Consider the following 113,590-nt stretch of genomic DNA (forward strand, 5'->3'; position numbering starts at 1 on the left):
AGGTCACGCCGGCCCAGACCCAGTTCTCGCCCTCGTCGCGCGCCAGGGCGTCGAGGTCGATCACGGTCTCCCAGCCTGGTGCTTCCTTGCGGTATTCGGCCAGCGTGGTGCGGCGCCAGATCCCGCGCTCGTGGCTGGCGTCGCGCCAGAAATTGTAGAGGAAGTCGCCGTGCAGGCGCACGTAGGGAATGCGCTCCTTCGCGTCGAGAATGGCCTGCAGGCGCGTGCGCAAGGCCTCGTGCGCAGGGCCGCCCAGCTCGCGTTCGGCCACGGCGTTCTTTTCCTTCACCCACGCCAGCGGGCGCTCGCCGGCCACGTCTTCCAGCCAGAGCCAGGGGTCCAGAGGCGCTTGCACCGCCGTCTGCGCCTGCGCGCCCGCGCCTGTCAGCGCACTTGCCAATCCAAGGACTACCTTCGCCGCCATCTTGCGCATCCGTTCGCTATCCATTCGTCATACTGCCGAGCGCCACCGTGGCGTTTCGATGACGTATATTATCAACAATCTTCCGTCCTCCAGCCAACCGTCAAGTCCATGGGGCCATCGATCACCCGCAGCATCGGCGCCGCCGGCGGCGCACGCCGCACCACGCGCGCCATGCTGTGGGGCGCCGGCCTGCTGCTGGCGCTGGCGGTCGGCGCGGTCCTGCACATGGCCGCCAGCCGCGCGGTCGAGGAAGAGGCGCGCCGCCGTTTCGACAACCGCGCCCGCGCCACCCAGGAGCGGCTGGCCAGCGCCATCAAGTCCTATACCGAAGTCACGCGCGCGCTCGCCGCCCTGTTCGCGGCCGGCGAGCAGCCGGTCACGCGGCTGGCCTTCCACCGTTACGTCGCCTCGCTCGACCTGCGCACCAACTATCCTGCGATCGACGCCGTCTCCTACGCCCATGAGGTGCGGGACGCGGACCGCGAGGCCTTCGAGGCCCGGGTGCGCGCCGACCGCAGCCTGGAGCCGGGCGGCTATCCCGGCTTCGCGATCCGTCCGCCCGGGCGGCGGGCCAGCTACAACGTCCTGACCTACATCGAGCCGCCCGAAGCGCTGCCGGAAAAATTCGGGATGGACATCACGGCCAATCCGCTGGTGGCCGCCTCGATGGCGCGCTCGCGCGATACCGGCACCATGAGCGCGTCCGGCCACCCGATGCTGGTCTTGCGGCCCACGCCCCACCTCGCGCTGGGCATGCGCGCCCCGGTCTACCGCGGCGGCGCCATCCCCGCCACGCTGGCCGAGCGCCGCGCGGCCTATGTCGGCGGGGTCGGCATCGCGTTTTCGGTGCCGGCGCTGGTCGACGGCGCGCTGGCCGGGGTCGGGGAGGCGAAGGTCGCGCTGTCGCTGTTTTCGGCGCCATCCCCGCCGGAGTCCGTTGCGGGACGGGATCTCGCCGTGCCGACCCTGGCCCTGGCCGCCGGCGACCGCCTGCTGTACGGCGACGGCGCCGTGCGCACCCGGCCGCCGGACGACGCCGGCACCTTCACCGCGGTGCTGCCGGTCGATTTCGGCGGTGCGCTGTGGAAGGCGCATTTCAGCGCGCCGAAAAACGATCTCTACCTGCCGCTCGACCGCCGCTTCCCGCTGCTCGCCTTCGGCGCCGGCGTGCTGGCGACCCTGCTGGTCCACGGCCTGTTCCTGACCCTGTACTGGTCGCGCCGCGGCGCCATCGAACAGCGCACCCTGCTCGATACGGTGCTCGACAACCTCGACGCCTTCGTCTTCATGAAGGACCGCGACCGGCGCTTTCGCTACGTGAACGCCAAGATGGCGCAGCTGCTGGGGCGCAGCGCGGAACAGGTCGTCGGGCGCCTCGACCGCGAGGTCGCGCCGCGCAAGCTGGCCGACGAGTCCTGGGAGCGCGAACGGGCCGTGTTCGACGGCACCCGGCGCGCCAGCCAGATCGAAATCATGCTGCCGGGCGGGGTGGCGCGCCAGATGTGGGAAGTGAAGGTGCCGGTGCGCCTCGACGGCGACGTCAGCGGCGTGCTGTGCGTGGCAACCGACGTCACCGAGCTGCACCAGCTCAAGGCCAGGGCGGACGCGGCCAACCAGGCCAAGAGCGAGTTCCTGTCCAACATGAGCCACGAGATCCGCACGCCGATGAACAGCATCATCGGCATGACCCACCTGGCGCTCAAGGCGGCCACCGACCCGAAACAGCGCGACTACCTGGAAAAGATCGGCCACTCCGGCCAGCACCTGCTGGGCATCATCAACCACATCCTCGACTTTTCGAAGATCGAGGCCGGCCGCCTCGAGCTGGAACTGGTCGACTTCCGGCTCGATGCGCTGCTGGGCAACCTCGAGACCCAGCTCGGCGAAGCGGCCGCCGCCAAAGGACTGCGCCTCGAATTCGAAGTCGCGCCCGAGCTGGCGCGTCCCCTGCGCGGCGACCCGCTGCGGCTGGAACAGGTGCTGCTGAACTTCACGGGGAACGCCATCAAGTTTTCCGAGCGCGGCAGCATCACCATCCGCGCCCATGCCCTGCGCGCCTTCGGCCACGAAACGCTGGTGCGCTTCGAGGTGCAGGACCGCGGCATCGGCATCGATCCGGCGGAGCTGGGCCAGTTGTTCACGCCTTTCCACCAGGCCGATCCGTCGACCACGCGGCGCTACGGCGGCACCGGGCTGGGCCTGGTGATCAGCAAGCAGCTCGCCGAGCTGATGGGAGGGGAGGTCGGGGTCGAGAGCGAGCCGGGGCGCGGCAGCACCTTCTGGTTCACGGCGCGCCTGGGGCAGGGAGGGAAGCCGGTGCGCCGCGCAGCGTCGAACCCGGCGGCCCAGCCGGCCCGACTGGACGGCCGCGCGGTCCTGCTGGTCGAGGACAACGTCTTCAGCCAGCAGGTCGGGCGCGAGCTGCTCGAAGCCGCCGGCGCGCTGGTCGTCGTCGCCGGCGACGGCGCCGAGGCCCTCGAGCGCCTGCGGGCGCAAGCCTTCGACTGCGTGCTGATGGACGTGCAGATGCCGGTGATGGACGGCTTCGAGGCCACGCGCCGCATCCGCGCCGACCCGGCCTTGCAGGACACGGTCGTCATCGCCATGACGGCCAACGCCGGCGTGGTCGACCAGGAGCGCTGCATGGCCGCGGGCATGGACGAATTCCTGTCCAAGCCGGTGGCGCCCGAGCACCTGGTGGCGACGATCGTGCGCAGCACCAGGCGGGCGCGCGCCGCCAGGCCCGCGCCGCCGCCGGCGCCGGCCGCCCCGGGTGCGGCAGCGGGCGCGGCGCCGCTGCTCGACCTCCAGGTGCTGGGCACTACCTTCGGCCACGAACGCGAGAAGATGCGCAAGTTCGCCTTCATGTTCCTCGACAGCGCGCGCGAAGGGCTGGCCGAGATCGATAGCGCGCTGGCATCGAACGACCTGGCGCGCGCCGGCGCCTGCGCCCACCGCGTGAAATCGTCGGCGCGCGCGGTCGGGGCGATGGCGTTTGCCGATGCCTGCCACGAGCTGGAACAGCAGGACAAACGCCCGGATAAACCTGGTGCAATTGCCCAGGCGCGGGCCCTGAGCGCGCGTCTGCGCAGCATCTTTGCGCGCCTCGAACGGCAAGTCCCGGCGGAACTTGGCGCACGCGCCACGGACGGGAAATAAGCGGGCTGGTTTCGCGGCCCCGACTTTCGCCGCGCCTCCAAAAAGAGTATCCTGTGGCACCCCAAGCTGCCCGACCATATTTCCCCGATGTCTTCCCCGATCACGCCCGGCCTGCTGATTTTGCACGGCAACCAGATGGAAATGCTGCGCGAAGCCGTGTTCGACTGGCTGCGCGGGCATCCGCTCGGGCCGCTGGAGCAGGAAACCATCCTGGTGCAGTCGAACGGCTTTGCCGAGTGGCTCAAGATCGCGCTGGCCGAAGAGCTGGGCGTGTGCGCGGCCACGCGCGTGGCGCTGCCGGGCCGCTTCCTGTGGGAGGCCTACCGCACGATGTTGGGGCGCGAGCGGGTCCCGGCGCGTTCGCCCTTCGACAAGGACCCGCTCACCTGGCGCCTGATGCGCCTGCTGCCGACCCTGCTGCGCGAGCCCGTGTTCGCGCCGCTCACGCACTTCCTCGGCGACGGCTGCCCGGAGCGCCGCCTGCAGCTGGCCGAGCGCCTGGCCGACCTGTTCGACGGCTACCAGGTCTACCGCGCCGACTGGCTGACCGACTGGGAGATCGGGCGCGACCAGCTGCGCCGCGCCGGCGGAGAACCGGTGCCGCTCGCACCCGACCAGCTGTGGCAGGCGCGCCTCTGGCGTGCGGTGCACGAGAGCGTGCCGCCGATGCAGCGCGGTACCGGGCGCGCCGCGATCCACGAAGTCTTCGTCACCAGGATCCTGGCGGGCGGGGAGCCGGCCGGGCGCCTGCCGCGGCGCGTGGTCCTGTTCGGGATGTCGGCCCTGCCGTACCAGACCCTGCAGGCCATCGCCGCGCTCTCGCACCACACCCAGGTCCTGCTGGCGGTGCCCAATCCCTGCCAGTTCTACTGGGGCGACATCATCGAAGGGCGCGAGCTCCTGAGGGCGGCGCGCAAGCGCCAGCCGGCGCGCGGCGGCATCGACCTGGCCGCGATGCCGATCGAGGAACTGCATGCGCACAGCCATCCGCTGCTGGCGAGCTGGGGCCGCCAGGGGCGCGACTTCGTGCGCATGCTCGACGAGTTCGACAACGAAGAGGGGCGCCCCGAGACGGCGGGTACCACGAAACTGCGCATCGACCTGTTCTCGGACGGCCAGGGCGAGACGCTGCTGCAGCAGGTGCAGGCCGCGGTGCGCGACCTGCTGCCGCTGTCCGAGCATCCGCACGTGCCGCCGCCGCTTGACGATCGCTCGATCGAGTTCCACGTTACCCACAGCGCCCAGCGCGAAGTCGAGGCCCTGCACGACCAGCTGCTGTCCTGGTTCGCCCAGGACCCGACGCTGCGCCCGCGCGACGTGGTGGTAATGGTGCCGGACATCGATACCTTCTCGGCCGCGATCCACTCGGTGTTCGACCAGCACAGGAGAAACGACTCGCGCTACATTCCCTTCGAGATCGGCGATACCCGCGACCGCAGCGTCAACCCGCTGCTGGTCGCCCTCGAGTGGCTGCTGCGCCTGCCGCAGCAGCGCTGCCGCCAGAGCGAAGTGCGCGACCTGCTCGACGTGCCGGCGGTGGCCAGCCGCTTCGGCCTGAACGAGGAAGACCTGCACACGCTCGGCCAGTGGATCGACGGCGCCGGCGTGCGCTGGGGCCTGGACGGCCAGCACCGCAGCGGTCTCGGGCTGGGCGCCGCCGGCGAACAGAACGCCTGGATCTTCGGCGTGCGGCGCATGCTGCTCGGCTATGCCAGCGGCGCCGGCGCGCGCTTCGGCGAGATCGAGCCGTATGCCGAAGTCGGCGGGCTGGACGCGGCGCTGGCCGGCTCGCTGGCCCAGCTGGTCGAATCCCTGCTCGAGTGGCGCGCGCGCCTGGCCGAGCCGCGCACGCCCGAGGAATGGGGCAAGCAGGCGCGCGCCTTGCTGGCCGCCTTCTTCGACGGCCGCGAGGAGGGCGACCGCCTCACGCTCGCGCAACTGAGCGAGGCGCTGCAATGCTGGCTCGAGATGACGGAAACGGGCGGCTTCGACGAGCCGGTGCCGCTCGCCGTGCTGCGCGAAGCCTGGCTCGGGCAGATCGACCAGCCGACCCTGAACCACCAGTTCGTCTCCGGCGGCATCACCTTCTGCACCCTGATGCCGATGCGCGCCGTGCCGTTCCGCGCCGTCTGCCTGCTCGGCATGAACGACGGCGACTTCCCGCGCCGCTCGCCGCAGGCCGACTTCGACCTGCTGGCGCTCCCTGGCATGAGCCGCCCGGGCGACCGCTCGCGCCGCGACGACGACCGCTACCTGATGCTCGAAGCCGTACTGGCCGCGCGCGACAAGCTCTACGTGAGCTGGGTCGGACGCAACGTGCGCGACAACAGCGAGCAGCCGCCTTCGGTGCTGGTCTCGCAGCTGCGCGACTACCTGCGCGCCGGGTGGGAGATCGACCTCTCGACCATCACGGTCGAGCACGCGCTGCAGCCTTTCAGCCGCCGCTATTTCGAGGAGGGCGGGCTGCTGACCTATGCGCGCGAATGGCGGGTAGCCCATGGCAAGACCGACGGTGCTGAGCAAGATGCGCCTGCCGATGCGCTGCCGCCATACGAACTGGAGCCGGACTTCCGCCTCAAGCTGTCGGAACTGGCGAGCTTCGTGAAGCAGCCGGCGCGCTTCTTCTTCCGGCGCCGCCTAGGCGTGGTCTTCGGCGAAGCCGAGGTGATCGGCGAGGACGAGGAACCGTTCGCGCTCGACGCGCTGGACCGCTACTTCCTCGAGGACAGCCTGCTCGACGACGGCGGCACCGCCGAGGAACTCGACGAAGTGCGCGCCACGCTCACCACCCGCGCCGAGCGCCTGGCGCGCGAGGGCGTGCTGCCGATCGGCCTGGTCGGGCGCCAGTGGCAGGCCCAGCTCGTCGACGGCCTGGTGCCGGTGCGCACCGCCTGGCTGAAACTCGGCATGCGCTTCCCGCAGGCCGCGGCCAAACTGGCGGTGCGGCTCGAGTTCGACGGGGTGGTTCTCGAAGACTGGATCGACCGCCTGCGCAGCGACGGTCAGCAGACCGCCTGGCTGATGCAGATCTCCTCGAAGGTGCTGGACAAGGCCGGCGCGCCGCGCGGCGACAAGCTGATCGCGCCCTGGCTGCGCCAGCTGGCGGCCAGCGCGTCAGGGACAGGAGTGACAGGCTACCTGGTCGCGCGCGACGCCGTGGTGACCATGGCGCCGCTCGACCCGGCCGAGGCGCAGGCCGCGCTGGCCAACGTGGTGGCCCTGTGGCGCCGCAACCTCGACGCGCCGCTGCCCGTGGCCTGCAAGACGGCGCTGGCGCTGCTGGCCGAGGGCGACCCGCGCACCGTCTACGACGGCGGCTTCGAGCTGTCGGGCGAGGTCGAGGCCGAACCTTGCCTCGCGCGCCTGTGGCCGGACTTTGCAAGCCTGGGCGCTTCCGGCGAGTGGCCGTCGCTCGCGGTCGCGCTCTACGGCGGCCTGGCGGACTGGATTGCCGGCCAGGTGACGGTGACGCCGCATGCGGGAGACACGGCGGGCGATGCAGGGGAGGCCGCATGAGCCAGCTGCTCGATCCCTTGAACTTCCCGCTGCACGGCTCGCGCCTGATCGAGGCCAGCGCCGGTACCGGCAAGACCTGGACCATCGCCGCGCTCTACCTGCGCCTGGTGTTGGGTCACGGCGGCGCCGACGCCTTCGCGCGCCCGCTGCTGCCGTCCGACATCCTGGTCATGACCTTCACCCGCGCCGCCACGCGCGAGCTGTCGAACCGGGTGCGCGAGCGCCTGGTCGATGCCGCCGCCTACTTCCGCGGCGAGCTCGATCACACCGATCCCTACCTCGACGAGCTGGCCGCCGGCTACGCAACCGACAGCGAACGCCAGGTCGCGGCCCACCGCCTGGTGCTGGCCGCCGAAACGATGGACGAGGCGGCGATCTTCACGATCGACGCCTGGTGCCAGCGCATGCTGCGCGAGCACGCCTTCGATTCCGGCAGCCTGTTCGACGAAGAACTGGTGAGCGACGAGCGCGCCCTGTTCGAGGATGCGGCCCACGACTACTGGCGCCAGCACGTCTATCCCCTGAACAGCAGCGCGCTGGCCGCGGTGCTCGGCTGTTGGAGCGACGTACGCAAGCTCAAGGCCTCGGTGCGCGACCTCGTGAGCCGCACCGCCACCCTCGGCGTACCCGATCCGGAACCGCTGTCCACCCTCGTCGCGCGGGTGCAGTCCGCGCAGCAGGCCGAGCTCGCACGCCTGAAAGAGGGCTGGTTCGAGCGCGCCAACGAGATGGAAGCCTGGATCGGCGCCCAGCAGCAGCTCAACCCGAAATGCTTCAACGGCAACATGATGCGCGCCGCCTCGGTGCCGAAGTGGTTCGAGGCGCTGCGGGCCTGGGCCCAGGACGACGCGCGCATCCACCCCGACCTCAACGAGACCGCCTGGAAGCGCCTCGCCACCCAGGGCCTGGCCGAGGCGTTCAGCAAGAACTTCAGCGCCGAGGTACCGGCCTGCTTCGACTGCACCCAGGACCTGCGCGCCGCGCTCGACGCGATCGACCCGCTCGCGCATGCGCTCCTGCGCCATGCGGCCGGCCACATCGCGCGGCGCACGGCGGAACTCAAGGAGCAGCGCCGCCAGTTCGGCTTCGCCGACATGCTGGCGCGCCTGAAGGATGCGCTCGAGGGCCCGAACGGCGAAGCGCTGCGGCGCCGCATCGTCACCCAGTACCCGGTGGCGCTGATCGACGAATTCCAGGACACCTCGCCCGACCAGTACCGCATCTTCGACCTGCTGTACCGCGTCGCCGCCAACGACCCCGAGCAGGGCCTGTTCCTGATCGGCGACCCGAAGCAGTCGATCTACGGTTTCCGCGGCGCCGACATCCACAGCTACCTGGCCGCGCGCCGCTCGACCGAGGGGCGCCACTACCAGCTCGGCACCAATTACCGCTCGACCGCCGCGCTGGTGGCCGCCGTCAACCGCCTGTTCAGCCACGCCGAGGGCGACGGCACGCAGCCGGGACACGCCCAGGGCGCCTTCCGCTTCCGCCGCGGCGAGGTCAATCCGCTGCCCTTCGAGCCGGTGGCGGCGCGCGGCCACAAGGCCGAACTGGTCGGCGTCGACGGCCCCTACCAGGCGTTGGCGCTGTGCACCACCGAGCAGCAGGACATGAAGACGGGCGACTACCGCGCCTTCTTCGCCGAGCACTGCGCCGAGCACATCGTGACGCTGCTGAACGACCCGCGCGTGGGCTTTCGCGAGGAGGGCAGCTTCACCCGCCTGGTGCCGGCCGATATCGCGATCCTGGTGCGCTCGCGCGACGAAGCCGGGGCGATCCGGCGTGCGCTGGAACGGCGCCGCATCGCCAGCGTCTACCTCTCCGACAAGGATTCGGTGGTCGACAGCCTGGAGGCGCGCGACGTGCTGCGCTGGCTGCATGCGGTCGCCAATCCATTGGACGGCGGGCTGGCGCGCGCGGCACTGGCGACGCGCACCGCGGGCCTGCCCCTGGGCGAGCTGGCGCGGCTCTCGGGCGACGAAACCGTCTGGGAAGAGCGGGTCGAGCAGCTGAAGGCCCTGCACGTGTGCTGGCAGCGCCAGGGCGTGCTGGCCATGCTGCGCCGCTTCATCCACGAACTGGGCCTGCCGGCGCGCCTGCTGGGCGAGCCGGGCGGCGAGCGGCGCCTGACCAACCTGCTGCACCTGGCCGAGCTGCTGCAGGAAGCGAGCGGCCAGCTCGACGGCGAGGGCGCGCTGATCCGCTGGTTCGCGGAACAGATCGAGGGCCTGGGCGAGGGCGGCGACGAGCGCGTGCTGCGCCTGGAATCGGACGCCGAGCTGGTCAAGGTCATCACGGTGCACAAGTCGAAGGGCCTGGAATACCCGCTGGTCTACCTGCCCTTCGCCGTCACCGCGCGCAAGACCGACAAGCGCAACCGCGCTTTCTTCGAATACGTGCAGGAAGACGGCGCGCGCCGCATCGACCTGGCCCTGTCCGACGAGGCGCTGCAGGCGGTCGACCGCGCGCGCCTGGAGGAAGACCTGCGCCTGCTGTACGTGGCGCTGACGCGCGCGCGCCACTTCCTGTGGCTGGGCGTGGCGGCGGTCGCCGCAGGTAACCGCGGCAAGAAGGGCGAGAACCGCCTGCACGAATCGGCGCTCGGCTACCTGCTCTCGGGCGGCGCCCCCGTACCGGCCGAGTCCCTGGTCGACCACCTGGGCAGGCTGCGCGGCGACTGCGGCCACATCGCCCTGCACACGCTCGACCCGCTCGACGGCTGCACGATGCTCAACAGGGTCGAGACCCGGCCGGCTCTCGTGGAGCCGGCCGCCTTCGACGCCGAGTTCGAGCGCAACTGGTCGGTCGGCTCGTTCACCTCGATCACGCGCCACACGACGGCGGCGCCCGCGGCGACGCCCGCATTTACTCCGATGAGGGCGGCCGAGGAAACCCTGCTCGAGGACGAAGAGACCCAGGCCGCCGCGCGCCGTCCCGAAGACACGCCCTGGCACCGCTTCCCGCGCGGTTCGGTGCCCGGCAACTTCCTGCACGAGCAGCTCGAGTGGATCGGCCAGGAAGGCTTCCACATCATCGACGACCCGCACTTCGACGAACGCCTGGCCCAGCGCTGCGAGCGCGCGGGCTGGGGGCATCGCAGCGAAGACACGGTCGCCTGGCTGCGCACGGTGGTCGGCACGCCGCTGCCGCCGCTGGGTGCGAGCCTGAGCCAAATCGCGAATACGGTGCCGGAGATGGAATTCTGGTTCCCCAGCGAGGGCCTGGCCCTGGGTGCGCTCGACCGCTTGTGCCGGCGCCGCCTGCTCGGCAAGGTGCAGCGCCCGACGCTGCCAGAGCGCGCGCTGCACGGCATGCTCAAGGGCTTCGCCGACCTCGTGTTCGAATACGAGGGCCGCTACTGGGTGCTCGACTACAAATCGAACGCCCTCGGCCCGAACGACGCGGCCTATACGAAGCGGGCGATGGAAGAGGGCATGGCCGGTCACCGCTACGACATCCAGGGTGCGATCTACATGCTGGCGCTGCACCGCCTGCTCAGGAGCCGGCTCGGCGAGGATTACGATCCGGCGCTGCAGCTGGGCGGGGCCATCTTCTTGTTCCTGCGCGGGATCGCCAACACCTCGACGCACGGCTGCTGCCTGATCGAGCCGGACGTCGAACTGCTCGACGGCCTGGACAAACTCTTGATGCCGGGTGACGCATGAAGCATGACAAAGCCCTTCCGGCAGCCACGTCGCCGGCCGCGCTGTGGGAAGAAATCGGCCGCCTGACCGAGGCCGGCGAACTGCGCCGCCTGTCCGGCGCCTTCGCCCGCTTCGTCGCCTCCCTCGGCCCGGTGGCGCCGCCGGTGTTGCTGGCGGCGACCGTGCTGTCCGAACTGGAGGGCAATGGCCACAGCTGCCTGCAGGTGGCCGACCTGGCCGAGGATCCGGCTACGCTGCTCGGCTGGAGCGCCGAACAGTGGCAGGCGCTCGCCGCCAGCGCCGCGCCGCTCCCCAAGACCGCAAAAGCCTGGACTACCCAGTTCAACGCCTGCGAGGAAGTCTGGAAGGTCGGCGAATTCGACTACGGCGAGCCGCTCGTGTTCGACGGCGAACGCCTCTACCTGCGCCGCTACTGGCGCGACGAGACCCTGGTCGCGGCCAGCATCCGCGAGCGCGCCGCCCAATCCCGCCCGGTCGACCAGGCGGCCGTGCGCACATGGCTCGACCTGCTGTTCGCCTCCCAGCGCGCCAGCGAAAAGCCGGACTGGCAAAAGCTCGCCTGCGCCGTCGCCCTGCGCGGCTCGGTGGCGATCATCACCGGTGGCCCCGGCACCGGTAAAACCTATACGGTGGCGCGCCTGCTGGCGCTGCTGTTCGCGGTCGCGCCCGGCGCTGCCCAGCAGCGCATCGCCCTGGCCGCGCCGACCGGCAAGGCCGCCGCGCGCCTGAAGCAGTCGATCGACAAGGCGCTGGCGGAGCTGGCCGAGCGCGTCGGTGCCAAGCTGCCGCTGCTGGAGCTGATCGAGCGCATGGGGCCGGCGCGCACCCTGCACAGCCTGCTCGGCGCGCGCCCGGACAGCCGGGCCTTCGCCCACCATGCCGGCAATCCGCTCGAGGTCGACGTCCTGATCGTCGACGAAGCCTCGATGGTGCACCTCGAAATGATGGCCAGCCTGCTCGACGCGCTGCCCGCGGGCGCGACCCTGGTGCTGCTGGGCGACAAGGACCAGCTGGCCTCGGTGGAGGCGGGCGCCGTGCTGGGCGACCTCTGCCACGACGCCCAGTCGGGCGGCTACAGCCGCGAGACGGCCGATTACGTGCTCGGTGCCAGCGGCGAAGAGCTGCCGCCCGCATTCCTCGGCGACGCCGGCGCGCTGGCCCAGCAGACCGTGATGCTGCGCCACAGCCGGCGCTTCGGCGGCCCGATCGGCCAGCTGGCCCTGGCCGTGAACGCGGGCGACGCGGCGCGCGCGGAAGCCGTGCTGCGGGCGCGCGACCCCGCCGTGCGCTGGTACGAGAACGCCCGCCAGTCCGAGGTGGTCGAGCTCGGGCTGGACGGCTACTATCCCTACCTGGACCTGCTCAAGGCCGGGCCCGAGGCGGACTCTGCAACCGCGCATGAAGACTGGGTGCGCCAGGTGCTGCAGCGCTTCGAAGGCTTCCGCATCCTGTGCGCGGTGCGCGAAGGCGAGTGGGGCGTGGGCGGCCTGAACCTGGCCATCGAGGGCAGCCTGGAATCGGCCGGCCTGCTGCGGCGCGGCGGCGAGTGGTATGCCGGCCGTCCCGTGATGGTGACCCGTAACGACTACGGCACCCGCGTCTTCAACGGCGACATCGGCCTGACGCTGCCCGATCCGGCGCGTCCCGGTTCGCTGCGCGTCTACTTCCTGGAAGGCGACAACGTGCGCAGCGTGCTGGCGACGCGCCTGCGCCATGTCGAGACGGCGTATGCGATGACGGTGCACAAGTCGCAGGGTTCGGAGTTCCGCCACACGGTGCTGGTGCTGCCCGAAGACCGCAACGCCATCCTCACGCGCGAACTCGTCTACACCGGCATCACGCGCGCCAGCGGCCAGTTCACGCTGGTTTCGCCCGCCGGCCCGGTGCTGGCCGAGGCGATCGCCCGGCGCACCCACCGCACCAGCGGCCTGCGCCACCTGATCGAGCGCGGCGGCTCGGGTGGGGCAGGGTGGTAAGCGGCATGCCGGTGCGCGCCGCCCGGCCGGACGACGCCTCGGCCATCGCCGGGCTGTTCGTGCAGCTCGGCTATCCGAATGCGAACGAGGACGTGGCCGCCCGCCTGGCCGAACGCGGCGACAGCATGGCGCGGGTGCTGGTGGCCGAAGCCGGGGAACGCGTGGTCGGCGTCGTCGTGGTCAACCTGATCGCGCCGCTGCATGTCGCGGGCCGCTGGGCCATGGTCTCGGCACTGGTGACCGACGAAGCGGCGCGCGGCGGCGGCATCGGCGCCGCCTTGCTGGGCGAAGCGGAGCGCTACGCGCGCGAACAGGGCTGCAGCCGCATGGAACTGTCGAGCAGCGAGCACCGCACGCGGGCCCATGCGCTTTACGAGCGGCAGGGCTTCGACGAGGTGCGCAAGCGCTTCGTCAAGCAGCTGGGGGCCCCAGGCTGAGGTAGCCGTCTCAGATATGCGTGGAAGTGATACCTGATCTGTTTATTGCTGATAGGAAATTCTTAAGATATGCACTTTATGTATTCCCGAGATCGGAAATCAAAATTGGATTGATATCTCTTGTTGGCGTAAACTTTCACCATCGCATAACGCCAACACATCCAGGAGCTGCCATGACCACTTTGACGATTTCCCGTCCTGCCGCAACCCCGAACTTCGCGCACCTGCTGCGCATCGTCGGCGCCAAGCTGCGCCGCGCTTTTGAGCTGTCGGGCAATGCCTATGCCGACGGCGCGATGCCGCCGCTGTAAGTCCCGGCACCGGGACGCGATGGAAGACCCCGCCGCGGCGGGGTTTTTTTATGCCCGCGTAATGCCGGTCGTACCGATAGCCTTGCCCGGCCGACCCGGGCAAAGGACAACAAAAAAGGGATTGCCGCAAGCGGGAATCCCTTTTTTGATTCAATGCCGCCAGGCGGCGCGAGCCTCAATTACGGCGCGTACGCTTCACCGTCACCTTTTTCTTCTTCGCCACGACCTTCACCTTGGCGCGCGGCGAAGCCTTGGCCTTGAGCTTCAGGCGGCCGGCGCTGGCCTTGATGCGCGGGGCGCGGCTGCTGGCCTTGAGCTTCGCCGAGCGGGTCACGCTGGCCACGGTCGGCTCTTCGCCGGTGATGAAGCGGCGCACGTTGAGTGCGTCGAGGATGCGGGCCGAGGAGGCGCTGGCGTTGAGCAGCACCATGGTCGCGTTCTTGCCGGCCACCTTGATGCTCATGATCAGGCAGCGGCCCGCTTCGCGGGTGTAGCCGGTTTTCGACAGGCCGATGTCCCAGCCCTTGGCGCCGACCAGGCGGTTGGTGTTGCGGTACTCGACGCCGCGGCCGTTGATGTTGATGATGTTCTTGGCGTCGGTGCTGCGCGCGGCGATTTCCGGATAGTCGGCGGCGGCGTTCGCCATCTTGATAAGGTCGCCCGCGGTCGAGCGGTTGTTCGGCGACAGGCCGGTCGGCTCTTCGATATGGGTCTGCTGCATGCCGAGCGCGGCGGCCTTGCGGCGCACGGCTTCCTTGAAGGCCTGCTGGCCGCCAGGATAGGTGCGTGCCAGCGAGGCGGCGGCGCGGTTATCGGAGGACATCAGAGCCAGCTGCAGCACGTCGCCGCGCGGGATGCTGGCGCCGACGGGCACGCGCGAGCTGCTGTGCTTGAGCGTGTCGACGTCGCTGCGGTCGATCTGGATCAGCTCGTTCATGTCCTGCTTCGCGTCGAGGATGACCATGGCGGTCATCAGCTTGGTGAGCGAGGCGATCGGCACGACGGCGCCGGCGTTCTTTTCCAGCAAAACTTTGCCGGTGTCATCTTCCACCACCAGTACCGATTGCGATCCGAAGGGCACCGCGAATGCGGCAGCCGAGGAAATCGACAAAAGGACTGTGGCGAACAGTTTTTTGATCATGGTGTCGGGAAGTGGGGTCAGGTTATAAGCCGGGCGCCGGGGCGGCGCATCATTTACGCGTCTAGCTGTAAGGCAATACCAGATGGGTGAACGATAGCACCATCATTTCCGTGTGTCCATGCCGCACAAGAGAAAACGGACTCAGGTGTATCGGATTTACCGACAAAAAAGCCCTGCACGAGGGCAGGGCTGATTATTCTGACAAATATCGGAGAACATACGTTCTCTGAAGTGGTCTTTATTTTGCCTGGTAGATCTTATCGAACTCACCACCATCGTTGAAGTGGACCGCCTGGGCCTTGCGCCAGCCGCCGAACAGCTCGTCCACCGAGAACAGCGCGATCGGCTTGTAGTTGGCCGCATATTTCTTCATCACGGCTTCGTTACGTACGCGCAGGAAGTGCTTGGCGCCGATTTCCTGGCCCAGCGGGCTGTACAGGAAGTTCAGGTAGGCGGTCGCCTGCTTGCGCACGCCGCGGCGGTCGACCACCTTGTCGACCACGGCTACCGGCGACTCAGCCAGGATCGAGGTCTTCGGGTACACGACTTCGAAGTTGTCGCCGAACTCGGCACGCACCATGCTCACTTCGTTCTCGAAGGTCACCAGGGCGTCGCCGATCTGGCGCTGGGTGAAGGTGGTGGTCGCGGCGCGGCCGCCGGCATCGAGGATCGGCACGTTCTTGAAGATGGCGCGCACCAGTTCGCGCGCCTTGGCTTCGTTGCCGCCGTTCTTCAGCACCGAGCCCCAGGCTGCCAGGTAGGTGTAGCGGCCGTTGCCCGCAGTCTTCGGGTTCGGGATGATGACCTGCACGCCCGGCTTGGCCAGGTCGTCCCAGTTGCGGATGGCCTTGGGATTGCCCTTGCGCACCAGGAACACCATGGTCGAGTAATAAGGCGCGGCATTATTCGGGAACTTCTTCGCCCAATCCTTCACCACGAGGCCGCGGTCGGCCAGCATGTCGATGTCGTTGGCCTGGTTCATCGTCACGACCGAAGCTTCCAGGCCGTCGGCGACCGCGCGCGCCTGCTTGCTCGAGCCGCCGTGCGATTGTTTGATCGAAACGGTCTCGCCTGTTGTTTTTTGCCAGCTAGCAATAAACGCCGGGTTAATGTCCTTGTACAATTCGCGCGCCACGTCGTACGAGACGTTCAGCAGCTCGACATTGGCAGCGCTGGCGGACAAGGGCAGGGCAGTGCCGACGGCAAGCGCGAGCAGCCAGCGGCGGACGGGCAGGAATGGGGTTTTGGACATGTTCTTCTCACTTTTCGATGCTATGGAAACAGGGTACATGTTCCATAAGTTGGGCCGAAAACGGAAGAATACTTTCGTCATATGCTTAGATACTTCGTGAACACAGCGTCCGCATATGCATGGCCTCGGGCAGGCTGTCGAGCTTTCGGTGTATAGTCCGGACATTCGCAGGCGCCGCACCGCAATCATGCTTGCGTGCAATTGGCAATTAGTAATAGCAACAATAGGTTTGGGTCATTGGTCAGATGGTTATAGGTATCGACATTCGCAAAGCAGCACCGCTCGACGCGGCTCCAGCCTGCAGCCTGCTGCGCCGCTCGATCGAGCAGGGCTGCGAGGCCGACTACCGCGACCACCCCGGCGTCCTCGACGCCTGGCTCGGCAACAAGACCCCCGACAACGTCGCTACCTGGTTCGCCTCCAGTACCAATTTCGCCATCGTCGCCGAACGCGACGGGCAATTGCTGGGGCTGGCCCTCCTGACCCAGGCCGGCAAGCTGGCGCTGTGCTACGTGCAGCCCGAGGCGGTGCGCAGCGGCATCGGCAGCGCGCTGCTGGCCGCCGTCGAGCAGCAGGCGCGGGCATGGGAGATTCGCAAGCTGTACCTGCATAGCCCGGGCAGCGCCGCGCCTTTCTTCGAACGCCAGGGTTACAAGAATGCCGGCCTGGAGAAGGCCTGCTTCGGCCTCGAATGCAACCTGCTGTGGAAGATGCTCGACAGCCAGCCTGCTGACGCCGACTCCGCGCGCCAGCGCTTCTGCAACTGCAGCCAATAAGCAACAACGAGTAACAAAAAAGCGCAGGAAAGCAAGCGGGCACATCTTCTGCCGGGCAAGGGCTTACGCTATAGTACGGCTCTTCTCAAAGATGAGTGGTTTATGGCTTCCCGCAGAGATTTTCTTCAACAAGGCATGGGCCTGGCGGCCCTCGGCGCACTCGGACCCACCCTGATCGGCCCGGCCCAGGCAGCCTCCCAGGCCGCACCCGCCGACCTGACACCCCCGCCCGACCTGTTCGACGCCCAGTTACTCGACCTCGACTTCTGGGTCAAGCCGCGCACGCTGTCGATGACGCGCCCGCAAAGCGGCGAACGCGTCAATGTCCTGTACTGGAAGGACGGCGAGGTGATCGACTCGGCCTACCAGCAACTGTGTCACCTGCTGCGCGACGTCAACGGCCGCGAAACCGCGCCGATCGATCCCAAGCTGCTGGAACTGCTGTGGGGCACCCAGGCCTTCATCGCGCGCTACGGCCTGCTGCAGCCGCTCGAGATCCTGTCCGGCTACCGCACCGCCGCGTCGAACGCGCGCCTGCAGGAAGCGGGCATTCCGGCGGCGCGCAAGTCGCTGCACATGACCGGCAAGGCGGCCGACATCCGCATCGCCGGCCTGAGCGAGGAAGTCCTTGGCGGACTCGTGCGTAGCCTGCGCCAGGGCGGAGTCGGGTATTATTACCGTTCCGGTCCGAAGGGCGGCTGGATCCACGCCGACACGGGGCTCAACCGTACCTGGAAGGGCTAACAGCCCGCCAGAAAATCGCGTTAGCCACGCGAAACTTGCGCGGGTTTTTGCTGTCGTAGGGCTGGAACGGCAATCGACTTTGCCGGAAGACCGACTCATCTTCCAAAGGAGAAGCACGATGGCAACGATGAACGCCCCCACGATGGACCGCCGCACCGGCCCCGAGCGCCGCACTGCGATGCGCGAAGGCCGCGGTTCGGCCATGTCGGCAATGGATTACCTCGCCATGTTCCTGCTGATCATCGGCGGCCTGAACTGGGCCCTGGTCGGCCTGTTCGAGGTCGACATGGTCGCCACCATCTTCGGCCCGGGCAGCCCGGCCTCGCGCCTGATCTACGTGCTGGTCGGCCTGGCCGCCCTGTACTCGATCTACACGACGGCGAAGATGGCCGGCGCAAGGCGGCATTGAGCCCGGCACCGAGGAAGGAATGACGGCCGCGGTGCGCGTCGGGCTGATTTCCGACACCCACGGCCTGCTGCGTCCGGAGGCGCTCGCCTTCCTCGCCGGCTGCGACCACATCGTCCACGGCGGCGACATCGGCAACCCCGGCATCCTCGAGCGGCTGGCCGAGCTCGCGCCGCTGACCGTCGTCCGCGGCAACAACGACCGCGAGGCCTGGGCGCGCGGCATTCCCGTGAGCGCCAGGCTGGCGTTCGGCGCCGTGTCGCTCTACGCGATCCACGACCTGAAGGAAATCGACATCGATCCCACCGGCGCCGGCGTGCGGGTGGTGGTGTCGGGGCATTCGCACAGGCCTGCGCAGGCCGAGCGGGGAGGCGTCCTGTACGTCAATCCGGGCAGCGCCGGGCGCCGGCGTTTCAGCCTGCCGATTTCGGCCGCCGAACTGATCATCGAAGGCGACGAGGTGCGTGCACGGATCGTGACGCTGGTTGCGGCCTAGCTGACGGGCACCGCGAAATGCCGTAGGATACGGCCCTTGCAGCTTTCCTTTTGTCCCCGATGACCGATTCTCCCGACACGCCGCCGCGCTTCCGCCCACGCCCCTGGACCCACCTCGAAACGCCGCAGGACGTCGAGCTCTGGATCGACGAACATAACCTGGCGATGCAGGAACTCATCAAGCCCCAGGAAACCGGCTATGGCATCTGCTTCACGCTGGCCGAGGGCGGCAACATCACCATGCAGACCCACGAGGACGCGATCGTGCTCGACGTCGAGGAGGATGCCTCCTGGATCGCACCGCTGATCGTCGCCGCCACCGGCGCCGAGGCGCCACCGGGCGCCTACTGGCTGCTGCCGGCCGACAAGCTGACCCAGCTGATCATCGGCCTGTCGAGCCTGGTGGCGAGCACCACCCTGGTCGTCGGCCACCGTTTCGGTTCGCACGGGCGCCGTACGGCCTGGTAACCGATCCTGGCCCGCGCTTGCGGGGGACAGGACGGCTTCTTATATTCCCACCTGTCAGAAGTGGTGGAACATCCCGACCGAGCCGGTGCGGGTCTCGATGCCGGTCTGCGGGAAGGTGGAGCCGGCCTGGAAGGGCAGGGCGACGCTGTTGAGGATGATGGTCGAGGCGCCGAAATTGCGCACCGAGCCGGCGCGCGCATACAGGCCGGTGCGGCGCGACAGGTGGTAGTCGACGCCCAGCATCAGGCCCAGGGCCGAGGATTCGACCGGGCTGCCCAGGGCATTGCGTGCGCCTTCCGTGTCGCGGTGCACCAGCGAGGCGCTCCAGCTCAGGCGGTCCTGGACCAGGATCGCGCCCAGCGTGGTCAACTCCGCTTCGCCGCTCTGCGCCAGCCGCGGGGCGATGCGCACCCAGGAAGCCGACAGCACCAGCTTGCCGGTGTCGTAGATGCCGCCGACCGCCGGCATGTCGGTGCGCACGGCCTGGCCGGCGGCTGCGGAGACGGGCGCGCTCCAGGACTGGGTCAGGCTGGCCGCCAGGTAGAACTTGCCGTTGGTGAAGGACACCACGCCGCCGCGCGTGCCTACCTTCGGCTCGGCCGTGCCGGTCGTGCCATAAGGATTGGTCGCGTAGATCGCCTGCGCACCCAGGCCCATCACGCGCGGCGTGGCATAGGTGATCGACTTCGGCACGCGCACCGGGATGGTGCCGGCGCCAGGGCCGAGGTCGGTGTTGGCGCCGACGCCGCGCGGACCCTGCATGGCGCCGCCGCCGACCCAGGTGTAGACCGAATTGGTCGGCACCAGCATGAAGGGGTCGACGAACAGCGGCAGCATCGCATTGATCTGGTTACCGAAACGCAGGGTGCCGAGGGTGCTCGAGCGCAGGCCGACCCAGGACTCGCGGTTGAACAGCGCGCTCGCCTGCTGGGCGCCGGTGTCGGCATTGAAGCCCGCTTCCAGCTTGGCTTCGGCTTTCAGGCCGCCGCCCAGGTCTTCCGAGGCATAGAAGCCGAGTTTCGAGGTGTAGGCGCCGCCGCTTTGCTGCTGCCAGCGGCTTTCCCCGTTGTCGGTCTTCGTGACCATCGCGCCCAGGTCGACGGTGCCGTAGATGCGTACGCCGTCGCCGCCGCTGCTGTATTCGGGCAGCTGGGCCAGGCGGCTCAGCAGGAAGGACTCCGGCTGAGTTTGGGCCAAGGCTGGGGCGGAGGCGGAGAAGGCGAGCGACAGGAGGGTGGCGAGCAGGGCGGGGCGAAGCGGGGTCGGGCGTGACATTCGGTGAGCTTTGGTGAGATGGCAATGTGTGAATTATTGCACATGGGAAATGGCTACCGGAATGGGTGGGCTGTGCGAAGTGGGTAATAGTTGCCTCAAAACAACAATTGTCAATCGTCTTTGGCGGGGGGATACGTTTCGGCTATCGAAAGTTGCAGACGCGTGGAGTCGGGGACTCCGGTAAAGCCGTGGAGGAGGCCACTGGCCTCCTCCACCCCTACAGTTAGTAGCTGCTCAAAAAAACGGGCGCCAGCGGCGCCCGTTTGCTTACATGTTCGGATAGTTCGGTCCGCCGCCGCCTTCCGGCGTCACCCAGACGATGTTCTGGGTCGGGTCCTTGATGTCGCAGGTCTTGCAGTGCACGCAGTTCTGCGCGTTGATCTGCAGGCGGTCCTCGCCGGCATCCGTCTTCACGAACTCGTATACGCCCGCCGGGCAGTAGCGCTGCTCGGGGCCGGCGTATTTCGCCAGGTTCACGTCCACCGGGATGCCGGCGTTCTTCAGCGTCAGGTGCACCGGCTGGTCTTCGGCGTGGTTGGTGTTCGAGATGAACACCGAGGACAGGCGATCGAAAGTAAGCTTGCCGTCCGGTTTCGGGTAGGCGATCGGTTTGAACTCGGAGGCCGGGCGCAGGCATTCGTGGTCGGCGTGCTTGTGGCGCAGCGTCCATGGCGCCTTGCCGCGGAAGACCATCTGGTCGACGCCGGTCATGAAGGTGCCCAGGTACAGGCCCTTGCTCATCCATGGCTTGAAGTTGCGCGCGCGGTGCAGTTCCTCGTACAGCCAGGAGCGCTCGAAGGCGGCCGGGTAGGCGGCCAGTTCGTCGTGCTGGCGGCCAGCGCCGAGTGCCTCGAAGGCCGCTTCGGCGGCCAGCATGCCGGTCTTGATCGCGCCGTGGCTGCCCTTGATGCGGCTGGTGTTCAGGAAGCCGGCGTCGCAGCCGATCAGGGCGCCGCCCGGGAAGACGGTTTTCGGCAGGGATTGCAGGCCGCCCGCCGTGATGGCGCGTGCGCCGTAGGAGATGCGCTTGCCGCCTTCGAAGAACTTGCGGATTTCCGGATGGGTTTTATAGCGCTGGAATTCCTCGTAGGGCGACAGATACGGGTTCTGGTAAGCCAGGCCCACCACGAAGCCGACTGCGACCTGGTTGTTTTCCAGGTGGTAGAGGAAGGAGCCGCCATAGGTGTCCTTGTCCAGCGGCCAGCCGGCCGTGTGGATCACCAGGCCCGGCTTGTGCAGGGCAGGGTCGATCTCCCACAGTTCCTTGATGCCGATGCCGTAGGTCTGCGGGTCCTTGCCCTTGTTCAGGTCGTACTTGGTCATCAGCTGCTTGCCGAGGTGGCCGCGCGAGCCTTCGGCGAACATGGTGTACTTCGCGTGCAATTCCATGCCGAGCTGGAACGCGTCGGTCGGATTGCCTTCGCGGTCCACGCCCATGTTGCCGGTGGCGACGCCCTTGACCGAGCCGTCCTCGTTGTAGAGGATTTCGGCGGCCGGGAAGCCCGGGAACACTTCGACGCCCAGCGCTTCGGCCTGCTGGCCCAGCCAGCGCACGACGTTGGCCAGCGAGATGATGTAGTTGCCGTGGTTGGTCAGCATCTTCGGCACCATGAACGAGGGCGTCGCCGTCGCTTTGGTCTCCGTCAGGAACAGCACCCGGTCTTCGGTGACGGGCGTGTTCAGCGGCGCGCCGAGTTCCTTCCAGTTGGGGAACAATTCGTTCAGGGCAATCGGATCCATGACGGCGCCAGACAGGATGTGGGCGCCCAGCTCGCCGCCTTTCTCGAGCACGCAGACCGACACTTCCTGGCCCTTTTCGCTGGCGAGCTGCTTCAGGCGGATCGCTGCCGACAGGCCTGCCGGGCCGCCGCCGACGATGACAACGTCGTACTCCATTGCTTCGCGCGGTCCGTATTGTTCGAGGATGTTGATAGGCTCTGTCATGGTCTTGTGATGGTTAAAAAGATTAAGCTCGAAAATTTAGCACGAGTGTGCGGGTTTTCCCCGATGATTGCAACTTAGCCAGCCATTTTAGAGTGAAAATTAGATGAGGCAATCTAAACGGGCATTCTGTGACATCATTATGCCTTCGTCATCGTTTCGCTTGTAGCACATCAGGTAGCACATCAGGACAGGAGACAGCGTGGGCATCGAAGTCAATTACGAAGGAAAAATTGCCATGGTCACCGGCGCCTCGAGCGGGCTCGGCGCCCGGTTCGCCAAGGCGCTGGCCGGCGCAGGCGCCCAGGTCGTGCTGGCCTCGCGCCGTACCGAGCGCCTGAAGGAACTGCGCGCCGAGATCGAAGCCGACGGCGGCGCCGCCCACGTCGTCAACCTCGACGTCACCAGCCTCGACAGCATCAAGGCGGCGATCGCCCATGCCGAGACCGAGGCCGGGCCGATCGACATCCTGGTCAACAACTCGGGCGTGCAGAACACCCAGCGCCTGCTCGACGTGACCGAAGACGATTACGAGTACATCATGGACACCAACCTGCGCGGCGCGTTTTTCGTCGCGCAGCAGGCGGCCAAGCGCATGATCCAGCGCGCCAAGGGCGACCCGCGCAAGCAGCACCGCATCGTCAACATCGCCTCGGTGGCCGGCCTGCGCGTGCTGCCGCAGATCGGCGTGTACTGCATGAGCAAGGCCGGGGTGGTGCAGATGACCAAGGCGATGGCGGTCGAGTGGGGCAAATACGGCATCAACGTCAACGCCATCTGCCCTGGCTACATCTCGACCGAAATGAACGAGGATTATTTCGAGACCGAGCAGGGCAAGAAACTGATCGAGCTGCTGCCGAGGAAACGTCCCGGCAAACCGGAGGACCTGGACGGCCTGCTGCTGCTCCTGGCGGCGGAAGAAGCGCATTTCATCAATGGTGCGATCATTACCGCCGACGACGGCATGACGGCGCAATAGACCATTCAAGACACGCGGCAATCCGGCGCCGGCAACGGCGCCTTTTTATTTTTCACTGTAAAACGAAGCAAGGAAGTATGAGCAACAAGAAGTTGGTACACACGATGCGCATGCCGGTGCGCTGGGGCGACATGGACGCGATGGGCCATGTCAATAACACGGTCTATTTCCGCTACATCGAAACGGCGCGCATCGCCTGGCTGGAACAGGTCGGCGCCTTGCCCGATCCGAGCGCGACCGGGCCGGTGCTGATCAATGCGCAATGCGCCTTTTTGAAACAGCTCAAATACCCGGCCGAGATCGAAGTCACTTCGTATGTCGGACCGCCGGGGCGGTCGAGCTTCGAGGTGTCGCACGAGATCCGCCTGGTCGGCGCGGACGGCCAGGCCGGCGCCCTGCATGCCGAGGGCGCGGCCAAGATCGTCTGGGTCGATTTCGCGGTCGAGAAATCGGTGCCGCTGCCGGATGCGATCCGGGCCCTGTTACCGGCGGCCTGAATCGCGTCAGTGCGCAGTGTTACGGCGCCGTCGCAGCAGGCTGCGGCGCCGAAGGCGGGAGGAACCAGTTCAGCAGGGCGGCGCAGATGCCGCCGGTCGCGACACCCGACTCCAGCACATTGCGGATCGCCGCCGGCACGTGGGCGAGGAACTCGGGTACCTGGGTCACGCCCAGGCCGAGCGCCAGCGACACGGCGATGATCAATAGCGCACGCCGGTCCAACTGCACGCTGGCGAGGATATTGATGCCGGCCGCGGCGACTGCACCGAACATCACCATCGCAGCGCCGCCCAGCACCGGTTCCGGGACCGCCTGGATCACGCCCGCGACGGCGGGAAACAAGCCCAGCACCACCAGCAGCGCGGCGATCCAGACCCCCACATGGCGGCTGGCGATGCCGGTCAGCTGGATCACGCCGTTATTCTGCGCGAAGACCGAACTCGGGAAGGTGTTGAAGACGCCGGCCAGCAGCGAATTCGCGCCGTTCACGAGCACCCCGCCCTTGATGCGTCGCATCCAGGCCGGGCCTTCCACCGGCTGACGCGAGATCTTGCTGGTGGCGGTGATGTCGCCGATGGCCTCGAGCGAGGTCACGAGGTAGATCACCACCATCGGCACGAACAGCGACCACGAAAAGCCAATGCCGAAGTGCAGCGGCAGCGGCACCTGGAAGGCCGGCGCCTCGCGCATGCCGGTGAAGTCGAGCCGGCCCAGGTAGCCCGCCAGCGCATAGCCGGCGGCCAGCGCAATGACGATGGCGCAGCTGCGCATCCAGGTGACGGGCACGCGGTTGATCGCCACGATCAGGCCCAGCACCACGCCGGACAGCAGCAGGTTCTCCCCATTCGCAAAACTGCCGTTGTTCATGGCGCTGAATCCGCCCCCCATGCTGATCAGGCCGACCTTGATCAGGGTCAGGCCGATCATCAGCACCACGATGCCGGTCACCAGCGGCGTAATCAAACGCTTGATGAAGGGGAGGATGCGCGAGACGCCCATTTCGATGAACGAGCCGGCCATCACGACGCCGAAGATCGCCGCCATCACCGCTTCGACAGGCGTACCGGCCTTGACCATCGCAGCGCCGCCGGCAATCAGCGGGCCGACGAAGTTGAAGCTGGTACCCTGCACGATCAGCAGGCCGGCGCCGAAGGGACCGAATGGGCGGCACTGCACGAAGGTAGCGATGCCCGAGATGACCAGCGACATCGAGACGATCAGGTTGGTGTCGCGCGCAGGGACGCCGAGCGCCTGGCAGATCAGTAGGCCCGGCGTCACGATCGGCACGATGATTGCGAGCAGGTGCTGCAGAGCGGCCAGGAACGCGATCCAGGGGCGGGGGCGCTCTTCCAGGCCGAGGATCAGGTCAGGGTCGGGCGCGTTGGCGACATGCGCCTCGCGTGCATGCAAGGTGGATGGTGTGGTCATCGGGGCGGGCAAAAAGCCGATTTTACTGTCCGCGTCGACAGCAGGAAAGGCGAGCTTGCCGGACATGCAAAAAAACTGCCGACAAAACTGCGTTTTCCGGGGATCATGGCGGTCCAGACAAACCTGCCGGCATCCACGATCCCGGCCCCTACCCCGACTTCCGCATGCAGCCTGTTCAGCCCCCCATCTTCCGCGCATGGTGCGCTTCGACCGCGAGCGCCTGGCGTTGGAAGACATCATCGACATCGCGCGGGGCAATGCGCTGCCGGTCCTGTCGGATGATCCCGACTTTCTTGCCGCGATCAGGCGCGGGGCCGACTTCGTCGACCGCCTGCTGCGCGAAGACGGCGTCATCTACGGCGTCACGACCGGCTACGGCGATTCATGCACGACCGTGGTGCCGCCCGCGCTGGTGCCCGAACTGCCGCGTAACCTCTACACCTACCATGGCTGCGGGCTCGGAGCCTGCCTCAGCGCAGTGCAGACGCGCGCGGTCATGGCCGCGCGCCTGGCCTCGCTGTCGAAAGGCTACTCGGGTGTGAGCGTGGACTTGCTGGAGCAGATCGTCCGCCTGTTCGAGGCGGGACTGACGCCGCTCATTCCGAGTGAAGGTTCGGTTGGCGCCAGCGGCGACCTGACCCCGCTTTCCTACCTGGCGGCGGCGCTGTGCGGCGAACGGGAAATGCTGCGCAACGGCGTGGCGCTGGCGGCCTCCGAGGCCCTGGCCCAGGCCGGCATTGCGCCGCTGCGCCTGCGTCCGAAAGAGGGACTGGCGATCATGAACGGGACCGCCGTGATGACGGGATTGGCCTGCCTCGCCTGGGGCCGCGCGTCCTACCTGGCGCGCCTGACGACCCGCATCACGGCGCTGGCCTCGTTCGCGCTCGACGGCAATGCGCATCACTTCGACGACATCCTGTTTTCGGTGAAGCCGCATGCCGGCATGCAGGGCGTGGCCGCGTGGCTGCGGGAGGACCTGGCCTATGCCGGACAGCCCGCGCGCAACGGCGCTCGCCTGCAGGACCGCTACTCGATCCGCTGCGCGCCGCATGTGATCGGCGTGCTGGCCGACGCCTTGCCGTTTTTCCGGGACTGCATCGAGAACGAACTCAACAGCGCGAACGACAATCCGATTATCGACGCGGAAGGCGGGCGCGTGCTGCACGGCGGGCATTTCTATGGCGGCCACATCGCCTTTGCGATGGATGGCATGAAAAACGCGGTGGCCAACCTCGCCGACTTGCTGGACCGTCAGCTGGCGCTGCTGGTCGATGCCCGCTACAGCAACGGCTTGCCGGCCAACCTGAGCGGCGCCGAGGGGGAGCGGGCGGCCATCAGCCATGGCTTGAAGGCATTGCAGATCAGCGCGTCGGCCTGGACTGCCGAAGCGCTCAAGCTCACCATGCCGGCCTCGGTGTTTTCGCGCTCGACCGAATGCCATAACCAGGACAAGGTCAGCATGGGCACGATCGCGGCGCGCGACTGCCTGAGGGTGCTCGAACTGACCGAGCAGGTCGCCGCCGCCCTGCTGATCGCCGTGCGCCAGGGGGTGTGGCTGCGCATGCGGCTCGAACCGGCTCGCCCGCTACCAGAGCCATTGGCAAGGATGATGGCGGTTCTGGGCCAGGATATCGCGCCCCTGCTCGAAGACCGGCGGCTCGATCCGGAATTGCGCCTGCTATTGGAGCGCATTGGCCAGCAGGACTGGCCGCTGTACGCGCGGTACGATGAATGAAAGGACGGCGCGCGTCAGCGCGCCACGCCCACCAGCTTGTGCACCAGCTCCGACGAGGTCGACGCCGAGAACTTGCGCATCAGTTTCGCCCGGTGCATCTCCACAGTGCGCGGGCTGAGGTCGGTCTGGCGGGCGATCACCTTGCTGGTCTTGCCTTCGACCAGCAGCGCGGCGATTTCGCGTTCGCGCGGGGTCAGTTCGGCCGTGACGGGGCGCTTTTCGCTGACGTCCTCGAAGGTCCAGACGCCCGCGCCCAGCGGCTCGGCGGGGTTGAGGGCGCGGCCCGTCACATGGCACCAGAACAGTTCGCCGTCGCCGCGGCGCATGATGCGCTCGTCCGAATAGCGGCCCTTCGCATTCATGATCGGCACGATGCGGTCGCCCGTGCGCAGGAATTCGTCCATCGTCGGGTAGAGCACGGCGAAGGACTGGCCGTCGAGCTTGCCCTGGGCGTAGCCGAACATCGCGGCCAGGGCGAGGTTGGACGACTGGATCACACGGTCCCGTGAAATGCACATGCCGACCGGGGCATGCTGGAAAATCATCTCGTAATCGATGGCGTATGATGGGTTCATCTGGTTGCAAGGGCGGGACGTTGGGCGGATCGTTGCCGGTATTTCTACGGTATTGTACTTTCGCGGCCCGTATTTTAAGCTGGTCTCTCTACTCTGCAGTACACAGATCTTGAAGAACCTGCTGCGCGTTGCACTGTTGGCCTGCGCCGCCAAGGCGATAGCCCGCTGAACAACCGTACAGCGAGCATGCACGCCTTGGCGGCTCGGCCAACATTGCTGCCGCTCGCGACGGTTCTTCAAGATCCTATAAAGCTTTATTCACGGCAAACCATACAAGGGACGGGTATGAACAAAGTGTATCCTGATGCGACATCGGCGCTGGCCGGTATCGTCCAAGACGGCCAAACGATCGCCGTCGGCGGCTTCGGTCTGTGCGGCATTCCGGAAGCGCTGATCGCGGCGCTGCGCGACTCGGGCGTCAAGCAACTCACCGCCGTGTCCAACAACGCGGGCGTCGACGGTTTCGGCCTCGGCCAGCTGCTGGAAACGCGCCAGATCAAGAAGATGATCGCTTCCTACGTGGGCGAGAACAAGGAATTCGCACGCCAGTTCCTGGCCGGCGAACTCGAACTCGAATTCACGCCGCAAGGCACCCTGGCCGAGAAGCTGCGCGCCGGCGGCGCCGGCATCCCGGCCTTCTTCACCAAGACCGGCTACGGCACCATCGTCGCCGACGGCAAGGAAACCCGTGAATTCGACGGCGAGCAGTACGTCATGGAGCGCAGCATCGTGGCCGACGTGTCGCTCGTCAAAGCCTGGAAGGCCGACAAGGCCGGCAACCTGGTGTTCCGCAAGACCGCGCGCAACTTCAACCCGAACGTCGCCACCGCAGGCAAGATCTGCGTCGTCGAAGTCGAAGAGCTGGTCGAGATCGGCGAGATCGATCCGGACCAGGTGCACACCCCAAGCATCTTCGTGCACCGCATCGTCCACAATCCGACGCCGGAAAAGCGCATCGAACAGCGCACCGTGCGCACCGCTCAAGACCAGAACTAAATCCGGAGAACGACATGGCATGGACTCGTGATGAAATGGCCGCGCGCGCGGCGAAGGAACTGCAGGACGGTTTCTATGTGAACCTCGGCATCGGCCTGCCGACGCTGGTGGCGAACTATGTGCCGAACGACATGGAAGTATTCCTGCAATCGGAAAACGGCCTGCTCGGCATCGGCCCGTTCCCGACGGACGCAGAGGTCGACGCCGACCTGATCAACGCCGGCAAGCAAACCGTCACCGCCTTGCCGGGCGCGGCCTACTTCAGCTCGGCCGATTCTTTCGGCATGATCCGCGGCGGTAAGATCAACCTGGCGATCCTGGGCGCGATGCAGGTGTCGCAGCAGGGCGACCTGGCGAACTGGATGATCCCAGGCAAGATGGTGAAGGGCATGGGCGGCGCGATGGACCTGGTGGCCGGCGTCAAGCGCGTGGTTGTGGTGATGGAACACGTCGCCACCGCCAAGGACGGCTCGACCTCCCATAAAATCCTGAAGAAGTGCGACCTGCCGCTGACCGGCGTGGGCGTGGTCGACCGCATCATCACCGACCTCTGCGTGATCGACGTCACCGGCACCGGCCTGAAGCTGGTAGAGCTGGCGCCGGGCGTGACCAAGGAACAGGTGGTCGCGGCGACCGCGGCTGAGCTGGACGTGTCGGCAGTCTGAACCAGCTTATTCCAAAAAGAAGCGGGAACGGCCAATGCCGTTCCCGTTTTTATTTTATGCGCGGAAAATACGATAAGAACAATAGCTAACCATGCTGCGGATTTCAATTTGGAAACCATTAACGCGGCAACATTTCATCTGCTGTCGCCGAATTGAATCCAAGAAAACTTATCGGATATAGTTGCTTTGTCTCTGTTGTAAATATCCGAAATCCTTTCAAAAAATTGCAATATTAAACATTATGCTGGTAGGATAATTTACCTATGAGGGGTAGGAGACATCCTATAAAAGATTCTGAATACTACAGAGCCTCCACGTTTATTTATTCTCAGAAAACTTATGAAAAATAAATTCTTGAGATTTCTAGTCGTGGGTGGCGTGGCGACCGCTCTGCATTATTCCGTGATGGCAGTGCTGCATCTCGGCCTCGCGCTGTCGCCTGCCTTGTCTTCGGCAATCGGCTTTTCTGTCAGTTCGCTCTGTAATTATTTTCTGAACCGGCGTTTTACTTTTGGCAGTAATCAATCTCATCTGGTTGGCGTTCCCCGTTTCACCATTACCGCTGCCTGCGGCCTGATATTGAATCACCTGATTCTCTCGCTGGCGATGGCATTGGATGTCGGCGTCGTATTGGCACAGGTTTCCTCAACGGTCGGAGTAATCGTATGGAATTACTGCATCCACGGGGTATGGACGTTCAGAATGGCCAAAGCAGCAGGGCCTGCCCAACAGTAAGTCTCGTCCTGCCGTGCTTTAACGAGCAGGAGGTGCTTCCGGAAACGACCAGGCGCCTCGCAGCACTGCTCGAGCGCATGGAAGCAAACGGGCAATGCAGTGCGCGCAGCGCCATCTATTACGTCGACGATGGGAGCCGGGATACCACATGGACGCTCATCGAATCCTTTTCGCAGGCCGACATGCGCGTCTGCGGCGTCAAGCTCAGCCGGAACAAAGGGCACCAGAATGCCTTGCTGTGTGGCTTGATGACGGTGCCGGGCGATGTCCTGATCAGCCTGGACGCGGACTTGCAGGACGATCTCGATGTGATTCCGAAAATGCTGGACGCCTTCCGCGACGGATGCGAGATCGTGTATGCGGCGCGCAGCAAGCGCGATACCGATTCCTTTTTCAAGCGCCTGACCGCCGAAACCTATTACAAGGTGCTGGGAATGCTGGGCGTCCAGATTGTCTACAACCACGCCGATTTCAGGCTGATGAGCCGGCGTGCGATCGAGACGCTGCGCGAGTATGAGGAAACCCATCTGTTCCTGCGCGGCCTGATTCCCCAACTCGGGTATCGGACCTGCACCGTTGAATTCCAGCGGGCTCCCCGTTTTGCGGGCGAATCCAAATATCCGCTGTCGAAAATGCTGTCGCTGGCCTGGCAAGGGGTGACGTCCTTCACCGCCTATCCGTTGCGCCTGATTACCGGGGTCGGCGCCATCGTGTCGATCGCCAGCCTGGCGCTGGCCCTGTGGGCCCTGTCGGTGCGCCTGTTCGGCAGTACGGCCCTGCCGGGCTGGGCGTCGACCGTGATTCCCACATATTTCCTCGGCGGCATACAGCTGCTCAGCCTCGGCATCATCGGCGAATACCTCGCCAAGGTCTACGAGGCGATCAAGCGGAGGCCGCGCTTCCACGTCGAGGCGGTCTGCGGAAAAGAGTTCAGCCACATGCCCATCCTATGAAGAACCTGTCGAAAGAGACGGCCAGCAGCGTAGCGGAGATCGTCGGCCGCAAGGACGACCCCGTCGAGGAGGTACCGCTGCTGGGCAAGATACCGACCTGCCTGTTCGTCGCCTCCCTGCTGTTCTATTTGCTGGTGAGCGAAGGGATCAGGAATTACCTGTCTTTCCTGCTTGCCGCCGCAAAGCGGCTCATGGGGTAGGCAGATGACCATGCTCGCCTGCGTGTTGTACCTTTGCCTGTGCGGCTTTGTCGCGCTGCGCCTGCTCGGAAGGATCGTGGGGATGCGGCAGGTGGGCATCGCCATGCGCTTGCAACTGTTCATGGCACTGGCCTGCATCGTGTTCTATTCGAATTTCTTCTTGCTCGGCTATCTGTCGATGGTCCCGGGGGAGGGTGTCGTGAACGTTGGCTATGCCCTTGTCATGGCCGCGTTGATGGCAAGTGCGGCGTGGGTATTCCTGCCCGTGCCGCAAGCGGCCATGTTGACGGGGATGGCCGGGGGCGCGGGCATGCTGGCGTCGAACCGAACGGTCGCCGGCACCGCGCTGGTGTTTGCGGCGGCCGGCGTCGTCTCGATGTTCGGTTTTCCGCAAGGTTTCGAGGTGTCCGCCTACCACCTTCCCACAGCCGTCGAAATCCTGCGCACCGCTACACTGCAGGCATGGGACGGCAACTTCCCGCACACCTTTCCCGCAAACGCGAGCATTTTCTGGGCGTTCTTCTTGAGCTTGTTCCCGGAGAGGGTCGTTTCGTCGGTCAACCTGCTGCTGCTCTTTCCGCTGGTCGTCGGCACCTATACGCTCAGCCGGCTGGCCGGCGCCGACCGCAATGCCTCGCTGCTCGTGTCCTGCGGCCTGTTGTCGGTGCCGATGATCGCCTTTTCCTCCGTCGAGCTGAGCGCGGATATTGGCGGGATCGCCTTCATCGTCCTGGCCATGTCCTTCGCACTGGGCCAGGGTATCGAACGCAGGGCGGCGATGGCGCTGGCGGGCGCCTGCGCCGGCCTCGCATTCGGCTTCAAGAGCGTGCACCTCATCGGGATGGCATGCATTGGCCTGGTCGTCCTCGCCGATCCGGTGTCGCCTGGGCTGGAGGAAAGGCGGACGTGGCGCGACAAGATACTGCATGCCGCCATCTTCAGCGGTACGGCTGTGCTGGCCTGTAGTTTCTGGCTGGTGCGTAACTACCTCTCCTTCGACAATCCCTTTTACCCGGTCAGCCTGCCCCTGGTGGGCGAGCTGGCAGGCTGGGCCAAGGCGGCCGACGTCGACCTGACGCAGCGCCACGCCCTGCAGTTCGAGTGGGTACGCAGCCCCGGCGAATGGCTGGTCTACCCTTGGATCGAATGGCATGTGCTGGGCCAGAACTACAAGCACAGTTCCGGCCTCGGCGCCTTCTTCGCGGCGACCGTGCCCGCGTCGCTCGCCCTGGTGGCTGCCAGCGGCTTCGCAGGGAAAGGGAGGGCGAGGCAGGTGCGCTGGATCCTGCTGCTGGCGGTCGTCTTCGTCATCGGGACCTGGTGGCTGCTCGACGACCACCAGCCGCGCTACGCCCTGGCCGGGATCCCTTACTGCATGCCCCTGGTCGCCTGGGTCGTCAGCCAGGCGCACGTACGCTGGCGGCCGCTGCTCAACGGGGTGCTTGCCCTGTCGATTGCGCTCATGCTGGGCGTTTTCCTGTCGCGCGAGCTGGCCCTGTTCGCCAACAAGATCCTCCTGTCCGGGCAGACGACGCGTTCCCTGTACTACGAGTATCCGGAAGCGGTCGACGCGCTGCCCGCAGGCGCCAGGATACTCAACCTGGCGGGCCGCACCTGGCACTACCCGCTGGCCGGGGAGGGCTTGCGCAACGAAGTGGTCAGCACGCCGGAGGCGCGCCGCATGCTGGGCCTGCCGCCGGGCCTGGGTACGCCGCGCGCCGCAGCCCTGCAGTCTGCCGTGCTGCGCGAGAGGGGCGTCTCGCATCTGTTCGTGACCGGCGCGGTCTTGAGGCTCGACGGCTGCCTCGACCTCGAGGAGCAGGGACGCCTGGACCGCAACCCACACAATGGCGTCCTGCTGGCGTCTCCGCGCATTCTTTACGCGGTGCGCTATCGCACCGGGACCGAGTGCCGCGTCCACGATGCGGGGGCCTGATTACTTCAGGCTCCACACGTACTGGATCTTCGTCCATTCCTCGACCGGCTTGCCGCCGCGGGTCGCAGGGATGAAGGTGCACTTCTCGATGGCCAGGCGCGCCGCTTCGTCGAGCAAGGGGTCGCCGCTCGAACGGCTGACGCTGGACTGGCGGACCTCGCCGGTGCTGGCGACCTGGAAGGCGAGCGTCACCGTGCCCGTCGCCTTGCGTGCCAATGACTCCTTCGGGTATTCCGGCTTCCTGCACGAGTCGAATTTCGCGCGGGCCGGGGTGCTGGCGACCACGTCGGCGCCGCCGGCGGCATCGCGTTGCCCTTCGCCGACGAGGGATGTCTGCGCGCAACCGGCGAGGCCTGCGATGGCGAAGACAATGGCCGGGACCGCGGCCTTCCAGTTCGGTGCCTGCATGTCGGAATGGGGACGAAGCAATCGTGTGATGCGTGACATGAGATCTCCTCCGTTGGCCGCCTGGGCCAGGTGGTGGGTTGAGAACTGGAGGCGCTCCAGTTCGGAAAGGGCCAGGGCCAGGCGCCGCGGTTCGCCCAGTTGCCTTGCCGCGATATCGTCCGCGATCTGCTCGCGCTCGACACGGATGCGGTGCGAGAGCCACCAGACCACGGGGTGGTAGAACAGGATGGTTTCGATGAGGCTCTGCGCCAGGTTGACCAGGTAGTCGCAGCGGCGGATGTGGGCCAGTTCGTGGGCCAGCAGGGCTTCGAGCAGCTGCGGCGGCATGCCGGAGATCAGCGACGCCGGCACCAGCACCACGGGGCGCCACCAGCCGGCGGTCACGGGACTGGCGAGGGTGTCGACCACGCGCAGGCGCACGGCGCGCGTGATGCCGAAGCCGGCCGCCATCGCTTTCAGGCGCGCATTCCAGCGCGGATCGGTATGCTCGGTGCGCGCCGAACGGCCGATCCACACCAGGCCCAGCGCCATGCGCAGGCCGAGCAGGCTGGCGCAGAGCGCCCAGCCGGCGACGACCCAGGCCAGGTGGGCTTGCAGGAAGCCCTGCCAGCCGCCATCAGTGACGCCGGCGCCGGCGCCGGGCAGCATCTGCACCAGCAGGGCCGTGCCGCTGCCGGCCGCGCCGCCGTGCAGGCGCGCGGCCAGCTCGACCACCGGCCAGAGCAGGCACAGGAGAAGCGAGGTGCAGGCGATCGCATAGCGGGTCTGCGGCCGGCTGTGGCGGGTGCCGATCAGCGCGACGCCGGCCTCGAGGCCGACCAGGCAGCCTTGCCAGAGCGAGTCGAGCAGGACGACGCCGATGTGGCCGACGATCTCCTGGCCCGTCATTGCTTGTCCTCCTTCTGCTCGTCCTCCTTCAGCAGCTTCTCGATCTCGGCGCGTTCCTTCTTCGAGATGCCGCTCTTGAGCGCCGCGAGCACCAGCGCCTTGGCCGAGCCGGCGAAGGCCTTTTGCATCAGGTCCTTCAGCAGGTTGGTCTGCAGCGAATCCTGGGGCTGGGCCGGCGCGTAGACGTGCGAGCGCTCGCTCTCGTCGCGAATCAGGAGGCCCTTGGTGTGCATGATCTGCATGAGGCGCAGCACGGTCGCGTAGGTGACGTCGGGCCGGGTCTTCTGCATCGCCTCGTGCACCTGGCGCGCGGTGGCCGAGCCGAGCGGCCACAGGGTCTGCAGGAGATCGAGTTCGGCCGCTGTCGGCTTCGGGAGGTCGGGCTGGCTGGGCATGGCGATTCCTTCGGTTGCTGGCATGTTAATCTAGATTAGCTTGTCTAGAAAAGAATGTCTAGGACATTTCGCGTCGCGCGTTGGGCAAACTCCCGAGTCGACGCGGCCCGGGTGTGAAAACCGCACGCTCCTAAAAAAATAATAGACATGATTGTCTACATGAATCTATGCTTGGACATCGAGAACACAACAGGAGACCCCATGCTGAAACCACTCGCCCTCGTCATCGCCCTCGCGCTGCCGCTCCTGGCGCCGTCGGCAAGCGCCCAGGCTTCGCCGCTGCCCAGCTATCCCTTCGTGCACGTCAGCGCCGATGCCACGCGCTACACGACGCCGAACATCGGCGCGCTCGACTTCCTGGTGACGGCGCTGGACGCCGACCCGGCCCAGGCGCGGGCGACGATCGAAACCCGCATGGCCGAAGTGCGCGCCCTGCTGCAGGAGCAGGGCATCCCGCTCGAAGACCTGGAGACGCGCGACGTGCGCCGTGAGCCTGGCCGCAATGCGGCGGGGGAAGCGACGGCCCAGGAGCTGCGCGTCAGCGTGCACCTGATCGTGCGCGACCTGTCCAGGTGGCGCGCCGTGGTGGAGCCGCTGCTCGACAAGCCGAACCTGAACAGTTTCTCGACCTCCTTCGACCTCGTCGAGCGCGACCAGTTCGAGGCCGAGCTGATGGCCGACGCCCTGCGCGAGGCGCGCCGCCGCGCCGAGATCATCGCCAAGGGAGCGCGCCGCAAGCTGGGCGCGGTGACGGGCGTGACGCCGGGCGGCGTGAAGAACCTGGGCGCGGCGCTGGGGCTGGTGCGCACCGATTTCAGCTACCAGCGCGGCAAGCCGGCGAACGTCGGCGCGCGCGACTTCCTGCAGGTCGATGCGCTCAAGCTGATGCAGCCAGTGGACGTGGTGTTCCGGCTGGAGTAGGGCGGGACTTTACTTCTTCTCGATCTTGCCGTGCACCTCGTTCACCATCATCAGCGCGGCCGAGCCGTAGAACTTGTGGTATTCGGCCACCATTTCGCCGTGGATGATCACCGGGTCGGTCGCGACCCAGGCCTTGGCCGCCTCGATATCGGGCGTGTTGAGGACGAAGATGCCGCGCCGGCCTTCCTTGCCGTCGAGCGGGCCGGCCAGCACCAGCTTCTTGTCGGCGGCGAGCTTGCCCATGTTGGCGAAGTGGCCCTGGAACATCTGCTTGCGTGCCTCGCCATCGGCCATCTTGTTCGGGCCGGTCTTCAGGATCACCAGCACGTACTGGCGCATGCCGCGCTCGTCGGCGCCCAGGGATTTGGCCAGGTCGGCGTCGTAGGCGGGGGCGGTCTGGGCCGATACGGCGAAGGGCAGGGCGAGCAGGGTGGCGAGGGCAAGGGCGTGCAGGCGCATCGTGGTGTCTCCGGTGTGGTGATGGTGGCGCGAGCGTAGCACGGCGGTATGCGGGCGGCAACGGCAAGCCAGGGCGGAATCCCGACTCCACGCGTTACAACGTATCCCGTACGCACAATAAAAAACCGCGCCGAAGCGCGGTTCCTGGTGAAGCCGGCAGCCATCAAGCCGCTTCGCGCACCTTCTGCAGCGACTTCGGATCTTCGTCGACATAGGTGCCCGCCAGCACGGCGTCCATGCGGTCCTTGTCGAGTTCCTTTTCCCACTTCGACACCACCACCGAGGCCACGCCGTTGCCGACGAAGTTGGTCAGCGCGCGGCATTCGCTCATGAAGCGGTCGATACCCAGGATCAGCGCCATGCCGGCCACCGGGATGCTCGGCACCACGGCCAGGGTGGCGGCCAGGGTGATGAAGCCGGCGCCGGTGATGCCGGACGCGCCCTTCGAGGTCAGCATCGCCACAGCCAGGATGGTCAGCTGCTGGGTCATGGTCAGGTCGGTGTTGGTTGCCTGGGCAACGAACAGGGCGGCCATCGTCATGTAGATGTTGGTGCCGTCCAGGTTGAACGAGTAGCCGGTCGGCACGACCAGGCCCACCACCGACTTCGAGCAGCCCAGCTTTTCCAGCTTGCGCATCAGGGCCGGCAGGGCGCTTTCCGAGGAGCTGGTGCCGAGCACGATCAGCAGTTCTTCCTTGATGTAGGAGATGAACTTGAAGATCGAGAAGCCGGTCAGCTTGGCGATGGTGCCGAGCACGATGAAGACGAACAGGGCGCAGGTCAGGTAGAACGAACCCATCAGCTTTGCCAGCGGGACCAGCGAGGCCAGGCCGTATTTGCCGATGGTGAAGGCCATCGCACCGAAGGCGCCGATCGGGGCCAGCTTCATGACGATGTTCACGACGCCGAAGATCACGTGCGAGAAGTCTTCGATGATGCGGGTCGTCGCGCGGCCGCGCTCGCCCAGCATCGACAGCGCCACGCCGAACAGGATCGCGATCAGGAGCACCTGCAGGATGTCGCCCTTGGCGAAGGCATCGATGAAGGTGTTCGGGATGATGTTCATCAGGAAGTCCACCGTCGACTGCGATTTCGCCTTGTCGGTGTACTGCGCGATGGCGCTGGCGTCGAGGTGGGCGACGTCGACGTTGAAGCCGGCGCCCGGCTTGACGAGGTTGGCCACCATCAGGCCGATCACCAGCGCGAAGGTCGACACGACCTCGAAATAGAGCAGGGCCTTGCCGCCGACGCGGCCAACCTTCTTCATGTCCTGCATGCCGGCGATACCGGCGACCACGGTACAGAAGATCACCGGAGCGATGATCATCTTGATCAGCTTGATGAAGCCGTCGCCGAGGGGCTTCATCTTGGTGCCGAGCTCGGGGTAGAACACGCCGAGCAGGACGCCGAGCACGATGGCGAACAGCACCTGGACGTACAGGATTTTGTAGAAAGGCTTTTTCATGACGACTCTTCACGAGAGGGGAAAGTGTCGCCATGATCACGAATCGCCACATGTCACGCTATTGTGGATATCCCCAACCCGTGTGAATGGCAGTCATGCGCCTGGCTGATGATGCCGAGAAATCGCAGTAGTGTGAATAACAGCCATGCCGCTTGCGAATAGCGTAGGGTGGTCGGCTCCACCCGAACAGGTGAACAGACCTGACGTGTACGCCTGCGTTGCGTAACCCGGGCATTTAGCCCGCGTTACCCCACGCGTGCAACCCACACATGCAAGCACGCGGCAGATCCACAATTGGTTGAGCGCGTGGACGGCGCATACGCCGCGTGAATATCCGCATGAGGGTGGAGCCGTCCACCCTACGGATGCCGCCGCCTCCCGCCCACGCGCCGGATCACCCGCCCGTCGAACGCACGCCCAGGAAGGCCTTCACCTCGCTCTGGAAACGCTCCGGCTGATCCCACATGATGAAGTGCGCGCTGTCCGGGATGCGCTTGATCGTGAGCTGCCGGACCGGCGAGTAGGCCCCCTTGTAGCCGGCGTCGCACTGCTCTGCCGGGATCGGGACGCTCTTCGGCTGCACGTACAGCACGGTGACCGGCACCGTGATCTTCGGCAGCTCCGGAATCAGGTTGGTGACGATCAGCTCGCGGTAGGCACGCGCGCCGACGTCGACGTCGCTGGACTGCGAATCCGCGACCGCGACCGGCCGCATCGCCTCGGTGTTGACCATGCCGGCGATGGTCTCGCCGGTCGTTTTCGCGCGCAGCTCGGGGCTGGCGGCGCGGATGCGGGCCGCAAAACCGTCGGCGACCGCCTCCACCTTCTCGGGAGGAGCGCCGGGGCCCGCGAACAGCATGCCCATGTAAGGGAACATGTCGACCACCATCAGGCGCGAGAGCGCATCCGGATGGCGGCTGGCGAGCATCATGCCGATGGTGCCGCCCAGCGAGTGGCCGATCACGGCGGGCTGCTGCAGCTTCGCTTCGCGGATATAGCGTGCGATTTCGGCGGCCACCGGCGCGGCCACCGTGCCCTCCTTGTTGGCGCCGGTCGGCTGGCCGCCGAAGCCCGACACCTGCACCAGGTGGTAGCGGTAGCCTGGCACCGCGGCCACGGTCGAGGCCCAGGTGCGCGGCGAGGAATTCAGGCCGGGAATCAGCACGACGTCGGGCCCCGCGCCCTCGGTGCGCACCGTGATGCGGTCCGAGCTGAAGGGAGCGGCCAGCGCCGCGGTCAGCGGCAGGGCGAGTGCAAGGAGAGCTGCCGCGGACTTCAGGGCAGGGCGCGAATTTCGGGTAAGGCTCATCCAACCTCCTGGGATCGTCGATAGGGCGGCGACATGCCGTCCGGTGCCGGATGAGTATAGTACGGCCTTGCCCGGCGAAAGCTCTCGAAAACTCACTGCCGGCGGACCACCTTCCCGGCCTTCATCACGAAGCCCACCTTGCGCAGGGCCGCGATGTCGCTCGTGGGATCGCCCTCGACCGCTACCACGTCGGCGACCAGCCCCGGCGCCAGGCGGCCCAGGTCCTTGCCCTTGCCGAGGATGTCGGCCGCGACCACGGTGGCAGCGCGCAGCGCCTCGTTCGGCGTCATGCCGAGGCGGACCATCCATTCGAGCTCGCGCGCGTTGGTGCCGTGGGTGAAGACGCCGACATCGCTGCCGTTGCCGATGGTGACGCCGACCTTGCGCGCCAGCGCAAAGGCGCGCGCCGCCTCCTGCATCGCCGGGGTCGGCGCGCCGCCGCGCACGTGCTTCTGGAAGTACTCGCCGATCGCCTCGGGAGCGGTGAGCGTCGGGATGTAGGCGGTGCCGCGTTCCTTCATCAGGCGGAAGGTCGCCTCGCTGGCGCCGTAGCCGTGCTCGATGGTGTCGGCGCCGGCCAGCACCGCCATCCTGATGGCGTCGTCGCTGCTGGCGTGGGCGGCTACCTTGCGGCCAGTGACGTGGGCAGCCGCCACCATCGCCTTCATCTCCTCGAGCGTGAAGGTGGGGCGCGTCGTGCCGTCGACGCCGGTGCGGTAGTCGGCATAGAACTTGATCCAGTCGGCGCCGCGCGCAGCCTGTTCGCGCACGGCTTTGGTCACCTCGTCGACGCCGGTCGCGGGCTGGGCGCCGTAGGGAATCTCCATGTCGGGGCGGTAGCTGCGTTCGGCCGGGCCGTAGCTGAAGCTGGCCACGATCGCTTTTGTGGCGATCAGGAGGCGCGAGCCGTCGATGATGCCGCCCTCGATGGCGCGCTTGATGGCGACGTCGGCATAGTTGGCGCCTTCGGTGCCGAGGTCGCGCAGGGTCGTGAAGCCCGCCTGCAGGTTGTCGGCCGCGTGCTTGCCGGCGAGGAGGGTGCGGTACTCGACCTGCTCCTTGATCACCTGGTCGTCCCAGGTGGTTTCGTTATACGGGTGCAGGAGCACGTGCGAGTGCAGGTCGATCAGGCCGGGGATCAGGGTCTTGCCGGGCAGGGCGATGCGTTCGGCATCCGCCGGCACTGTCATGCGCGCCGCCGGGCCGACCTCCTTCACGCGCCCGTCCACCACCAGCACCGCCCAGCCGGCCTGCGGCTTACCTTCGCCGGTCCAGACGCGGTCGGCGCTGAGCAGGGTGCTGCGCGGTCCTGCTGCCTGCGCGGCCGCCGCAGCAATGAGGGTGAGGGTGGCGAGGGCGAGTTTCCTGGTCCAGCGGCGCATGGCGGTTCCCAAAGTATTGTGAAGATGCAATCATAGCGGAGGAGGGCGCGCCTGCGGCGTATGCTGGCGCCCAGGAACAGGAAAAGCCGAAAGATGAGTCAGGAAAATTCGCAGGTCGTGTCGCTGTTGAAGGAAGCCGTCGCGCTGCACCAGGCGGGCCGGCTGGACGAGGCGCAGGCGCGCTACCGCCAGGTGCTGGAATGGGCGCCCGGCCAGTTCGATGCGCTGCACCTGCTCGGCGTCGTCAAGCGCCAGCAGGGCGACGCGGCGGCGGCCGTGGAGCTGATCGGGCAGGCGCTGCGCGTCAACCCGGCGCAGGCGACGGTCCATTGCAACCTAGGCGCGGCGCTGCAGGACCTGGGACGGAGCAGCGAGGCGCTGGCCAGCTATGAGCGCGCCATCGCACTCCATCCCGGCTACGCGATGGCGCACTACAACCGCGGCAACGCCTTGCGCAAGCTCGGGCGGCTCTCGGAAGCCGTTGCCGCCTACGAGCGCGCTCTGTCGCTGAAACCGACCTACCCGGAAGCCTGGTGCAACCGCGCCGCCGCGCTGCTCGACCTGGGCGATGCGCAGGAAGCCCTGGCCAGCAGCGAACGGGCGCTCGCCGGCCGCCATACCTATGCCGAAGCGTCCTGCGTGCGCGCCAACGCCTTGTTCGCCCTGCGCGCCTTCGAGGAAGCGCTGGCAGGCTACGAGGACGCGCTGGCGCAGGACCCGAAGCTGCCCGAGGCCCACGCGGGACGCGGCCTGGCCCTGCTGCGGATCGAGCGTCCGCAGGAGGCGCTCGCCTGTTTCGACACCGCGCTGGCCTTGAACCCCGGACGCTGGCAGGGCCGTCAACAGCGTGGCGACGCGCTGCTGGCATTGGGCCGGCGCGAGGAAGCCATCGCCGCCTTCGAGGAGGCGCGCAGGCTGGCGCGCGAAGCCGGCGAGGATGCCGGCCAGGTCGACTTCGCGCTGGCGGCACTGGGCGTGGGCGAGGCGCCGCAGCGCGCGCCGGCAGCCTACGTGAAGGCCCTGTTCGACGGCTACGCGGGCCACTTCGACCGCCATCTCACCGAAAAGCTGGCCTACCGCACGCCGGCGCTGATCGGCGCGGCCCTGGACCGCCATGTGGCGGCGACCAACCTCGACACCGTGGACCTCGGCTGCGGCACGGGACTGTGCGCTCCCTTCCTGCGCCCCCGTTCGCGCAGCCTGGCCGGCGTCGACCTGTCCGGCAAGATGCTCGAGCAGGCGCGCGCGACCGGGCTGTACGACGAACTGGCCTGCGCCGACATCGAGGCCTGGCTGGGCACGCGGCATGCGGGCTTCGACATGGTCGTGGCGGCCGACGTGCTGGTGTACTTTGGGGATCTGGACACGCTGTTCGCGCGGGTACGCGCGGCGCTGCGGCCGGGAGGCTGGTTCTGCTTCTCGACCGAGGCAGGCGAGGGGGCTGACTTTTCGTTGCTGCCATCGAACCGCTATGCGCACTCGCTCGACTACCTGCGGCGTCTGGCGCGGGAGCACGGCTTCGCGCTGGTCGAAGCCGAGCGCGCGGCGGTGCGCAGCGAGCATGGCGTCGATGTACTCGGCCACTTGCTGGTGCTGCGTGCCGGCTAACAAAACGCGTGGAGTCAGGAGGCTCGGCGCCCCCCTCACACCCTACATCTGGCGCGATTCGTAGGGTGGAGTCCCGACTCCACGCGTTGCAAAGCCGGCAGAACCGGTCAGCCTTCCAGGAAAGGCAGCACGTGCGCCAGCAATTCCTCCGGCGCCTCTTCCGCAATGTAATGCCCGCAAGGCAGCGCCTCGCCACGCACATCGTCCGCGACCGCCTTCCACTCCTTGAGCGGATCGAAACAGCGGTGCACCACCCCTTGCGCTCCCCACAGCACCAGCAGCGGCAGCGCCAGCCGCGCACCCCGCTCGCGGTCGGCGCGGTCGTGCTCCAGGTCGATGCCGGCGGCGGCCCGGTAATCCTCGCACAGCCCATGCGCCGCGCCGGGCAGGGCCAGGCAGCGGCCGTATTCGGCCAGCGCGCGCGGATCGAAGACGCCGAGCCCGCCGCTGCGGCGCCCCATCACGTCGCGCACGTAGGCCTGCGGATCGGCCTCGATCAGGCGTTCGGGCAGGGGCGCCGGCTGGATCAGGAAGAACCAGTGCCAGTAGGCGCGCGCAAAGGCTTCGCCGGTCTGCGCGTACATGGCCAGGGTCGGCGCGATGTCGAGCAGCGCCATGCGCGAGACCTGCTCCGGATGGTCGGCCGCCAGGCGGTGCGCGACGCGTGCGCCGCGGTCGTGGGCCAGTACGGCGAAGCGCTCGAAGCCGAGCTGGCGCATCACCGACAGCGCGTCGGCGGCCATGGCGCGCTTGCTGTAGTTGGCGTGGTCCGGGTCGCCGGGGGGCTTGGACGAATCGCCGTAGCCGCGCAGGTCGCAGGCCACCACCGTGTAGCGCTCCGCCAGCCGCGGCGCCACCCGGTGCCAGATGACGTGGGTCTGCGGATGGCCGTGCAGGAGCAGCAGGGGCGGACCGCTGCCGCCGACGACCGCATGGATGTCGATGCCTGGCGCGGTCGTGAAGCGTTCGCTGCGAAAGCCGGGGAAGAGAGGGTTGGTCGTCATGGGCAGGGTCGCGAAAGGGTATGGATGGGTGTGGCAGCCGTGCGATAGTCTACACCGCGCTTCGGTATAGTCCGACCATGCCCACCTCTCCGCACTACCCCAGCACCCCGGACGGACGCTACTTCGTCGTGGACGGCCGCCTCTGGCGAACGAGCAATCCGCAGCTCGCGCCCGAGGAGCGCCAGCGCCTGGTCGACCAGCTCATGAGCGCGCGCAGGCAGGTCGGCGCCGCGAAAAAGGCGGGCGATCCCGAGGCCGAGCGCAGCGCCCGCGCGGCCGTCGATGCGGCCAAGCGCGCCCTCGGCGAACGCGGGCCCGTATGGTGGCTTGACGGCGCGCCAGACTTCAACCGGCGCATGGTGAAGAACACGCCCTACGCGGACTGGTATGCCGGGCTGTCTGCTGCCTAGCTGCCGACGCTTGGCTGGCTGGCGGGTACCTCCAGCAGGGCGCGCGTCACGGCCCGGTTGCGCCGCATGAGGCGGAAGGTGCGATAGCCGGCGATACCGGCGATGAGCGCGCCGACCGACGCCGCCAGCAGCTCGCCGCCGAACACCAGCGCGCCGACCGTGAAGAACGGCCCGTACAGGATGATCTGGAAGGCCTGCGACCACAGGAAGGATGCGGTGGATTCGGACAGCGTGACGCCGGGGAGGGCGAGGTTGCGCCAGCCCAGCACGGTCGCCCAATTGCCGGGCTCGGCAAAAGCGATCGCAAAGGTGGAGCCCGAGCGCGGTACCGTCCCGCCCAGGATATTCATGCCATACCAGGCGCGGCCCGCGCTCCTGAAACTGAAGTCGCCGCGCGATCCCGCGACATCGAACACTTCGTCAAACTGGACTTGCTCGACGTGCATGAACCTCCCCGGCTGTTGAGAAAAGATTGCAGTTTACATCACCCTCGGGGACGCGGCTCCGATTTTACGGAAACCTCACTGCGAAGAAACCGAAGCGGCGCCCCGTCCACTTATTTCCTTGACGAAGTGTCGGCTATCTTTACATACCGCCGGTCTCAAATTTCGTGCTGTTAAGACTTCGCCGGCAAGCGAGCATGCGGCTCATAGCACGGCCGCGAAATCTCATGCGCTTGGCATATTTTATGCGACGCGCATCCTTGCATCAAAAAACGGTCGCCTCGGGGCGCCAACACCGCGCTTCCTCGTGCGAAACCTCTTCAAAACAATGCCGACCGGCACTTAGCGCCGGCGGATCTGGGGGATTACGATGTCAATATCATGCGCTGGAAGAAGTGCAGCGAGGAAGGGGCCGGCCCTGGCCCTGACGATGCTGTTGGGGATGGCCGCGCCCTTTGCCGCGGCCGATACGATTCCGACCGAAATGCTCGACCCGAACCTGCGGGTCACGACCTGGCTTGGCGGCGGGCTGGTGCAGCCGATCGGGATCGCCTTCATCGGCCAGGACGACGCCTTCATCCTGGAAAAGGGCAGCGGCCTGGTCAAGCGGGTCACCGGCGGCGTGCTGCAAAGTACCCCGGTGCTCGACCTGGCCGTCAACTCGGCGTCGGAGCGGGGCCTGCTGGCCATGGCGCTGCATCCGGATTTTCCGGCCGTGCCCTTCGTCTACATCCGCTGGACCGAGAGTTCGACCGGGGCCGATACGGCGGTGCTGAGCGAGGTGCCGCTGATGGGCAACCGGGTCGACCGCTTCACCTGGGACGGCACGCGCCTGCGCATGGACCCGAACTTCCGCACCATCCGCCTGCGCGCGCGCCAGACCGACAACCTGCCGGTGCCCGGCCACGCGGACGCGGTCAACACGGTCGAACGGGGCAACCACAACGGCGGCCCGATCCGCTTCGGGCCGGACGGCAAGCTGTACGTCTTCACCGGCGACCTGGGGCGGCGCGGGCAGATGCAGAACCTGGCGAACGGGCCCTTCCTGACGCCATCCTTCCTCGACGACACCCTGGGCGGGCCTCAGCCCGACAGCGCCCACCTGTCGGGCGTGGTGCAGCGCTTTAACGACGACGGCTCGACGCCAGCCGACAATCCCTTCTTCGGCGCCGGCGCCATCATGGGCGGCGACGTCGGGCGCACCGTGCAGACCGTGTTCTCCTACGGCCACCGCAACGGCTTCGGCATGGCCTTCGATCCCTACAGCCGCTTCCTGTGGCTGACCGAGAACTCGGACGATGCCTTCAGTGAATTGAACCGCGTGGTGCCGGGCATGAACGGCGGCTGGATCCAGGCGATGGGGCCGATGAGCCGCATCGCCCAGTTCAAGCAGATCGAGACCACGATGTTCGGCAGCTCGCTGCAGCAGGTGCGCTATCCGCCGACCCGCATCGCCTACACCTCCAGCCTGGCGCGCTCGCGCCTGTTCATGCTGCCGGGTGCGCGCTACGTCGATCCGCAGTTCAGCTGGCGCTACGAAGTCGGTCCCTCGGGCACGGCCTTCGTGCGCGGCAATGCGCTCGGCAGGGAGTACGACGGCACCCTGTGGATCGGTTCCTCGCGGCCTTTCGCGCCGACCGGCACCACCGGCGGCAGCCTGTATCGCATGCGCCTGAGCACCAGCCGGCTCTCCATCAACACCAGCGCCGACCCGCGCCTGGCCGACAAGGTGGCCGACAACCTGAACAAATTCGAGCCGACCGAAAGCGAGACCCTGCTGATCGGCAGGGGCTTCGGCGTCACGCCGTCGATCGAACAGGGACCGGACGGCAACCTGTACGTGGTCTCGATCACCGACGGCGTCGTCTACCGCATCAGCCGCGCCACCGCCACCACTTCGAGGAGCAAATAATGAGGACATCCTTTACACGGCTTGCGGCCGGCATGGCCGCCTCGCTGGCGTTTGCGTTGGCGGCGGCGCCGGCCCATGCGGTCCCGATGGTCAACGGCGGCTTCGAGGAGGGCCTGGACGGCTGGACCGTGCTCGACCAGGTCGGCAGCGACGGCCGCTTCCGGCTGCAGTCCGGCACCACCAGCCCGCGCACCGGCACCGCGGTCCCGGCCCCGCCCGAGGGGAGCAATGCGGCGATGACCGACGGCCAGGCCGGCGGCAGCCACATCCTCTACCAGGACTTCAGCCAGGACAGCGCCGTCGCCCGCGCGATATTGAGCTTCGACCTCTTCATCGGCAACCGGGCCGACGCCTTCTACCTGCCGGCCACCCCCACGCTCGACTGGGCGACGGTGGTGCTGAACCAGCAGGCGCGGGCGGACATCCTGGTCGGGGGCAGCGATCCGTTCAGCATGGCGGCTGCCGACCTGTTGATGAACCTGTTCGCGACCGGGCTCACCGATCCGCTGGTGTCGGGCTATAACCGCGTCTCGGTCGACATCACCGACCTGCTCAACGCCAACCTGGGCGCGACCCTGCGCCTGCGCTTCGCCGAGGTCGACAACGTCGCGCCGTTCCAGTTCGGCGTGGACAACGTGGTGCTCGCCATCGGCGGCCCGGCCGAGGTGCCGGAACCGGCCTCGCTGGCCCTGCTGCTGGCCGGGCTGGCGGCGGGCGGGCTGGCTGCGCGCAGGCGCCGGTCCTAGCATGGAATCCCGGGGCGACGCCAACCCGCCCCGGGTTTTTTCACGGTTACCGCGCGGCCGGCGCCAGGAGTAAACTGGGCGTATCAGCAGGAAGGAGGTGCGCCATGCGATTCATCCCGTTCGCGCTGCTCGCCAGCGCCGCCCTGTGTGCCCAGGCCGCGCCCGGGTTCGGCCGCCCCGTCGACCTCGACGCGCCCGGCGCCCTCGAGCGCGTGCGCCAGGACAAGCCCGCCCATGCCCATGCCATCGCCCGGATCCTGCGCGAAGCGCCCCAGCGCAAGCCCCAGGCCATCGCCGGCTGGGTGCGTACCGCGTTCGACGCCAGGATGGCTTCGGCCATGCTGGTCAAGACCAGCTACCCGCCCCAGGCCAGGCTCGAGTTCACGCTGGAAGACACGGCCTACCGCGCCACGGTCACGCTGCGCAATGTCGAGCCGGCGATGCATCCGGCCGACGGGCGCTGACGCCGCTCAGTCCATGAAGGCGTCCAGCTCGGCGGCGATCTGCTGCGCCAGCAGGTGGATGTGGTAGCCGTCGACGAAGCCGTGGTGGGCCTGCACCGAAAAGGGCAGCTGCAGGCGTCCGTCCAGGCCCTTCCTGAACTTGCCCCAGGCCAGGGAAGGGATGTCGGGTGAGCCGAGGGAGGCCGTCGGGTGCTGGATCGAGGTGAAGTCCAGCCAGGGAATGCAGGTGATGAAGACCTGGTCCTTCACGGCGCGCGGCGAGAGGGCGGCGTAGCGCTTGTTCAGCGCCGTCATGCTGCTTGCCTCCTCGCGCGCCGCGATGCCGCGCGCAACGAACTCGCGCAGGTCGTCGGACCAGTCGAACAAGGCGAAATTCAGGTCATCGTGCTGGTTCACCACCGTGAACGAGGGCAGCAGGCGGTCGATGCGGATCACCTCGCCCTCGAACACGCGGTAGCGGAAATTCTCGATCTTCAGCGTCGCGCGCAGCACCGCGCACAGCAGCACGTGGAAGGGCGCCAGGCCCTGCTGCTTGCACCAGGGGCGGTAGTCGGGCAGGTCGAGCGTGAAGCAGAGGTTGACCGCAGGACTGTCCATGCGGTCGAAGAGGTCGAAGCGGTCGCGCCGCCGTTCAAAGTGTTGCATGCGGATGTGGGCTGGTTACTGCGGAGCCCGGATTGTCGCATGGCGCAACATGCCGGGTGCGGTATCCACATGTCAATGCGTGGATGCCGCCCCGACCGTGGCCCGGCTTTATTGCGCCGCCCAACCCCCATCCATGTTCCAGGCCACGCCGCGCACCTGCGAACCTGCCGGCGAGCAGAAGAACACGGCCAGCGCGCCCAGTTCGTCGGGCGTGACGAATTCGCCCGACGGCTGTTTTTCGGCCAGCAGCGCGCGGCGGGCTTCGTCGTTCGACAGGTTCTCGCGCGCGGCGCGGTCGTCGACCTGCTTCTGCACCAGCGGGGTCAGCACCCAGCCCGGGCAGATGGCGTTGCAGGTGACGCCGGTCTGGGCCGTTTCCAGCGCGGTGACTTTGGTGAAGCCGACCAGACCGTGCTTGGCAGCGACATAGGCCGACTTCTGGCTTGATCCGACCAGGCCGTGGACCGAGGCCAGGTTGATGATGCGGCCCCAGTTTTTCTGCTTCATGCCGGGCAGGGCCAGGCGCGTGGTGTGGAAGGCCGAGGTGAGGTTGATGGCGATGATCGCGTCCCACTTCTCGACCGGGAAATCCTCGACTGCGGCCACGTGCTGGATGCCGGCGTTGTTGACAAGGATGTCGACGCCGCCGAACTTATCGGTAGCGAAACGCATCATCGCCTCGATCTGCGCGGGCTGCGACATGTCGGCGTTGTGGTAGGCGGTCTGGACGCCGAATTCCTGGCCGATGTCGGTGTACAGCTTCTCGATCTGCTGGGCGTCGCCGAAGCCGTTGAAGACGATGTTGGCGCCCTGTTCGGCCAGCGCACGGGCGATGCCGAGCCCGATGCCCGAGGTCGATCCGGTGACGAGCGCGGTTTTACCACTCAACATATTGGATTTCATTGTTTCCTCTGTAAGTTAGGGGTGTGCTGAAGTCTTCCTCGGAATTGGTAGAATTCTAATCGCACGGCCAGTTAAAATGTCGGCCGGGGCTGATGCAACCGACAATATTGTCAGGGTTCGGGAAAGGCAAGGGGCAGGCGATGACGACAGCGAGATGGAACAGCGTGCAGTGCAGCTCGCCCGCCGGCCTGCATCGCATGGCCTACAAGGAATGGGGCGACCCGGCCAACCCGCGGGTGCTGGTCTGCGTGCACGGCGTGACGCGCGTCGCCGACGATTTCGATGCCCTGGCCGCTGCCCTGTGCGACCACTACCGCGTGGTCTGCCCGGACGTGGCCGGGCGCGGGCGCTCGGAGCGCCTGCCCGACCCGCAGCTGTACGTGCTGCCGCAGTATGTGGCCGACATGGTGACCCTGGTGGCGCGCGCCACCGCCGGCGGGCCGGACCAGGTGCACTGGTTCGGCACCTCGATGGGCGGCCTGATCGGCATGGCGCTGGCCTCCCTGCCGGGCACGCCGGTCACGAAGCTGGTGCTCAACGATATCGGCCCGACCCTCGACGGCGCGGCGATGGCGCGGATCGCCGACTACATCGGCCAGGACCTGCGCTTCCCGGACTACGAGACGGGCGCGCGCTTCATCCGCGAGGTCTCGAACTCCTTCGGCCCGCACACGGAGGAGCAATGGAACAAGCTGGCCGGCGACGTGCTGCGCCAGGAAACGGACGGCGCCTGGGTGCGCCATTACGACCTGGCGCTGGCCGTGCCTTTCAAGGCCATGAGCGAAGAACGCGCGCAGCGCGACCAGGCCGCGCTGTGGCGGGCCTTCGACGCGATCGCCTGCCCGACGCTGCTGGTGCGCGGCGCGGAGTCCGACCTGCTCTCGCACGAGACGGCCGAGGAAATGACACGCCGCGGGCCGCGCCCGCGCCTGGTCGAGATCCCCGGTGTCGGCCATGCGCCGACCTTCGTGCAGCCGGACCAGATCGCGATTGCACGCGACTTTTTATTGAACTGAGTTTTTGAAAGAGAATATGGAAATCCAACGTCACCATGTAGGCAAGCGCCTGTCCGAAATCGCCGTCCACAACGGCACCGTCTACCTGGCCGGCCAGATCGCCGAAGACACCACCCAGGACATCGAAGGCCAGACACGCGAAGTGCTGGGCCACGTCGACCGCCTGCTCAACGAAGCCGGCAGCGACAAGACCTGCATCCTGATGTGCCAGATCTACATCGCCGACATGGCCCACTTCGCCGGCATGAACGCCGTCTACGACGAATGGGTCGCCCAGGGCCACACGCCGCCGCGCGCCACCGTCGAAGCGAAGCTTGCCAACCCGGCCTGCCTGGTGGAGATCGTCGTCACCGCCGCTCTGCGCTAAGCGGTCGACCGGTCGATGGTTTCCACCGCCGCGCTCGGCGACGCCACCACCCAGCTGGTCCAGGGCCTCAGCCCCGAGGAATGCGTGCGCGTGCAGGACGCGCTCGACTATGCCGCGGTGGCCTATGGCGAGCGCGCCTGCGCGTCCGGCCAGAACGCCTTCGAGTTTTCGCTGGGCGTGGCCGGCACGCTGGCCTACCTGCGCAGCGACGTCGAGACGCGCATCGCCGGCCTCCTGTTCGAGCTGGCGATGTTCGAGCCGCCCTTGGTCGAGACCCTCGAGCGCCTGTTCGGGCCCGAGGTCGCGAGCCTGGTGCGCGGCGTGCAGCAGCTGATCCGCCTGCGCGACCTCACCGTCGGCCCCCAGGCCGCCGCGGTCGGGCGCGGCAAGAACGCGGCCCAGCAGGCCGCCGCCCATGTCGAGACCCTGCGCAAGATGCTGCTCGCCATGGCGACCGACATGCGCGTGGTGCTGGTGCGCCTGGCGTCCTGCGTCACCACCTTGCGCTGGTTCGCTGACCAGAAGCGCTTCGACGAGCTGACCCACGACTACGGGCGCGAGGTGATGGACCTGTACGCGCCGCTGGCCAATCGCCTCGGGATCTGGCAGCTCAAATGGGAGCTGGAAGACCTGGCCTTCCGCTTCCTGCAACCCGACACCTACAAGCGCATCGCCAGGCTGCTCGAAGAAAAGCGCATGGCGCGCGAAGGCTTCGTGGCCTCGGCGATCGAACGCCTGCAGCAGGAGCTGCGCGCGGCCGGCATCAAGGCCGAGGTGAGCGGGCGCCCGAAGCACATCTACAGCATCTACAACAAGATGCGCGGCAAGGACCTGGACTTCTCCTCGCTGTACGACGTGCGCGCCTTCCGCGTGATCGTCCAGGACGAAAAGACCTGCTACACGGTGCTGGGCCTGGTGCACAACATCTGGACCCCGATCCCGGCCGAATTCGACGACTACATCGCCCGCCCCAAGCCGAACGGCTACCGCTCGCTGCACACGGTCGTCACCGCCGAGGACGGGCGCCCGCTCGAAGTGCAGGTGCGCACCCAGGAGATGCACAACTTCGCCGAATACGGCGTGGCCGCGCACTGGCGCTACAAGGAAGAGGGCGGCTCGAACTTCAAGAGCCAGAAATACGACGAGAAGATCGCCTGGCTGCGCCAGCTGCTGGCCTGGAAGAGCGACGTCGCCGACAGCGTGGACAGCGTAGCGGGCGAGGAAGACCAGAAGGAGTGGGTCGAGAAACTGAAAGCGGCGACGCTGGACGACCGCATTTTCGTGCTGACGCCGCAGGCGCGCGTGCTGGAGCTCCCTGTGGGCGCGACCCCCATCGACTTCGCCTACCACCTGCACAGCGAGGTCGGCCACCGCTGCCGCGGCGCCAAGATCGACGGCGTGATGGTGCCCCTGAATACTCCGCTGAGGAACGGCCAGACCTGCGAGATCATCACGGCCAAGGGCCCGGCCGGCAGCGCCGGTCCTTCGCGCGACTGGCTCAGCCCGGGCTATACGGTCAGCAGCCGCACGCGGTCGAAAATTCGAGCCTGGTTCCATGCCCTCGAACTGGAGGAAACGCTGGCCCAGGGCAGGGCGCTGGTCGAAAAATCCCTGCAGCGCGAGGGCAAGACGGCGGTCAACCTGGAAGCGCTGGCGCACAAGCTGGGCTTCGCCAAGGTGGACGAGCTGTTCGTCGCCGTGGGCAAGGAGAAGTTCAGCCTGCGCCACGTGGAAGCGGCCCTGCACGAAACCGTGGAGGCGCCGCCGCCGGACGACGCGGCCGTGGTCAACAAGAGCCGCGCGTCGAGCGTGGAGCAGGGCGCGAAATCGGGCGTGCTGGTGGTCGGCACCGAGGGCCTGATGACGATGCTGGCCAAGTGCTGCAAGCCGGCGCCGCCGGACCCCATCGTCGGCTTCGTCACGCGCGGCAAGGGCGTCTCGATCCACCGCCTCTCGTGCAAGAACTTCGCCGAGATGCGCAGCAAGGCGCCCGAACGGGTGATCCAGACCGAGTGGGGCAAGGGATTCACGGAGACGGTCTACCCGGTCGACATCTTCATCCTGGCCGGCGACCGCCAGGGCCTGCTGCGCGACATCTCGGACGCTTTCCTGCGCGAGAAGATCAACGTCATCGGCGTCAACACGCAAAGCGCGAAAGGCCAGGCGCGCATGGTCTTCACTGCCGAAATCGGCTCGACCGCCCAGCTGCAGAAGGCGCTGTCGGCGATCGCCGAAGTCCCCGGCGTGCAAGAAGCCCGGAGATCGTAGGGTGGGCACCCCGTGCCCACGCGAACGGACGCTCGGCCACCTGCGGCTCAGACAGGCCAACCGCGAACGCCGGCCGCGGCATCGCGCCGGGTTCGTGGAATGGACGCAAACATGATACGCAAACCCATGCATACCGCCCGAAACCGTATCATGTAACCCATGCCCCAACGCCTACGCCTCCTCGCCCGTCCCAGCCTCTGGGGACTGGCGTTCGCCCGCTACCTGCGCAGCTGGTGGTACATGTTCCACCTGGGCGCGGTCGCGCTCGTCACGGCGCTGTCGCCGTCGACCTACAACCGCGCCAACCGCCTCGCCACCGCGCGCTACATCCACGCCAGTACCTGGCAGGTGCTGCCCTGGTTCACGGTGCTCTCCGCCCTGATCAGTCTTGTCGTCATCCGCATCGTGCTGGTCACGGCGCTCAGCTACGGGCTGTCGCGCTATGCGCTGGAGATGGTGGTGCGGGTGCTGGTGCTGGAACTGATCCCGCTGTCGGCGGCGCTGTTCGCCGCGCTGCGCTCCGGCATGGCCTTCGACGCCTCGGCGCTGGGCCTGGCGCGCGCCGGCCTGCCGACGGCCGAAGTCAATGCCGAAGCTCTGCGCCGGCTGCGCCGCGACCTGGTGCCGCAGCTGTTCGCGAACGCCTTTTCGGTGCTCAGCCTGGCGATGGTGAGCAGCACCGTCGTGCTGCTGCTGGCCTACGTGAACGTCTACGGCCTGTCCCCGTTCGGGCTGGAGGACTACACGCGCACGGTGGGGCGGGTGTTCGCACCGGTCGTGGCGACCGGCTTCGTGCTGAAAACCGTGCTGTTCGGGCTGGCCGTCGCGGTGATCCCGACCGCCGCCATCCTCGAGCTGCAACGCTATCCGCGCCGGCTGGCGTCGAGCGTGCAGCCCGGCGCGCTGCGCCTCCTGTTCGTGCTGCTGCTGATCGAAGGCTCCTCGCTGGCCTTGAAGTACATCTGAGTACATCCATCTGATAACCATGACCGATACCACTCCCGACGAACCAGCCCATGTCGAAACCAAGGCGATCATCCTGCTGGCCCTGATCGCCGCTCTGATCGTCGCCTTCGTCCTGTACGTGATGTATGCGCGCGGCGTGTTCGAGCCGACCCAGCGCCTGGTGCTCGTCACCGAGAATTCGGAAGGCGTTATCCCCGGCATGGACCTGACCTTCGCCGGTTTCCCGATCGGGCGTGTGCGCCTGGTCGACCTGGCCAAGGACGGCAAGGTGCAGATCGTGGTCGACGTGTCGAAGAGCGATGCCCGCTGGCTGCGCGCGTCCAGCGTCTTCACCCTGGAGAGGAGCGTGGTGGGCGAGACCCGGCTGCGCGCCTTCACCGGCGTGCTCGACGACGCGCCGCTGCCGAACGGCGCGATCCGCCCGGTGCTGCGCGGCGACGTGACGGCCGAGATCCCGGGCCTGGTGGCCACCGCGCGCTCGCTGCTGAACAACCTGGAAAGCCTCACCGCGGACGGTTCCTCGGTCAGCGCCAGCCTGGAAAACGTGGAGACCCTGACCGGGCGCCTGTCCGGCAAGTACGGTCTCCTGAGCGGCGCCCTGGGCGACGACGAGGCGAAGAAATTCATCGGCACCCTGCAGCGCCTGGACGCGCTGCTGGCCCGCACCGATCAGCGCCTCTACGGCAAGGACGGCGTGGTCGACGACGTCCAGGCCACCGTGGTCGAACTCAAGGGCGCGCTGCAGGATGCGCGCGGCACCCTCAAACGCATGGACGCGGTGCTGGTCGAGGCCCAGGCCGTGGGCGCCAACGCGCGCGTGGCCACCGAAGACCTGGGCGCGCTGCGCGGCGAGGTCGACGCCAGCCTGCGCAAGGTGAACCGCCTGGTCGACCAGGTCAACAAGAAATGGCCCTTCGCCGGCAAGAACGAGGAGATCAAGCTGCCATGAAATTTGCCCTGACGATAGGTGTGCTGCTGCTGGCCGGCTGCGCCAGCAAGGCGCCGGTGCCGGCCTGGCAGCCCGACGCCAAGCAGGCGCTCGACGGCTTCACCGACGACTACCTGCGCGGCAACACGGCCGCCGCCAACGCCGAATTCGCGCGGGCGCGGCGCGAGACCACCAGCACCGGCCGCGCCGACCTCGTGGCCCAGGTCGAGCTGGTGCGCTGCGCGACGCTGGCGGCCAGCCTCGAATTCGACGATTGCCCGGGATTTGCCGCCCTGGCGCCGGATGCCAACGCCGGGCAGCGCGCGTATGCGGCGTACATCGCCGGACGCTGGGATGGGTTGGCCGTGGCGGCCTTGCCGGAGCAGCACCGGCCGGTGGTCGCCAGCGGCAGTTTGGCCGGCGTGGCCGATCCGCTCGCCCGGCTGGTCGCTGCCGGCGCGCTGTTCAAGGCCGGGCGCATCCGTCCCGACGACATCCTTCTCGCGACCGAGACCGCCTCGCAACAGGGCTGGCGCCGGCCGCTCTTGACGTGGCTGGGCGTGCAGGAGCAGCGGGCCCAGGCGGCGGGCGACGCCGCGGCCCTCGAGCGCATCCGGCGCCGCATCGCGCTGGCCTCGGGGAAAAAGTAAGCGCAAGGGCGCCTGTGGACTGAGCGCGCCCGCAACAGCGGTGTCACGCCGCTTTCTGAGCCTTCACCTTCGGCCTTAACGCCCACGGCAACGCATTGTGAATCGTCGTGGCCGCAATCGCCGCCTGGCCGGCCGCCACCGCGATCTGGTTCAGGCCCCGCACCACGTCGCCGATCGCATACAGGCCGGGCACGCTGGTGCGCTGGTGGTCGTCCACGACCAGCTTGTCGCACTCGGCGGTCTCGGCGCCCAGTTCGCAGGCCAGTTTCGAACGGGCCGACTCGCCCAGCATTGGATAGAAGACGTCGAACTCGCGGCTTTCGCCGTCCGCCGTGTTGAGGATGGGCTTCATGTCCGGGCTCATGGTCACGCCGAGCAGCGGCGACTCGATGTAACGCACCCCGGCCACCTCGATCTGGCGCCGCTCGTCCTCGGTCAGCATCGATTCCTTGCCGCGGTCGAACAGGGTGACGTCGGCGCTGAAGGAGCGCATGAAGAGCGCGTGCCCGACCGGATTGGTTTCGTTGGTGACGACGGCGATGCGCCTGTCCATCACGTCGTAGCCGTCGCACACCGGGCACAGGCGCACGGCGCCGGCCTGCACCGCTTCGTTCCAGTTCTCGATCGGCAGCCCGGCATCGGCCACGCCGGTGGCCAGCAGCACGGTCAGCGCGCGGATCTGGCGCGTGTCGCCGGCGTCGTCGAGATAGTCGGCCACGAAGGTGCCGTCGTCCAGGCGCAGGGCCGTGATCTCGCCGGGCAGCACGCTGCCGCCGTAGTTCTTCAGCTGCTCGGTGAGGTTGGCCAGCAGCTGCGAGCCGGGCACGCCCTCGGGAAAACCGGGATAGTTGTGCGACACCGGGATCAGGCACAGGCGGCTGTTGCCCTTGTCGACGACGACGATGTTGCGCGTGAAGCGGCGCAGGTAGATCGCCGCCGTCAGCCCGCCGGGGCCGCCGCCGATGACGAGGGTGTCGAATACGTGCTCGGTGACCTCTTCGCTGAGGCCTTCGGTGATCTGCGCGGTCTTGTCGTCCATGCCCCGATTGTCATGGATCGCTGCGGGCCGTTCTATCGGCGTGCGTGCCCAGGCCGGGTAAGAGCCGGCTTACAAATGCTCGCGTCCAGCGGGTGACCATCGGGCCCTTCGGGCTGCAGGGTCACGTGGTCGATGCCGTGCTTCTCGAGCAGCATCTCCTTCACGGCGCGCAGCACCGTCGGCCATTCGGCCAGGCTGCGGATTTCCAGGTGGCCGATGAGGGCAGGGTGGCCGGGCGACATGTCCCACACGTGCAGGTCGTGCACGGACAGCACGCCGTCGACCTCGGCCACGTCGGCGCCGACCTGCAGGTAGTCGATTCCGTGCGGCACGCCTTCCATCAGGAAGTGGTAGGACTCGCGCAGGATGCCCCAGGTCGAACGCAGGATCAGCAGGGCGACGAAGATCGACAGGATCGGGTCGATCCGCACCCAGCCGGTGAAATAGATGATGCCGCCGGCGGCGATCGCCGCGACCGAACCGAGCAGGTCGCCCAGCACGTTGACCAGGGCGGCGCGGGTGTTGATGCTGTGGTTGTCGCGCGAGAGCAGCCAGGCAACCAGGATGTTGATGCCGGCGCCGATGGCGGCTACGACCAGCACCACGCCGCCCTGCACCGGTTCCGGATGGATCAGGCGCTGCACCGCTTCCCAGCCGATCCAGGCGACCAGGGCCAGCATCGCCAGGCAGTTGACGAAGGCGGCCAGCGCCTCGGCGCGCACGAAGCCGAAAGAGTGGCGGCTCGAGGGCGGGCGCTTGGCGATCAGTTGCGCCAGCAGGGCCAGCCCGAGGGCGGCGGCGTCGGTCACCATGTGGCCGGCGTCCGAGATCAGGGCCAACGAGTTCGAGATGAAGCCCGTGACCACCTCGATGACCGCGAACAGCAGGGTGAGCGCCAGCGCGCCGGCCAGCGCCTTCTGGCTGCGCGCCTCGATGAAGTGCCCGTGCTGGGCGTCGCCGTCGAGGTGGGCGTGCAGGTGTTCGGAGGTCGGTGCGGCGTGATCGGACATGGGTAGTTCGGCAAAATGGCGGAACCCGCAGTGTAATGGATAAGTATTACGGGTCAGACTGTGACGTAGGCGCAACTTTGCCGCGCTGTTAGTTAATTTTGATCAACCCTTGCGCGCGACCGGCGCAGCCCCTATAATGCTCCTCATTGGGCGGTTAGTTCAGCTGGTTAGAATACTTGGTCGACATCCAAGGGGTCGCAGATTCGAATTCTGCACCGCCCACCAGAATATCCAGTGCAGCGAAGTTTCTTCGCTCACTACTTGTAAGAGCGAGAAAGGCACCGACGGTTATGACACCGCGAACTACGACTCTGTTGTGGGGGAATCGCTAGACGCGGTATGGTGTTCTTTTGCTCAACACACTGAAAACAACGCGCCTGGTGCGCGTTTTTTTTCGTCTCGAATTTTTATCTTAATCTTTAGCTAATTTATCGGCGCCGAGCGCCCAGGAGATCACTAATGCTTAACGTGCGACTTCCCGATGGCTCCAGCCGTCAGTTCGACGGCCCCGTGACGGTCGCCCAGGTGGCGACCTCGATTGCCCCTAGCCTCGCCAAGGCGGCGCTCGCCGGCAAGGTGGACGGCAAGGTGGTCGATACCTCCTTCCTGATCGAGCAGGATGCGGACCTGGCCATCGTCACCGACAAGGATCCGGAAGGCCTGGACGTCATCCGCCACTCGACCGCCCACCTGCTGGCCTATGCGGTCAAGGAACTGTTCCCGGAAGCCCAGGTCACCATCGGCCCGGTCATCGAGAATGGCTTCTACTACGACTTCTCGTACAAGCGTCCGTTCACCCCGGACGACCTGGCGAAAATCGAAAAGAAGATGCAGGAATTGGCCAAGAAGGACGAGCCGGTCACCCGCAAGGTGCTGCCGCGCGACGAGGCCGTGGCCTACTTCAAGTCGATCGGCGAAGACTACAAGGCCGAGATCATCGCCTCGATCCCGGCGAACGAGGACGTGTCGCTGTATTCGGAAGGCGGTTTCACCGACCTCTGCCGCGGCCCGCACGTGCCCTCGACCGGCAAGATCAAGGTCTTCAAGCTGATGAAGCTGGCCGGCGCCTACTGGCGCGGCGACTCGAACAACGAGATGCTGCAGCGCGTCTACGGCACCGCCTGGACCAGGAAGGAAGACCAGGAGCAGTACCTGCACATGCTGGAAGAGGCGGAAAAGCGCGACCACCGCAAGCTGGGCAAGGCGCTGGACCTGTTCCACTTCCAGGAAGAAGCGCCCGGCCTGATCTTCTGGCATCCGAAAGGCTGGACCATCTGGCAGCAGGTCGAGCAGTACATGCGCCATAAATACCAGGTCAACGGCTACGACGAAGTGAAGGCGCCGCAGATCCTCGACGTCACCCTGTGGCAGAAGACCGGTCACTGGGACAATTATCGCGAGAACATGTTCACCACCGAGTCGGAGAACCGCTCGTATGCGCTGAAACCGATGAACTGCCCGGGCCACGTGCAGATCTATAACTCGGGCATGAAGAGCTACCGCGACCTGCCGCTGCGCTACGGCGAGTTCGGCCAGTGCCACCGCAACGAGTCCTCGGGCGCGCTGCATGGCATCATGCGCGTGCGCGGCTTCACCCAGGACGACGGCCACGTGTTCTGCACCGAAGAGCAGATCGAAGCGGAAGTGACCGCCTTCCACGCGCAGGCGATGGAAGTCTACGACGACTTCGGTTTCAACAACATCGACGTCAAGCTGGCCCTGCGTCCGGACAGCCGCATCGGTTCCGACGCCATCTGGGACGAGGCGGAAGAGGCGCTGCGTTCGGCGCTGCGCGCCTGCGGCGTCGAGTGGACCGAATTGCCGGGCGAGGGCGCCTTCTACGGCCCGAAGATCGAGTACCACCTGAAGGACAGCCTGGGCCGCCCATGGCAGGTCGGCACCATGCAGGTCGACTTCTCGATGCCGGGCCGCCTCGGCGCGGAATATGTTGCGGAAGACAACACCCGCAAGGTGCCGGTCATGCTGCACCGCGCGATCGTCGGCTCGATGGAGCGCTTCATCGGCATTCTGATCGAGAACTACGCGGGCGCGCTGCCGCTGTGGCTCGCTCCGGTGCAAGTGGCTGTACTCAACATTTCTGACGCCCAGGCAACGTATGTGAAAGAGGTGGAAGCCAAGCTGAAGAAGGCCGGGCTGCGCGTTCACGCTGATTTGCGGAACGAGAAGATTACCTATAAAATACGTGAACATTCCGTCCAAAAATTGCCATATATTCTAGTTGTTGGCGACAAGGAACGTGAAGCACACACCGTGGCCGTGCGCGCACGGGGCAATGTCGACCTGGGCGTGATGTCCGTCGATGCCCTGATCGAGCGCCTCGTTGGTGAAGTGGCCTCCAAGGCCAAATAAACCACACGCCGGCCGGTTATTCAGACATTAAAAGGAAACAACATAGCTACTGACAAGTCGCATCGCATCAATGGCGAAATCACTTACCCGGAAATGCGTTTGTCCGGGGTGGACAACGAGCCGCTGGGCATTGTGAGCCTGGCTGAGGCATTTCGTCTGGCCGAGGAAAAGAATGTGGACCTGGTCGAGATCGCGCCCAACGCGGTTCCGCCGGTCTGCCGCCTCATGGATTACGGCAAGTTCAAGTACTCCGAGCAGAAGAAGGCCCACGAAGCCAAGCTGAAGCAGAAGATCATCCAGGTCAAGGAAGTCAAGTTCCGTCCGGGCACCGATGAAGGCGACTACAGCATCAAGCTGCGCAACCTCATCAAGTTCCTGGAAGACGGCGACAAGACCAAGATCACGCTGCGCTTCCGCGGCCGCGAAATGGCCCACCAGGACATCGGCTTCCGCATGCTGGAGCGTCTGAAGGGAGACCTCGAGCCGTTCGGCCAGGTCGAGCAGTTCCCGAAGATGGAAGGCCGCCAGATGATCATGATTATCGCGCCGAAAAAGAAGAAGTAATTCTTCGTTCGGATGGTTCGAAAAGGGTCGGCCCGGTGTGGCAGCGTTTGCTGCCGCACCGGGCCGGCCTTGTTTCGTTCATAGGTGTCGTAGGGTGGGCATAAATGCCCACCCTACAGCAACACTTTCCAGTCCAACCTGTGCTAGAATCTGCGGTTCCTGTTTTTCGAAGCAGGTTGTAGCGCACTCGCTTGCGCTGCAAGACAAGTGAAAGTAGGCATCCAAGAGCAGCGTTGCTGCCACCTGCAATCCTGTCACATATGAGGCTGTCCGCAAGGACAGATGACTATGCCAAAAATGAAAACCAAAAGCAGCGCGAAGAAGCGTTTTCGCGTGCGTCCGGGCGGTACCGTCAAATCGGGTATGGCGTTCAAGCGTCACATCCTGACCAAGAAGACCACCAAGAACAAGCGCCAGCTGCGCGGCACCCGTAACATCAATGCGTCGGACGTGACCAGCGTCTACCGCATGATGCCATCTGCTTAATCTCACACTAAGGAGCGAATATGCCTCGAGTAAAACGTGGGGTTACTGCACGTGCCCGTCATAAAAAAGTTCTTGAGCTTGCAAAAGGCTACCGTGGCCGTCGCAGCAAAGTATTCCGTATTGCCAAGCAAGCAGTCATGCGCGCTGGCCAGTACGCATACCGCGACCGCCGCAACAAGAAGCGCGTCTTCCGCGCACTGTGGATCACCCGTATCAACGCAGCATCGCGTTCGCACGGCATGACCTACAGCGCGTTCATGAACGGCCTGAAGAAAGCCGCGATTGAACTGGACCGTAAAGTCCTGGCCGACATGGCAGTGCACGACAAGCCGGCATTCGCCGCGATTGTCAGCGCCGTCCAGGCCAAGCTGGCTGCCTGATAGCAGTTTGCTAGTACCTAGCGCTGCGGCAACGTAGCGCAAAAAGAGCGGGGCACGGTTTATTACCTGTGCCCCGTTTTTGATTATGGGTCCGCGTAAATTGGTGCATGCGTTGCATAAGCGCTACAATTACAGGTCACCCGTGGCTCCTGCCACCCGAATACAGGAAAAGAACAAAGCATGAACTCGCTCGAAGAACTCGTCGTCGCAGCAGGGGCGGACTTTGGCGCCGCGCCGGATGCGGCCGCGCTGGAAAACGCAAAAGCGAAATACCTGGGCAAGACCGGCCAGGTGACCGAACTGATGAAGGGACTCGGCAAGCTCGACCCCGACGCGCGCAAGGCGCAGGGCGCCCTGATCAATGCCGCCAAAGAAAAAATCGAACAGGCACTGACCAAGCGTCGCGAAGCGCTGGCGAACGCCCAACTGGAGGCGCGCCTGAACGCCGAGGCCATCGACGTCACCCTGCCGGGCCGCGGCCGCTCGCTGGGCGGCATCCACCCGGTGATGCGCAGCTGGGAACGCGTCGAGCAGATCTTCCGCTCGATCGGTTTCGACGTGGCCGACGGCCCGGAAATCGAAAACGACTGGACCAATTTCACGGCCCTGAACAGCCCGGAAAACCACCCGGCCCGTTCGATGCAGGACACCTTCTACATCGAAGGCCAGGACACCACCGGCAAGCCGCTGCTGCTGCGCACCCACACCAGCCCGATGCAGGTGCGTTATGCGCGCACCCACACGCCGCCGATCAAGGTCATCGCGCCGGGCCGCACCTACCGCGTCGACAGCGACGCCACCCACTCGCCGATGTTCCACCAGGTGGAAGGCTTGTGGATCGGCGAAGACATTTCCTTCGCCGACCTGAAGGGCGTCTACCTGAACTTCGTCAAGGCCTTCTTCGAGACCGACGACCTGCAGGTGCGCTTCCGTCCTTCCTACTTCCCGTTCACGGAACCGTCGGCCGAGATCGACATCGCCTTCGGTTCGGGTCCGCTGAAAGGCCGCTGGCTCGAAGTCTCGGGCGCCGGCCAGGTGCATCCGACCGTCGTGCGCAACTTCGGCCTCGATCCGGAAAAGTTCGTCGGCTTCGCGTTCGGCTCCGGCCTCGAGCGCCTGACGATGCTGCGTTATGGAATCAACGACCTGCGCCTGTTCTATGAAGGCGACCTACGATTCCTAAAGCAATTTAATTAAAAATTGACCTCATAAACCTACTGCGCGTTGCAGCTTCGGTTTGCGCCGCCAAGGCGATAGCTCGCTGTACTAAAGTACAGCTGCGCTTCTCAACCGAATCTGCGGCCGCTCGCTACGGTTTCTGAGGCCAATTTAATTGGTGCTAATTCCATAAAATACGCAGGACAAGGTAAAAGATTATGCAATTCTCCGAAAACTGGCTCCGTTCCATGGTCGATCCGAAGATGACTTCGGATGAGCTGTCCCACCTGCTGACGATGTCCGGCCTCGAAGTCGAGGAAGTGGAAGCCGTCGCGCCGCCGTTCTCGAACGTGGTCGTGGCCGAAGTCGTCGAAGTCGCCAAGCACCCGAACGCCGATCGCCTGAACGTGTGCCAGGTGAACGTCGGCACCGGCGAGCTCCTGAACATCGTCTGCGGCGCGCCGAACGTGCGCGCGGGCATGAAGGCGATCTGCGCCAAGGCCGGCGCCGTGCTGCCGCCGGGCAGCGACGGCAAGCCCTTCGAGATCAAGGTCGGCAAGCTGCGCGGCGTCGAGTCGCAGGGCATGATGTGCTCGGCCAAGGAACTGAAGATTTCGGAAGAGAGCAGCGGCCTGATGGAACTCCCGGTCGATGCGCCAGTGGGACTGAGCATCCGCGATTACCTGGGCCTGGATGACCTGAAGTTCACCATCAAGCTGACCCCGAACAAGGCGGACTGCCTGTCGGTGCTGGGCGTGGCGCGCGAAGTGTCCGCGCTCACCGGCGCGCCGCTGCACCTGCCGACGACGGTGCCGGTGCCGGTCACCACGGACGAAGTCCTGCCGGCAAAGATTTCCGCGCCGGACCTGTGCGGCCGCTTCACCGGCCGCGTGATCCGCGGCCTGAACGCGAAGGCGGCGACGCCCGACTGGATGAAGCAGCGCCTGGAACGCTCGGGCCAGCGCTCGGTCTCGGCCCTGGTCGACATCTCGAACTACGTCATGCTGGAAGTCGGCCGTCCCTCGCACGTGTTCGACCTGGACAAGATCCACGGTTCCATCGACGTGCGCTGGGGCAAGAAGGGCGAACAGCTCAAGCTCCTGAACGGCAACACCGTCGAGGTCGACGAGTGGGTCGGCGTGATCGCCGACGACAAGGAAATCGAATCGCTGGCCGGCATCATGGGCGGCGACTCGACCGCCGTCACCCTGGACACGACCGACATCTACCTGGAAGCGGCCTTCTGGTGGCCGAACGCCATCCAGGGCCGTGCCCGCAAGTACAATTTCTCGACCGATGCGGCCCACCGCTTCGAGCGCGGCGTCGACTACGCGACGACCGTCGAACACATCGAGCGCATCACCGCGCTGATCGTCCAGATCTGCGGCACCGACGCAACCAAAGTTGGCCCGATCGACGACCAGGTCGCGAACCTGCCCGAGCGCAAGCCGGTCGTGATGCGCACCGCGCGCGCCCAGAAGGTAATCGGCGTGACCATCACCGACGAGATGGTGGCCGACATCTTCACCCGCCTGCACCTGCCGTTCACGCACCAGCCGGGCGAGTTCGCCGTCACCGCGCCGTCCTACCGTTTCGACATCGAGATCGAGGAAGACCTGATCGAGGAAGTGGCGCGCGTCTACGGCTTCGAAAACATCCCGGCCAATCCGCCGGTGGCGCCATCCGCGATGCTGATCGAGCCGGAAGCCACTCGCTCGCTGTTCGCAATACGCCACGTGCTGGCCGACCTCGGCTACCAGGAAGTGGTCAACATGAGCTTCGTGGAATCCACTTGGGAGCAGGATTTCGCCGGCAACAGCGACCCGATCAAGCTGCAGAACCCGATCGCCAGCCAGATGAGCGTGATGCGTTCCTCGCTGATCGGCGGCCTGCTGGCCAACGTGCGCTACAACCTGAACCGCAAGGCAGGGCGCGTGCGCGTGTTCGAGGCGGGCCCCGTGTTCCATCGCGCCGACACCACCGTCGACGGTCCGCTGTCGGTGGCCGGTTTCGACCAGCCCAAGCGCGTCGGCGCCATGGCCTACGGCCCGGCCTTCGACGAGCAGTGGGGGCAACCGACCCGTGCGGTCGACTACTTCGACGTGAAAGCCGATCTGGAAGCGCTGTTTTCGCCGCGTGTGGTACGCTTCGTTAAGGCTGAGCACCCCGCGCTGCACCCGGGCCGCTGCGCCAATGTCGAGCTCGATGGCCGCGTGGTCGGCTTCATCGGCGAACTGCACCCGCGCTGGCTGCAGAAGTACGACCTGCCGCAGGCGCCGGTGCTGTTCGAGGTCGATGCGGCTGCCCTGCAGGAGCGTGTGGTGCCGAGCTACACCGAGATTTCGAAATTCCCGGGCGCCACGCGCGACCTCGCGTTGGTGGTGAAGGCGGACGTTCCGGCCCAGGCCGTGATCGATGCCTTCCAGGCGGCCGTTGCCGCTCACCCGTTGGGTAAGATCGTGCAAGCCATTGTTTTATTTGACGAATACCGCGGCAAGGGCCTGGAGGCGGACGAAAAATCGCTTGCTTTCCGCTTTGGCTTGCAAGATACTCAATCGACCTTGCAGGACGATGCCGTGGAGGCCGTGATGGCTGCCGTGGCCGAGGCCGCAAGAGAAAAACATAGCGCAAAATTGCGCGGTTAAGAGCGCCCGACAACAGTCCCCAGGCAAGACGCTGCGTCGCAGCCATGGGGATGGGGTCAGGGGGCTCTACAGTCCAAAACGTGTCCATCTGAATGAAGGCAGGGCTTCAAAATTAATAACAACGACGTTGATTCGGCCGTGTTCCAGGAGGCACTGGCGGCCGACCTGCATCGCGCGATGCAGGTGGCGCGGGTCCGCAAGGAAGCCGAGCGGGACCTGCCGACCCTCACCAAGGCCGAGCTGGCCGAGCTGCTGTTCGAGCAGGTCGGGCTGAACAAGCGCGAAGCCAAGGACATGGTCGAAACTTTCTTCGACGAGATCCGCAACGCGCTCGAGCGCGGCGAGGCGGTCAAGCTGTCGGGCTTCGGCAACTTCCAGTTGCGCGACAAGCCCCAGCGGCCGGGCCGCAATCCGAAAACCGGGGAAGAGATCCCGATCACGGCGCGCCGCGTCGTGACCTTCCACGCCAGCCAGAAGCTGAAGGGCATGGTCGAAGAAACCAGCCCGCCGCCGTCGTCGCTGGCGCGCGCCGCCTGAGCGCGTCCATGATAAGTGAGCCATGAACGATCGCCCCAACAAGACTGAATTGACCGCGCTGCCGCCGATCCCGGCCAAGCGCTACTTCACGATCGGCGAAGTCAGCGAATTGTGCGGCGTCAAGCCGCACGTGCTGCGCTACTGGGAGCAGGAATTTACTCAGCTCAAGCCTGTCAAACGCCGTGGTAATCGCCGCTACTACCAGCACCACGAGGTGCTGCTGATCCGGCGCATCCGCGAATTGCTCTACGAGCAGGGCTTCACGATCAGCGGCGCCCGCAACCGGCTCGACAACCGCGCCAGCGCCCTGGCCGGCGGCGTCGAGCCCGTGCAGGTCGAGGAAACGCCGGTCGTCGACACGGCCCGGCTGCGCGAAGAACTGGTCGATATTCTTGCGTTTCTGAAGCAGAGCGTGCGGCCGGCCTGACTCGGCGGGGCGCAGCGAACGGTCCAGATAACCCAGCATTCGTGCGCTCTGTTGTAGATGGGCGGGAGAGTGCTAAAATGTTACATGCGATATAGCTAAAAGCGCCTGACATAGCCTTCAGGACGATGCCCAAGGGCGCGGCCCAAGGGCGCAGCACTTCGTCGAAGACAGTACCGAGGTACGGCAAGACGATGCGACGCTGTCATGGAGCTTATGTTAGGTGCTTTAAATCAACGCATGACAGCCGGGCAGATAATCCCGGCTCTTTCCTGTGCCAGGAAAATTTAAGGGAAGACAATGATACGCGTTGCCATTTGTGACGATCACCAGATAGTTCGAGCCGGTTTCAAACAGATTTTCTCGTCGTCTGGCGACTTCGAAGTCGTGGCCGAAGGCGCCACCGGCCGTGAAGCGCTGGATATTGCCCGTCGCGAGATTTGCGACGTGCTCCTGCTCGACATCGCCATGCCCGACCAGAGCGGGATCGACATTCTGCGCACCATCCGTCAGGGCCAGCCGAACCTGCCGGTGCTGATTCTCTCCGGCTACCCGGCACAACAGTACGCGCTGAACCTGTTCAAGATGGGCGCCAACGGCTACCTGAACAAGGAATGCGACGCCGACGAGCTCAAGACGGCGGTTCGCACCGTGTTCCAGGGCCGCCGCTACGTCAGCTCGACCGTCGGCGAACTGCTGGCGCAGAGCTTCGACCGCGATCCGAACACGGCGCTGCATACCGAGCTGTCGGACCGCGAGTTCCAGGTCTTCCTGCGCCTTGCAAAGGGGGCCACGGTGTCGGATATCGGCAACGCCCTGTCGCTGTCGATCAAGACCGTGTCCACTTACCGTACCCGCATCATGGAAAAGATGGGCTTGCAGTCGAACAGCGACCTGACTTACTACGCCATGAAAAACAACCTGCTCGACTAGGGCAGTCCGCGGACGCCTCCCGGCGTCCGCCCTGGCCGGCGCTACGAGCCGGCACTGCGGTCATCCGGCCGCGCGCAAGTCAACGCAATAGCGTGCGCCACCGCGCGCCGAGGCTGGCGTCCCGCCGCCGAGCGCCGGCGCGACCGCGTCGCATCTGTCTCATCCCCGCCTGCTCGATTGCCGCTATGCAGCATTTCCGTGCGGACAGGACTATAATCTAGTGCTGTTCGGTAAGTTGCGCGAAAGGAAGTCGACACATGTATTTCACGAGCGATCCGGCCCCCATGCGGGCACGCAGTCTGCCGCTTTATAAAACCCTGCTGTGTGCGGTATGCGTGTTGATCCTGCTGGCGAACGGTTTCAGCCTGCTGCGCAACCTCGACGGGCTGAAAGCGGCGAATAGCCTGCAAGACCAGACCGCGCGCGTCACCGACGAGTTGCAGCACTTGAACCTACTCGTCACCGATGCCGAAAGCAATATGCGCGGCTATTTCCTATCGGGTAATTCGACCTACCTGGGTGCGGTGCAGGGCGCCCCGGCCCAGATCGAGAACCAGCTGCGCACATTGGGCAACCTGCTGGCCGACAATCCCTCGCAGCAAAAGAACCTCGCGCAATTGCGCACCCTGGTCGAGCGCCAGCTCGACATGATGAACCAGGCGCTCACCATCTACCGCGACGGTGGCCTGAAGGAAATCCTGACCATTACCGGTGCGCCAACCGATGGCGACAGCGACGAGATCCGCCTGCAAGTGGTCATCATGCTGAGCGAGCAGAACGAATTGCTCGGCGCGCATAGCGCGACGTTCTACAAGCAGTATCGCCATGCGATGTTGCTGGGCCTGGGTATCAATGCCGCCGCGATTGCGGTGCTGCTCCTGTTCTACCGCTCGGTGCAGCGCAGTTTCGCCGCGCGCGCCGAAGCGGAGCACGCCTTGCAAACGGTTAACGAGCAGCTCGAATCCACCGTGGCTAAGCGTACCGAGCAGCTATCGGTGCTGTCGCGCCACCTGATCCATGTGTCCGAAGAAGAAAAAGCGCGCCTGGCGCGCGAGCTCCACGACGAAATGGGCGCCAACCTGACGGCGATCGGCATGGACCTGAACAGCGTAGCGGAACAGCTGCGCACCAGCCGTCCGGACCTGGCCGCCATGCTGTCGCGCGCACGCGCCACCCTGGTCGACACCGTGCAGCTCAAGCGCCGCATCGTCGAAGACCTGCGCCCGAGCCTGCTCGACAACCTGGGCCTGTCCGCCGCCCTGCAAAGCTATTGCGCCGATTACGCCCGGGTCACGGGCCTGGATTGCGACGTGCTGGTGGAGGGCGAGATCGACAGCGCCGGACCGATGCATGCCATCGCGCTGTTCCGCATCGTCCAGGAATCCCTGAACAACATCGCCAAGTATGCTGGTGCGCGCAACGTCATCGTCCATCTCGAGCACGACGGCACGGCGCTGGCATTGGAGGTCAGCGACGACGGCGTCGGCATCGCGCCGGACGCCTTCGCGCGCTCGAAATCGCACGGCTTGCTGGGCATGCGCGAGCGGGCCTTGCTGCTGGGAGGGAAACTGGAAGTAGGACGCGGCGTCAACGACGTCGGCACCTGCGTGCGGGCGCGCATTCCGCTGACGGTAGGCCCCGGCGAAGCGGGGGCGGCGCACATGCGGGAGCCAAAAAACACATCGCCGGACATGCCGGCGATGGAGGAGAATGAACCCGGGGGCGAAATCCGGACGGCTTAGCGGGCGACGTCCATCAGCAGGCGGTCGTATTCGGTCTTCGCAACCTTGTAGCATTCGCCTGCGTATTCTTCGAGGCCGGCGCGGTCGAGGACGGTGATGTTGCCGCGGCGGTACTGGATCAGGCCTTCGTCCTGCAGCTTGCCGGCAGCGGCGGTGATGCTTTCGCGGCGCACGCCCAGCATGATCGAGATCAGTTCCTGGGTCACCTTCAGCTCGTTGCCTGGCGAACGGTCCAGGCGGTCCAGCAGCCAGCGGCACAGCTTCTGTTCGATCGAGCTGTGGCGGCCGCCGACGGCGTTCTGGGCCATCTGGGCAAACAGGGCGTTGGTGTAGCGCATCAGCAGCTGGGGCAGGGCGCCGCCCTTCATGAAGGCATCGCGCAGGTACTGGGTCTTGAGGCGGTAGCCGTAGCCGGCGCTCTGGACGACGGCGCTGCACATGGCGCGCTCACCCATGAAGAGCGACACGCCGACCACACCTTCGTGTCCAACGACGGCGATCTCGGTGGTGGCGCCGTCTTCCATCACATACAGCAGCGACACGATTGCGGTCGTCGGGAAATACACGTATTCCAGTTTGCTGCCATACTCAAACAATTCTTTGCCGAACGGCATTGGAACCAGTTCCAGGTGCTCGAACAGGGTTTCCAGGTCTTGGCGGGGGAGAGCGGCCAGCAGTTCGTTTTGCTGGGTGCCGCTGACACTGACAACTGGACGGGACGCAGGCTTGATATCCTCTTTGCTGGCAGGAATCCGGGAGACGGATTGCGTTTTTTGCGTAACACCACCAAGTTGAGCGTTGTTCATTTTCTGTCCTCTTATCTTCACTTATTGCATCAAGGGCGACTTCTGGAGACTGTTGACACTGCCTCATCGCGATGTGTGTACATTAAAGCTATAGTCTGTTGCCGAACATAAGATTAGGGGTTGCCCCCATGTAGGCAGTATGCATGGTGTCTTGTCAGTCCAGTCCTACTGGGAAAGATGCCCTAAATCAGGCTTTTTATTTATCCAGCGCAAGGTTTCGGCGCATAATGGCGGCCTCGGCCACGCCGAATTTTCCCCAATCGACCCCCGACCGACCTTTGCGCGCATGTTTGTCCTACTTGTCGAAGACGATGCCGTCCTTGCCGATGGCCTGATCCGTACCCTGCAGGGCCACGGCATGCAGGTCGAGCTGGCGCGCGACGGCCTCCAGGCCGACCTGCTGCTGCAGCGTAATCCGCCGCTGGTGGCGGTACTCGACATCGGCCTGCCCGGCATCGACGGCTTCGAAGTGGTGCGCCGCCTGCGCGCACGCGGCGATACCACGCCCGTGCTGCTGCTGACCGCGCGCGACGCCGTCGAGGACCGCGTGCGCGGGCTGGAGACCGGGGCCGACGATTACCTGGTCAAGCCCTTCGCCACCCCCGAGCTCGTCGCCCGCATCCGCGCCTTGGCGCGCCGCAACGCCCCGAAAGCCTCGGTTCTGGCGCTCGGCAACCTGGTGCTGGACTCAAGCGCGCGCCGGGCCCGCATCGGAGAACGGCCGCTGGAGCTGTCGGCGCGCGAATGGGCCGTGCTCGAATACCTGCTGCAGCAGGCGGGAAGAGTCGTCTCGAAACAGCAAATCATCGACACCATCGCGCCCTGGGGCGAAGACCTGACCCTGAACGCCGTCGAAGTCTACGTGTCGCGCCTGCGCCTCAAGCTCGATGGCGCCGGCCTCTCCCTGCGCACCATCCGCGGTTTCGGCTACCTGCTCGAAGCGGCTGCATGAGCAGGAAGGGCGGTATCGGCAGCATCCGGCTGCGCCTGCTCAAATGGCTGGTCGGCCCCATTCTCGTCGTCAACCTGGGCGCCGCGGCCCTGACCTACCTGCTGGCCTGGACGCCGGCCCAGCTCGCCTTCGACGATGGCCTGCGCACGGCCGCCGCCGGCCTTGCCGCACGCGTGCGCACGGCGGGGGCGGCCGCGCTGGCCAACGGGAACTTCGACGACAACGCCGGTGAAGCCACCTGGACCGCCCTGCACGGGCCGGGCGGCGTCCTGCTGGCGGGCACCGCCGCGCTGCCGGCCTTCGCGCGCCCGGGCATGCACGACGCCACCCTGCACGGCGAACCGGTGCGCATCGCCGTGGCCGAGGTCAGGGAAGGCGCACTCGTGCAGCGCATCAGCGTGGCGCGCACGGTGCGGGCCCGCCAGCAGGTGCGCGCCGCCATTGTCCGTTCGCTGGTGCTGCTGGAAGTCGTGTTCAGCCTGGCGCTGGTCGGCCTGGTCTGGTTTTCGGTCGGGAACGGCCTGGCGCCGCTGGCCCGCCTGCGCGCCCGGCTCGACGCCCGCGGCAGCGCCGACCTGGCGCCGCTGGAAACGGCCGGCATGCCGCGCGAACTGGCGCCGGTGGTCGACGCCTTCAATGCGCTGCTGGGGCGGATCGCCGCCGGCGCCCGCGCCCAGGACGAGTTCCGCGCCAACGTGGCGCACCAGCTGCGCACGCCGCTGGCCGGCCTGCGCCTGCAGCTCGAATGGCTGGCGGCGCGCCATGCGGGCGATCCTGAAACGCGCCGCTCGGTCGAACTGATGCTGGACGCGAACGAGCGCATGATCCGCCAGACCAACCAGCTGCTCTCGCTCGAACGCGCCGAGCCGAACCGCTTCGACCGCCTGCGCCTGGCCCCGCTCGACCTCGCGGAACTGGTGGCGGAAAGCATCCAGGCCTTCGTCGAGCAGGCTGCCGGCAAGGACATCGACCTCGGTTTCGAGCTCGAAGCGGCGCCGGTCGAGGGCGACCGCTTCCTGCTGCGCGACCTGGTCGACAACCTGGTCGACAACGCCCTGCGCTACACGCCGCGCGGCGGGCGCGTGACGGTCAGCTGCGGCGTGGTGGAAGGCGGAGGCGGGACGCTGTTGCGGGTCGAGGACAACGGGCCGGGGATCCCGGCCGCCATGCGTGGCCAGGTGTTCGAGCGTTTCGTGCGGCTGGACGAGGGCAGGGGGACGCTGGGCAGCGGCCTGGGACTGGCGATCGTGCGCGACATCGCGAATTTGCATGGGGCGGAGATTTTGCTGACCGACGCAGCACAGGGCGGGGCCGTGTTCACCGTCGCGTTTCCTTAGCTTCAGAAACGCGTGGAGTCAGGACTCCGCCCTACGCATCGCGCCAGATGTAGCGTTTACGGCCATCGACAACAACCGCACATAAAAAAGCCGCTCCGACGCCAATCGAAGCGGCTTTTGCGTGGAGCGGCGCCCGCCTTTCCTTACTTCGCTTCCGACGTATACGAATACGTACGCCTGCGCTTGGACGTGATCGCCGGACGGATGCTCTGCGGGGCGATGGACACGCTGGCGCCGGCGGCTTTTTCGGAGCCCTTCTGCACCGCGCCGATGACCACCGTGGTCGCCTGGTTGCCGACCATTACGCCGTTCGCCAGCACCGGCGACGGCGGCAGGCCGCCGCCGACGAAGGTCGAGGAACGGGTGCCGCCGCAGGCGCCGGGGGTGCCGATGGCGCCGGAGGCGTTCAGCAGGTTGACCCAGTAGCCGCGGGCTTCGCCCAGGGTAGTGGCGCAGGTGCCGGCGCTGGGGGCGATCGGGCGGTTGGTGCTGAAGGTCACCATGCCGCCGACGATCAGCGCCGAGGTCACCACCTGCTCGCCCTTGCCGTTCTGGTTCAGGTTCATGTACCAGCCTTTCAGGTCGTTATTCGGCAGCACGCGCGCCGTATCGCAGGCGGTCTGGCCGGTGTAGTCGGCCAGGGTGTCGAGGTCCTGGGCGGGCGAGGAGACGGCCGCCAGGTCGTCCTTGTAGACGTAGAAGCGGTTGACGACATTGTCGAACGGGTAGTGCGTGTACAGCGGATGCTCGCGGTCGCCGCTGCCGAGCGCCACGAAGACCTGGCCCTGGGCTGCGAACAGCGCCGGCGCGAACAGGAACTTGCGCCCGCCGCCGCTCGTGCGCGCCACTTTGCGGCTGGTCCATCCGTCCTTGTCGAGGGCGACGCGGGTCGTCGAGCCGTTCACGAAGTCGATCCGGTACAGGTTGCCGCCGGTGTCGGCCGCGTAGGCGTAGTCGGGCATGGAGTCGTTGTCGATGTCGACCATCGCCACGTCGGCCGCGACCGAGCGTTCGGTGGCGAAGCTGCGGAGTACTTCGCCGTCGTCGGCGTCGAGGATGTAGACGACGCCGCCCTTGGTCGCGCTGCAGTTCGGCGCGGTGCTGTCGGCATCCTCGCAGCGGTCGTAGCCGCCGCCCACTACCACCACTGGCTTGGTGGTCGAATAGCCCTTGATGAAGGCGACGCTCGGGGTCGACCAGGTCTGGCCGATGCCGCTCACGCCGTCGGTGCAGCCGGTATCGTTGCCCAGGTTCGGACAGCCGGCCTTCCACTTGAACACCGGCTCGTTTGCCTTGGTGACGTCGAGCGCATAGATCATGCGTCCGCCGCGGCGCATGGTCGGGTAGACCCAGATTTTCGAGCTGTCGGCATTCTGGTAGATGCCGGTGGAGCCGTCGAAGAAGTAGTCCTTGGGCGTGGGCGCGGGGCCTTCCGGGGTGGCCATGCCGGGGTAGGCCACCAGCGGCGAATTGCTCTTCAGGCGCGACAGGCGCGGCAGGAATTCCGGCGCCACGAAGGCCCAGCGTTCGACCCCGGTGTCGGCGTTGAGCGCACGGAAGGTGCCGTCGTTGGCGCCGTAGAACACGGTCACGCCGCCGGTGCCGTAGTTAACCGGCAGCGGGCGCGAGTGGATCACGTCGCCATGGATCGAAGGCCGAGTGTTGGTGCCGGCAGCCTTCTCGCCGTTCACGTCTTCTCCGCGGATGAACTTGACGACCGAGGAGTCCAGGTAGGCGCTGGCCCACGAAAAGGGTACCAGCGCGCCTGCTGCCTGGGTGTACATGGTGCGGTTGACCGTGTTCGTGGTGCCCCCGGCCGCGTTCCCCTGGCGCAGGACCTGGGCCGCGCCGCCTTTTTCCACGAAGGGGCCGTCCGGCGCGTCCGAGTACGGGTTCATGCCTGAAGTCTTGCAGCCGCCGGCGGGATTGGGTTTGAGGCCCAGGCCTGCCCAGTAGCCGCTCTTGCCGTCGGCGCTCGTGGTGTCGGTCGTCCAGTAGCTCTGTGCGCAGGGCGTGACGAAACCGGTGTCGGTATTCAGGGCGGGCTTGCCGCTCGCGTCACCCAGGTCGAGGCCGTTTGCCGTATTGATCAGCTGGTAGCGCTTCAGGTTGCCGAACCAGCGCGGCCTGGCATCCTGGTCGGGGCGGAACATGCCGATGAAGACCTTGTTCTCGTTCTGCGAGCGGTTGGTGGCGTTCACCGGCAGGCTGGTCGAGGCGAAGCTGGTGTTCACCGCCTGGATCTCGATCAGGATGTCCTTGAGCGCCGCGACGATGGATTCCTCGTTCTTCGCCGCGTAATACTTGCCGCCGCCGGCCTTGGCCATGCCCAGCATCAGCGAGGTGTGCTCGGCGTTCGGCTGGGCGTTGTAGACGTCGATGGTGTAGGTCGACACGGACGGGCGGACCGTGCTGCCGGCCACGGGAACGCCGCGCTCGAACAGCAGGCGTGCCCATTCGTCGGCGTTGAGCGGGCCGGTGTCGGTGCTGTAGCTGCCGGTCGGGACGTTGGTGATGACGGTGTCGGTGGCCACTACGTTGTAGCGGCTGGTGCCGGTCGCGGTGCAGACCCCTTGCTCGCTGGCCGCGACCGCGCCGATCTTGCAGCCGTCGGTGTAGCCCTCGCAGGTAGCCGCGAATTCGGTCAGGCCGGCCTCCGCCGTAGCGGGATCCTTGTAGCAGGCCGAGGTGACGCCGACGTTGGTGGGCGTGCTGACCTTCTGGCTCGAGAAATTGGGCAGGCCGAGCTGGGGCGCCGCGCTGCCGTTGAGCGCATTGAGCAAGGCGGTATTGGCCGGGGTGTCGGACGAGGGGCCGCTCGAATTCGGGTTGCCGATGAAGATGACGTAGCTCTTGCCGCAGGTGTTGTCGGCGGTGAGCGGCGTGGCGAATTTCGAATATTTCGTGGTGTAGCCGCCGGCATCGGCCTTGCTGGCCAGCGTGGCGCCCGGCGAGTACGAGTTCGCGCCGGTGAAGTAGTTGTACACGTCGTACATCAGGTTGCCGTAAGGCGTGTTCGAGTTGCGCTTCTCGTCCGGGCTGTTGATGCCGCCGTGGATTGCCGTCAGCTGTGTCGTGAACGCGGCACGGTTGGTGTCGTCCATCGGCCGTACCGCGTAGCGGATGAAGCCGCCGTCGTCGGTGGCGCTGCCGCCGGTGACGTATTCCATCAAGCCGATGCTGACGGTGGCGTCGAGTTCGGCGACGACGCGCCTGATCGCGTTCACTTCGGAGTGGCCCTGGCTGTTGCCCGGCCACAGCGGGTCCTGGCTGGCCGGCCATTTCTGGCTCTGGCGCGACCAGTTCGAGGTGTTGTCCAGCACGATCAGGATGCGCGGATTGATGTTCGTGCCGGCCGAGGTGCCGAGGAAGATGTCGATGTCGTCGGCGCCGGCCTGCATGGGGGCGGCGGCGAGGGCGCAGGCAAGCGCGCCCGCAAGCGATCTGGCGACGGTAGTGCGGATCTTGGTGCTGCGGATCATGGTCGATTCTTTCACGTGGTGGGGCAGTTGTTGGTCACGTCGTCGCGGGCGACGCGCACCGCGACGCCCTGGGTGACCTCGACTTCGGCCTCGGTTTCGACGTCGCTGGCGACGGCGGTGATTTCCCAGACGCTGTCGGCGCAGGCCGAGTTGCCGTCCACGGCGCCGACGACGCCGAAATTCTGGCCGCTGCCCATGCTGCAGGTGGCGTCTTCCGGATTGGCCATGTTCAGGGCCGAGTTCCTGATCAAGGGGGCCACCACGCACTTCGGCCTGCGGGGGATCTCCACCTTGACGTCGGTCTTGCCGTCGCCATTGGTGTCGACGCAGCGCTGGTTCGGGGTGCCGTCGCAGGGATTGGCCAGGATGTGGTTCGGCGTGGTGACGAAGCGGGTATTGCTGATCGTTTCCTCGATCACCTCGCGCGCGGCGGCGGCGGCCTCGTCGCGCTGCTGCATGTTGGAGACGATCTGCAGGTTCGATTTGCCGAGGTTGAAGCTGGTCAGCGCGACCAGGGTCAGCAGCACCAGCATGATCAGCGCGGTGACGAGGGTGATGCCGCGCTGGCGGCGGGCAGTAGTGGGGAGGGTCATGGTCATGGCAGCCTTCTTCCGGCCGGGTTGGGCAGCGCCACCAGCGACTGGAAGACGTGGCGCTTGTAGCGGTCCCCGGCGGCGGCGATCTCGTTGATGTCGCCATCGGCCTTCAGGCCGAGCACATAGGTCTTCCTGTCGGTGTGGCCGGGCGTGGCGACGGTATTGCGCGCCAGGACGTGCAGCTTGACCGAGACCGCGCTGCGCCAGTTGGCGGCGGCGCAGGCGGTGGTGGTGCAGCCTGCGGCGCCGCCTGGGGCGGCCGTGAACCGGTCGGCCACGCCGTCGCCGCCGGCGGCAGGCAACAGGTCGAGGCCGTATTCGAGCTGCAGGTTCTCGATGCCCTCGGCCAGCGGCACGATGTCCCAGCGCAGGGCGGCGGCGTCCCCGGCCAGTTCGGCGCGCTTGAGGGTCGGGATGCCGTCGCCGGCGACGTTGTTGTTGGCGATAAAATAGATATGGGTGCGGTAGCGCCGGATCGCGGCCGGCGTGCCGCTCTCCGCCACCGCGGTGCAGTCGCGGCCGTGGCGCGTCAGCCCGTCCGTGGCCAGCGCCAGGTCATAGAAGTCGTCGATGTCGCCCGAATTCAGTTCGCTCGCGTTGTTGCACAGCGAGGCCTGGAAGAAGGGGCCGCCGCTGGCAGTGGGCTCGCAGCCGGCCTGGCCGGCGACGCAGGTGGCGGTGCGCCGCACCACCAGCACGTCGGTGCCGGCGCGCACGTCCGCCAGGCAGCTCAATCCGGCCGCCGTGCCGTCCTGGCCCTGGACCGCAATGGCCAGCCCGGCCTTCAGTTCGTCGACGGTGGTGGCGCAGGCCGGCGGCAGCGCCGCGGGCGTGGCCAGCTGCGCCGGGTTGAATTCGCCGAAGTAGCCGGCGTTGCGCAGGTCGACCGCCAGCAGGTCGATTGCGTAGCGGCCGTTCTCGACCTGGCGGTGGGCCTTTTCGATTTCCGCCTGGGCTTGCGTGTTCTTGACGAACATCGAGGACAGGCCGGCCAGCAGGGCCAGGCCGATCGCCACCGCGATCAGGAGTTCGGCCAGCGAAAAGCCGCGTGCGCTGCGGGCAGGGGGAAGGGTCCGTTTCATGTGCTTCCTCAGATGCAGGTGGGCAGGCCGACCGCGACGCGGGCCGAGATGGTCCGGCGGTGGGTCTCGGCGCCGTACTGGTCCTTGCCGCAGGCGTGCAGCGGGGCACGCGTGGCGTGCAGGCCCTGCCACGAGACGCTGACCAGGTAGATGGCGGGCGTGCACACGCCGACGGCCGTGTTCTCCACCTGCACCCGGGTGACGCAGCCGCGCGCGCCCTGCATGGCGCCGCCGAGGACGCCGTCGCGCTTCTCTGCCGCGCCCTTCAGGGCCGCGCCCCACTCGCACTTGTCGCGCGCGCTGCCGGCTGCCTCCAGCCTGCAGTCTGTGCTTTGGCCGTCGTTGGTGCCGAGCGGGATGGCGGTCAGGTAGCTGGCGGCGTTGGCGCTGTTGCCGCTCAGGCGGGACTGCATGTCCTGCAGCAGGACGGCGGCCTGGGCGCGCTGGTAGGACTCGATCGAGCCGACCTGCGCCTTGGTCTGGAAGGCGGCCAGGCCGAGCAGGCCGAAGGCCAGCACGACCATCGTGACCAGCACTTCGACCAGGCTCACGCCGCGCTGGCGGCCGGGGAGGGAAGGAATCGTGAAGAGGGAAGGTCGGCGCATGGCGTCAGCAGGTCGTCTTGCTCTGGTTCGGGCGGCCGGACAGGTCGAGCTTGACGCAGCGGCGCTGGTCGCTGCCGCTGAGGGCGATGTCGAAGGCCGGCAGGGTGGCGTTCTTCACGCGGCCGTTCGGCAGGAACACCACGCTCGCCGGGCCGGTCACGGTGGCGCCGGGCACCGGCGGATGGTCGTCGAGCTTGCGGGCGGCGTTGTTCGGGTCGGCGATGCTCCAGCCGAACTGCCACTGGCGCGCGCTGACGGGCAGCAGGCTCACCTCGGCATTGCGCTTGATCGCCTCGCTGCGCGCCAGCGACAGCGCCGCGTGCAGGTCGCTGCTGACGCTGCGCGAACGCATCGAGGCGACCATCTTGGTATAGGCGGGGGCGGCCAGCGAGGCGAGGATGGCGAGGATGGCGACCACCGTCATCAGCTCCGGCATGGTGAAGCCGTCGGCACGGCGACGCGGTGGAATGGCGCTTACCATTTGTCCGCCGGCGTGCGGGTGCCCGCGCTGTTGATCGTCAGTGCACGGTCGGCCACCTGGGAGCCGCCGGGCACCGGGGTGGCGGTGATGATGAAGGAGGAGGGCGGGCCTTCCGCGGTCGCGATCGAAATCGTGTATTTCGATGACACGGCGGCCGGCGTCGGCACCCCGAGGTCGGTCACGCTGGAGGCGTAGCTGCGGGTGTCGGCCATGCGCTGGCTCTGCGCCTGGGCCAGCTCCATCAGGTAGACCTGGGCGGTGGCGCGGTGGCTCTTGACCATGTACTTGCCGTAGGAAGGGTAGGCGACCGCAACCAGGATGCCGATAATCGCGACCGTGACCATCAGTTCGATCAGGCTGAAGCCGGGGGCATGTGCGCGCGGGCGGTGCAGCGTCGGGGATCGTGGCATGGCGTTTCCTTCGATTGAATAATGTTGCCCAGTATAAACAACTTAGCTGTCATTTCCCTGAAAGTTTCCTGACGGAATCCTGACAGTGTGGCCTGGGGAGGCGCTTTCGGCACCGCGGGCGCCGCGGCCTGGAATGAATTCCCACAAGGGGCGGGAGACCCGGTAAAATCGAGGGTTTTGCAAGGACCCACCGCTTTGGCCGAGACTATGGCAACCGATACCGCAGCACCTATCCCCGAGTCGACCGAGACTACCCCAACCGTCAAGTCGTCCGCCGTGATCGCCAGCGAAGTGGCGCGCCGCCGCACCTTCGGCATCATTTCCCACCCGGACGCCGGTAAAACCACGCTGACCGAGAAGCTGCTGCTGTTCTCGGGCGCGATCCAGCTCGCCGGTACCGTCAAGGGCCGCAAGAGCGGCCGCCATGCGACGTCCGACTGGATGGACATCGAGAAGCAGCGCGGCATTTCGGTCGCCTCCTCGGTGATGCAGTTCGAGTTCCGCGACCACGTGATCAACCTGCTCGACACGCCCGGCCACCAGGACTTCTCGGAAGACACCTACCGCGTGCTGACGGCGGTCGACTCGGCGCTGATGGTGATCGACGCGGCCAAGGGCGTGGAAGCGCAGACGATCAAGCTGCTCGACGTCTGCCGCATGCGCAACACGCCGATCGTCACCTTCATGAACAAGCTCGACCGCGAAACGCGCGACCCGCTCGAGCTGCTCGACGAGCTTGAATCGGTGCTGAAGATCGAATGCGCGCCGGTGACCTGGCCGATCGGCATGGGCAAGAACTTCCGCGGGGTGTACCACCTGCTGAAGGACGAGATCATGCTGTTCAAGGCCGGCGAGGAAAAGGCCGACGGCGCCTTCGAGATCATCAAGGGCATCGACAATCCGAAGCTGGCCGAGATGTTCCCGCTCGAGATCGAGCAGCTGAAAATGGAAGTGGAACTGGTGCACGGCGCCTCGCACCCCTTCGACCTCGAGCGCTTCCTGTCGGGCATCCAGACCCCGGTCTTCTTCGGTTCCGCGATCAACAACTTCGGCGTGCGCGAAATCCTGTCGGCGCTGGTCGACTGGGCCCCGGGCCCGCGCGAGCGCGACGCCACCGTGCGCGCCGTCGAGCCGGGCGAGCCGAAGTTCAGCGGCTTCGTGTTTAAAATCCAGGCCAACATGGACCCGGCCCACCGCGACCGCATCGCCTTCCTGCGCGTGTGCTCGGGACGCTTCGAAAAGGGCATGAAGGTCAAGCACCTGCGCCTGGGACGCGAAGTCAAACTGTCGTCGGTGGTGACCTTCATGGCCTCCTCGCGCGAGCAGGTGGAAGAAGCCTACGCGGGCGACATCATCGGCCTGCCGAACCACGGCAACATGCAGATCGGCGACAGCTTCTCCGAAGGCGAGATGCTGACCTTTACCGGCATCCCGTACTTCGCCCCGGACCTGTTCCGCACGGTGCGCATCCGTAACCCGCTCAAAATGAAGCAGCTCCACAAGGGCCTGCAGCAGCTGGGCGAAGAGGGCGCGGTGCAGGTCTTCAAGCCGGTGCTGGGTTCGGACCTGATCCTGGGCGCCGTCGGCGTGTTGCAGTTCGAGGTGGTGGCAAGCCGCCTGCTGAACGAGTACGGCGTCGACGCCGTCTTCGAGGGTTCGAGCATCAGCAGCGCGCGCTGGGTGTCCTCGGACGACAAGAAGTCGCTGTCCGACTTCGAAGTCCAGCTCGGCCACAACGTGGCCTACGACGCGGCCGGCAACCTGGCCTACCTGGCCACCTCCAACGTCAACCTGCGCCTGACGCAGGAACGCTGGCCGAAGCTGACCTTCCACGCGACGCGCGAGCACGCGGCGAAGCTGGCGTAAGTTTCAGGCGACACAGCTACAGCGGAAGGGCCGGTACAATGCCGGCCCTTTTTTTTCGCGCATTGTAGTATTCGGCCTGTCGAATTGTGAAATTGCGAAAACCTTTTTTGATTCGCCGTTTCTCTTTCGCATCGCGAATTGCATTTTGGCGATTCACGAATATTCCTGCGGATAATGAAATGCCGTGACGGCAGGTCGAGCAAAACAGGGCGCTTGACTTTTACCCGTTCTTACCTATTCTGGGTAGTGCACAGTTCGCTCCAGAAATGCCTGTCGTATCTGTGCAGTTGATTGCTTCGCCGATTGGATTATTTGCTTGCCGCTGGATTGGCGATAGCAATTCCGAAATAAATAATAATCGGGGAGATAATCATGGGATCCGGGCATTTTGGCGGAAGGAGTTTTATCGCCGGTATGGTTTGCGCATCCGCTTTGCTGTTGACCGTCCAGCCGGCGCAGGCCGGCAAATCCATTGAAATAGGCTTGCGAAACGTCGCGTCGGGGTTGACGGCGCCGGTCAGCGGTGTTGCCGCACCGGGCGATGCCGGGCATCTGTATGTGGTCGATCAGATCGGGAAGGTTGTCAAGGTCGAGCTCGCTAGCGGAGCGAAGAGCACCTTCCTGGACGTACAGCATTTATTGGTACCGCTGGGACTCCCGATCCTGGGAGGATATGACGAGCGCGGCCTGTTGGGACTCGCTTTTCACCCGGATTTTGCCGCCAATGGCTTGTTCTATACCTTTACGACCGAGCCGCCGGGCGCCGCGGATTTTCCGAGCACGCCAGTCGACCACGATAACGTCATCCGTGAATGGCGTGCCGGCGCTCCGGGAATGTCGAGGGTCGTGTTGAGGGTGGCGAACCCGCAGTTCAACCATACCGGAGGCACCATCGCTTTCGGCCCGGACCGGATGTTATATATCGCCCTGGGCGATGGCGGGGGCGAAGACGACCAGGACTGCCAGATCGGCGTGGACGGCACCGTCACGCTGGGGCATGGTCCGAGGGGAACGGGCCAGGACCCGGGCAGTATCCTGGCATCCATCCTGCGCATCGATCCCAATCCGAATGCGAGCGCGGGCGCATTGTCGGCCAACGGGCAATACCGGATTCCAATGGATAATCCCTATTCGATCAGGTTTGCCACCGGCATGGCCAGCGTGATTCCCGAAGTGTGGGCAAAGGGACTGCGTAATCCATTCCGGTTTTCTTTCGATATGCCCACCGCCCAGCTCATTGCAGGCGATGTCGGCCAGGACGATATCGAAGAAATCGACCTCATCAGGAAGGGCGGAAACTACGGCTGGCGCGTAAAAGAAGGCACCTTCCTTTTCGATCCGCGCGGCTGCGATATCATGGGATTCCAAACGGATGGCCGTGCATTCCGTGAAAGCCCCGGTTTTCCACGCTTTGCACAAGATCCGATTGCCCAATATCGCCATAACGAGGGCACCGCCATCATCGCCGGATATGTTTATCGCGGCAATGCCATTCCGGCATTGCGCGGGAAATACGTGTTCGGCGATTATTCGAAAAACGATTCCAAGCCGCGCGGCGTGCTGTTCCACCTCACCTCGCCCGTTTCCCAAAGGGGCAATGAAATAGAGGAACTCGGCGACCGGCTCGATATTTTCGTGCTGGGCTTCGGACAGGATGCGGCGGGAGAAATCTATGTCATGGGTAACGTCACCGGTATCCCTGCCGGTGCGACGGGAGTAGTGCGGAAGATCGTGCGCGCTCCTCGGGACTAGGAAGGCCGGCCCGGCCGCCGGTCGGCGGCCCTTCGACTGCAGGAAGGCGGCGCGCCCGCGCTGCCGGGTCGGGCTCGCCCGCGCATATTCAATTTCCTCGCATCAACGCCGCGTTCCTGTCGAGTCGGCTTTTGCTCACACAATTGCAGAGATATATGTATGCAAATGTATTTTTGCAATACACTGGCTGAGCACATGCATTCCGGTGTGAGTGGAGACAACAAGCCCGTAGCGCGCATTCGGCGGTCAGCACGGGCATGACTATCGGCATCAATACGGAGACAAACCCATGGCAATCAAAGCAATCCGCGCATCCAAGCCCCTCAACCTCTGCCTGGCCGCCCTGGTCGCCGCTGGCGTATTCGGCAGCGCCCAGGCGGCGCCGCCCGACACGACCCGCGTGATCGTGGCCTTCAAGCCGGGCGCTGCGGCCAGCGTCAAGTCGCAGGTGAAAGCCGCGAAGGGCGCGGTCAAGCACGAGATCTTTGGCATGAACGCCATGGCCGTCGAAGTGCCGAACGTCGCCCTCAAGGGCCTCGAGAACAACCCGAACGTCGAATACGTCGAAGAAGACGCGCTGCGCCAGCCCTTCGCCCTGACCACGCCGTCGACCGGCACCCCGTACGCCACTGGCCAGCAGGTCCCCTACGGCATCAAGCTGGTCCAGGCCGACCAGCTGTCGGATGCGAAGGCGGTCAACCGCATGGTCTGCATCATCGACTCGGGCTATGACCGCAGCCACGAAGACCTGTCCGGCAACAACGTGACCGGCGAATACGACGCCGGCACCGGCTGGTGGTACACCGACGAAAACCACCACGGCACCCACGTGGCCGGCACCGTCGCCGCGATCAACAACAGCGGCGTCGGCGTGGTCGGCGTGAACCCGAACCGGCAGCTCAAACTGCACATCGTGAAGGTGTTCGGCAAGGATGGCTGGGCCTATTCCTCGACCCTGGCCTCGGCCGCCAACAAGTGCGGCGCGGCCGGCGCCAACGTGATCTCGATGTCGCTGGGCGGCGGGCGCAAGACCACCACCGAGCAGAAGGCCTTCGACAGCCTGTACGCCAAGGGCGTGCTGAGCCTGGCCGCCGCCGGCAACGACGGCAACCGCGTGGTCTCCTACCCGGCCGGCTACGCCAGCGTGATGATGATCGGCGCGGTCGACGAGAACAAGCAGTGGGCCACCTTCTCGCAGTACAACAGCAGCGTCGAACTGGCCGGCCCCGGCGTGAGCGTGCTCTCGACCGTCCCCGCCGGCGGCGGCATCGATGCGGCCATCAGCGTCGGCGGCGTGGCCTATGCGGCCGGCGCGATGGAAGGCTCGCCGCTCAAGACCGCAACGGCGCCGCTGGCCGACTTCGGCATCGGCGACAAGGTCAACAGCGCCGTGTCGGGCAAGGTCTGCCTGATCCAGCGCGGCTCGATCGACTTCGCGGTGAAGGTGCAGAATTGCCAGAGCAGCGGCGGCGTCGGCGCCATCGTGTACAACAACGTGGCCGGCGCCTTCGGCGGCACCCTGGGCACGACCACGACCGCCATCCCGTCGGTCACCGCCACCGACACCGACGGCGCGGCGATGATGAAGCAGCTGGGCCAGAGCGCCACCGTCAGCGTCAAGGCGTCGAGCTACGCCTACTACGACGGCACCTCGATGGCGACCCCGCACGTCTCGGCCGTGGCCGCCCTGGTGTGGAGCTACTTCCCGACCTGTACCGCCGCCCAGATGCGCACCTCGCTGAACAACAGCGCGCTCGACCTGGGCCCGGCCGGCCGCGACACCAAGTACGGCTTCGGCCTGGTGCAGGCGAAGGCGGCGCACGACCGCATTGCGGCGCTGGGTTGCGGAAAGTAAGCCTGCCAGTCCGTTAAGGTAAGAACGCCGCTTCGATCGTGTCGGAGCGGCGTTTTTTTCATATTGCGGTTCTGCCGGCGTTGTAACGCGTGGAGTCCTGACTCCACGCGTTTTGGCCCGATGAATCACGTTTTTGGGTGCAGTGAATCCTGCCTCCCCGGTCCGCAAGGCATTGATCCTCATCAATAGCGTGCCCGAAGATTGGCTTAGATTGGTCGAATGCGTTAAGGAAATATCGCGCATTGTCCACTTCCGAGGCCATCATGCAGACTCCCGAACTCTCTCCAGTCGCGCGCGTACGCGCCGTGTCGCCGTCATTCTGCGCGGAGGGCTGAACGATGCTCTCCCGCCTCAAGATCGGTCCCAAACTGCTGCTGGCGCCCGCCATCGTGCTGCTGCTGCTGGTATTCCTGTCTTGCGGCGCCTGGTATGCGATGGTGCGCCAGAATGCTTCGCTGGAAGACATCGTCGGCCAGCGTGCGGTGCAGATGCGCGCGGCAAGCGAACTTGTCTTTACTGCGCAACGCGGCCATGCCGGGGTCTACCAGTTGCATACCTGGATCGGCGGCAGCTTCCCGAAGAGCCGGATCGAGCCGCTGATCCGCGAGATCCACGCCCAGCACGCGCTCACCGGCGCGGGCTTCCAGCGCCTGTCGGCCTTGACGGTGCCGGGCAGCCCGGAACGGCGCCTGGTCGAACAGGCCGCGGCGGCGCACGCGGTGTATGTGCGCGCGGTGCGCGACGTCATCGAAATCGCGCGCGACGACCAGTCGATCAGCGCCAACGCCATGAGCCGCGCTGACGCCGCGTTCACGGTCGTCGCCCAGCGCCTGAACGCGCTGTCGCAGCTCGAGCAGACCCTGTCCGAGCAGGCCTCGAGCAGCGCCGCCGCCGATTTCCGCACGATGACCTGGCTGATGCCGCTCGTGATCGCGCTAGCCATCGGCGTCTCGCTGGCGATCACCATGGCGGTGCGGCGCGCGCTGCTGGCCGAGATCCGCGGCATCGGGGCGGCGGCGACCGACCTGGCCAGCGGCGACCTGACGCTCAAGGAACCCATCGACGGCGACGACGAGATCGCGGAAACCTCGCGCGCGCTCAACGCCAGCATCCGCAACCTGAACCTGACCCTGCGCACCATCCTCGAGTCGGCGCGCTCGATCGGCTCGGCCTCGCGCGACCTGGCGCTGGGCAACCTGAACCTGACGACGCGCGCCAGCTTCCGCGCCAGCTCGCTCGAGCATACGGCGTCCTCGATGCAGGAACTGGCCGCCACCATGCACCAGACCGCCGAGGGCGCCCAGGCCGCGAATCGCCTGGCCGAATCGGCCTCGAACGTGGCCCTGCAGGGCGAGAGCGTGGTGGACCGGCTGGTGACAACCCTGGAATCGGTGAAGGGCAGCGCGCGCCGCGTGGACGAGATCGTCGGCGAGATCGACGCCATCGCCAACGAGACCGGCACGCTGGCGCTGAACGCGGCATTGGAAGCGGCGCGCGTGGGCGAGGGCGGGCGCGCTTTTGGCCACCCACCCGGGCAGCAGTTTGCCCTGGTCGCCGCCGAGGTGCGCTCGCTGGCGCTGCGTACGGGCGCCGCCGCACGCGAGATCCGCGAACTGGTCGCGCGCTCGGTATCGGAGATCGAAGGCGGCACGGCATGGGCGGCGCAGGCCGGCAGCAGCATGGCCTTGATTTCGGTGTCGGTGCAGCAGGTGGGCGACATCATCAGCCAGATCAGTTCGGCCAGCGCGGAGCAGGCCAGCGGGCTGTCGGAGGTGAACCAGGCGATCGTCCAGATGGACCAGGTCACGCAGCGCAATTCCTCGCTGGTGGAGGAGGCGGCCGCCTCGGCGCGGACGCTGCAGATGCAGGCCCTGACCCTGTCGCGCGCGGTGGCGGCCTTCCGGCTCGACGAGGCGGTGCAGGGCGATGCCGCGGAGCCGGCGCCGAAACCGGCGCCGCCGCGGGAGGCGACCATCGGCGAGATGCGGGATGCGAACGGGACGATGCGCGACAGGCGCAAGACGCCGAGGCCGCATTTACACCTCGCGTCGCGCAGGGATTAGGGAAGCGTTTCGACCATCGACGGTGGTACCGCGTGGGCACAAGTGCCCACCCTACGTTGAGCTGCCCCGTAGGGTGGACACTTGTGTCCACGCGGTCGTACGGCTCCGCAGCCGCACGGCATGCCCAAAACGACTGCGGCGGCGAAGGGGAGGACCCCAACGCCGCCGCAAGCCATTCAACGACTAACGATTATTCGTAATCGCTGATCGGCGCGCAACCGCAGAACAGGTTACGGTCGCCATACACGTTGTCCGCACGGCCAACCGGCGGCCAGTACTTCTTCTTGCGCAGCGAGGCCACCGGGAAGGCGGCCACCTCACGGGTGTAGGTGTGCTGCCAGTCGTCGGCGGTCACCACTTCGGCCGTGTGCGGGGCGCCCTTGAGCGGGTTGTCCATCTTGTCGTACTCGCCGCGCTCGACCTTCACGATCTCCGCGTGGATCGTGATCATCGCCTCGATGAAGCGGTCGATCTCGATCTTCGACTCGGACTCGGTCGGCTCGATCATCAGCGTGCCCGGCACCGGGAAGCTCATGGTCGGGGCGTGGAAGCCGAAGTCCATCAGGCGCTTGGCGACGTCCTCGTTGCTGATGCCGGTCTTGTCCTGCAGCGGGCGCAGGTCGATGATGCACTCGTGCGCGACCAGGCCGTCGTGGCCGGTGTACAGCACCGGGTAGTGCGGCGCCAGGCGGCGGGCGATGTAGTTCGCGTTCAGGATCGCGGTTTCGGTCGCGTTGGTCAGGCCTTCGGCGCCCATCATCGCGATGTACATCCACGAGATCGGCAGGATGGAAGCCGAGCCGTAGGCCGCGGCGCTGACCGCGCCGATGCCCTGTTCGTCGCGGACGTAGCCGGTCGAGAGCTGGTTCGGCAGGAACGGGGCCAGGTGGGCGCCGACGCCGATCGGGCCGACGCCGGGGCCGCCGCCGCCGTGCGGGATGCAGAAGGTCTTGTGCAGGTTCAGGTGGCTGACGTCGCCCCCAAAAGCACCCGGCGCGGCCACGCCGACCAGCGCGTTCATGTTGGCGCCGTCGATGTAGACCTGGCCGCCGTGCGAGTGGATGATCTCGCACAGTTCCTGGATGCCTTCCTCGAACACGCCGTGGGTCGACGGGTAGGTGACCATCACGCAGGCCAGGTTCTTGCTGTGCAGCTCGGCCTTCTTCTTCAGGTCCGCGAGGTCGACGTTGCCGTTCTCGTCGCAGGCCGTGACGACCACCTGCATGCCGACCATGTTGGCCGATGCCGGGTTGGTGCCGTGGGCCGACGAAGGGATCAGGCAGATGTTGCGGTGGCCTTCGCCGCGCGACTGGTGGTACTTCTGGATCACCAGCAGGCCCGCGTATTCGCCCTGCGAGCCGGCGTTCGGCTGCAGCGAGATCGCGGCGTAGCCGGTGACGGCGCACAGCATCGCTTCGAGCTGGCCGATCATTTCGCGGTAGCCGACGGTCTGGTCGTCCGGTGCGAACGGGTGGATGTTCGAGAACTCGGGCCAGGTGACCGGGATCATTTCCGAGGTCGAGTTCAGCTTCATCGTGCACGAACCGAGCGGGATCATGGTGCGGTCGAGTGCCAGGTCCTTGTCGGCCAGCGAGCGCAGGTAGCGCAGCATCTCGTGCTCGGCGTGGTAGCGGTTGAAGGTCGGGTGGGTCAGGAAGGCACTGGTGCGGGCCAGGGCTTGCGGGAAGGCCTCGACCGCGTCCTTGTCGAGCGTGTCCAGGTCCAGGGCCGCAGCGTCGCCGCCGAAGATGGCGAACAGGACAGCCAGGTCTTCGCGGGTCGTGGTTTCGTCCAGCGACAGGCCGACGTGCGCATCATCCACGCGGCGCAGGTTCACGCCCTGGGCGTTGGCGGCGGCATGCAGCTCGGCCGCGCGGTCGGTCGCGACGGTCAGGGTGTCGAAGTAGCTCGCGTTGGCCAGTTTGAAGCCGAGCTGCTGCAGGCCGGTCGCCAGGATGCCGGTCATGCGGTGCACGCGGCGCGCGATGCGCATCAATCCTTGCGGGCCGTGGTAGACCGCATACATGCCGGCCATCACGGCCAGCAGCACCTGGGCGGTACAGATGTTCGAGGTCGCCTTCTCGCGGCGGATGTGCTGTTCGCGGGTCTGCAGGGCCAGGCGCAGGGCCGAATTGCCCTGGGCGTCGACGGTGACGCCGACCAGGCGGCCTGCCATCGAGCGCTTGTATTCGTCGCGGGTGGCCAGGTAGCCGGCGTGCGGGCCGCCGAAACCGAGCGGCACGCCGAAGCGCTGGCTGTTACCGACGACCACGTCCGCGCCCCATTCGCCCGGCGGCGTGAGCAGGGTCAGGGCCAGCAGGTCGGCGGCGGCGATCACCATCGCGCCGGCGGCGTGCAGCTTCTCGCAGGCGGCGCGGTAGTCGCGCACTTCGCCGTTCGCGCCCGGGTATTGCACCAGCACGCCGAAGCAGGTCTCTTCCAGCGATTCGATGTCGGCGGCCGCGATGGTGCGCACTTCGACGCCGATCGGCTCGGCGCGGGTACGGATCACTTCGAGGGTCTGCGGCAGCACGTCGTCGGCCACGTAGAACACCTTCGAGGCCGACTTGCCAACGCGCTGGATCAGCGTCATCGCTTCGGCGGCGGCGGTGCCTTCGTCGAGCATCGACGAGTTGGCGATGCCCATGCCGGTCATGTCGGTGATCATCTGCTGGAAGTTCAGGATCGCTTCCAGGCGGCCCTGCGAAATCTCCGGCTGGTAAGGCGTGTAGGCGGTGTACCAGGCCGGGTTCTCGAAGATGTTGCGCAGGATGACGGGCGGCGTGTGGGTGCCGTAGTAGCCCTGGCCGATGACCGACTTCATCACCTTGTTCTTCGAGGCGATGCTCTTGAGCTTGGCGAGCGCGCCTTGCTCCGGCAGCGGCTCGAAGAATTCGCCCAGGTCGAGCTTGTCCTTGCGGCGGATGTTGGCGGGTACGACCGCGTCGATCAGGTCCGCGCGCGAGGCGTAGCCGAGGGTAGCCAGCATGGCGGCTTCTTCGGATTGCGAAGGGCCGATGTGGCGCGGGATGAAGGAATCGCGTGCTTCAAGTTGGGTGAGGCTGGTGCGGGTCATGGTGATGGCCAAAAAGAGGGACGTTGGCGCGGGCGGGCCGGCCGGTCGGTGATTGGAATTCGGACGAACTGTAAAACGGGATATGGGGGCGGGGTAGCGTAAGCCAAGCGCCCCAATGCACAAGCGCGCCCGAAGGCGCGCCAGTCATGCATTTAGCCTTCGCCGGTGGTCTTGCCGTAGGCGTCGGCGTCGAGCAGGCCGTTGATCGCGTTCGCGTCGGTCGGCTTGAGCTTGAACAGCCAGGCGCCGAAGGCGTCGGCGTTGATCGAGTCAGGCGCGTCGGCGACCGACTGGTTGACTTCGGTCACGGTGCCGCCGACCGGGGCGTAGATGTCGCTGGCGGCCTTCACCGACTCGACCACGGCGGCGTCGTCGCCGGCCGTGAAGCTCTTGCCGACCTGCGGCAATTCGACGAACACGATATCGCCCAGTGCGTCCTGCGCATACTCGGTGATGCCGACGGTCAGCGTGCCGTCGGCCTCGAGGCGGACCCACTCGTGGGACTCGGTGTATTTCAGGTCGGTCGGGATGTTCATGTAAAGGGCTCCAGGTTGGTTTGACGCGTTATTATAAATTCGATTGATTAAGCAGCCAGCACTTTGCCGTTGCGCACGAAAGGCAGCTTGACGACGGTCGCCGCCAGCTTCTTGTCGCGGATCTCGACGTGCACGGTGTCGCCGACGGCCACGTCGAGCGGCACGCGCGCCAGCGCGATCGCCTGCTGCATCGACGGGCTGAAGGTGCCGCTGGTGATTTCGCCGACGTTGCCGGAGGCGGAGATCACTTTCTGGTGGGCGCGCAGGATGCCGCCTTTTTCGCGCAGGATCAGGCCCGCGAAGTTGGCTTGCTGACCCTTGGCCTGCAGGGCGGACTTGCCGATGAAGTCGCGTTCCGACACCAGGTCGATGGTCCAGGCCAGGCCGGCGTCGAGCGGGTTGACGGTCTCGTCCATGTCCTGGCCGTAGAGATTCATGCCGGCTTCCAGGCGCAAGGTATCGCGCGCGCCCAGGCCGGCCGGCTTGACGCCCGCTGCCACCAGGGCATTCCACAGCGCCTCGACCTGGGTGGCCGGCACGCCGATTTCGAAACCGTCTTCGCCAGTGTAGCCGGTGCGCGCGACCATCGCTTCGCCGAAGGCGGTGTGGGGCACGATCACGACGTTGAACGGTTTCATGTCCTGCGACGCGGCCTTGGCGGTCGGCAGCACTTCCCAGACCTTGGCGCGGGCGTTCGGGCCCTGCACGGCGACCAGAGCGATCGCATTGTCGCCATCGCGGCGCTGGGTGATGGCGAGGCCGCTGTTGGTGGCCTCGTTCTGCTGCTGCATCCACGCCACGTCCTTCTCGGCGGTGCCGGCGTTGACGACCAGGCGGAACCAGTCTTCGCGGAAGAAGTAGACGATCAGGTCGTCGATGACGCCGCCCTCGGGATTGAGCATGCACGAGTAGAGCGCCTTGCCCGGCACCTGCAGCTTGTCGACGTTGTTGGCCAGCAGGCCGCGCAGGAAACCGCGGGCGTTGGCGCCTTCGAGGTCGACGACGCACATGTGCGAGACGTCGAACATGCCGGCGTCGGTGCGCACGGCATGGTGTTCTTCGATCTGCGAACCGTAGTTGACCGGCATGTCCCAGCCGCCGAAGTCGACCATCTTGGCGCCGAGGGCGCGGTGTGCGGAATTGAGCGGGGTCGCTTTGAGCGTCATGGAATCCTCAGGGCAGAAAGGGCAGTGAATAAGGGTGCATCCACGCCGGCAGGGTGCCATGCGTGGGCCGCGCGCCCCTCTGTCCTTGGTACCTGAGAGATAGCGGCACAGTTCACGACTGCGCGCCTGCCCCTTCGGTGGGCCACGGTTGTCCGGGCCGCTCTCCAGAGTTGGATCGGCGCGATGTGCAATTCGCACGCGCGACGTCCCCTGACCGGTCCTTTTGCCTGAGAGTTTTTGGGTGATGCCCCTTCGGCGGCAGCTCGCGGCTGCACTCTCCCGATCAAGACTGTGGATGGTAGGCGAGCATCCAATCCATGTCAATCTCGCAGGGCCGATAAAGCCCATCCGAGACCCTGTCCGAGCCGTATCGGGTGCCTGCGCACTGTTGGAGGGCATGGGAAACGGCTTTTTTCCTCGATTTGTTACACTGGAGCCCACACTTTGCGGGGCAAAAGAATATGAGCGAAGACGGAGTGAAACAAAGCAAGGAAGCCTGGTTTACCTTGTCGGGCGACGTGAACAGCGACATGGTGCACCGGGTATTCGAGGCGGTCGGCCACATGACCGAAGACGGCATCGAGACCGCGCACGTGCTGGTCCAGTCGAACGGCGGCTATGTCAGCGACGGCTTGTGCCTGTACAACTTCATGTCGAAGTCGCCGATCGAATTCGTGATGTACAACGGCGGGGCGGTCGCCTCGATCGCGGTCATCATGTACCTGGCCGGCACGCGCCGCTACGCCAGCGAGACGGCACGCTTCATGGTGCACAAGTCGCACGCGACGGCCTCGCCCGGCTCGCGTCCGGACGCCCTCAACATCATCGTCGAAGGCCTGCGCGCCGACGATGCGCGTACCGAGTCGATTTTGCGCAAGCACATCGAGCTCACGCCCGAGCAGTGGGCGATCCACCAGTATTCCGACCTGCACCTCAATTCGCGCGACGCCAAGAGCGCCGGCATGATCAACGACATCGTCGACTTCGCTCCGCCGAAGGGTTTTGTCCTGCGCAATATCTGAGCCGCCGGACACCCTGGCCGCACCCGTCCTCATCGCTGGCGATGGAGGCAGGCTGCGGCCTTTTTCATTTATCCGAATGCATTCGGCCTATTTGCGCGCCGTGCAAATATTATTTGCAAATCGGGCTTGCAGTGCAAATAGCTTGTGCACATGATTATCTCATCAATATAATCCGCTGCCGGTGATTTTATTGATGTTCAAATAACCTGGCAATAACTGGGTAATATGCGATTCGTATAAATTTGGGTATCAGCGAATTAAATCGGCGTGCCTGGGATAGTAGAAAATCAAAAAGCCCGGCACGCAATGCGGACCGGGCTTTGATCGAATACCGTCGCGCCAGCGTACCGGTATCCGGGATGAACGCTGCGAATCAGCGCTTGTCGTTCTTGTGGCTTTGACGGCCGGCTGCGGCATGCTGTTCCGGCGTGCCGCCGCGGGTGCCCGAACCGGAGCCCGACCGCGAACCCGAGCCCGAACCGGACTGCTTGCTGTCCTGGCGGCCCATGTCGAGGTTCTTCTCCTGGGCGCCGCCGCGCGAGCCCGAGCTGGAACCCGAACGCGAGCCGGAACCCGAACCGGACTGCTTGTTGCCGTCGTTCTTGTGGCTTTGACGACCGGCTTCAGCATGTTGCTCAGGGGTGCCGCCTTGCGTGCGCTTTTGATTCGTGGCCATGATTATTTCCTTTCAATGTAGAGAAACTAATAGCTACTTACCGAACTACTGAGTTTTTTCATCAGTGGTTTGCGGTGTTGCAATCATGCGAGCCGAGCAGTTTTAAGGGTATCGGATGACCACCTGAGCCCGTGTAGGATAGCCGCCTACATATTGAAAATAATCGATAATCCCGAATCGTCAATCTATTTGTCGGCGCATTTTAAAATTCTTCCCAATCCGATTCCGATTTAGCCGTCGCGCGGCGGACCGGCGCTGCGCCCGCCGTTTTCGGGGCCGGCGCAGCGGCAGGCTTGCGCGGCGCCGCGGCGCTCTTCGGCACGGCCGCCAGTTTCGGCACGCCGCCGGCGCGCGCCGGGGTTGCTGGAACCGCCGGCGTGACGGCCGCCTTGGCCGGCGCCTTGTCCGTGGCCAGCACGAAACCCTCGAGGGCCCGCGTCAGGGCGGCGGCCTGGTCGCGCACCGAGCCCGCCGCCGCCGCCGACTGCTCGACCAGGGCCGCGTTCTGCTGGGTCGACTGGTCCATCGCGGCGATTGCCTTGTTCACCTGCTCGATGCCGGCGGTCTGCTCCGCGCTGGCCTCGGCAATTTCGCCGATGATGTCGGTCACGCGCTTGACGCTGGTGACCACTTCTTCCATGGTGCGCCCGGCCTTGTCGACCAGGGTGGTGCCGGCGTCGACCTTGGCCACCGAGTCGTCGATCAGCACCTTGATTTCCTTGGCCGCCGCCGCCGAGCGCTGGGCCAGGCTGCGCACCTCGGAGGCGACGACGGCGAAGCCGCGCCCCTGTTCGCCGGCCCGCGCCGCTTCCACGGCCGCGTTCAGGGCCAGGATATTGGTCTGGAAGGCGATGCCGTCGATGACGCCGATGATTTCCGCGATGCGTTTCGAGGAGTCGTTGATCGACGCCATCGTGCCGACCACGTCGCCGACCACTTCGCCGCCCTTGACCGCCACGTTCGAGGCCGACAGCGCCAGTTCCCTGGCCTGGTGGGCGTGCTCGGCGTTCTGGCGCACGGTCGCCGTCAGCTCTTCCATGGAGGAAGCGGTCTCCTCCAGGGAGGCGGCCTGCTGCTCGGTGCGGCTGGACAGGTCCATGTTGCCGGCCGCGATCTCGGTGCTGCCGGTGGCGATCTGGCCGGCCCCGACGCGCGCCTCGGCGATGGTCGCGGCCAGCTTGCCGGCCAGCGCCGCCAGGGCCGCGGTCAGGGCGTTGGCGCCTTCCGACTGCGGGGTGTCGAGGCGCACACGCAGGTCGCCTTCGGCCAGGCGCTCGGCCAGCTTGAGCACGCCGTTCAGCGGCCGCGCCGCCTCCTGCGCCACCCAGGCGGCGAACATGGCGCTGAGCGCCAGCCCGAGGCCGAGGAAGAGCAGGGCAATGCCCCGCACCGGCGCCGCGGCCTCGCCGAGGCGGGCCAGCAGCCACAGATTGTAGCCTGCGGACAGGACGAAAAGCAGGGCGAAGGCGCCAAGGATCTTGAGCCTGGTGTCGAGCTGTCGAATCGATTTCATGGAAGCTTCCTGGGGCGAATGGAGGAGGGGACCGTGTAATGTTAGGGAAAGGAAATAGCCGGCGTTTGTGGCAGCGCAAGGGAAAAGATGCCAGTAGGACATTTATGCCCAGTGAAACGAGCAACTGCGCGCGACGGTTATTCCCGCTTGTAACTCTTGCTTTCTGGAAAGAATGTGCCACAATGTAGGAGCCGTCGCTTCCGCGCCCAAGACGAACTGCACCATGGCCCACGCCGCACCAGAGACCCTCGATCCTTCCGCCACACCCGTGTCCCCGCGCGAGGTGCTGGCGGAACTCGTCCGGACGGCGCTGGCGGCGAGCGGCGAGCAGTTGACGGCGATGGTCAACCGGTTCGCTTCCGCCATGCTCGACATGACCAGCGCCGGCCCCGACCCGAAAGCGGCCTACCTGCGCGCCAGGGCCGGCAACCTCCTGAAAAACAACGCCTACGCCTTCATCCACCTGGCAACCGAGGCGATCGAGCGCAACCTGCGCGCCGAGGTCGACGAGCTGCTGCCCCGGAGCAGTCCGGCTGCCCTTGCCTCGCTCAGCCTGGTGCCGATCGACGTGATGGACAACAAGGTGGCCTTCGGCGCGCTCTGCCGCCCCTTCGACATCGCCCATTCCGAAGTGCTGGCCAGCCTGTGCGTGCGCCTCGGGATGCTGCTCGGGCGCGACCTGCTGCGGCCGGCGCAAAACCCCTTCCGGCCCGAAGTCTTCCTCGCCGCCGTGCACCAGGCCTGGCAGGCATTCGAGCCGGAGCCGGAAGCGCATCCGCTGTTGATGCCCCTGCTGCGGCCCGAACTCTTCCTCGACCTGGCGCCGCTGCTCGCCGCGCTCGACGCCGCCCTGCGTGCCCACGGCAAGCCCAGGGACAGGCGCTCCCACATCGGCAAAAGCAGCGACACCGCCGGCCGCACCCGGCGCGCCGGCATGGATGCCGCGCTGGCCCGGCAGCTGCGCAGCCTGCTGAACGGAGAGGAGGGCAAGGAAGGCAATGGCGCGCTGGTGCCGGACCTGCCGAATATGCCGCAGGGGCAGGGCTGGCGACCGAGCGCCGCGTCCGGGTTCGGCGTGGCCGTGGCCGGCGAGGCGGCGCAGCCGGTCAAGGTCTCGTCCACTGGCGTTCCTGGCCTGGCTGGGACTGTTCAGCCAGTCCAGGCCGCGGCCGGCCATGCCGCCGTGCCGGCATCGCTACTCGATCTGCTCGCCAGCCTGCAGGGCGCGCAGGGAGTGCCGGCAGGCGCCGCCGCTGCCTGCGCCCCGGCCGCCATCCCGCACAACGTCTTCTACCTGCCGCGCCTGAAGGCCAGCCTGCCCCAAGGCAGCCTGTCGCGCGGCGAGGAGCACACCCTCGACCTGCTGTCGCGCGTGTTCGAAACGGTGTTGCTCGACGACAGCATCCCCGTTGAGACGCGCGAGCTGCTGCGCTTCCTGCAGGTGCCGGTGCTGAAGGCGGCGCTGCTGGACCAGGATTTCTTCTTCGAGGAAGCCCACCCGGCGCGCAAGATGATCGACCTCGTCTCGCGCATCGGCTGGGAGCAGCGCAGCGACCAGCAGGACCCGGTGGTGCAGGCCATGCGGCGCGGCGTCGACCGCCTCAGGGAGCACCCGCAAGACCAGCCCGAGGCGGCGCCCGCCGCCTTTGCCGAGGCCGTGGCCGAGCTCGAAGCCGAGCTGGCGGCAGAAGAACGGGCGGCCGAGGAAGCGATCGCCGCACCGATCGCGCGCGCGACGAAAATCGAAAAGCAGGCGGCGGCCGGCCGCTCGGCGCGCCAGGCGATCGCGCTGCGCGTGGCCGACGGCGAGCTGGTGGCTGTCGTCTCGCAGTTCCTGGAACAGCGCTGGGCCGACGTGCTGACCTTCGCCTGGATGATCGAGGACGAGCGCCCCGGCGCGGTCGAGAACGCCACCGGGGTCATGGACGAGCTGGTCTGGACGGTGAAGCCGAAGGCGACCCAGGAACAGCGGCGCGCCCTCATCGCGAAGCTGCCCGGGCTGCTGACGGCCCTGAACAAATGGCTCGACGCCATCAAATGGCAGGACGCCGAGCGCCTGCAGTTCTTTGCCGAGCTGGCGAAATGCCACCTGTCCATCGTGCGCGCGCCGCTCGACGTGTCCCCCGAGCGCCAGCTGGAACTGGCGGTCGACGCCGCCCGGCAGGACGCCCTGCGCCGCATCGCCCACGAGCAGGCGGCGGCACCAGCCGAGGACCAGGAAGCGCAGGCCAGCCCCGTCGACGAGCTGGAACGCGGCATGCGCCTCGCCTTCCGTCAACCGGACGGCAGCATGCGCAAGGTGAAACTCGCCTGGGTCAGCCCGCTGCGCACGCTGTTCATTTTCTCCGCCGGCGCGCGCCAGGAAGCCTTTTCGCTGCCGGCCGAGAAGCTGCTGGCAGGCTTCCAGGCCGGCAGCATCGCAGTCGAGGCGCTCGAGGGCGTGGTCGGCCGCGTGCTGACCGAGGCCATGCAGGGCGCCGTGAACGACGCCGCCGGGCCGGGCGACGCCTCCCCGGTCCGGGCCGCCCGCTGAGCCGGGTTCTCGTCCGGATTATCTTCTGTAAAATGCCGCTGCCCCCATAGGGCGTGTCCGCGTCCACGCCGCAGGCCGCCTGTCTCCAAACTTGGCCGAAATGCAAGCAACAGATGGTATGATGGCGCCTTTAACGTTTCCCTGGTAATCCAAGCAACGTGCGACTATCCTCCATCAAATTGTCGGGGTTTAAGTCTTTCGTCGATCCCACCAATTTCCAGGTGCCTGGGCAACTGGTCGGCGTGGTCGGCCCGAACGGATGCGGCAAGTCGAACATCATCGACGCCGTACGCTGGGTGCTGGGCGAATCGAAAGCGTCGGAGCTGCGCGGCGAGTCGATGCAGGACGTGATTTTCAACGGCTCGACCCACCGCAAGCCCTCGGGCCGCGCCTCGGTCGAACTCGTGTTCGACAACAGCGATGGCAAGGCTTCCGGCCAGTGGGGGCAGTACGCCGAAATCGCAGTGAAACGTACGCTCACGCGCGACGGCACCTCGACCTACTACATCAACAGCCAGCCGGTGCGCCGGCGCGACATCCAGGACATCTTCCTCGGCACCGGCCTCGGCCCGCGCGCCTACGCGATTATCGGCCAGGGCATGATCGCACGCATCATCGAATCGCGCCCGGAAGAGCTGCGCGTGTTCTTGGAGGAGGCGGCGGGCGTCTCGAAGTACAAGGAGCGCCGCAGGGAAACCGAGAATCGTTTGTCCGACACCCGCGAAAATTTGCTGCGCGTCGAAGACATCCTGCGCGAACTGAACGCCAACCTGGACAAGCTCGAGGCCCAGGCGGCCGTGGCCAACCGCTTCCACCAGTTGCAGGCCGACCAGGAAGAAAAGCAGAAGCTGCTCTGGCTGATGCGCAAGAACGAGGCCCAGGCCGAGCAGACCCGCTACTTCCGCGAGATGGAAGAAGCGCAGAACAGCCTGGAAGAACAGACGGCCAAGCTGCGCAACGTCGAGCTGGAACTCGAACACCTGCGCCAGCACCACTTCGCGGTGGGCGACCGCCTGCACACGGCCCAGGGCGCCCTCTACCAGACCAATTCGGAGATCGGCAGCCTGGAAGCGCAGATCAAGTTCGTGATCGAGTCGCGCACCCGCCTGCAGAACCAGCTCGGCACGCTCGCCGCCCAGCGGGATCAGTGGCTGGCGCAGGCCGCCGAATACGAGGAGCAGATCGAGGAGGCCACCTTCAAGGTCGAGGAACTGGCCGCGCGCGCGGAAGGCGCCCAGATCGCGGTCGAAGCGCAGAACGAACGCCTGCCGGAACTCGACGCCGCCTGGCGCGAGGCCCAGCGCCGCGGCGACGAGGCGCGCGCGCGCATCGGCGAAGTGCGCCAGCGCATCGAGCTGGCCGCCGCCCACGGCCGTAACGCCGGCAACATCCTGAACGGCCTGGCCACGCGCCGCGAACGCCTGCAGGCGGAGAAAAAGGACTTGGCGCCGCCGGACAGCGCCCACCTCGCCAACCTGCGCCTGCAGCTCGAGGAAAAGCAGGAAGCGCTGGAAGAACAGACCCTGCTGCAGGAAGAAGCGGCGGCCGGCCAGGATGCCGCCGAGACCGAGCGCCGCGAAGCCCAGGCCGCGGCGCAATCGGAGGCGGCCAAGAACGCCCAGCTGGAAGCGCGCCTGTCCGCGCTGAAGCAGATGCAGGAGCGCGTGCAAACCCAGGGCAAGGTCGCGCCCTGGCTGAAAAAACACGAACTCGACACCCTGCCGCGCCTGTGGCAGAAGGTACAGGTCGAGGAGGGCTGGGAGACCGCGCTGGAAGCGGTGCTGCGCGAACGCGCCGGCGCGCTGGAGCTGTCGAACATCGAGTGGGCCAAGGCCTTTGCCGGCGATGCGCCGCCGGCACGCCTGGCCCTGTATGCCCCGGCCCCGAGCGCGCCGCCGGCGCCGGACTTCGTCGGCCTGAAGTCCTTCGCCACGCTCCTGAAGCTGAACGACCCGGGCGTGCGCGGCGTCCTGAACGACTGGCTGCACCTGGTGTTCGTGGCCGAGACGGCGACGGAAGCCTTTGCCGAACGCGCGCGCCTGCCCCAGGGCGGCTCTTTCGTGACGCGCCAGGGCCACGTGATCACCGCATCGAGCGTGCGCTTCTACGCGGCCGACGCCGAGCAGGACGGCATGCTGCAGCGCCAGCACGACATCGACCACACGAGCACGCAGCTGCGCGCCCAGGCCTTGCTGCTTGATGATGCGCGCACCCGCGCCGTGCGCGCCGATGCGGCTGTTTCCGAACTGACGCGCCGCCTGCAGGATGCGCGCGCCCGCATCGCCACCCTGCAGCGCGAAACCCATGCGCTGCAGATCGAGGTCGTGCGCCAGAACGAGGTCGAGTCGCGCTTCAACCAGAGAAGCAGCCAGATCGACGTCGACCTCGCCGAGATCGCCGCCCAGGAAGAAGAGCAGCGCATGGTTCAGCAAGAGGCTGAACAGCAGTTCGAGCAGCTCGACATGGAGCTGGCCGAACTGCAGGGCAGCTTCGAGGATGGCCAGACCCTGTTCCTGCAGCGGGAGAGCGCGCTGGCCGAGGCGCGCGACAAGTTGCGCGAGCTGGAACGCGGCGCCCAGGAAGCGCTGTTCGCCGAGAAGACGGCGCGCGCCCGCATCGAGGAACTGCGGCGCAGCATCGCCACCGCGACCCAGCAGGCGGCCCAGGTGGCCCAAGCGCTCGCCTCTGGCCAGAGCGAACTGTCGGCGCTGGAAAGCGGGACCGCCCACGAAGGCTTGCAGGAACTGCTGGAGCGCCGCACCAACCAGGAAAAAGCCCTGTCCGACGCCCGCCATGAACTCGACCAGGTGGCGCAGCAGCTGCGCCATGCCGAGGAAGGGCGCATGGGCACCGAGCGTTCGCTGCAGCCGCAGCGTGACCGCATCACGGAAATGCAGCTCAAGGAGCAGGCCGCGCGCCTGAACCAGGAGCAGTTCGCGGAAGCCCTGGCCGCCACCGGCGCGGACGAGGCGGCGCTCGCGCACAAGCTCGACCCCGAACTGAAACCCCAGTACCTGCAGGGCGAGGTGACGCGCCTGACGAATGCGATCGCATCGCTCGGCGCGGTCAACCTGGCGGCGGTCGAGGAGCTGGCCACGGCCACCGAAAGGAAGCGCTTCCTCGATTCGCAGAACGCCGACCTGAACGAGGCGATCGCCACGCTGGAAGACGCGATCCGCCGCATCGACAAGGAAACGCGCGACCTGCTGCAGGACACCTTCGACCGGGTCAACCTGCAGTTTTCCGAGCTGTTCCCGATCCTGTTCGGGGGCGGCAACGCGAAACTCGTGATGACGGGCGACGAAATCCTCGACTCCGGTGTGCAGGTGATGGCGCAGCCGCCGGGCAAGAAGAACGCGACCATCCACCTGCTCTCGGGCGGGGAGAAGGCGCTGACCGCTACGGCGCTGGTGTTTTCGATGTTCCGCCTGAACCCGGCGCCGTTCTGCCTGCTGGACGAGGTCGACGCGCCCCTGGACGACGCCAATACCGAGCGCTTCTGCCGCATGGTCAAGCGCATGTCCGAACATACCCAATTCCTTTTCATTTCGCACAATAAGATTGCGATGGAAATGGCCAATCAACTGATCGGTGTGACGATGCAGGAGCAGGGCGTATCGCGCATCGTGGCGGTGGACATGGAGTCCGCCGCCCATTTCGCACAAGAGGCACAAGCAGCATGACAGACTTCCAGATGAGCCTGATCGCGGCAGGCGGCGTATTCGTCGTCGGCGTCATCACCTACAACAAGTGGCAGGAGCACAAGGCGCGCAAAAGCGTCGAGCGCGCCTTCGCCTCGGACCATGACGACGTCCTGATGCGCTCGGACGGCACGACTATCGAACGCAGCGAACCGGTGCTCGACATCGGCGGCGCGCCCGGCATGGAAACGACGGAGCCGAGCTTCGGCGCCCCTGCTGCCGGTGCCGCTGGTGGTGGCGGAGATGCTGCCGACGGTGCGGCGCCAGCCGCGCCGCTGCCGGGCATGATGCCCTCGGCGCCGCCGGCCGAAGTGGCCGAGAACCTGGTCGACCCGCTGATCGACTGCATGGTGCCTTTGGCGCTGGAAGGCGCTGCGCGCGGCGACAAGATCCTGCCGGCCCTGGCCAAGCTGCGCCGCGTGGGCAGCAAGCCGATCCACTACATCGGCCTGGCCGTGAACGGCGACTGGGAGCCGATCGTGCACGGCGGCGTCTACACGAAACTCCAGGCCGGCGTGCAGATGGCCACCCGCACCACGGCCCTCAACGAGATCGAGTACTCGGAACTGGTGACGCGCCTGCGCGCCGTGGCCGACGAGATCGGCGCCGAGCCGGAAGTGCCGGACATGATGGAAGTGATGAGCGAAGCGCGCACCCTGCACAAGTTCGTCGCCGGCCACGACGCCCAGCTCGGCGTCAATCTCAAATCGAACAGCGCGCCATGGGCGATCTCGACCCTGATCGGCGCGCTCGAAAACGCCGGCTTCGACGTGGGGCCAAGCGGCCGCTTCGCCATGCCCGACGGCGCCGGCGGCGTGCTGTTCACGCTCTCGACCAACGTCACCCTCGGCGCCGACACCACCGACCGCCTGACCCTGTTGCTGGACGTGCCTTGCGTGGCGCCTTCCCGCGACGGTTTCGCCGCCATGGTCCGCTGCGCCAAGGAACTCGCGCTGCGCCTGGACGCCACCGTGGTCGACGACTACGAACAGCCGCTGCTCGACGCGACGCTCGACGAGATCGCCGGCCAGGTCAAGGAGTTCTACGCCGAGATGGAAGCGGCAGACATCCCGGCCGGTTCGACCCGCGCGCTGCGCCTGTTCAGCTGAGGCCTGCATGAGCGAAGCACAGGACTATCTCGCACGCATGGCGGCGCTGGTCGAGGAACTCAACCGCCACATCTACAACTATCACGTGCTCGACGCGCCGACCATCCCCGACGCCGAGTACGACCGCATGTTCCGCGAGCTGCAGGAGCTCGAGAGCATGTACCCGGAAGCGGTCTCGCCGGACACGCCGACCTCGCGCGTGGGCGCCGCGCCCATCCCCGAGTTCAAACAGGTGACCCACGCGGTGCCGATGCTCTCGCTGAACAACGGCTTTCAGGACGAGGACGTCGACAATTTCGACCGCCGCGTGCGCGAGGGACTGGACCTGCACCCCAACGCGAGCGAGGTCGCCTACGCGGCCGAGCTGAAGTTCGACGGCCTGGCGATGAGCCTGCGCTACGAGAACGGCGTCCTCAAACAGGCCGCCACCCGCGGCGACGGCTACACCGGCGAAGACGTGACGGCCAACATCCGCACCGTGCGCGTGATTCCGCTGCGCCTGCATGGCCCTGACATTCCCGAGGTGCTGGAAGTGCGCGGCGAAGTCCTGATGTTCAAGGACGATTTCGCGAAACTCAATGCGCGCCAGCGCGAAGCCGGCCAGAAGGAATTCGCCAATCCACGCAACGCCGCCGCCGGCAGCCTGCGCCAGCTCGACGCGCGCATCACGGCCCAGCGCAAGCTGCGTTTCTTCGCCTACGGCATCGGCCAGCTGGAAGGCGCGGCCATGCCCGAGTCGCATTCGCAGGTGCTCGACTGGTTCGACCGCCTCGGCCTGCCGGTCTCGAAAGAGCGCGCCGTCGTCGCCGGCCGCGAAGGCCTGCTGGGCTACTACCGCAATATCGGTGAAAAACGCGGCTCCCTCCCGTATGAGATTGACGGTGTCGTCTACAAGGTCGACCGCCTGGCCGACCAGCGCCAGCTGGGCTTCGTGTCGCGCGCGCCGCGTTTCGCGCTGGCTCACAAGTTCCCGGCCGAGGAAGCGCTGACGACGGTGTCCGCGATCGACGTCCAGGTCGGACGCACCGGCGCGATCACCCCGGTGGCGCGCCTGGTGCCGGTCTCGGTCGGCGGCGTTACCGTCACCAATGCGACCCTGCACAACGAAGACGAAGTGCGGAGAAAAGACGTGCGCGTCGGCGATACGGTGATCGTGCGCCGCGCGGGCGACGTGATTCCCGAAGTGCTGGCCGTGGTGCTGGAGCGCCGCCCGGCGCCGGAACCCGCCGTCTACGAACTGCCGAAGACCTGCCCGGTCTGCGGCTCGCACGTCGTGCGCGAAGAAGGCGAGGCGGTGGCGCGCTGCTCCGGCGGCCTGTCCTGCGCGGCCCAGCGCAAGGAAGCGATCCGCCACTTCGCGGGCCGCCGCATGATGGACATCGAAGGCCTGGGCGACCGCTACATCGACAGCCTGGTCGAGTGCAACCTGATCCACGGCGTGGCCGACCTGTACCGGCTGACGCTGGACGACCTGCTGACCATGAAGCGCCTGGCCGACGAGCGCGACGGGACCACTCCGGACACCGTCAAGGGCGGGAAAGTGGCCACCAAATGGGCCGACAACCTCCTGAACGCGATCGCCGCCAGCAAGCAGCCGCCGCTCGAACGCCTGCTGTTCGCGCTCGGCATCCGCCATGTCGGCGAATCGACCGCCAAGACCCTGGCCGACTGGCTCGGTTCCCTGGCCCTGGTGCGGCGCGCCCCGGCGGCCCTGCTGCGCGTGCTGCCGGACATCGGCGGCACCGTGGCCGAATCGATCGCCGACTTCTTCGCCGAGCCGAAGAACCAGGCCGCGCTCGACGCGCTGCTGGAAACCGGTGTGGCGCCGGCCGGCGAACATGCGCCGAAAGCCGCCCTGCGCGAGCGCCTGGACGAGGTCGCGCTGCTGGCCGCGCTGGGCATCCCCAGGCTGACCGAGCCGCGCGCGCGCCAGCTGCTGGCCGGCCGTACACTCGAAGACCTAGCGCACCTGCGCGTGTTCAGCGTGTTCGGACTGCCGCAGAACGTGGTCGAGGCGCTGGAGGGCTGGATGGCGGAGCCGGGCAAGCGCGAGACGCTCGCCGGCCTGTCGGACCTGCGCCGTGAACTGCTCGAGCAGCTGCCCGAAGAAGCGCTTGATGCGGCCCAGGGCGGCCTGGCGGGGCAAACGTTTGTGCTGACCGGGACCTTGCCGACCATGTCGCGCGACGAAGCGGGCGCCCTGATCGAGGCGGCCGGCGGTAAAGTGTCCGGTTCGGTGTCGAAGAAGACCTCCTACGTGGTGGCCGGCGCCGAGGCCGGCAGCAAGCTGGCGAAGGCCGAGTCGCTCGGGGTGACCGTGCTCGACGAGGCGGGGCTGCTGGCGCTGCTCGCGAGCGCGCAGGCTGGCGCCAACTGATACGGAGGACTACACGATGACCAAGATTTGCAAAGCCGTCTTCCCGGTGGCGGGCCTGGGCAGCCGCTTCCTGCCGGCCACCAAGGCCCAGCCGAAGGAAATGCTGCCGATCGTCGACAAACCGCTGATCCAGTACGCGGTCGAGGAAGCGGTGGCCGCGGGGATCACCGAGATGATCTTCATCACCGGCCGCAACAAGCGCGCCATCGAAGACCATTTCGACAAGGCCTATGAGCTCGAGGCCGAGCTCGAAGCCCACAACAAGCAGGCGCTGCTCGACCTGGTGCGCCAGGTGATCCCGAAGAACGTCACCTGCATCTACATCCGCCAGTCGGCCCCGCTGGGCCTGGGCCACGCGGTGCTGTGTGCGCGCCCGGTGGTCGGCACCGATCCTTTCGCCGTGCTGCTGGCCGACGATTTCATGGACACCGAAGCCGGCACCCGCCCGGTGCTGGCCCAGATGACCGAAGTCTACGGCTACGAAAAATGCAGCGTGCTGGCGGTGCAGGACGTGCCGCGCGCGCAGACGCGCCAGTACGGCATCGTTTCGGCCAGTCCCTACCGGCCGAACCTGGAGCTGGTCTCTGGCATCGTCGAAAAACCGCAGCCGGAAGACGCGCCTTCGACCCTGGCCGTGGTCGGCCGCTACGTGCTGAGCGGCGCAATCTTCGACCACCTGGAAAACCTGGGCAAGGGCGCCGGCGGCGAGATCCAGCTGACCGACGGCATCGCCTCCCTGATGCGCGCCGAGCGCGTGCTGGCGCACCGCTATGCGGGACGGCGTTACGATTGCGGCTCCAAGCTCGGCTACCTGGAAGCGACCGCCGCGATGGGCCTGAAGCACCCGGAAACCGCCGAGGGCTTCCGCGCCTTCCTGGCGCAGCTGGCGCAGCAAACGAAGAAGGAAAACGACCATGGCGGTACGTGAGATATTGCGGATGGGCGACCCGCGCCTCCTGCGCGTGGCTGAACCCGTGCGCGAGTTCGGCACGCCCGAACTCGACGCGCTGGTGGCCGACATGTTCGACACCATGCACGCCGCCAACGGCGCCGGCCTGGCCGCGCCCCAGATCGGCGTCAACCTGCAGCTGGTGATCTTCGGCTTCCAGCACAACGCGCGCTATCCGGACGCGCCCCAGGTGCCGGAAACGGTGCTGCTCAACCCCGTCCTCACCCCGCTGTCCGACGAGATGGAAGAGGGCTTCGAGGGCTGCCTGTCGGTGCCCGGCCTGCGCGGCAGCGTGCCGCGCCATACCCGCCTGCGCTACGAGGGCGTGGACCAGCACGGCAACCCTATCCGGCGCGAGGTGGACGGCTTCCATGCGCGCGTGGTGCAGCACGAGGTGGACCACCTGCTGGGCATCCTGTATCCGATGCGGATCCGGGATTTTTCGCGCTTCGGGTTTACCGAAGTGATGTTCCCCGGGCTCGATCCGAACGCGGACGATGACGCGCCCGAGACACCAGGCCGCCCGCAGGCAGCGGAAGCTGCCGGCACGAAGGTCGGCGCCCTGGCGTCGGGCAGCGCAACATCGAAGCTGGACGTGCGCGTCAGCGGCGACATCCTGCTCGTCGAGCAGCTGGGCGTGATGGATGAAGCAACGCTGCGCCTGTGCCAGGAGCGGGTCCTGGAGTTGGCGCACGAGACGGGCTTGCGCCGCGTGCTGTACGACGCGCGCACAATGATCGCCCCGGGCGCGGACATCGCGCTGATGCAGCAAAAGCTCGACGACCAGCTCGGGGCGATCAAGCTGCGGCGCGCGATCCTCGTGCCCGGAACAAAGATCGCCTACCTGGCGCGCATTGCCTTCTCCGAAGGCGACGATCGTGTGTTCTATGACGACATCGAGGCGGCCCTGGCCTGGCTGAGGGCGGCGCCGTAACGTAGGGTGGGCTCTTGAGCCCACGCGGTGCGGAGTTTGCGTACCGGAAGCGTCCGTTTAAGACCGGGCGTTTGAAGATCGCGGGGCTGTTGCCTGAGCCGTTCGTGGCGCCTCCGGTCCGCGTGGGCACAAGTGCCCACCCTACGGGGAGGCGCTAGGGGCGCTGCGCGATCGCAGACCCCAGCGCCTGTCCTCAACCTTCCTTCGGATACGGACTCGGCCCGCCCTCCGCAATGAAGCGGTCGATCCGCGCCGCCAGCACCGGCAACGGCACCGACCCCAGCTGCAGCACGGTGTCGTGGAAGTTCCTGATATCGAACTTCGATCCCAGCGCCTTCTCCGCCTTCGCGCGCGCTTTCATGATCGCCATCTGCCCCAGGTAATAGGACAGCGCCTGGCCTGGCCAGGAGATGTAGCGGTCGACTTCCGTTTCCACTTCGTGGCTCGACAGGGCCGTGTTCCCGGCCAGGTAGGCTTGCGCCTGCTCGCGGGTCCAGCCCTTGGCGTGGATGCCGGTGTCGACCACCAGGCGCGAGGCGCGCCAGGCCTGGTAGCTCAGCATGCCGAAGACCTCGTAAGGCGTCTCGTAGATGTCCATCTCGACGCCGAGGCGCTCGGTGTACAGGGCCCAGCCTTCGCCGAAGGCCGAGATGTACGCCCTGCGGAACGGCGGCACGCCTTTCTGCTCGAGCGCGACCGGCATCTGGAAGGCGTGGCCAGGGGCCGACTCGTGCAGGGTCAGGGCCGGCAGGCTGTAGAGGGCGCGCGCGGGCAGGTTGTAGGTGTTGACGAGATAGACGCCAGGGCCGCCGCGGCCGGCCGTGTAGTAGGGCGCCTGGTCGTCGGGGACCGGCTTGATGGCGAAGCGCTGGCGCGGCAGGTAGCCGAAGTACTGGCCGGCCTTGGCGTCGAATTTCTTGGACGTCCAGGCAGCACGCATCAGCAGCTCTTCCGGGGTCTTGGCGTAGAAGCGCGGATCGGTGCGCAGGAACTGCAAGAATGCCGGCAGGTTGCCCTTGAAGCCCGTCTGCGCAATGATGGCCGCCATCTCGGCGCGGATCTTCGCCATCTCGGCCAGGCCGATGCGGTGGATCTCGTCGGCGCTCATGTCCGTCGTCGTGTATTCGACGATCTTCGACTGGTAGTAGGCTTTGCCGTCGGGCAGGCTCTCGGCCGCCAGCGCCTCGCGCGCGCCCGGCATGTACTGCTCGCGCATGAAGGCCAGGACCTTCGCATAGGCCGGCTGTACCTGCTCGCGGATGGCCGCCACGGCCTGGGCGCGCAGCGCGGCCTGCTCGGCGGCCGGGATCGTCGCCGGCATGGTCTTGAAGGGCGTGAAGAAGACGGTGTCCTCGGGCTTGGCGCCGGCCACCGAGGCGAGGGCGGCGTCGCGGCCCTTGAGCGTCACCTTCGGCGGCGTGAAGCCGCGCGCGAGGCCGGCGCGCATGTTGGCGAGCTGCTCGTCGAAATAGCGCGGCATGCTGGCCAGCTGCTTCAGGTAGTTGCGGTAGTCGTCGGGCTGGGCGAAGGGCTGGCGCGCGCCGTAGGTGACGTCGGTCCAGAAGGCGCTGTCGGCGTTGACCGGGGCTTCGTATTCGCGGAAGCGCAGTTCCTCGACGAAGGCAGCGATCTGGGCGCGGTAGACCTGGTAGTTGATGCGCTCGGGCGCGGACAGGGCAGAGGCTTGGATGGCGTCGAGCTGGCGCAGCACGCCCTGCCAGTGGGCCAGACGCGCGACCTGGGTGGCGCCGTCGACGCGCGGCAGCTCTGGGCGGACCCGGCCGCGCGCGCCTTCGTCGCTGGCCAGGCGCTGCCCAATGCGCCACTTCCATTCGGCCTGGTGGATGGCGGCGAAGCGGCGGTCGGCCGCCATGGCCTGTGCCGGCGCGCGGCTCGCAGCCGTCGCATTCGCTGCCGCAGGAGGGGGCGCCGCGTGGGCGGTCAGCGCCAGGAGGCCGGCCGCGCACAGGGTGGCGCGCAGCAGGTCGCGGGATTTCTGTTTCATCATGTCTTCCACTTTCGTTCACACGCAGAAATTTGCTGCTTGGCATTATGTCGCAGCCTTGGCACGTGCGGCAGAAAGTTTTTGGCGCTGTTCACGTTGAGTGTGGAATCTTCCGGAACGGCTGAGGTCTATCTCATCCATACCAATGCCGGAGACTGCCATGCAGACACGCAAGTTCGAGCATTTTCTTGCCCAACTGAAAACGCTCACGCGGCGCCAGCGCGAGCTGCAGGCGTTTCGTGGCGTGGCCAGCCGCTACCTGAGCAATTACCTGGGCTGGCGCTGGGCGATCGATGGCGGGCGCATCGGCACACCCGAGGGGCTGTTGCGCGCAGCGCTTGGCGCCGGGCGTAGCGCCGTTCCCCACACTTAACGCGAACAGCCCCAAGTTTTTTTCTTACAGCAGAGCCCGCGTAGGAATTTGGCGCGTCCGCATGTTAAATAATAAAAATTGCCGACTTTACCCTTATAATCGCTTTTCAGCCCGCTGGAAGGCCGGCCGAACACCATAACAAACGACAGCTGAACAGCAAGCATGGACCACAGAGAAGGCCAGCGGCCACGGTCGACAGACATTGCCGACACGATGAACCGGCCCCGCGAGCCGGGAGCCTCCGGCATCCATGCTTCCGGAACAGCGGCACTGGTGCAGCCCTGGCTGCACCTGAGCGAACAGCTCACGCCCCTGATCGGCGAAAGCGGCTTTTGCGCGCTCTTCGGGCGCGCGCTGCGCCTGTCGGCAGTGCGCTTCGAGCGCCTGTCCACCTGCGACAGCGCAAGGCCGCTGGCCGATTTGATGACGTCCCTGACCAGAACCCTGAACGAGATCGGACCCGAGCATGCGGGCGCCGCCAATGGCGCCTTGCTCGAGACTTTCACCACGCTGCTGGGCAACTTGATCGGCGAAGCATTAACGAAACAGCTGTTACACGTCGCACAGCCAGCCGCGGACGGGCAGAAGCATGGACAGGAGCAGAAGTAAATGACCGACAAAGTATCATTGGGCCTCCTGAAAACCGGGGTGCCGGGACTCGACATCCTCCTGGGCGGAGGTCTTCCCGAGTTCTCGTTCAACCTGATTGCCGGCCCCCCGGGCAGCGGCAAGACCACGCTGGCCCACCAGATCATGTTTGCCCTGGCGACGCCCGAGCGGCGCGCGCTGTTCTTCACCGTGCTGGGCGAACCGCCGCTGAAGATGCTGCGCTACCAGCAGCAGTTCTCGTTCTTCGACCTCACCAAGGTCGGCTCCGCGATCCGCTACGTGAACCTGGGCGAAAGCCTGCGCACGGGCGACTTCAGCGGCGTACTCGACCGCATCATGGCCGAGGTCGAGGCATTCTCGCCTTCGCTCGTGTTCGTCGACTCCTTCCGTTCCGTGGTGCAGACGGCCAAGCCCGGCAACCAGGGCGTGGCGGACCTGCAGTATTTCGTGCAGGAGCTGGGCACGCGCATGACGAGCTGGCAGGCGACGACCTTCCTGATCGGCGAATACATGAATGCCGATCCGGAAGCCAATCCCATCGTGACCGTGGCCGACGGCATGCTGTCGCTGACCCAGGTGCATGAGCACAGCACCGTGGTGCGCAAGATGCGCGTCGTGAAGATGCGCGGCCGCGCCCACCTGGCCGGCTCGCACAACTTCCGCATCACCGACGACGGCCTGCGCGCCTATCCGCGCATCCTCCCGGAGCTCGCCGACGACCGCCTGCCAGGGGGGACGATCGACCGCGAGCCGCGCCGCGTCTCGACCGGCGTGCCCGGTCTCGACGCCCTCATGCACGGCGGCCTGCCGCAAGGGCACACGATGCTGGTGGTGGGGCCGACCGGTTCGGGCAAGACCATTACCGCGACGCGCTTCCTGCAGGAGGGCGCGCGCCAGGGCGAGAAGGGCGTCGCCGTCTACTTCGAGAAAGGCACGCCGCGCCTGCGCAATGCCGAGCTGGCCGAGCTGGTGCAAAGCGGCGCCGTCACGGTGGTCGAGAGCCGCCTGCTCGACCTGACCGTCGACGAGCTGATCGACGAGCTGATGCACACGCTGGAACGCACCGGCGCCACCCGCCTGGTGATCGATTCGCTGTCCGAATTCGGGCTCTACATGGCGCCCGAATTCCATGCCGACCTGCGCCTGGCGGTGTTCCGCCTGCTGTCGACTGTCGCGAAGCATGGCGTGACGGCCATCGTGACGATCGGGCAGGACGACATGTTCAACGAATTGCGCTTCAGCCAGGCCAATATTTCCTACCTGACCGATGCGGTCGTGGCCCTGCGCTACGCCGAGGTCGACGGCAGGCTGCACAAGTTCATGTCCGTGATCAAGGTGCGCGGCAGCGCGCACAGTACCGACCTGCGCGAGTACCGGATCACCGACCAGGGCCTGGAGGTGGACGAGCTTCCCACCGAAGTTGCAGGCGTCCTCGGCGGTGGTGCGGCATCGGGTTTCGCACCGAAATGAGGAGATTGGGGAATGTTTCAGGAAGAAGAGTCCGGCTCGATGCAGCGTTCCCTTGATTCGGCCGGGCCCCAGCCCGACGCCTACACAGGCGCGCTGCTGCGCCACATCGGCGGCCTCGAGAGCGAGGTCGCGCGCCTGCGCGCGGCCCTGCGCGACAAGGAAGAACTCGAGCGCAGCGTGGCCCGCCTGCGCGAAGCCAACGAACACCTGGTGGTGGCCGCCATCAACGAGCAGAGCCTGCGCGACGAGGCCGAGGCCACCAACCGCCGCCAGAACGAGTTCCTCGCCATGCTGGCGCACGAACTGCGCAATCCGCTGGTGCCGATCAGCATGTCGTCGATGCTGCTGGAACGCTCGGCCAACGCCTCGCCCCAGGTACTGAATTTTTCGAAGGTCATCCGGCGCCAGGTCGACCACATGGCCAGCCTGCTCGACGACCTGCTCGACGCCGCCCGCATCAGCAGCGGCAAGATCACCATCAGCCGCGAAGCGCTGGCACTGGCCGAAGTCATCGACCAGGCCGTCGAGACGGTCATGCCGCGCGTGCGCGAGCGCAACCAGCACCTCGAGGTGCAGCTGCCGCCGGAGCCGCTGGGCACCTGCGGCGACCGAGTGCGCCTGGCCCAGGTGTTCACCAACCTGCTCGGGAATGCCTCGAAGTACACCGGCGACGGCGGCACCATCACCCTGCACGTCACCGGGCTGGCCGACGAGGTGGTCGCCACCGTGGCCGACAACGGCACCGGCATCGCGCCCGAGGTGCTGCCGCATATCTTCGACCTGTTCACCCAGGGGCCGCGCTCGCTGGCGCGCTCGGAGGGCGGCCTGGGCGTGGGCCTGAACGTGGTGCGCAACCTGGTGGCGATGCACGGCGGGACCATCCACGCCGAGAGCCCGGGCGTGGGCCAGGGCAGCCGCTTCATCCTGCGCCTGCCCGCCTGCGAGCTGCCCCAGGGCGAGGCGCCCGCGCAGCACAGCGCGGCCCTGGCGCCTTGCCGGGTGCTCATCATCGAAGACAATCCGGACGCCGCCGACACCCTGAAGGCCTTCCTCGACATGGAAGGGCACGACACGAGCGTCGTCCACGACGGGCAGGAAGGGCTGGCGCGGCTGCTCTCGGAACGCTTCGACGTCGTCGTCTGCGACGTCGGCCTGCCCGGCATGGACGGGCTGGAAGTGGTGAGCCGCCTGCGCGCAGAGCAGGACGGTGCTGCGCCGGTGGCGATCGGGCTGTCGGGCTACGGCCAGGCCGAGGACCGCGCCCGGGCGCAGGCTGCCGGGTTCGACCACTACCTCGTGAAACCGGTCAGCCCGGATGCCTTATTGGCGCTGGTGGCCCCGCGATCGTAGGGTGGAGTAATCGAGGCCGGGGGCCTCGATTACGAGTCCACGCGTTTACTGCGCTTGCGGGACGCGAACATTTCTATCGATTGGGACGCTAAATTTCTAGGCTCCGCTCAGCTTCGTTAATGAATAAATGATGTAACGCGTGGAGTCGGGACTCCACCCTACATCCTCGCCAGCCACGCGTCCCGCGTCATCGCATGCACGGCAAGCGGCTTCCCATACCACTCCTCCACCCCGCGATAGCGCATCCCCAGCCGCTCCATCACCTTCGCCGAATCCGCGTTGTCCGGATGCCGCACCGCGCACAGGAGGGGCGCCTCCAGCGTCTCGAAGGCCCAGCCGGCCATCGCCCGCGCTGCTTCCGATGCCAGCCCCTGTCCCCAGCGCCCGGGCACCAGACGCCAGCCGATTTCGTGCGGGTTGGCCGGATCGCGCCCCAGGTACTGGATGCAGCCGGCGCCGACCAGTTCTTCGTTCTCGCGGTCGATGAAGGCCCACCACGAAAAGCCATAGCTGGCCCAGCGCTCCTTGACGAGCGCGATCATGGCGCGCGTCTGCTCCGGCGTCTCGGGCTCGCCGCTGATGAAACGCATCACGTCAGGCTGGCGGTTCATCGCCTGCAGGCCGTCGAAGTGGTGGTCGTCGATCGGCTCGAGCCGCAGCCGGGCGGTGCTCAGGATCGTCATCGGCATGCTCCATGAAAAAGGGCCGGCGAACCGGCCCTTGTGGTGGCGACCAGGCTTACTGGTGCGCGTTGTGGGTAGCGGTGAGCTTGCGCATCATCGGCAGCACGGCCAGCGCGACCAGGGTGCAGATCACGGCGGCGATGCCCAGCTTGTTGAACAGGCTGGTGTAGATCGGCAGGGTCTGCAGCGGATCGGTCATGCCTTGCGGGACGCTGGCCAGGTTGGCCACGACACCGCCCAGGTATTGCGAGATGCCGGTCGCCACAAAATAGGCGCCCATCATGAAGCCGCCCATGCGGGCCGGTACGTAGCGCGCCACCATGGCGAGACCGAGGCCGCTCACCAGCAGTTCGCCCAGCGAGTACAGGCCGTAGCCGATGATCATGATCCACGACGAGGTCAGGCCGTTGACGGCGAACTGGCCGGCGAAGCCATAGGTGAAGAAGCCGGCGGCGACCACCGTGAAGCCGAGCGCGAACTTGCCGGCAATCGACAGGTCCGAGCCGGTGCGGCCGGCACGGGTGTACCACCAGGCCAGGACCGGGGACAGCACCATGATCCAGATCGCGTTCAGGGCCTGGAACTGGGCCGGCGACCAGGTCCACAGGTGGGCGCCGAGCACCGTGAATTCGAGGTCGACGTTACGCAGCGCGAACAGCGCCAGCGAGGTCGACATCTGCTGGTAGAAAATGAAGAAGAACACGGTCTGCAGGGTCAGCACCAGGGCCGCGATCAGGCCGGCGCGCTCGCTCGGCTCGCTCTTCCTGATCAGGTGCACGAAAATCCCGAGCACGACGACGCCGGCCAGGTAGACGAAGACGCGCGCCAGGCTCTGGTATTGCAGGATGACGGCCGACAGGGCCACCGCGAGCACGCCGCCGCCCAGCACCATGGCCAGCTTGCCCATGTCGAGCGGGCGCGCGTCGGGGCTCGATCCGATGTGGCGGATGGTCGCGCGCATCATGAACAGGGTCAGCAGGCCGATCATCAGGCCGACGCTGCACACCGCGTAGGCCACGTGCCAGCCCAGCTCATTGCCGTAGGTGGCGTTGACATGGTCCTTGATCCAGGGCGTGGCCAGCATCGAGAAGGTCGAGCCGACGTTCACCGCCATGTAGTACATGGTGAAGGCGCTGTCGATTTTCGAATCGTCGCCTTCGTAGATCTTGCGCACCAGGTTGGCGGTGTTCGGCTTGAACAGGCCATTGCCGACCACGATCACGCCGAGGGCGGAGAACAGGAACCAGGTATTGGTGCTCGGTACCGCCATCAGCGCGTAGCCGAGGGCCAGAATCATGGCGCCCAGCGCCATGCAGCGGCGGGTGCCGAGCACCTTGTCGCCGATCCAGCCGCCGATGGCCGGCGAGACGTAGATCAGGGCCGCGGCGGCGCCCCAGACCAGGTTGGCGCGGCTGTCCTCGAAGCCCATGCGCTGCACCATGAAGTACACGATCAGCGCCTGCATGCCGTAATAGCCGAAGCGCTCCCACAATTCGATCATCCAGACGGTCACGAACGAGCGTGTCTGGCTGTACGGCAGGATTTCCGTTTTCAATTTGTCTCCCTTGTTAATAATCGCGCGCCGGCTCGTGACCAGCGGCAAGCCGGCACATGCTACGCCACGCCAACAGAACATGCAATCACGAAAGGACGTGTCAATACGCCCCGTTTCGCTGGAATGTGCGTGCCCGTACCGGTAGCCTGATCCGCCTCCCTGGACTGTCGCGAGGACCCGGGAACAGGAGTGCGCGATGACGAAAACGGTGGCGGTCGCCAACGTGCCGCTCTAGCGCTGGCTCAACGACTTGTTGACTCGTCAATACGTCCGCGCTAGTATTTCGATAAACATCTAATTAGAGAAGCATCAAACATGGAAAGCACCAACAGCGCCTTCAAGGCCCTGTCCGATCCGACCCGGCGCGAGATCCTGCGCCTGCTGCGCCAGGGCGAGATGACGGCCGGCGAGCTGGCGGAGGCGTTTGCGATGAGCAAGCCGACCATGTCGCACCATTTCGCCGTGCTCAAGGCGGCCGATCTCGTCAGCAGCCGGCGCGAAGGTCAGACCATCTGGTACGGCCTGAATACCTCCGTGCTGCAGGACCTCGTGGCATGGGCCATCGACCTCACCCAGGGACCCGGAAAGGAAACGTGACTTGAATCGATCCACCTATCTCGTCTGCGGCGCGCTGGTGCTCGCCTCGCTCGGCCTCACCGCAGTGCTGTACCAGGGGCTGCCGCCGACCATCCCGATTCACTGGGATGCCGCCGGCAATGTCGACGGCCATGGGCCCCGCTGGATGGCCTGGCTGCTCGGTCCCGGCCTGATGGCGGGCATGCTTGCCCTGTTCGCGGCGCTGCCCTGGCTCTCGCCCAGGGGGACGAACGTGACGGCCTTCCGGGGCAGCTACGGCCACATTGCGGTGGTGGTGGTCGGGATCACCGGTTACGCGAACGCCCTGGTGCTGCTGACCGCCGGCGGCATGGCGATCGATGTGCCGCGAGCGGTGCTCGGAGGCGTGGCGCTCGCGCTGGCGCTCATCGGCAACCTGATGGGCAAGGTGCGCAAGAACTTCTGGATCGGCATCCGCACGCCCTGGACGCTGGCCAGCGACAAGGTCTGGTACCTGACCCACCGGCTGGCCGGCAAGACGATCGTCGGCGCGTCGGCGCTGGCCCTGGTGCTGCTGCTG

Annotated in this window: 94 protein-coding genes, 1 tRNA gene, 1 pseudogene and 2 riboswitches (2 of these 98 running past the window's edge); of the genes and pseudogenes, 62 read left to right on the top strand and 34 right to left on the bottom strand. The window is 66.4% G+C overall.

Going from position 1 to position 113,590, the window contains the following annotated elements; all coding sequences use genetic code 11:
* Positions 1-448: the beginning of a prolyl oligopeptidase family serine peptidase gene (locus tag ACWCIA_RS06665; RefSeq protein WP_454161810.1), read on the bottom strand. 1,664 nt of this gene lie to the left of the window's left edge; only the first 448 of its 2,112 coding nucleotides appear in the window; the start codon lies at positions 446-448; its stop codon lies beyond the left edge, outside the window.
* Positions 449-532: 84 nt separating this feature from the next.
* Here ACWCIA_RS06665 and ACWCIA_RS06670 point away from each other — a divergent pair, with 84 nt between their 5' ends.
* From ACWCIA_RS06670 to ACWCIA_RS06695, 6 genes are all read left to right on the top strand, one after another.
* Entirely contained in the window at positions 533-3,583 is a 3,051-nt protein-coding gene (locus tag ACWCIA_RS06670; RefSeq protein WP_454161811.1) for a CHASE domain-containing protein, read from the top strand.
* Between the two features lie 87 nt (positions 3,584-3,670).
* Complete coding sequence (gene recC, locus ACWCIA_RS06675) at positions 3,671-7,099, top strand: exodeoxyribonuclease V subunit gamma (protein ID WP_454161812.1); 3,429 nt, start codon at positions 3,671-3,673, stop codon at positions 7,097-7,099.
* On the top strand, positions 7,096-10,764 hold the full coding sequence (gene recB / locus ACWCIA_RS06680) for an exodeoxyribonuclease V subunit beta (protein ID WP_454161813.1): 3,669 nt from the start codon (positions 7,096-7,098) through the stop codon (positions 10,762-10,764). The genes recC and recB overlap by 4 nt, the downstream gene beginning before the upstream one ends.
* Positions 10,761-12,740 (top strand): exodeoxyribonuclease V subunit alpha, encoded by a 1,980-nt coding sequence (recD, locus tag ACWCIA_RS06685; protein WP_454161814.1) that lies wholly within the window; start codon positions 10,761-10,763, stop codon positions 12,738-12,740. The genes recB and recD overlap by 4 nt, the downstream gene beginning before the upstream one ends.
* Before the next feature lie 5 nt (positions 12,741-12,745).
* Complete coding sequence (locus tag ACWCIA_RS06690; protein ID WP_454161815.1) at positions 12,746-13,177, top strand: GNAT family N-acetyltransferase; 432 nt, start codon at positions 12,746-12,748, stop codon at positions 13,175-13,177.
* Between the two features lie 173 nt (positions 13,178-13,350).
* The gene (locus ACWCIA_RS06695; protein WP_454161816.1) at positions 13,351-13,488 is read left to right on the top strand and encodes a hypothetical protein; all 138 of its coding nucleotides are present in this window, start codon (positions 13,351-13,353) and stop codon (positions 13,486-13,488) included.
* A gap of 175 nt (positions 13,489-13,663) precedes the next feature.
* Here ACWCIA_RS06695 and ACWCIA_RS06700 read toward each other — a convergent pair whose 3' ends face one another.
* Both ACWCIA_RS06700 and ACWCIA_RS06705 read right to left on the bottom strand, forming a co-directional pair.
* Complete coding sequence (locus ACWCIA_RS06700; RefSeq protein WP_454161817.1) at positions 13,664-14,629, bottom strand: serine hydrolase; 966 nt, start codon at positions 14,627-14,629, stop codon at positions 13,664-13,666.
* 238 nt (positions 14,630-14,867) lie between these two features.
* Complete coding sequence (locus ACWCIA_RS06705; protein WP_454161818.1) at positions 14,868-15,881, bottom strand: sulfate ABC transporter substrate-binding protein; 1,014 nt, start codon at positions 15,879-15,881, stop codon at positions 14,868-14,870.
* 245 nt (positions 15,882-16,126) lie between these two features.
* Here ACWCIA_RS06705 and ACWCIA_RS06710 point away from each other — a divergent pair, with 245 nt between their 5' ends.
* From ACWCIA_RS06710 to ACWCIA_RS06730, 5 genes are all read left to right on the top strand, one after another.
* Positions 16,127-16,657 (top strand): GNAT family N-acetyltransferase, encoded by a 531-nt coding sequence (locus ACWCIA_RS06710; RefSeq protein ID WP_454161819.1) that lies wholly within the window; start codon positions 16,127-16,129, stop codon positions 16,655-16,657.
* A 102-nt stretch (positions 16,658-16,759) separates the two neighbouring features.
* On the top strand, positions 16,760-17,401 hold the full coding sequence (locus ACWCIA_RS06715) for a YcbK family protein (protein ID WP_454161820.1): 642 nt from the start codon (positions 16,760-16,762) through the stop codon (positions 17,399-17,401).
* A 118-nt stretch (positions 17,402-17,519) separates the two neighbouring features.
* Entirely contained in the window at positions 17,520-17,810 is a 291-nt protein-coding gene (locus ACWCIA_RS06720) for a DUF378 domain-containing protein (protein ID WP_454161821.1), read from the top strand.
* A gap of 19 nt (positions 17,811-17,829) precedes the next feature.
* Positions 17,830-18,303: a metallophosphoesterase family protein gene (locus ACWCIA_RS06725; protein WP_454161822.1), complete on the top strand. Its 474-nt coding sequence runs from the start codon at positions 17,830-17,832 to the stop codon at positions 18,301-18,303.
* Between the two features lie 59 nt (positions 18,304-18,362).
* Complete coding sequence (locus tag ACWCIA_RS06730; protein WP_454161823.1) at positions 18,363-18,770, top strand: hypothetical protein; 408 nt, start codon at positions 18,363-18,365, stop codon at positions 18,768-18,770.
* A gap of 54 nt (positions 18,771-18,824) precedes the next feature.
* Here ACWCIA_RS06730 and ACWCIA_RS06735 read toward each other — a convergent pair whose 3' ends face one another.
* Together ACWCIA_RS06735 and ACWCIA_RS06740 are read right to left on the bottom strand one after the other, a co-directional pair.
* Positions 18,825-20,045 (bottom strand): porin, encoded by a 1,221-nt coding sequence (locus ACWCIA_RS06735; protein ID WP_454161824.1) that lies wholly within the window; start codon positions 20,043-20,045, stop codon positions 18,825-18,827.
* 267 nt (positions 20,046-20,312) lie between these two features.
* A complete protein-coding gene (locus ACWCIA_RS06740) occupies positions 20,313-21,989 on the bottom strand; it encodes a 4Fe-4S dicluster domain-containing protein (RefSeq protein ID WP_454161825.1) in 1,677 nt (558 codons plus the stop codon).
* Between the two features lie 199 nt (positions 21,990-22,188).
* Between ACWCIA_RS06740 and ACWCIA_RS06745 the strand changes: the two genes are divergently transcribed.
* Positions 22,189-22,965: an SDR family oxidoreductase gene (locus tag ACWCIA_RS06745; RefSeq protein WP_454161826.1), complete on the top strand. Its 777-nt coding sequence runs from the start codon at positions 22,189-22,191 to the stop codon at positions 22,963-22,965.
* Between the two features lie 77 nt (positions 22,966-23,042).
* On the top strand, positions 23,043-23,462 hold the full coding sequence (locus ACWCIA_RS06750; protein WP_454161827.1) for an acyl-CoA thioesterase: 420 nt from the start codon (positions 23,043-23,045) through the stop codon (positions 23,460-23,462).
* Between the two features lie 19 nt (positions 23,463-23,481).
* On the opposite strand, the gene ACWCIA_RS06755 is transcribed toward ACWCIA_RS06750, so the two are convergent.
* Complete coding sequence (locus tag ACWCIA_RS06755) at positions 23,482-24,891, bottom strand: nucleobase:cation symporter-2 family protein (RefSeq protein ID WP_454161828.1); 1,410 nt, start codon at positions 24,889-24,891, stop codon at positions 23,482-23,484.
* 196 nt (positions 24,892-25,087) lie between these two features.
* Between ACWCIA_RS06755 and ACWCIA_RS06760 the strand changes: the two genes are divergently transcribed.
* Positions 25,088-26,626 carry an HAL/PAL/TAL family ammonia-lyase gene (locus ACWCIA_RS06760; RefSeq protein WP_454161829.1) on the top strand — a complete coding sequence of 513 codons (1,539 nt, stop codon included), beginning with the start codon at positions 25,088-25,090 and terminating at the stop codon, positions 26,624-26,626.
* Between the two features lie 14 nt (positions 26,627-26,640).
* Here ACWCIA_RS06760 and ACWCIA_RS06765 read toward each other — a convergent pair whose 3' ends face one another.
* Entirely contained in the window at positions 26,641-27,201 is a 561-nt protein-coding gene (locus tag ACWCIA_RS06765) for a LuxR C-terminal-related transcriptional regulator (RefSeq protein WP_454161830.1), read from the bottom strand.
* Positions 27,202-27,486: 285 nt separating this feature from the next.
* On the opposite strand from ACWCIA_RS06765, the gene ACWCIA_RS06770 reads away from it, so the two are divergent.
* The 6 genes from ACWCIA_RS06770 (at position 27,487) to ACWCIA_RS06795 (ending at position 32,686) form a co-directional block, all read left to right on the top strand.
* Positions 27,487-28,197 carry a CoA transferase subunit A gene (locus tag ACWCIA_RS06770; RefSeq protein WP_454161831.1) on the top strand — a complete coding sequence of 237 codons (711 nt, stop codon included), beginning with the start codon at positions 27,487-27,489 and terminating at the stop codon, positions 28,195-28,197.
* 14 nt (positions 28,198-28,211) lie between these two features.
* Positions 28,212-28,862: a 3-oxoacid CoA-transferase subunit B gene (locus tag ACWCIA_RS06775; protein WP_454161832.1), complete on the top strand. Its 651-nt coding sequence runs from the start codon at positions 28,212-28,214 to the stop codon at positions 28,860-28,862.
* Between the two features lie 339 nt (positions 28,863-29,201).
* On the top strand, positions 29,202-29,597 hold the full coding sequence (locus ACWCIA_RS06780) for a GtrA family protein (protein WP_454161833.1): 396 nt from the start codon (positions 29,202-29,204) through the stop codon (positions 29,595-29,597).
* Positions 29,528-30,550, top strand: coding sequence for a glycosyltransferase family 2 protein (locus ACWCIA_RS06785; RefSeq protein ID WP_454161834.1), 1,023 nt, complete (start codon positions 29,528-29,530; stop codon positions 30,548-30,550). Before ACWCIA_RS06780 ends, ACWCIA_RS06785 begins: the two co-directional genes overlap by 70 nt.
* A complete protein-coding gene (locus ACWCIA_RS06790; protein WP_454161835.1) occupies positions 30,547-30,750 on the top strand; it encodes a hypothetical protein in 204 nt (67 codons plus the stop codon). Before ACWCIA_RS06785 ends, ACWCIA_RS06790 begins: the two co-directional genes overlap by 4 nt.
* Before the next feature lie 4 nt (positions 30,751-30,754).
* Entirely contained in the window at positions 30,755-32,686 is a 1,932-nt protein-coding gene (locus tag ACWCIA_RS06795; RefSeq protein WP_454161836.1) for a hypothetical protein, read from the top strand.
* Here ACWCIA_RS06795 and ACWCIA_RS06800 read toward each other — a convergent pair whose 3' ends face one another.
* A complete protein-coding gene (locus ACWCIA_RS06800) occupies positions 32,687-33,982 on the bottom strand; it encodes a M56 family metallopeptidase (RefSeq protein ID WP_454161837.1) in 1,296 nt (431 codons plus the stop codon). It abuts the gene before it with no gap.
* Positions 33,979-34,377: a BlaI/MecI/CopY family transcriptional regulator gene (locus ACWCIA_RS06805; protein WP_454161838.1), complete on the bottom strand. Its 399-nt coding sequence runs from the start codon at positions 34,375-34,377 to the stop codon at positions 33,979-33,981. Before ACWCIA_RS06805 ends, ACWCIA_RS06800 begins: the two co-directional genes overlap by 4 nt.
* 201 nt (positions 34,378-34,578) lie before the next feature.
* Between ACWCIA_RS06805 and ACWCIA_RS06810 the strand changes: the two genes are divergently transcribed.
* Positions 34,579-35,298 carry an SIMPL domain-containing protein gene (locus tag ACWCIA_RS06810; RefSeq protein WP_454161839.1) on the top strand — a complete coding sequence of 240 codons (720 nt, stop codon included), beginning with the start codon at positions 34,579-34,581 and terminating at the stop codon, positions 35,296-35,298.
* Positions 35,299-35,307: 9 nt separating this feature from the next.
* Here the strand turns inward: ACWCIA_RS06810 and ACWCIA_RS06815 are convergent, their stop codons facing one another.
* The 4 genes from ACWCIA_RS06815 to ACWCIA_RS06830 form a co-directional block, all read right to left on the bottom strand.
* Entirely contained in the window at positions 35,308-35,757 is a 450-nt protein-coding gene (locus ACWCIA_RS06815; protein ID WP_454161840.1) for a YciI family protein, read from the bottom strand.
* 163 nt (positions 35,758-35,920) lie between these two features.
* The gene (locus ACWCIA_RS06820; RefSeq protein ID WP_454161841.1) at positions 35,921-37,222 is read right to left on the bottom strand and encodes a dicarboxylate/amino acid:cation symporter; all 1,302 of its coding nucleotides are present in this window, start codon (positions 37,220-37,222) and stop codon (positions 35,921-35,923) included.
* Between the two features lie 394 nt (positions 37,223-37,616).
* The gene (locus ACWCIA_RS06825) at positions 37,617-38,531 is read right to left on the bottom strand and encodes an alpha/beta fold hydrolase (RefSeq protein ID WP_454161842.1); all 915 of its coding nucleotides are present in this window, start codon (positions 38,529-38,531) and stop codon (positions 37,617-37,619) included.
* 92 nt (positions 38,532-38,623) lie between these two features.
* A complete protein-coding gene (locus ACWCIA_RS06830; RefSeq protein WP_454161843.1) occupies positions 38,624-39,913 on the bottom strand; it encodes an amidohydrolase family protein in 1,290 nt (429 codons plus the stop codon).
* Between the two features lie 93 nt (positions 39,914-40,006).
* Between ACWCIA_RS06830 and ACWCIA_RS06835 the strand changes: the two genes are divergently transcribed.
* Positions 40,007-41,521: a tetratricopeptide repeat protein gene (locus ACWCIA_RS06835; RefSeq protein WP_454161844.1), complete on the top strand. Its 1,515-nt coding sequence runs from the start codon at positions 40,007-40,009 to the stop codon at positions 41,519-41,521.
* 107 nt (positions 41,522-41,628) lie between these two features.
* On the opposite strand, the gene ACWCIA_RS06840 is transcribed toward ACWCIA_RS06835, so the two are convergent.
* On the bottom strand, positions 41,629-42,525 hold the full coding sequence (locus ACWCIA_RS06840) for an alpha/beta fold hydrolase (RefSeq protein ID WP_454161845.1): 897 nt from the start codon (positions 42,523-42,525) through the stop codon (positions 41,629-41,631).
* Positions 42,526-42,602: 77 nt separating this feature from the next.
* Here ACWCIA_RS06840 and ACWCIA_RS06845 point away from each other — a divergent pair, with 77 nt between their 5' ends.
* Positions 42,603-42,935 (top strand): hypothetical protein, encoded by a 333-nt coding sequence (locus tag ACWCIA_RS06845; protein WP_454161846.1) that lies wholly within the window; start codon positions 42,603-42,605, stop codon positions 42,933-42,935.
* Here ACWCIA_RS06845 and ACWCIA_RS06850 read toward each other — a convergent pair.
* Positions 42,932-43,381, bottom strand: a complete 450-nt coding sequence (locus tag ACWCIA_RS06850) for a hypothetical protein (protein ID WP_454161847.1) — start codon at positions 43,379-43,381, stop codon at positions 42,932-42,934. The genes ACWCIA_RS06845 and ACWCIA_RS06850 overlap by 4 nt on opposite strands.
* 367 nt (positions 43,382-43,748) lie before the next feature.
* Between ACWCIA_RS06850 and ACWCIA_RS06855 the strand changes: the two genes are divergently transcribed.
* From ACWCIA_RS06855 to ACWCIA_RS06865, 3 genes are all read left to right on the top strand, one after another.
* Positions 43,749-45,290, top strand: coding sequence for a PQQ-dependent sugar dehydrogenase (locus ACWCIA_RS06855; RefSeq protein ID WP_454161848.1), 1,542 nt, complete (start codon positions 43,749-43,751; stop codon positions 45,288-45,290).
* The gene (locus ACWCIA_RS06860; protein ID WP_454161849.1) at positions 45,290-46,036 is read left to right on the top strand and encodes a PEP-CTERM sorting domain-containing protein; all 747 of its coding nucleotides are present in this window, start codon (positions 45,290-45,292) and stop codon (positions 46,034-46,036) included. The genes ACWCIA_RS06855 and ACWCIA_RS06860 overlap by 1 nt, the downstream gene beginning before the upstream one ends.
* A 104-nt stretch (positions 46,037-46,140) precedes the next feature.
* The gene (locus tag ACWCIA_RS06865) at positions 46,141-46,500 is read left to right on the top strand and encodes a hypothetical protein (protein WP_454161850.1); all 360 of its coding nucleotides are present in this window, start codon (positions 46,141-46,143) and stop codon (positions 46,498-46,500) included.
* Between the two features lie 6 nt (positions 46,501-46,506).
* Here ACWCIA_RS06865 and ACWCIA_RS06870 read toward each other — a convergent pair whose 3' ends face one another.
* Both ACWCIA_RS06870 and ACWCIA_RS06875 read right to left on the bottom strand, forming a co-directional pair.
* Positions 46,507-47,145, bottom strand: a complete 639-nt coding sequence (locus tag ACWCIA_RS06870; RefSeq protein ID WP_454161851.1) for a CatA-like O-acetyltransferase — start codon at positions 47,143-47,145, stop codon at positions 46,507-46,509.
* A 108-nt stretch (positions 47,146-47,253) separates the two neighbouring features.
* The gene (locus ACWCIA_RS06875; protein ID WP_454161852.1) at positions 47,254-48,048 is read right to left on the bottom strand and encodes a 3-hydroxybutyrate dehydrogenase; all 795 of its coding nucleotides are present in this window, start codon (positions 48,046-48,048) and stop codon (positions 47,254-47,256) included.
* Positions 48,049-48,188: 140 nt separating this feature from the next.
* Here ACWCIA_RS06875 and ACWCIA_RS06880 point away from each other — a divergent pair, with 140 nt between their 5' ends.
* The 6 genes from ACWCIA_RS06880 to ACWCIA_RS06905 all read left to right on the top strand — a co-directional run bounded on the left by ACWCIA_RS06880 (position 48,189) and on the right by ACWCIA_RS06905 (position 54,243).
* Positions 48,189-49,064, top strand: a complete 876-nt coding sequence (locus tag ACWCIA_RS06880) for an alpha/beta fold hydrolase (RefSeq protein ID WP_454161853.1) — start codon at positions 48,189-48,191, stop codon at positions 49,062-49,064.
* Between the two features lie 16 nt (positions 49,065-49,080).
* A complete protein-coding gene (locus ACWCIA_RS06885; protein WP_454161854.1) occupies positions 49,081-49,431 on the top strand; it encodes a RidA family protein in 351 nt (116 codons plus the stop codon).
* Between the two features lie 15 nt (positions 49,432-49,446).
* Positions 49,447-51,699, top strand: a complete 2,253-nt coding sequence (locus ACWCIA_RS06890; protein ID WP_454161855.1) for a RelA/SpoT family protein — start codon at positions 49,447-49,449, stop codon at positions 51,697-51,699.
* A gap of 159 nt (positions 51,700-51,858) precedes the next feature.
* Positions 51,859-52,665 (top strand): MlaE family ABC transporter permease, encoded by an 807-nt coding sequence (locus ACWCIA_RS06895; RefSeq protein ID WP_454161856.1) that lies wholly within the window; start codon positions 51,859-51,861, stop codon positions 52,663-52,665.
* A 19-nt stretch (positions 52,666-52,684) separates the two neighbouring features.
* Positions 52,685-53,614 carry an MlaD family protein gene (locus ACWCIA_RS06900; protein WP_454161857.1) on the top strand — a complete coding sequence of 310 codons (930 nt, stop codon included), beginning with the start codon at positions 52,685-52,687 and terminating at the stop codon, positions 53,612-53,614.
* Positions 53,611-54,243: a hypothetical protein gene (locus tag ACWCIA_RS06905; protein WP_454161858.1), complete on the top strand. Its 633-nt coding sequence runs from the start codon at positions 53,611-53,613 to the stop codon at positions 54,241-54,243. The genes ACWCIA_RS06900 and ACWCIA_RS06905 overlap by 4 nt, the downstream gene beginning before the upstream one ends.
* Before the next feature lie 43 nt (positions 54,244-54,286).
* Here the strand turns inward: ACWCIA_RS06905 and ACWCIA_RS06910 are convergent, their stop codons facing one another.
* The gene (locus ACWCIA_RS06910) at positions 54,287-55,282 is read right to left on the bottom strand and encodes an NAD(P)/FAD-dependent oxidoreductase (protein WP_454161859.1); all 996 of its coding nucleotides are present in this window, start codon (positions 55,280-55,282) and stop codon (positions 54,287-54,289) included.
* A gap of 32 nt (positions 55,283-55,314) precedes the next feature.
* On the bottom strand, positions 55,315-56,292 hold the full coding sequence (locus ACWCIA_RS06915) for a cation diffusion facilitator family transporter (protein WP_454161860.1): 978 nt from the start codon (positions 56,290-56,292) through the stop codon (positions 55,315-55,317).
* Positions 56,293-56,440: 148 nt separating this feature from the next.
* Here ACWCIA_RS06915 and ACWCIA_RS06920 point away from each other — a divergent pair.
* From ACWCIA_RS06920 to ACWCIA_RS06970, 11 genes are all read left to right on the top strand, one after another.
* A tRNA-Val gene (locus tag ACWCIA_RS06920) sits at positions 56,441-56,517 on the top strand.
* Positions 56,518-56,751: 234 nt separating this feature from the next.
* Positions 56,752-58,662, top strand: a complete 1,911-nt coding sequence (thrS, locus tag ACWCIA_RS06925) for a threonine--tRNA ligase (RefSeq protein WP_454161861.1) — start codon at positions 56,752-56,754, stop codon at positions 58,660-58,662.
* An 18-nt stretch (positions 58,663-58,680) separates the two neighbouring features.
* On the top strand, positions 58,681-59,226 hold the full coding sequence (gene infC / locus ACWCIA_RS06930) for a translation initiation factor IF-3 (RefSeq protein WP_454162077.1): 546 nt from the start codon (positions 58,681-58,683) through the stop codon (positions 59,224-59,226).
* A 288-nt stretch (positions 59,227-59,514) separates the two neighbouring features.
* Positions 59,515-59,712, top strand: coding sequence for a 50S ribosomal protein L35 (rpmI, locus tag ACWCIA_RS06935; RefSeq protein ID WP_026354218.1), 198 nt, complete (start codon positions 59,515-59,517; stop codon positions 59,710-59,712).
* 20 nt (positions 59,713-59,732) lie between these two features.
* On the top strand, positions 59,733-60,092 hold the full coding sequence (rplT, locus tag ACWCIA_RS06940) for a 50S ribosomal protein L20 (protein ID WP_454161862.1): 360 nt from the start codon (positions 59,733-59,735) through the stop codon (positions 60,090-60,092).
* Positions 60,093-60,272: 180 nt separating this feature from the next.
* A complete protein-coding gene (pheS, locus tag ACWCIA_RS06945; RefSeq protein WP_454161863.1) occupies positions 60,273-61,289 on the top strand; it encodes a phenylalanine--tRNA ligase subunit alpha in 1,017 nt (338 codons plus the stop codon).
* A gap of 179 nt (positions 61,290-61,468) precedes the next feature.
* Positions 61,469-63,895, top strand: coding sequence for a phenylalanine--tRNA ligase subunit beta (gene pheT, locus ACWCIA_RS06950; RefSeq protein ID WP_454161864.1), 2,427 nt, complete (start codon positions 61,469-61,471; stop codon positions 63,893-63,895).
* A gap of 177 nt (positions 63,896-64,072) precedes the next feature.
* Positions 64,073-64,432, top strand: coding sequence for an integration host factor subunit alpha (locus tag ACWCIA_RS06955; RefSeq protein WP_379740515.1), 360 nt, complete (start codon positions 64,073-64,075; stop codon positions 64,430-64,432).
* A gap of 22 nt (positions 64,433-64,454) precedes the next feature.
* Positions 64,455-64,859, top strand: a complete 405-nt coding sequence (locus ACWCIA_RS06960; protein ID WP_454161865.1) for a MerR family transcriptional regulator — start codon at positions 64,455-64,457, stop codon at positions 64,857-64,859.
* Positions 64,860-65,156: 297 nt separating this feature from the next.
* Entirely contained in the window at positions 65,157-65,789 is a 633-nt protein-coding gene (locus tag ACWCIA_RS06965; protein WP_056334485.1) for a response regulator, read from the top strand.
* A gap of 257 nt (positions 65,790-66,046) precedes the next feature.
* The gene (locus ACWCIA_RS06970) at positions 66,047-67,531 is read left to right on the top strand and encodes a CHASE3 domain-containing protein (protein ID WP_454161866.1); all 1,485 of its coding nucleotides are present in this window, start codon (positions 66,047-66,049) and stop codon (positions 67,529-67,531) included.
* Here the strand turns inward: ACWCIA_RS06970 and ACWCIA_RS06975 are convergent.
* Positions 67,528-68,337, bottom strand: a complete 810-nt coding sequence (locus ACWCIA_RS06975; protein ID WP_379740527.1) for a Crp/Fnr family transcriptional regulator — start codon at positions 68,335-68,337, stop codon at positions 67,528-67,530. The genes ACWCIA_RS06970 and ACWCIA_RS06975 overlap by 4 nt on opposite strands.
* Positions 68,338-68,623: 286 nt before the next feature.
* Between ACWCIA_RS06975 and ACWCIA_RS06980 the strand changes: the two genes are divergently transcribed.
* The gene (locus ACWCIA_RS06980) at positions 68,624-69,289 is read left to right on the top strand and encodes a response regulator transcription factor (protein ID WP_454161867.1); all 666 of its coding nucleotides are present in this window, start codon (positions 68,624-68,626) and stop codon (positions 69,287-69,289) included.
* Positions 69,286-70,626: a sensor histidine kinase gene (locus tag ACWCIA_RS06985; protein WP_454161868.1), complete on the top strand. Its 1,341-nt coding sequence runs from the start codon at positions 69,286-69,288 to the stop codon at positions 70,624-70,626. The genes ACWCIA_RS06980 and ACWCIA_RS06985 overlap by 4 nt, the downstream gene beginning before the upstream one ends.
* A gap of 143 nt (positions 70,627-70,769) precedes the next feature.
* Here ACWCIA_RS06985 and ACWCIA_RS06990 read toward each other — a convergent pair whose 3' ends face one another.
* From ACWCIA_RS06990 to ACWCIA_RS07015, 6 genes are read right to left on the bottom strand one after another with little or no spacing between them, the layout of a single operon-like run.
* A complete protein-coding gene (locus ACWCIA_RS06990; RefSeq protein ID WP_454161869.1) occupies positions 70,770-74,108 on the bottom strand; it encodes a pilus assembly protein in 3,339 nt (1,112 codons plus the stop codon).
* A gap of 11 nt (positions 74,109-74,119) precedes the next feature.
* On the bottom strand, positions 74,120-74,707 hold the full coding sequence (locus ACWCIA_RS06995; RefSeq protein WP_454161870.1) for a hypothetical protein: 588 nt from the start codon (positions 74,705-74,707) through the stop codon (positions 74,120-74,122).
* A complete protein-coding gene (locus ACWCIA_RS07000) occupies positions 74,704-75,786 on the bottom strand; it encodes a PilW family protein (RefSeq protein ID WP_454161871.1) in 1,083 nt (360 codons plus the stop codon). The genes ACWCIA_RS06995 and ACWCIA_RS07000 overlap by 4 nt, the downstream gene beginning before the upstream one ends.
* An 8-nt stretch (positions 75,787-75,794) precedes the next feature.
* Positions 75,795-76,391, bottom strand: coding sequence for a type IV pilus modification PilV family protein (locus tag ACWCIA_RS07005; protein WP_454161872.1), 597 nt, complete (start codon positions 76,389-76,391; stop codon positions 75,795-75,797).
* Positions 76,392-76,395: 4 nt separating this feature from the next.
* Positions 76,396-76,872, bottom strand: coding sequence for a GspH/FimT family pseudopilin (locus tag ACWCIA_RS07010; RefSeq protein WP_454161873.1), 477 nt, complete (start codon positions 76,870-76,872; stop codon positions 76,396-76,398).
* Positions 76,866-77,282 carry a type IV pilin protein gene (locus tag ACWCIA_RS07015; RefSeq protein WP_454161874.1) on the bottom strand — a complete coding sequence of 139 codons (417 nt, stop codon included), beginning with the start codon at positions 77,280-77,282 and terminating at the stop codon, positions 76,866-76,868. Before ACWCIA_RS07015 ends, ACWCIA_RS07010 begins: the two co-directional genes overlap by 7 nt.
* 207 nt (positions 77,283-77,489) lie before the next feature.
* Here ACWCIA_RS07015 and ACWCIA_RS07020 point away from each other — a divergent pair, with 207 nt between their 5' ends.
* The 4 genes from ACWCIA_RS07020 (at position 77,490) to ACWCIA_RS07035 (ending at position 84,818) form a co-directional block, all read left to right on the top strand.
* A complete protein-coding gene (locus tag ACWCIA_RS07020; RefSeq protein WP_454161875.1) occupies positions 77,490-79,148 on the top strand; it encodes a peptide chain release factor 3 in 1,659 nt (552 codons plus the stop codon).
* Between the two features lie 372 nt (positions 79,149-79,520).
* Positions 79,521-80,900: a PQQ-dependent sugar dehydrogenase gene (locus ACWCIA_RS07025; protein WP_454161876.1), complete on the top strand. Its 1,380-nt coding sequence runs from the start codon at positions 79,521-79,523 to the stop codon at positions 80,898-80,900.
* Positions 80,901-81,189: 289 nt separating this feature from the next.
* Complete coding sequence (locus tag ACWCIA_RS07030) at positions 81,190-82,755, top strand: S8 family serine peptidase (protein WP_454161877.1); 1,566 nt, start codon at positions 81,190-81,192, stop codon at positions 82,753-82,755.
* 338 nt (positions 82,756-83,093) lie between these two features.
* Positions 83,094-84,818: a methyl-accepting chemotaxis protein gene (locus ACWCIA_RS07035; protein ID WP_454161878.1), complete on the top strand. Its 1,725-nt coding sequence runs from the start codon at positions 83,094-83,096 to the stop codon at positions 84,816-84,818.
* Positions 84,819-85,008: 190 nt separating this feature from the next.
* Here ACWCIA_RS07035 and gcvP read toward each other — a convergent pair whose 3' ends face one another.
* From gcvP to gcvT, 3 genes are all read right to left on the bottom strand, one after another.
* The gene (gcvP, locus tag ACWCIA_RS07040; RefSeq protein ID WP_454161879.1) at positions 85,009-87,894 is read right to left on the bottom strand and encodes an aminomethyl-transferring glycine dehydrogenase; all 2,886 of its coding nucleotides are present in this window, start codon (positions 87,892-87,894) and stop codon (positions 85,009-85,011) included.
* A 152-nt stretch (positions 87,895-88,046) separates the two neighbouring features.
* Positions 88,047-88,430, bottom strand: a complete 384-nt coding sequence (gene gcvH / locus ACWCIA_RS07045; protein WP_454161880.1) for a glycine cleavage system protein GcvH — start codon at positions 88,428-88,430, stop codon at positions 88,047-88,049.
* 47 nt (positions 88,431-88,477) lie between these two features.
* On the bottom strand, positions 88,478-89,596 hold the full coding sequence (gene gcvT, locus ACWCIA_RS07050) for a glycine cleavage system aminomethyltransferase GcvT (RefSeq protein ID WP_454161881.1): 1,119 nt from the start codon (positions 89,594-89,596) through the stop codon (positions 88,478-88,480).
* Between the two features lie 69 nt (positions 89,597-89,665).
* A riboswitch (glycine riboswitch) is annotated at positions 89,666-89,774 on the bottom strand.
* A gap of 27 nt (positions 89,775-89,801) precedes the next feature.
* A riboswitch (glycine riboswitch) is annotated at positions 89,802-89,888 on the bottom strand.
* A gap of 169 nt (positions 89,889-90,057) precedes the next feature.
* On the opposite strand from gcvT, the gene ACWCIA_RS07055 reads away from it, so the two are divergent.
* Positions 90,058-90,618 (top strand): ATP-dependent Clp protease proteolytic subunit, encoded by a 561-nt coding sequence (locus tag ACWCIA_RS07055; protein WP_454161882.1) that lies wholly within the window; start codon positions 90,058-90,060, stop codon positions 90,616-90,618.
* 373 nt (positions 90,619-90,991) lie between these two features.
* Here ACWCIA_RS07055 and ACWCIA_RS07060 read toward each other — a convergent pair whose 3' ends face one another.
* The gene (locus tag ACWCIA_RS07060; protein ID WP_454161883.1) at positions 90,992-91,294 is read right to left on the bottom strand and encodes a hypothetical protein; all 303 of its coding nucleotides are present in this window, start codon (positions 91,292-91,294) and stop codon (positions 90,992-90,994) included.
* Positions 91,295-91,496: 202 nt separating this feature from the next.
* Positions 91,497-92,807 carry a methyl-accepting chemotaxis protein gene (locus ACWCIA_RS07065; protein WP_454161884.1) on the bottom strand — a complete coding sequence of 437 codons (1,311 nt, stop codon included), beginning with the start codon at positions 92,805-92,807 and terminating at the stop codon, positions 91,497-91,499.
* A gap of 223 nt (positions 92,808-93,030) precedes the next feature.
* Between ACWCIA_RS07065 and ACWCIA_RS07070 the strand changes: the two genes are divergently transcribed.
* The 6 genes and pseudogenes from ACWCIA_RS07070 to def form a co-directional block, all read left to right on the top strand.
* The gene (locus tag ACWCIA_RS07070; protein WP_454161885.1) at positions 93,031-95,340 is read left to right on the top strand and encodes a DUF1631 family protein; all 2,310 of its coding nucleotides are present in this window, start codon (positions 93,031-93,033) and stop codon (positions 95,338-95,340) included.
* Between the two features lie 158 nt (positions 95,341-95,498).
* Positions 95,499-99,023 (top strand): chromosome segregation protein SMC, encoded by a 3,525-nt coding sequence (gene smc / locus ACWCIA_RS07075; RefSeq protein ID WP_454161886.1) that lies wholly within the window; start codon positions 95,499-95,501, stop codon positions 99,021-99,023.
* Complete coding sequence (locus ACWCIA_RS07080) at positions 99,020-100,150, top strand: cell division protein ZipA C-terminal FtsZ-binding domain-containing protein (protein ID WP_454161887.1); 1,131 nt, start codon at positions 99,020-99,022, stop codon at positions 100,148-100,150. Before smc ends, ACWCIA_RS07080 begins: the two co-directional genes overlap by 4 nt.
* A gap of 7 nt (positions 100,151-100,157) precedes the next feature.
* Positions 100,158-102,527: an NAD-dependent DNA ligase LigA gene (gene ligA / locus ACWCIA_RS07085; protein WP_454161888.1), complete on the top strand. Its 2,370-nt coding sequence runs from the start codon at positions 100,158-100,160 to the stop codon at positions 102,525-102,527.
* A 16-nt stretch (positions 102,528-102,543) separates the two neighbouring features.
* Complete coding sequence (gene galU / locus ACWCIA_RS07090) at positions 102,544-103,455, top strand: UTP--glucose-1-phosphate uridylyltransferase GalU (protein WP_454161889.1); 912 nt, start codon at positions 102,544-102,546, stop codon at positions 103,453-103,455.
* Positions 103,442-103,975: pseudogene (gene def, locus ACWCIA_RS07095) on the top strand (peptide deformylase); the annotation flags it as partial. The gene galU and the pseudogene def, both read left to right, overlap by 14 nt.
* 628 nt (positions 103,976-104,603) lie before the next feature.
* Here def and ACWCIA_RS07100 read toward each other — a convergent pair.
* The gene (locus ACWCIA_RS07100) at positions 104,604-106,415 is read right to left on the bottom strand and encodes a DUF885 domain-containing protein (RefSeq protein WP_454161890.1); all 1,812 of its coding nucleotides are present in this window, start codon (positions 106,413-106,415) and stop codon (positions 104,604-104,606) included.
* Positions 106,416-106,575: 160 nt separating this feature from the next.
* Here ACWCIA_RS07100 and ACWCIA_RS07105 point away from each other — a divergent pair, with 160 nt between their 5' ends.
* The 4 genes from ACWCIA_RS07105 to ACWCIA_RS07120 all read left to right on the top strand — a co-directional run bounded on the left by ACWCIA_RS07105 (position 106,576) and on the right by ACWCIA_RS07120 (position 110,217).
* Positions 106,576-106,788, top strand: coding sequence for a hypothetical protein (locus tag ACWCIA_RS07105; RefSeq protein ID WP_454162084.1), 213 nt, complete (start codon positions 106,576-106,578; stop codon positions 106,786-106,788).
* 162 nt (positions 106,789-106,950) lie between these two features.
* The gene (locus ACWCIA_RS07110) at positions 106,951-107,397 is read left to right on the top strand and encodes a hypothetical protein (protein ID WP_454161891.1); all 447 of its coding nucleotides are present in this window, start codon (positions 106,951-106,953) and stop codon (positions 107,395-107,397) included.
* Positions 107,398-108,867, top strand: a complete 1,470-nt coding sequence (locus ACWCIA_RS07115; RefSeq protein WP_454161892.1) for an RAD55 family ATPase — start codon at positions 107,398-107,400, stop codon at positions 108,865-108,867. It begins immediately after the preceding gene.
* 12 nt (positions 108,868-108,879) lie between these two features.
* The gene (locus ACWCIA_RS07120; protein WP_454161893.1) at positions 108,880-110,217 is read left to right on the top strand and encodes a hybrid sensor histidine kinase/response regulator; all 1,338 of its coding nucleotides are present in this window, start codon (positions 108,880-108,882) and stop codon (positions 110,215-110,217) included.
* Between the two features lie 158 nt (positions 110,218-110,375).
* Here ACWCIA_RS07120 and ACWCIA_RS07125 read toward each other — a convergent pair whose 3' ends face one another.
* The gene (locus ACWCIA_RS07125) at positions 110,376-110,900 is read right to left on the bottom strand and encodes a GNAT family N-acetyltransferase (RefSeq protein WP_454161894.1); all 525 of its coding nucleotides are present in this window, start codon (positions 110,898-110,900) and stop codon (positions 110,376-110,378) included.
* A 55-nt stretch (positions 110,901-110,955) separates the two neighbouring features.
* A complete protein-coding gene (locus tag ACWCIA_RS07130) occupies positions 110,956-112,455 on the bottom strand; it encodes a peptide MFS transporter (RefSeq protein WP_454161895.1) in 1,500 nt (499 codons plus the stop codon).
* A gap of 315 nt (positions 112,456-112,770) precedes the next feature.
* Between ACWCIA_RS07130 and ACWCIA_RS07135 the strand changes: the two genes are divergently transcribed.
* Together ACWCIA_RS07135 and ACWCIA_RS07140 are read left to right on the top strand one after the other, a co-directional pair.
* Positions 112,771-113,052 (top strand): autorepressor SdpR family transcription factor, encoded by a 282-nt coding sequence (locus ACWCIA_RS07135; protein ID WP_454161896.1) that lies wholly within the window; start codon positions 112,771-112,773, stop codon positions 113,050-113,052.
* A 1-nt stretch (position 113,053) separates the two neighbouring features.
* Positions 113,054-113,590, top strand: the 5' portion of a protein-coding gene (locus ACWCIA_RS07140) for an SdpI family protein (protein ID WP_454161897.1). It continues 114 nt past the right edge of the window; the window shows 537 of its 651 coding nt (coding positions 1-537); the start codon lies at positions 113,054-113,056; its stop codon lies off the right edge, out of view.

The sequence above is a fragment of the Massilia sp. SYSU DXS3249 genome (assembly GCF_053668055.1).

What these genes read in the sequence shown, in the direction of transcription:
- ACWCIA_RS06670 (WP_454161811.1), top strand. Translation starts at nt 533, where the DNA reads ATGGGGCCATCGATCACCCGCAGCATCGGCGCCGCCGGCGGCGCACGC.
- recC (WP_454161812.1), top strand. Translation starts at nt 3,671, where the DNA reads ATGTCTTCCCCGATCACGCCCGGCCTGCTGATTTTGCACGGCAACCAG.
- recB (WP_454161813.1), top strand. Translation starts at nt 7,096, where the DNA reads ATGAGCCAGCTGCTCGATCCCTTGAACTTCCCGCTGCACGGCTCGCGC.
- recD (WP_454161814.1), top strand. Translation starts at nt 10,761, where the DNA reads ATGAAGCATGACAAAGCCCTTCCGGCAGCCACGTCGCCGGCCGCGCTG.
- ACWCIA_RS06690 (WP_454161815.1), top strand. Translation starts at nt 12,746, where the DNA reads ATGCCGGTGCGCGCCGCCCGGCCGGACGACGCCTCGGCCATCGCCGGG.
- ACWCIA_RS06695 (WP_454161816.1), top strand. Translation starts at nt 13,351, where the DNA reads ATGACCACTTTGACGATTTCCCGTCCTGCCGCAACCCCGAACTTCGCG.
- ACWCIA_RS06700 (WP_454161817.1), bottom strand. Translation starts at nt 14,629, where the DNA reads ATGATCAAAAAACTGTTCGCCACAGTCCTTTTGTCGATTTCCTCGGCT.
- ACWCIA_RS06705 (WP_454161818.1), bottom strand. Translation starts at nt 15,881, where the DNA reads ATGTCCAAAACCCCATTCCTGCCCGTCCGCCGCTGGCTGCTCGCGCTT.
- ACWCIA_RS06710 (WP_454161819.1), top strand. Translation starts at nt 16,127, where the DNA reads ATGGTTATAGGTATCGACATTCGCAAAGCAGCACCGCTCGACGCGGCT.
- ACWCIA_RS06715 (WP_454161820.1), top strand. Translation starts at nt 16,760, where the DNA reads ATGGCTTCCCGCAGAGATTTTCTTCAACAAGGCATGGGCCTGGCGGCC.
- ACWCIA_RS06720 (WP_454161821.1), top strand. Translation starts at nt 17,520, where the DNA reads ATGGCAACGATGAACGCCCCCACGATGGACCGCCGCACCGGCCCCGAG.
- ACWCIA_RS06725 (WP_454161822.1), top strand. Translation starts at nt 17,830, where the DNA reads ATGACGGCCGCGGTGCGCGTCGGGCTGATTTCCGACACCCACGGCCTG.
- ACWCIA_RS06730 (WP_454161823.1), top strand. Translation starts at nt 18,363, where the DNA reads ATGACCGATTCTCCCGACACGCCGCCGCGCTTCCGCCCACGCCCCTGG.
- ACWCIA_RS06735 (WP_454161824.1), bottom strand. Translation starts at nt 20,045, where the DNA reads ATGTCACGCCCGACCCCGCTTCGCCCCGCCCTGCTCGCCACCCTCCTG.
- ACWCIA_RS06740 (WP_454161825.1), bottom strand. Translation starts at nt 21,989, where the DNA reads ATGACAGAGCCTATCAACATCCTCGAACAATACGGACCGCGCGAAGCA.
- ACWCIA_RS06750 (WP_454161827.1), top strand. Translation starts at nt 23,043, where the DNA reads ATGAGCAACAAGAAGTTGGTACACACGATGCGCATGCCGGTGCGCTGG.
- ACWCIA_RS06755 (WP_454161828.1), bottom strand. Translation starts at nt 24,891, where the DNA reads ATGACCACACCATCCACCTTGCATGCACGCGAGGCGCATGTCGCCAAC.
- ACWCIA_RS06760 (WP_454161829.1), top strand. Translation starts at nt 25,088, where the DNA reads ATGGTGCGCTTCGACCGCGAGCGCCTGGCGTTGGAAGACATCATCGAC.
- ACWCIA_RS06765 (WP_454161830.1), bottom strand. Translation starts at nt 27,201, where the DNA reads ATGAACCCATCATACGCCATCGATTACGAGATGATTTTCCAGCATGCC.
- ACWCIA_RS06770 (WP_454161831.1), top strand. Translation starts at nt 27,487, where the DNA reads ATGAACAAAGTGTATCCTGATGCGACATCGGCGCTGGCCGGTATCGTC.
- ACWCIA_RS06775 (WP_454161832.1), top strand. Translation starts at nt 28,212, where the DNA reads ATGGCATGGACTCGTGATGAAATGGCCGCGCGCGCGGCGAAGGAACTG.
- ACWCIA_RS06780 (WP_454161833.1), top strand. Translation starts at nt 29,202, where the DNA reads ATGAAAAATAAATTCTTGAGATTTCTAGTCGTGGGTGGCGTGGCGACC.
- ACWCIA_RS06785 (WP_454161834.1), top strand. Translation starts at nt 29,528, where the DNA reads ATGGAATTACTGCATCCACGGGGTATGGACGTTCAGAATGGCCAAAGC.
- ACWCIA_RS06790 (WP_454161835.1), top strand. Translation starts at nt 30,547, where the DNA reads ATGAAGAACCTGTCGAAAGAGACGGCCAGCAGCGTAGCGGAGATCGTC.
- ACWCIA_RS06795 (WP_454161836.1), top strand. Translation starts at nt 30,755, where the DNA reads ATGACCATGCTCGCCTGCGTGTTGTACCTTTGCCTGTGCGGCTTTGTC.
- ACWCIA_RS06800 (WP_454161837.1), bottom strand. Translation starts at nt 33,982, where the DNA reads ATGACGGGCCAGGAGATCGTCGGCCACATCGGCGTCGTCCTGCTCGAC.
- ACWCIA_RS06805 (WP_454161838.1), bottom strand. Translation starts at nt 34,377, where the DNA reads ATGCCCAGCCAGCCCGACCTCCCGAAGCCGACAGCGGCCGAACTCGAT.
- ACWCIA_RS06810 (WP_454161839.1), top strand. Translation starts at nt 34,579, where the DNA reads ATGCTGAAACCACTCGCCCTCGTCATCGCCCTCGCGCTGCCGCTCCTG.
- ACWCIA_RS06815 (WP_454161840.1), bottom strand. Translation starts at nt 35,757, where the DNA reads ATGCGCCTGCACGCCCTTGCCCTCGCCACCCTGCTCGCCCTGCCCTTC.
- ACWCIA_RS06820 (WP_454161841.1), bottom strand. Translation starts at nt 37,222, where the DNA reads ATGAAAAAGCCTTTCTACAAAATCCTGTACGTCCAGGTGCTGTTCGCC.
- ACWCIA_RS06825 (WP_454161842.1), bottom strand. Translation starts at nt 38,531, where the DNA reads ATGAGCCTTACCCGAAATTCGCGCCCTGCCCTGAAGTCCGCGGCAGCT.
- ACWCIA_RS06830 (WP_454161843.1), bottom strand. Translation starts at nt 39,913, where the DNA reads ATGCGCCGCTGGACCAGGAAACTCGCCCTCGCCACCCTCACCCTCATT.
- ACWCIA_RS06835 (WP_454161844.1), top strand. Translation starts at nt 40,007, where the DNA reads ATGAGTCAGGAAAATTCGCAGGTCGTGTCGCTGTTGAAGGAAGCCGTC.
- ACWCIA_RS06840 (WP_454161845.1), bottom strand. Translation starts at nt 42,525, where the DNA reads ATGACGACCAACCCTCTCTTCCCCGGCTTTCGCAGCGAACGCTTCACG.
- ACWCIA_RS06845 (WP_454161846.1), top strand. Translation starts at nt 42,603, where the DNA reads ATGCCCACCTCTCCGCACTACCCCAGCACCCCGGACGGACGCTACTTC.
- ACWCIA_RS06850 (WP_454161847.1), bottom strand. Translation starts at nt 43,381, where the DNA reads ATGCACGTCGAGCAAGTCCAGTTTGACGAAGTGTTCGATGTCGCGGGA.
- ACWCIA_RS06855 (WP_454161848.1), top strand. Translation starts at nt 43,749, where the DNA reads ATGTCAATATCATGCGCTGGAAGAAGTGCAGCGAGGAAGGGGCCGGCC.
- ACWCIA_RS06860 (WP_454161849.1), top strand. Translation starts at nt 45,290, where the DNA reads ATGAGGACATCCTTTACACGGCTTGCGGCCGGCATGGCCGCCTCGCTG.
- ACWCIA_RS06865 (WP_454161850.1), top strand. Translation starts at nt 46,141, where the DNA reads ATGCGATTCATCCCGTTCGCGCTGCTCGCCAGCGCCGCCCTGTGTGCC.
- ACWCIA_RS06870 (WP_454161851.1), bottom strand. Translation starts at nt 47,145, where the DNA reads ATGCAACACTTTGAACGGCGGCGCGACCGCTTCGACCTCTTCGACCGC.
- ACWCIA_RS06875 (WP_454161852.1), bottom strand. Translation starts at nt 48,048, where the DNA reads ATGAAATCCAATATGTTGAGTGGTAAAACCGCGCTCGTCACCGGATCG.
- ACWCIA_RS06880 (WP_454161853.1), top strand. Translation starts at nt 48,189, where the DNA reads ATGACGACAGCGAGATGGAACAGCGTGCAGTGCAGCTCGCCCGCCGGC.
- ACWCIA_RS06885 (WP_454161854.1), top strand. Translation starts at nt 49,081, where the DNA reads ATGGAAATCCAACGTCACCATGTAGGCAAGCGCCTGTCCGAAATCGCC.
- ACWCIA_RS06890 (WP_454161855.1), top strand. Translation starts at nt 49,447, where the DNA reads ATGGTTTCCACCGCCGCGCTCGGCGACGCCACCACCCAGCTGGTCCAG.
- ACWCIA_RS06895 (WP_454161856.1), top strand. Translation starts at nt 51,859, where the DNA reads ATGCCCCAACGCCTACGCCTCCTCGCCCGTCCCAGCCTCTGGGGACTG.
- ACWCIA_RS06900 (WP_454161857.1), top strand. Translation starts at nt 52,685, where the DNA reads ATGACCGATACCACTCCCGACGAACCAGCCCATGTCGAAACCAAGGCG.
- ACWCIA_RS06905 (WP_454161858.1), top strand. Translation starts at nt 53,611, where the DNA reads ATGAAATTTGCCCTGACGATAGGTGTGCTGCTGCTGGCCGGCTGCGCC.
- ACWCIA_RS06910 (WP_454161859.1), bottom strand. Translation starts at nt 55,282, where the DNA reads ATGGACGACAAGACCGCGCAGATCACCGAAGGCCTCAGCGAAGAGGTC.
- ACWCIA_RS06915 (WP_454161860.1), bottom strand. Translation starts at nt 56,292, where the DNA reads ATGTCCGATCACGCCGCACCGACCTCCGAACACCTGCACGCCCACCTC.
- thrS (WP_454161861.1), top strand. Translation starts at nt 56,752, where the DNA reads ATGCTTAACGTGCGACTTCCCGATGGCTCCAGCCGTCAGTTCGACGGC.
- rpmI (WP_026354218.1), top strand. Translation starts at nt 59,515, where the DNA reads ATGCCAAAAATGAAAACCAAAAGCAGCGCGAAGAAGCGTTTTCGCGTG.
- rplT (WP_454161862.1), top strand. Translation starts at nt 59,733, where the DNA reads ATGCCTCGAGTAAAACGTGGGGTTACTGCACGTGCCCGTCATAAAAAA.
- pheS (WP_454161863.1), top strand. Translation starts at nt 60,273, where the DNA reads ATGAACTCGCTCGAAGAACTCGTCGTCGCAGCAGGGGCGGACTTTGGC.
- pheT (WP_454161864.1), top strand. Translation starts at nt 61,469, where the DNA reads ATGCAATTCTCCGAAAACTGGCTCCGTTCCATGGTCGATCCGAAGATG.
- ACWCIA_RS06955 (WP_379740515.1), top strand. Translation starts at nt 64,073, where the DNA reads ATGCAGGTGGCGCGGGTCCGCAAGGAAGCCGAGCGGGACCTGCCGACC.
- ACWCIA_RS06960 (WP_454161865.1), top strand. Translation starts at nt 64,455, where the DNA reads ATGAACGATCGCCCCAACAAGACTGAATTGACCGCGCTGCCGCCGATC.
- ACWCIA_RS06965 (WP_056334485.1), top strand. Translation starts at nt 65,157, where the DNA reads ATGATACGCGTTGCCATTTGTGACGATCACCAGATAGTTCGAGCCGGT.
- ACWCIA_RS06970 (WP_454161866.1), top strand. Translation starts at nt 66,047, where the DNA reads ATGTATTTCACGAGCGATCCGGCCCCCATGCGGGCACGCAGTCTGCCG.
- ACWCIA_RS06975 (WP_379740527.1), bottom strand. Translation starts at nt 68,337, where the DNA reads ATGAACAACGCTCAACTTGGTGGTGTTACGCAAAAAACGCAATCCGTC.
- ACWCIA_RS06980 (WP_454161867.1), top strand. Translation starts at nt 68,624, where the DNA reads ATGTTTGTCCTACTTGTCGAAGACGATGCCGTCCTTGCCGATGGCCTG.
- ACWCIA_RS06985 (WP_454161868.1), top strand. Translation starts at nt 69,286, where the DNA reads ATGAGCAGGAAGGGCGGTATCGGCAGCATCCGGCTGCGCCTGCTCAAA.
- ACWCIA_RS06990 (WP_454161869.1), bottom strand. Translation starts at nt 74,108, where the DNA reads ATGATCCGCAGCACCAAGATCCGCACTACCGTCGCCAGATCGCTTGCG.
- ACWCIA_RS06995 (WP_454161870.1), bottom strand. Translation starts at nt 74,707, where the DNA reads ATGACCATGACCCTCCCCACTACTGCCCGCCGCCAGCGCGGCATCACC.
- ACWCIA_RS07000 (WP_454161871.1), bottom strand. Translation starts at nt 75,786, where the DNA reads ATGAAACGGACCCTTCCCCCTGCCCGCAGCGCACGCGGCTTTTCGCTG.
- ACWCIA_RS07005 (WP_454161872.1), bottom strand. Translation starts at nt 76,391, where the DNA reads ATGCGCCGACCTTCCCTCTTCACGATTCCTTCCCTCCCCGGCCGCCAG.
- ACWCIA_RS07010 (WP_454161873.1), bottom strand. Translation starts at nt 76,872, where the DNA reads ATGGTAAGCGCCATTCCACCGCGTCGCCGTGCCGACGGCTTCACCATG.
- ACWCIA_RS07015 (WP_454161874.1), bottom strand. Translation starts at nt 77,282, where the DNA reads ATGCCACGATCCCCGACGCTGCACCGCCCGCGCGCACATGCCCCCGGC.
- ACWCIA_RS07020 (WP_454161875.1), top strand. Translation starts at nt 77,490, where the DNA reads ATGGCAACCGATACCGCAGCACCTATCCCCGAGTCGACCGAGACTACC.
- ACWCIA_RS07025 (WP_454161876.1), top strand. Translation starts at nt 79,521, where the DNA reads ATGGGATCCGGGCATTTTGGCGGAAGGAGTTTTATCGCCGGTATGGTT.
- ACWCIA_RS07030 (WP_454161877.1), top strand. Translation starts at nt 81,190, where the DNA reads ATGGCAATCAAAGCAATCCGCGCATCCAAGCCCCTCAACCTCTGCCTG.
- ACWCIA_RS07035 (WP_454161878.1), top strand. Translation starts at nt 83,094, where the DNA reads ATGCTCTCCCGCCTCAAGATCGGTCCCAAACTGCTGCTGGCGCCCGCC.
- gcvP (WP_454161879.1), bottom strand. Translation starts at nt 87,894, where the DNA reads ATGACCCGCACCAGCCTCACCCAACTTGAAGCACGCGATTCCTTCATC.
- gcvH (WP_454161880.1), bottom strand. Translation starts at nt 88,430, where the DNA reads ATGAACATCCCGACCGACCTGAAATACACCGAGTCCCACGAGTGGGTC.
- gcvT (WP_454161881.1), bottom strand. Translation starts at nt 89,596, where the DNA reads ATGACGCTCAAAGCGACCCCGCTCAATTCCGCACACCGCGCCCTCGGC.
- ACWCIA_RS07055 (WP_454161882.1), top strand. Translation starts at nt 90,058, where the DNA reads ATGAGCGAAGACGGAGTGAAACAAAGCAAGGAAGCCTGGTTTACCTTG.
- ACWCIA_RS07060 (WP_454161883.1), bottom strand. Translation starts at nt 91,294, where the DNA reads ATGGCCACGAATCAAAAGCGCACGCAAGGCGGCACCCCTGAGCAACAT.
- ACWCIA_RS07065 (WP_454161884.1), bottom strand. Translation starts at nt 92,807, where the DNA reads ATGAAATCGATTCGACAGCTCGACACCAGGCTCAAGATCCTTGGCGCC.
- ACWCIA_RS07070 (WP_454161885.1), top strand. Translation starts at nt 93,031, where the DNA reads ATGGCCCACGCCGCACCAGAGACCCTCGATCCTTCCGCCACACCCGTG.
- ACWCIA_RS07080 (WP_454161887.1), top strand. Translation starts at nt 99,020, where the DNA reads ATGACAGACTTCCAGATGAGCCTGATCGCGGCAGGCGGCGTATTCGTC.
- ligA (WP_454161888.1), top strand. Translation starts at nt 100,158, where the DNA reads ATGAGCGAAGCACAGGACTATCTCGCACGCATGGCGGCGCTGGTCGAG.
- galU (WP_454161889.1), top strand. Translation starts at nt 102,544, where the DNA reads ATGACCAAGATTTGCAAAGCCGTCTTCCCGGTGGCGGGCCTGGGCAGC.
- ACWCIA_RS07100 (WP_454161890.1), bottom strand. Translation starts at nt 106,415, where the DNA reads ATGAAACAGAAATCCCGCGACCTGCTGCGCGCCACCCTGTGCGCGGCC.
- ACWCIA_RS07105 (WP_454162084.1), top strand. Translation starts at nt 106,576, where the DNA reads ATGCAGACACGCAAGTTCGAGCATTTTCTTGCCCAACTGAAAACGCTC.
- ACWCIA_RS07110 (WP_454161891.1), top strand. Translation starts at nt 106,951, where the DNA reads ATGGACCACAGAGAAGGCCAGCGGCCACGGTCGACAGACATTGCCGAC.
- ACWCIA_RS07115 (WP_454161892.1), top strand. Translation starts at nt 107,398, where the DNA reads ATGACCGACAAAGTATCATTGGGCCTCCTGAAAACCGGGGTGCCGGGA.
- ACWCIA_RS07120 (WP_454161893.1), top strand. Translation starts at nt 108,880, where the DNA reads ATGTTTCAGGAAGAAGAGTCCGGCTCGATGCAGCGTTCCCTTGATTCG.
- ACWCIA_RS07125 (WP_454161894.1), bottom strand. Translation starts at nt 110,900, where the DNA reads ATGACGATCCTGAGCACCGCCCGGCTGCGGCTCGAGCCGATCGACGAC.
- ACWCIA_RS07135 (WP_454161896.1), top strand. Translation starts at nt 112,771, where the DNA reads ATGGAAAGCACCAACAGCGCCTTCAAGGCCCTGTCCGATCCGACCCGG.